The sequence below is a fragment of the Sphingomonas sp. NY01 genome (genome assembly GCF_038809135.1).
GTDB lineage: Bacteria > Pseudomonadota > Alphaproteobacteria > Sphingomonadales > Sphingomonadaceae > Sphingomonas > Sphingomonas carotinifaciens.
In genome coordinates this window covers 3,154,677-3,268,775 of the sequence record NZ_CP101722.1, presented here as the reverse complement: position 1 = coordinate 3,268,775, position 114,099 = coordinate 3,154,677, and the positions used below count along the sequence as shown (strand labels likewise).

Below are 114,099 nucleotides of genomic sequence, written 5' to 3'. Positions count from 1 at the left end.
GTTCGAGGCGGTGTTCACCGGCATGATGCTGAAGGCGATGCGCCAGACCAAGCTGGGCGACACGCTGTTCGATTCGAAGGCGCTGGATACGTTTCGCGACATGCAGGACACGCAGGTTGCACAGACCATGGCGACCGCGGCGCCGATCGGCATCGGCAAGGCGGTGACCGCGTTCCTCGCCAAATCGCAACCGGATCTTAACCAGAGTTCGCCTAACCCGGCGTCATGAGCGACCTGCTCTCCATCGGCGCGACCGGCGTCCGCGCGTATCAGACCGCGCTCACCGCGGTTGGCGAGAATATCGCCAACTCGGGGGTGTCGGGCTATGCGCGCCGCACGGTGGGGCTGAGGGAAGTCGGCATCGCCACCGGGGTCACCGCCTCCAAGTCGAGCGCGGGTGGCGGCGTGATGGTGTCGGGCATCGTGCGCGCCACCGATGTCTATGCCAGCGCCGCGGTGCGCGGGGCGACTACCGAGCTGGCCGCGACCAAGACCACCGGCACCTGGCTGGACCGCATCGAATCGACGATGACCGGGTCCGAGGTGAGCGCGCGGATCACCGCATTCTTCGAATCGGCCCGCAGCCTGTCGGCCGAGCCCGCATCGAACGCCCTGCGCGCGACGATGCTGGAAACCGCCGGCACCGCCGCGGCCGCGATCACCGCCACCGGACAGGCCTTTGCCCAGGCGCGCGCCGATCTGGACGATAGCGGGCACGCGGCAGCGCGCGACCTGACCTCGCTCGCCCAGTCACTGGCGCGGGTGAATGACGGGCTGCAACGCACCGCCACGGGAACCGCGGCATCGGCGCAGCTGGCCGACCAGCGCGACACCATCCTGTCGCAGATGAGCGAGCTGACCGATATCGGCGTGAAGGTGGACCAGATGGGCCGCGCCACGGTGACGCTGGGCAATGCGCCGGGCACACCGTTCGTCACGCTCGATCAGGTCGGATCGGTCAGCTACAATCCCAACGAAAAGAACGGCGCGACGTTCGCGCTGGCGATCAACGGGCAGGTCGGCAACATCACGCCGACCGGTGGCAAGACCGCGGGCATATTGGACAGCGCGACGCGGGTGGCGACCGCCGAGGCCGATTTCGCCGCGATCGTTACCGATTTCGTCAAAGGCGTGAACGGCAACCAGACGGAAGGGGTGGATGCCAAGGGCAATCCCGGTCGCGCCTTGTTCGCCGTCGGCACCAAGCCGACTGAGATCAGCCTGACCACGGGCGACGGCAATCTGATCGCGGCGTCGCGTGGCACCGGTGGCGCGCGCGACGCATCGAACCTGACCGCGTTGCAGAATCTGCGGATCGGCAAGGGCTGGGAATCGCAGGTCACCGGCCTGATCACCAACAATGCGACCGTGGCGCGGCAAAAGGCGACGATCGCCGATGCGCAGACCGCAATCCTGGGCGGGGCCAATACCGCCCTGTCCACCGCGACGGGCGTCAGCCTGGACAATGAGGCGGTGGAGCTGATGCGGTTCCAGCAGGCCTATTCCGCATCCAGCCGCGTGATCCAGGCCGCGCGCGACACCTTCCAGTCCATCCTGGGCATCAACTGATCGGGCGCGCGATGCAGATCTCCTCGAACCTCTTCTACAGCCAGGCGTCGTCGCGGATGAACGCGCTGTCGGACCGCGCGACGACGCTCCAGACGCAGATCGCGACCGGCAAGCGCGTGCTGAGCCCGACCGACGATGCCGTCGCCACGCAGAAGATCGCGCAGTTCGACCGGCAGGATGCCGCGGACGGCGTGTACAAGACCAACCTGTCGCTGGCCGGATCGCTGATCGGGCAGGCGGACAGCGCCCTGTCGTCGATGGCGACGCAGGTGCAGCGCGCCATCGAACTGACCACCAAGGCGGCCAACGGTACGCTGACCGACGCCAACCGCAAGACAATCGCCGAAGAACTCGACTCGGTGCTGGGCACACTCGTCACGCTTGCCAATGCGAACGATGCCCGCGGCCAGCCGCTGTTCGGCACGGCTGCGGGTACGGCCGCAGTGCAGCAGGGTGCCGCCGGCTATACCTTCCCGCCAACCACCGTTTCGGAAATCCCGATCGCCGAAGGGCAGACGATACAGGCGACCGAGAGCGCCAAGCGCGTCTTCCAGATCGGCGATCCGGTCACCGGCACCAACACGCTGGACGTGCTCGCCAAGCTGACCGCTGCGCTGAAGGCGGGTGGCGACGTGACGGCCGCGACGGGCGAGGCGCTGGACAAGCTGAAGACCGGCAACGAGCAGATCGCGACCGTGCAGGCGTCGCTGGGCGTACGTGCGACGCGAATCGAGATGCAGCAGGCGTTGCAGACGACCGCGGCGAACGACCGTGCCTCGCTGCGTTCCGACATCGAGGATGTCGACATCACCAGTGCGATCACCGAGATGCAGCAGATCATGACCGTGTTGCAGGCGACGCAGGCCAGCTTCACCAAATTGTCCGGCCTGTCGCTGTTCGATTACCTGAAGTAATCTGCGCGCGCCCCCCCTGGAGGTGGCGGCGCCTTGGACCGCGGTTTTCAGCGGGTCCCCTAAAAATTCCCTTGGTAACCGGATAGCTACCAAATGCGGTTAACCGTCAGGGTGAACGGCCGCAGCGGCCGACTCTGGGGAAAACCGCCACCATGTTTCCGGCAATCGGCCTCGTCATTCTGTTCGCCATGGTGTTCGGCGGTTTTGCCATCACCGGCGGCTCGCTCGGCCCCGTCTTCCACGCCATTCCGCACGAAATGCTCATCATCGGCGGCGCCGCCGTGGGCGCGCTCGTCATCGGCAATTCCGGCAAGGAGCTGAAGGCGGTCGGCGGCGGCCTGGGCAAGGTGTTCAAGGGGCCGAAATACAAGAAGCAGGATTACCTGGACGTCATCTTCCTTGTCTCCAAGCTGATGAAGATGCTGCGTACCGAAGGGCCGATCGCGCTGGAGCCGCATGTCGAGGACCCCAAGTCCTCCAGCGTCTTTGCCGAATATCCGCGCCTGCTCTCCGACCATACGCTGACCAACCTGATCGCCGACACGCTGCGCCTCGTCGTTGTCTCCTCGGGCACGCTGGACGTGCATGCGGTGGAGGAGGTGATGGATAACTCGATCAAGACCCATCACCATGAGGTGGAGGGGCCGCACACCACCCTGCAGAGCCTGGCGGACGCATTGCCCGCGCTGGGCATCGTCGCGGCGGTGCTGGGCATCGTGAAGACGATGGGTTCGATCGACAAGCCGCCATCGGTGCTGGGTGCGATGATCGGTTCGGCGCTGGTCGGCACCTTCATGGGCGTGTTGCTGGCCTACGGCATCGTCAATCCGCTGGCCGGGCGGCTGAAGCAGATCATCGATGCGGACGCGGCGATCTATCACGTCGTCAAGCAGATCATCATCGCATCGCTGCACGGCCATCCGCAGCCGCTGGTGATCGAGGCTGCACGCTCCGGCATCGCCCACAAGAACCAGCCGGGCTTTGCCGAGGTGTTCGACGGCCTGCGGGGCCGCTGATCCCATGGCTAGAGCGCCCCACGGCAAGAACGAGCCGCCCAAGATCATCATCGTCAAGAAGATCATCGCCGATGGCCATGGCGGCCACCATGGCGGTGCGTGGAAGGTCGCCTATGCCGATTTCGTGACCGCGATGATGGCGTTCTTCCTGCTGCTCTGGCTGCTCGGTGCGACCACCGAGAAGCAGCGCAAGGGCATTGCCGATTATTTCGCGCCGACGCTGCTCGACACCAAATCCCTGGGCGTCGGCGGCGGGGTGATGAACGGCGGCGGTGGTGCGGGCGCAGGCCGGCCGCCGCCCTCGATCAGCCATATCCAGCAGGTGATCACGCCGGGCCAGGCCAGCAATGGCGGCCCGCTATACGGCACCGGCGAGAAGGGTTCGCTGCGCAACCCCGAAGCGGTGGCGCAGGAGGATCGCGAGGCGTTCAAGCGCGTGCGCTTCCAGGTGGCGCAGACGATGGAGCGCAGCAAGGCCATGGAGAAGCTGGCCAAGCAGGTGCGGTTCGTGCCCACGCAGCAGGGCCTGCGCATCGATCTGGTCGACAATGCCGATTATTCGATGTTCGCGCTGGGCACCACGACGTTGCAGCCCGAGGCATCGGCGCTGATCGGGGCGATCGCCGACGCGACCAAGGGAGTGCCCAACACGATCATGATCCGCGGGCATACCGACAGCCTGCCTTACGGCGATCCGCGCGCGATGAACAACTGGATGCTGTCGTCGGGCCGGGCAGAGGCGACACGGCGGCGCCTGTTTGCCGGCGGTATCCCCGAGGCACGATTCGAACGGATCGAGGGCGTCGCGGACCGCGAGCCGATCATCACCGCCAATCCCGGCGATCCGCGCAACCGGCGCGTGGCGATCACCCTGCTGTACCGCAAGGGCAGTTTCGGGCGCTGACCGGACCGCCGATTGCAGCATCGGGCCGCGATCGGCAGGCGTGAAAAAGCCCGCCCGGTGGGAGACCGGGCGGGCTTTTTTCGTCACGCAAAGCTGGTCGCGGCAGCGATCAGGCCTCGGCGTCGGCCTCGGCACCCTTGCGCTTGCGGGCAGGCGCCTCGGTCTTGCCGCCGGGCTTGCGACCCAGGCCGATCTTCTTGGCCATGGCGCGGCGCGATTCCGAGTAATTCTCCGCAACCATCGGATAGTCCGGCTTCAGGCCGTAGCGATCGCGATACTCGGCCGGCGTCAGGCCATGGGTGGCGAGGTGACGGCGCAAGGTCTTGTACGGCTTGCCGTCGATCATCGAGATGATGTGATCCTTGGACGCCAAGGACTTGCGCACCGAAACCGCGGGCGTGTGGTCGCTGGGTGCTTCCTCCGGCTGCTGCTCGGCAGTACCGCCGAGCAGCGATTGCACCGTTTCGTGCATCTTGCCAAGAAACGAGGGAACTTCCTCGGCCGACGTGCGAGTATTGGGATTGCCGAGCCAAGCGATGGTCAGTTCGGTTGCAAGCTCAACAGCATTAACGTCGATTGAGTCGTCGGCCATGACACGCTCCTTGGATTGATCTGGCCGTGACGTAGCGTGCCATCGGGTGGCGTCAACCGGGCAAATAGGAGATCGGCTCGAAAACCGGCAATTTGCTCAGAAATGGGTAGCTAGTCGGACGGTGAAACTGGCCTTGCCATGATATTGCAAGTCCGATGATCGGGCAGGTGGCCGGGACCAATGCTGTCGATCATCTGACCGAGCTTGCCAAAAGCTGATCCGCATCAGTATCGCGGCAACCGTCTTCAATTCCTGCCCTTGCGGCGATGATCCGGATCGCCCCGATATCAGTTGATCAGGATCACCTGATGGACCGACGTCGGTCGGCATCCCGCCGGTCCATGATGTCATCGTCGCGAAACATAGGCTCAACTGCGCGTCTTATGCGCCAGCCAGTTGTCGAACGCATTCAAGGCGACGCCTGCGATCTTGGTCATTTCGGGAGGAAAGGGCGGCGGCGCCGGCGGTTCCGGCATATCGCAATTTTCGTCATCCCCGGCTGAAGATTCGGAGCCCGAAGATGCGGCCGGTCCGGCGCGACTGATGGCGCCGGCAGCGGCGATCAGGGCGGCGGCGATCACCTGGCGACCGAGCGGACTGCGAAGCTGATCCAGCAAGGCGCTGCCAAGGCCTTGCAGGGCCGTGAGTGGCGTGCCGCCGCCTGTTTCGGTCTGCCGTGCCGCCTCGGCTGCTTTCCGCTTCCGGTCCTTCTTCTTGCCCATGACGATGCTCCGTTGGTGTGTCGATTATGTAAGACACCACAGGCGATGCGCAAGCGGAGGGGCAGGCGGCGCCGCCGGCACCGATCCGTCATTCAAAGCGTTGGTTTTACGGAATTTATTGACCCGAGAGGATGATGATGGTGGAAAAAGGCAGCAAGACGGGCAACCGCGCCAGTCGCAGATTGGCGATCGGTCTCGGCATTGGCGCGATCCTCGCGCTGATACTGGTCGCGGTGTTCAGCATGCGTGTGGCCGAACCGGCGGGCGAGCAACGCGCGCCGCCGTCGCAGACGCGCGGCCTGGGCTGACGCCGGAGGGGCCGGGCAGAAACGGCATAGGGTATGTGACCCTGCGGGCGGTGCCCGCGGGGCCGGGTGGTGGCGTCCTGCATCGTCATGCGTGCACGCCATTACGCGCATCAACCGGGAACGAAAAAGCCCGGCCCCGTCGGTGACGAAGCCGGGCCTGATCGTCAGGAGTCTGAGCTTAGGAAGACTGCTGCAGGTTCACCGCTGCGTACTTGCCGCGGCGATCGACCTCGATCTCGAACGACAGGCGATCGCCCTCGTTGAGCGAGCTCATTCCCGCACGCTCGACCGCCGAGATGTGCACAAAGGCATCGGGCTGGCCGTCATCGCGCTGAATGAAGCCGAAGCCCTTCATCGCGTTGAAGAACTTGACGGTGCCCGTCGCCTTCTCACCGGTCAGCTGACGCTGCGGTCCACCGGCGCCACCACGAGGCGCACCGAAGCCACCTTCGCGCGGCTCGCGGGGTTCGCGCGGCGCGCGATCCTGCACCGGCATCGGCTCGCCCTCGATCTTCAGCTCGGTGGCCGAGATGCGGCCGCCGCGATCGACAAGCGTGAAGCCCAGCGGCTGACCTTCGGCCAGACCGGTCAGGCCGGCCTGCTCGACTGCTGAGATGTGCACAAACACGTCCTCGCCGCCGTCATCGCGAACGACGAAGCCGAAGCCCTTCTGGCCGTTGAAGAACTTTACGACGCCGGTGCCTTCGCCAACAACCTGGGGAGGCATGCCGCGACCGCCGCCGAAGCCGCCGCCGCCACCACCGCCGCCAAAGCCGCCACCGCCGCTGCGGCCGCCGCCGAAGCCGCCACCGCCGCCGCCAAAGCCGCCACCGCCGAAGCCGCCGCGGCCACCACCGCCGCCGCCAAAGCGATCACCACCGCCAAAGCCGCCGCGATCTTCGAAACCGCCGCCGAAGCCGCCGCCGAAATCGTCGCCGCCGCCGCCGAAGCTGTCGCGCTTGTCACGCCCACGTCCGCCACGATGCCCGCGGCTGCCTTTGTCGAAACTCATAAGCCCTATTCGTCTTCCCGGTTCGCCCGCAAATCCAATCCTGAAAAACCGAGCGCCGGACGATAGCGCGGTTTTTCGGCGCCGAATCTTTTGCGCCTTATCTCCAGCCATAGCGCACAACGCCACGTCTCGCGAATAAATTCGTGCGCGTTCCTGTCATTTCGCTGAATAAACGATGCTTTGTTGCTCCCACGGCACAATGTGCATTGATGTTTTTCCTAAATTTTCGATTGCAACGCACCGATTGCTGTCGGTCGTGGAGGTACAGAGCGGCATTGAGCCGGCGCCGTCGCGGCGCTAGGGCAGAATGCATGACCGTTCACCTGCACGAAGAAGACATCCCCGCCGACCTGTTCGCATCCGGCGCCGCCATTGCGGTGGATACCGAGACGATGGGCCTGATCACGCCGCGCGACCGGTTGTGCGTGGTGCAACTGTCCGACGGCGGCGCGGACGAGCATCTGGTGCGCTTCGGACCGGGCAGCGACTATGCCGCGCCGAACCTGCGCGCGCTATTGTCCGACCCCGACCGGCTGAAGCTGTATCATTTCGGGCGGTTCGATATCGCGGCGATCCGGCATTATCTGGGCGTGGTCGCCGGGCCGGTCTATTGCACCAAGATCGCCTCACGGCTGGTGCGGACCTATACCGACCGGCACGGGCTGAAGGAACTGGTGCGCGAACTGCTGGGGCAGGAACTGTCCAAGGCACAGCAATCGTCCGATTGGGGGGCGCCCGAATTGTCCGAGGCGCAAAAGGAATATGCCGCCTCCGACGTGCGTTACCTGCACCGGTTGAAGGCGGAACTGGACCGGCGGCTGGTGCGCGAAGGACGGATGGAGATCGCACAAGCGTGCTTCGACTTCCTGCCGGCGCGTGCGGAACTGGACCTGGCCGGCTGGCCCGAGATCGACATCTTCGCCCACGCCTGAGGGAGCGCGCATCCATGTCCGCCATTGCCGAGCGCGAACGATCGCAGCGCCAGATCTGGGCGGCGCCGGGCAGCCGGCACGACCGGGTGATCGCGATCGCGCGCTGGCTGTTGCCGGCGTCGATCGGGGTGCTGGCGGCGTTTCTGGTGATGGCGCCGGTCTATTCGTCGGGCGACGTGTCGTTCGTGCTGGACAAGAACAAGGTCGAGGTGGCGAAGGAGCGCTTGAAGATCCAGGCGGCGCAGTATCGCGGGCAGGATACGAAGGGCCAGCCGTTCGAGCTGACCGCGGGATCGGCGTTGCAGCGCAGTTCGGCCGAGCCGGTGGTGCAACTGCGTCAGTTGGCAGCGGAAATCCGGCTGAGCGACGGACCGGCCAGCATCCGTGCGAACACCGGGCGCTATGACATGCGCACCGAGCAGGTGCGGCTGGACGGGCCGCTGAACGTGCAGTCCGAGGGCGGCTATTCGCTGCAAACGCGCGACGCGACGGTGGACCTGCACCAGCGCACGCTGGAAAGCGGCGGCGCGGTGACGGGACGGACCAAGCAGGGCACGTTCAGCGCCAACAAATTGCGCGCCAACCTGGAGGACAGAACGGTGACGCTGGACGGCAATGCCCGCTTGCGGATCGTGCCGTAAAAGCCGAGATAGCGCGCCATGCAGACGCACCTCGCATCCGTTCTTCTGGCTCCCGCCCTTTTGACGGTGACCGTCGCGCTGGCGGGGCCCGCCGCCGCGCAGCAGCGGCACAACAGCCGCGCACCGATCGATTTCGGGGCGGATCACATCGAGTTGCAGGACAAGGCGAACCGCGCCGTGCTGGTCGGCAACGTATCGGTGCGCCAGGCGGAGATGACGTTGAACGCGGCGCGGATGACGGTGGCCTATACCGGCCAGGTGATCGGGGGTAATCCGCAGGTGTCGCGACTGGATGCATCGGGCAGCGTCATCGTGCGCCGGCCGGACCAGACCGCGCGCAGCCAATATGCGATCTACGACCTCAATCGCCGGGTCATCACCATGCTGGGCGGCGTGTCGCTGACCCAGGGCGGGAATACGGTGAATGGCGGGCGGCTGACGATCAACATGGATACCGGGCGCGCGGTGATCGACGGTTCGGCGGTGGCCGGTGGCGGCAACAACGGTGCGGCGGCGCCGAACGGCACGACCCGCACGAACGGCCGGGTGACCGGCACCTTCTCGGTGCCCGATCGCAACTGATCGTCAAATTTGCAGGCGTGCGCCGCCGGTCGTAAAGGACGCGATGTGATGGACCAGACAGACGCTCCCGATACGATCCAGCAGGCGCGGCCCACGCCCGAGCCGATCGCCGAGCCGCCGGTGTCGCGCGGCCTGCAGGTGGTGTCGATCGCCAAGAGCTACGACAAGCGCGTGGTGCTGACCGACGTTTCGGTGTCGGTCGGGCGCGGCGAGGTGATCGGTCTGCTGGGGCCGAACGGGGCGGGCAAGACGACCTGCTTCTATTCGGTGATGGGACTGGTGAAGCCCGATTCGGGGCGCATCATGCTGGACGGCGACGATATCACCGGCCTGCCCATGTATCGCCGCGCGGTGCTGGGGCTGGGTTATCTGCCGCAGGAAACCAGCATCTTTCGCGGGCTTTCCATCGAAAAGAACATCCTGACGGTGCTGGAGCTGTCCGAACCCGATCCGAAGGCGCGGGCGGAAAAGCTGGACCGGCTGCTGGAGGAGTTCGGGCTGACCCGGCTGCGCGCTGCGCCCGCCATGGCATTGTCGGGCGGCGAGCGGCGGCGGGCGGAGATTGCGCGCGCGCTGGCCGCCGATCCGTCGATCATGCTGCTCGACGAGCCGTTCGCCGGCATCGACCCGATCTCGATCGCCGACATCCGCGATCTGGTGAAGGACCTGAAGCGCCGCGACATCGGCGTGCTGATCACCGACCATAATGTCCGCGAAACGCTGGACATCGTCGACCGCGCCTACATCATCTACGACGGGCGCGTGCTGTTCACCGGATCGCCCGCCGAACTGGTCGCCGATGCCAATGTGCGGCGGCTGTATCTGGGCGAGGGCTTCTCGCTGTAGCGCGATGGCGGCAGGCGGCGTCCTTCCCCTGCCATGGCGGCGCGGATGAGCCTCGCGCCCCGCCTCGATATTCGTCAAAGCCAGTCGCTGGTGATGACGCCGCAGTTGCAGCAGGCGATAAAGCTGCTGACGCTGTCCAACCTGGAGATCGAGGCGTTCATCGCCGACGAGGTGGAGCGCAACCCGCTGCTGGAGGCGCCCGCCACCGACGAGGTGGTGCGGCCCGAACGGGTCGAGCGCGATGCGCCGGCGGGGGCGGACGAGCTGGTGGCGGGCACGGCTCCGGCGGAGGATCGTGCGCTGGACCTCGACTATGCCACCGAAAGCCATCAGCAGGACAGCGTAAGCGATGGCGGGGCGGCGCTGGACGGTGCCCTGGGCCTGACCGGTGGCAGCGGCGGGGCGATGGGGGCCGAGGCGCCCGACCTGGATACGCTGTCCGAGGGCGAGGTGAGTCTGGGCGAGCATCTGGCGGCGCAGGCGGCGGTGGCGATCGGGGGGGCGGATGCGTTCATCGCGGCGCACCTGATCGACCAGATCGACGAGGCGGGGTACCTGACCGTGGCGACCGCGGAGATCGCCGCGCGGTTGGGCGTGGAGGCCGAGCGGGTGGAGGCGGTGCTGGCCATCGTCCAGACCTTCGACCCGACCGGCGTCGGCGCGCGCGACCTGGGCGAATGCCTGGCGATCCAGGCGCGCGAGGCGGACCGCTACGACCCGTGCATGGCGCGGCTGCTGGATCATCTGGACCTCCTGGCGCGCGGTGACCTCGGCCGGTTGAAGCGCATCTGCGGCGTCGATGACGAGGACATGGCGGACATGATCCGCGAGCTGCGCGGCTACGATCCAAAGCCGGGATGCCGTTACGGCGGCGAGGCGATGCAGGCGGTGGTGCCCGACCTGTTCGTCGCGCGCACCAGAAATGGCTGGGGAATAGAGCTGAACGTGGCGACCCTGCCGCGGGTGCTGGTCAACCGGCGCTATTATCACGAGCTGTCGCATGGGCCGCAGGACAAGGCATCCAAGGCGTGGCTGAACGATTGCCTGGCGAGCGCCAACTGGCTGATCAAGGCGCTGGACCAGCGGCAGCGCACGATCATCCGGGTCGCGACCGAGATCGTGAAGCAGCAGGAGGCATTCTTCCTGCACGGCGTGGCGCATCTGAAGCCGCTGACGCTGGCAAAGGTGGCCGAGGCAATCGAGATGCACGAATCGACGGTCAGCCGGGTGACGAGCAACAAATATCTGAGCTGTGCGCGCGGGCTGTTCGAGCTGAAATACTTCTTCACCTCGGCGATTCAGGCGGCGGACGGGGGCGACGCGGTATCGGCGGAGGCGGTGAAGAGCGCGATCCGCGCGCTGATCGCGGGCGAGGGGGCCAAGATCCTGTCGGACGATACGCTGGTCGAGCTGTTGCAGGCCAAGGGCTTCGACATCGCGCGGCGGACGGTGGCCAAGTACCGGGAGGCGATGGGAATCGGCAGTTCGGTGCAGCGGCGGCGGGCCCGGGCGCTGGCGGGGTAGGAAATACCCTCTCCCCGGAGGGGAGAGGGTCGGAGACATCAGATCGCGGCCAGGGCCTGTTCGAAGTCGGCGATGAGGTCGTCGGCGTCCTCCACGCCGATCGAGATGCGCACCAGATTGTCGGTGATGGCGAGCGCGGCCTTGCGTTCGTCGGGGACGGACAGGTGCGTCATCGCCGCCGGATGGCTGGCAAGCGTCTCGGTGCCGCCCAGGCTGACCGCCAGCTTGGCGATGCGCAGCGCGTCCAGGAAGCGGAACGCCTCCGCCTCGCCGCCCTTCAGGTAGAGCGAGAAGGTGGAGCCGGCGCCGGTGCAGTGGCGGTCGTAGATATCCTGCTGGCGCGGGTCGGTGATGAAGCCGAGATAGCCCATCCGCTCCACCTTCGGGTGATCGCGCAGATAGGCGCAGACTTTGGCGGCGTTCTCGCCGGCGCGGCTCATGCGGAGTTCCAGCGTCTCCAGGCTGCGCAACAGCATCCAGGCGGTGTTGGGGTCGCAGATCGTGCCGATCGTGTTGCGCATCGAGCGGACGGTGTTGATCAGTGCCTTCGACCCCAGCACGCCGCCCGCGACCAGATCGGAATGGCCGCCGGCATATTTGGTGAGGCTGTAGACGACGAGATCGGCGCCGTGGCGCAGCGGCTGTTGCCAGAGCGGCCCCAGAAAGGTGTTGTCGATCGCGATCGGCGGCCTGTTCTCGCCGGGGAAGCGGGCGTCGCGGGCGGCGACCACCGCCTCGATATCGACCAGCACATTGGTCGGGTTGGCCGGGCTTTCCAGATAGATGAGCGCGATCCGTCCATCGCCGGCGCGTTCCAGCACGCCCTCTATCTCCTCGCGGGTGGCGCCGGCGGGGAAGTCGAGCCACTTGACCCCGAAACGGCCGAGCACGCGGCCGATCAGCGTTTCGGTGGCGGCATAGAGGGGGCCGGAATGGACGATGGTGTCGCCGGGCTGGACCAGCGACAGGAACAGCGTGGCGATCGCGGCCATGCCGCTGGAAAAGGCCAGCGCGTCCTCCGCCTCCTCCCAGATGGCGAGGCGATCCTCGAGGATTTCCTGATTGGGGCCGTTGAAGCGGGAATAGACCAGACCCTCCGCGCCGCCGGGCCGCTTGCCGGTCACGCCCTCGAAATGGCGTTTGCCGGCGGCGGCGTTGGGGAAGACGAAGGTCGAGGTGAGAAAGATCGGCGGTTTCAGCGAGCCTTCCGACAGGGTCGGGTCATAGCCATGGCCCATCATCATCGTGGCGGGTTTCAGCTTGCGGGCGCCGAGCGTGCGGGGCTCGGCCTTGGGCGCATTGGGCTGGGGCGTGCCGGTGAGATCGGATTCGTCGGGCATGCGCTGGTCTCCTGCGAAGGGGGCCGCCTCTGTCGGGCGGGATGGGGGCAGGGTAGCGGTGGCGATGGGGGAAGGGAAAGGGCGTGATTCGCGGCACTTGCTCGGTTCACCCGCGGAAGTGGACACTACGTCCCCCCTTGCGTGTCCACTTACCTTTTTTGCAATCGTGCTGGTTGGAAGAAGGTGGAGGGAGCGAGCCTGACCCATGCCCGGAACATAGCGGAAACAGGGTGTGTAGGACAGCGCCTCCTTCCGCGCCGCGTGCCGGGGGGCTTGGCCCGTACGATCGCGATCGTGTCCGGTTCTAGTCGGGCAGGCCGATCAGGCTGATCTGGCGGCCGTAGGAGGGTTCGGCGCGGTGGGTGGCGCGGCGGTAGCTGAAGTAGCGATCGGCCTGCGCGTAGGTATCCTGGCCGAGTGCGGCGACGCGGGTGATGCCGGCGGCGGCGAGGCGGTGGGCGACATAGGCTTCGAGATCGAAGCGGTGGTGGTCGGCACGCGCCGGCTGGAAGAAGCGCTCGTTGGCGGGGTCGGCGGCGGTAAAGCGGGCGAGGAAGGCGGCGTCGACCTCGTAGCTGGTGCGGGCGATGCAGGGGCCGATCGCGGCGACGATGCGGGCACGGTCGGCGCCGAGCGCCTCCATCGCGGCGAGGGTGGCGTCGGTCACGCCGGCAAGCGCGCCCTTCCATCCGGCATGGGCGGCGCCGATGACGCCCGCATGGGCATCGGCGAAGAGGACGGGGGCGCAGTCGGCGGTGAGGATGCCGAGAAGGAGGCCGGGGCGGTCGGTGACGAGGGCGTCCCCTTCGGGGCGGACATCGTCCTCGGGCGCGGTGCGCAGGGTGACGGCCTCGGCGGAGTGGATCTGGTAGAGGGTGACGAGGCGGGCGCCGGGGAGGACCGCGTCGCGGGCGCGGGTGCGGTTTTCCTGCACGGCGTCGCGATCGTCCTCCGAGCCGAGGCCGACGTTCAGGCCGTTGTGGAGGCCCGTGGAGACGCCGCCGGTTCGGCCGAGGAAGCCGTGGGGGATGGGGGTTAGGATTGGGGTGGTTAGGGGGGTTATGGTCATGTTTGGGGTTCCGGCATTATTTCCCTCTCCCCGGTGGGGAGAGGAGTGTTGGGTCGGTCATGCCCCCGGCATGACCTGAACAGCATGGGGCGCTGTTCACCCTACACTGGCCCGCTGCCTTCAGGCAGTGGGAGGGTGAGGGGGTGCCAAGCAGTGCTGCGTTTGGGGCGGCCCCTCACCCAACCAGCATCAGGTCGGTCATGCCCCCGGCATGACCTGAACAGCGCGGGGCGCTGTTCACCTGATGCTCCCCGGAGGGGAGAGGGCTTTTTCTTGTTATAGGGGCAGGCGCATGATGCGGTCTTCGTCGATCGTGTTGCCGACCGCGAAGTCGTAGCGGCCGATATCCTGAAAGCCGTAGCGGGCGTAGAAGCGCTTGGCGCGGTGATTGTCGACAAAGACCGAGAGCAGCATTTCGGACGCGCCGTGCGCGGTGGCGTGGGCGAGTGCCCAGTCCATCAGGGCGGGGCCGATGCCGGCGCCGAGCCAGGGCTGGCGCACGTAAAGCTGGTGGAGTTCGATCGCGTTTGCCGACCACTCGCCGGGAAAGGCGACGGGGCCGAGCTTGGCGAAACCGGCGATGCGGTCGCCGTCCAGCGCCACCTGAATGTGCCAGCCGGGGCGGCCGATCTGGGCGGGGAGGCCGGCAGGGCCGAACGCTTCGTCGAGGAAGGTGGCGAGGTCGCCGGCGCTGTAGAGGGTGCCGAAGGTTTCGGTAAAGGCGGCGCGCGCGCAGGCGGCGAGCGCGTCGGCATCCTCCGCGCGGGCGGGGCGGTAACGGATCATTCGCCGTATCCTGCAGGTACGGGCCAGTCGGGCCGGGTGATGGCAAGCGCGCGGAACAGCGTGCCCATCGCGTCCATCAGCCGGGTCCGGTCGGCAAGCAGCGCGTCCGCCCTGTCGGGCGTGCGGCGCGCGAGCGCGGCGGTGCGCTGGTCGATGCCGAGCTGGCCGAGCAGGTCGCGCTGGGTGACGGGGCCGAAGGCGGTGGCGCCGGCGCTCTGCGCGGCGGCGGCGAGCGTGGTGAAATCGACATGCGCGGACAGGTCGTGTTCGCCCGGCGCCTCATAGGGGTTGGCGAAGGCGTGGCCGCGCACCGCCTGCAACGTGTCGGCGAGTGCGGGGCCCTCATAGCCATAGTCGATGGCGAGCATCGCGCCGCCCTGCGCGACGATCCGGGCGGCGAGGCTGCGCATGATCGCGACGGAATGGGGCGATACCTCGATGATCGAGCCGGGGGCGGCATCGCGTAAAGGCTCGGGAATGACCGCGATCGGCACGGCCGGGCCGGCGATGGGGAGGAAGAGCGTATCCTGCGCCGCGATCAGGCGTTCGTGCCACCCCTCGCCGCGCCGGACCAGCTGGCGGATGGGAAGCGCATCGAAAAATTCGTTGGCGACGACGATCAGCGCAGGCTCGGTGGGCAGCGTGTCCACCGTGTCGTGCCAGGTCGCGTGCGGCACCCGCGCCCTTTGGGCGTCGCGCAGTGCAGGGCTGGTCTCGACGAAATGGACGGGGGGCGCGAGCCCGGCCCTGTTCATCGCCCGCAGCGCATCGGCGGCAAGCGTGCCGCGGCCGGGGCCGAGTTCGACCCAGGCGACCTCCGGACGGCCGGCGCGGTCCCACAGGTCGGCGCACCACAGGCCGATCAGCTCCCCGAACATCTGGCTGATCTCGGGACTGGTGGTGAAGTCGCCGCCGGTGCCCAGCGGATCGCGGCTGGCATAATAATGCGCGTTGGCCGCGGCCATGTACTGCGACAGCGGGATCGGCCCGGCGAGCGCGATGGCGCGGGCCATGCGCTCAGGCAGAGCCTCCTCGGCGGTGCGGACGAAATCGGCCGGGGGATCAGGGGGGAGTCGGACGACATTCAGGCGACGCTGTTCGGGCCGGCGATCGGCTCTACCCGCTGGCGGCGCTTCGGCGCAGTGAGGACGAGGTACAGGCCGCCGGCGATCATCGGCACACACAGCCACTGGCCCATATGGAGGCCGGTCTGTTCGGCAAATGCCCGCAACTGGCTGTCGGGTTCGCGGAAGAATTCGACGGTGAAGCGAGCCAAGCCATAGCCGAGCACGAACAGGCCGACGAGCCGGCCCGGCTCGTAGCGTGCCTTCGTGCGCCAGAAGGCGAACCACAGGACGGCAAAGAGCAGGAGGCCCTCCAGCCCCGCCTCGTAGAGCTGGCTGGGATGGCGGGCGGGATCGGGGATGCCGAAGGGCACGGTGCGCGGAAAGACGATCGCCCAGGGCACGTCGGTCGGCTTGCCCCAGAGTTCGCCGTTCACGAAATTCGCCAGCCGGCCGAAGAACAGGCCGAAGGGAACGCAGCAGGCGATATAGTCATGGACGCGCAGCCAATCGAGCTTGTGCTTGCGCGCGAACAGGATGAGGCCGAGCGAGGTGCCGATCACCCCGCCATGGAAGCTCATGCCGCCATCCCACAGCCGCAGGATGCGCAGCGGGTGGAGGATCATTTCCGGCGCGTAGAACAGCACATAGCCGATACGGCCGCCCAGGATGATGCCGAGCGTGGCGTAGAACACCAGATCGTCGGCATGGCGCCGCGCCATCGGGGCACCGGGCTGGGCCAGCAGCTTCAACAGATACCACCAGCCGATGAGAATGCCGGCGATATAGGCCAGGCTGTACCAGCGCAGCGTGAAGAAGCCGATCGAGAAGACATCCGGGTGCAATCCCAGATCCTCGAAGCGGATATGGCCGGTGGCGGCCGCGAGCAATTCGATCAAGGCTTTTCCCTCATGGTCCGCGTCTGCATAGTGGCGGGCAACGGCAAGACCAAGAGCCCGATAAAGGAGAGAGCGATGCGGACCGAGCTGGACGGGCGGATGGACGCGGCGGTGGCGGCGCTGACCGGCGCGGGCGGGCCGCTGGCGCTGGGCTCGATCACCAGACATGGGCTCGACCTGCCGGTGATCGCGGCGGCACCGCCCAGCCTGCCCGCCTATTTCGCGCATTTTTGTGCGCAGCATGGCGCGGCGACCTTTCTGGTATCGGGCGAGGAGCGGCTGAGCTTTACCGAAACCTATGATGCCGCGGTGCTGGTGGCGAACGGGCTGGCGGCGCGCGGGGTGAGGAAGGGCGACCGGGTGGGCATCGCGATGCGCAACTCGCCGGCCTGGATCGTGACCTATATGGGCGTGCTGATTGCGGGCGGGGTCGCGACGCTGTTGAACGGATGGTGGCAGGCGGACGAGCTGGGGCAGGCGACGCGCGACGTGGCGTGCGCGCTGATCGTGGCCGACCTGCCCCGGGCCAAGCGGCTGGAGGGGGTGGCCGATCTGGCCGCGCCGGTGCTGGTGCTGGACGACCATCTGCCGCTGGGACAGGCGCTGGGTCCGCTGATGGCGCCGGAGGAAGGCGATGCGGTGCCGCTGCCCGCGGTGGGGCCGGACGATCACGCCACGATCCTGTTCACCAGCGGATCGACGGGCCGATGCAGGGGGGCGCTGTCCGACCACCGGGCGGTGGTGCAGGGGACGTTCAACTTCCTGACCCAGGCGATGACGATGCTGAGCATCGCCACCGCCGACGGCAACCCGCCGCAAGGGCAGCCGGCCACGCTGCTCAGCCTGCCGCTGTTCCACGTCACCGCCGAGGTGCCGGTGATGCTGCAAAGCTTCGCCATGGGGCGCAAGCTGGTCCTGATGCCGAAATGGGATGCGCAGGAGGCGATGCGGCTGATCGCGGCGGAGCGCGTGACCTATTTCGTGGGCGTGCCGCTGATGGGGCTGGAGATGCTGAACCATCCGAGCCGTGGTCAGTACGACCTGTCGTGCCTGGTCGACCTGGCGGCGGGCGGCGCGCCGCGGCCGGTGGAGCATGTGCGGCGCATCGCGGCCGAGATGGGCGGGACGGCGCCGCTGATCGGTTATGGCCTGACCGAGACCAACGCGACGGGATCGGGCAACTGGCGCTCCAACTATCTGGCGAAGCCCGATTCGGCGGGACGCGCCTCGCCGCCGCTCGTTGAGCTGAGAATCGTCGACGATGACGGGCGGCCGGTCGCCCAAGGGGCACGCGGCGAGGTGGCGATCCGGTCGGTCGCGAACTTCCGGGAATATTGGGGGCAGCCGGAGGCCACCGCGGCGGCCTTTACCGCGGACGGCTTCTTCCGGACGGGCGATATCGGGCTGCTGGATGCGGACGGCTATCTGTTCATCGTCGATCGCAAGAAGGACATCATCATCCGCGGCGGCGAGAACATCAGCTGTCAGGAGGTGGAGGCGGCCCTCTATGCGCATGCCGGGGTGGCCGAGGCGGCGGTGTTCGGGCTGGAGGATGCGCGCATGGGCGAGGTGCCGGGCGCGGTCGTCCATCTGCACGACGGCGCGGACGTGGATGCGGCCGGGCTGGAGGCGTTTCTGGGCGAGCATCTGGCGGCGTTCAAGGTGCCGCGCCGCATCTGGATCGTCGACGAGGCGCTGCCCCGGCTGGGCACCGAGAAGATCGACAAGGTGACGCTGAAGGCGCGGTACCGGGCGCTGGTGGCGGCCTGAAGGCGTGATTTGAAATGCGCTGTGGGCGCATTTTGCGGTGCCGGCCAGCGTCGGGTGAACAGCGCCCCGCGCTGTTCAGGTCATGCCGGGGGCATGACCGGCCCAATGCTCCCCCACCCGACCTCCCACAGAGTATCCTTGATGAGAGGTCGGGTGGGGGAGCGGGCCGGCACCGCCAAGATTGGCTCTTTCGCCAATCTCCAGACAGCCTCTAAAGGCCCGGGCCATGACGATGATCGGCAGGCGGACAGTGCTGGTGGGGGGCGGGGCCGGACTGGGGCTGGTCGTGGCCTGGGGGCTGTGGCCGCGCGACTATGCGCCGGGGCTGACCGTGGGGCCGGACGAGCGGGCGTTCGGCGCATGGCTGAAGATCGGGCGGGACGGGCATGTCACCGTCGCGGTGCCGCAGGCCGAGCATGGGCAGGGCGTCTACACCACCTTGCCGCAGATCGTGGCGGACGAACTGGGCGCGGACTGGCGCACCGTGGCGGTGACGCCGGCGCCGGTGCATCCGCTTTATGCCAACCCGCTGGGGCTGGACGAATTGTTCGAGCATGGGTTCGATGCGGTGCCGGCATCCTGGCGGGGCGAGTGGGCGACGCGTAATGCGGCGATGGTGACGGCGGCGTCCTCGTCCGTGCGGATGTTCGAGGGGCCGGCGCGGGAAGCGGCGGCGGCGGCGCGCGCGCTGTTGATCCAGGCGGCGGCGCGGCGGTGGGATGCGGACTGGGCGGACTGTGCGACCGAGGCGGGGTTCGTCACCCATGCGGGCAAGCGGCTGCGCTTTGCCGAGCTGGTGGACGATGCCGTGCGCGAGACGGTGCCCGATCCCCTGCCCATCGGGGTGCAGGGCGCGGGCGCGCTGATGGGCAAGGCGGTGCCGCGACTGGATGCGCCGTCGAAGGTCGACGGGTCGGCCAACTTCACCGCGGACATCCGCCTGCCCGACATGGTGCATGTCGCGGTGCGCCAGGGGCCGATCGGCAGCCGGCTGGTCGGCATCGACCGGGCGGCGGCGCGTCGGGTGCCGGGTGTGGTCGAGGTGATCGAGACGGACGACTGGGTCGCGGTGGCGGCGGCAACGTGGTGGACCGCGACGCGCGCGCTGGATGCCAGCCATCCGCGCTTCGCCAGCGAAGGGCCGGCGCCTTCCACCGCGTCGATCGCAGCGGCGCTGGACGCGGCGTTGAAGGACGACGGGCGTTCGGTGGCGGCGGTCGGCGATATCGAGGCGGCGCTGTCGGCGGGGCAGGCGGTCAGTGCCACCTACCGCGTGGCGCCGATGGTGCATGGCGGGATCGAGACGCCGGGCGCGGTGGCCGCATACCGGGACGACCGGCTGGAAATATGGGCGCAGACCCAGGCGCCGGCGCGGGCGCGCGCGGTGGCGGCCGCGGCGGCGGACCTGCCCGAATCGCGCGTGACGGTGCATGCGATGATGATCGGCGGATCGTTCGGCGCGGCGCTGGAGCATGATGCGGTGGCGCAGGCGGCGCGGATCGCGATGCAGCTGAAGCGGCCGGTGAACCTGATGTGGTCGCGCGGCGAGGCGTTGCTGCATGATTATTACCGGGCGCCGGCGGTGGCCGCGATGAGCGCGCGGCTGGGGGCGAACGGCGCGGTACTGGGCTGGCAGGCGAAGATCGCCGCGCCGCCGACGGGCGGGGCGCTGGCGGAGCGGCTGGTGCCGGGTCTGCCGCGGCGGATGCTGCGCGAAACCTATGCGACGGGCGGGGCGGTGCCGCCCTACCGGGTGGCGGCGCTGGCGGTCGACCACCACCGCGCCGATATCGGCGTGCCGACTGGGCATGTGCGGGGCGGGGCGCATGGGGCCAATTGTTTCTTCAACGAATGCTTCGTCGACGAACTGGCACGGGCGGCGGGGGTGGAGCCGCTGTCCTTTCGCATCGGGATGCTGGGGGGCGAGCCGCGGCTGGCGCGCTGCCTGTCCACCGCGGCGTCGCTGGGCGGATGGGAAGGCGGCGTGCCGGACAGCGGGCAAGGCATTGCCGCCCATGGCTTTCGCGGCAGCTACATCGCGGTGATGGCCGAGGCGCGGATGGGGCCGGGCGGGCGGCCGGTGGTGGAGCGGCTGGTCGCGGCGGTGGATTGCGGTCGGATGGTCAATCCGGACGTGGTGCGCCAGCAGATCGAGGGCGGGCTGATCTTCGGACTGGCGAGCGCGATCGGCGCGGCGACGGGCTTTGCCGGCGGGCTGGCGACGGCGCGCGGGTTCGACCGGCTGGTGCTGCCGCGCCTTGCCGACACGCCCGACATCACCGTCGAGTTCGTCGCATCGGATGAGCCGCCGGGCGGGGTGGGCGAACTGGCGGTGCCGCCGGTCGCGCCCGCCATCGCCAATGCATTGTATGCATCGGGCGGCTTCCGCATTCGCACATTGCCATTACATGGGGCGCCATGAACCTTCCCGCCGGGCACCCCGCCATTTCTTCGCCCAAGATCGGCGTGCTCCTGATCAACCTGGGCACGCCCGATGCGGCGGACCCGCCGGCGGTGAAACGCTATCTGGGCGAGTTCCTGTCCGACAAGCGGGTGGTGGAGCTGCCGGCGATCGCGTGGCAGCCGATCCTGCGCGGCATCATCCTGACCACGCGGCCGAAAAAATCCGCCCATGCCTATCAACAGGTATGGCGCGAGGACGGGTCGCCGCTGGCGGCGATCACCAGGGCTCAGTCCAAAGGCTTGCAGGGTGCGTTCGGCGAGGGCGTGAGGGTCGACTGGGCGATGCGCTATGGCCGGCCGGCGATCGGCGACCGGATCCAGGCGATGAAGGAGGCGGGGGTGGAGCGCATCCTGCTGGCGCCGCTTTATCCGCAATATTGCGCAGCGACGACCGCCACCGCCAACGACAAGGCGTTCGCGCATCTGGCGCAGATGCGCTGGCAACCGGCGATACGCACGCTGCCGCCCTATTATGACGATCCCCTTTATATCGATGCGCTGAAGACCAGTCTGGAGGCCGGGCTGGCGGCGCTGGATTTCGCGCCCGATGCGATCCTGGCGAGCTTTCACGGCATGCCGCAGCGGACGCTGGAGCTGGGCGACCCCTATCATTGCCATTGCCGCAAGACGGCACGGTTGCTGAGCGAGGCGATGCAGGAAACCCTGGGGGGACGCGAGTTGATCGTGACCTTCCAGTCGCGTTTCGGGCGGGCCAAGTGGCTGGAGCCGGCGACCGACACGGTGCTGGAGGCGTTGCCGGCCAAGGGCGTGAGGAAGGTCGCGATCCTGGCACCGGGATTCTCCGCCGACTGCCTGGAAACGCTGGAAGAACTGGCGATCCGCGGGCGCGAGAGTTTCGAGGGCGCAGGGGGCACGCACTTCGCCTATCTGCCCTGCCTGAACGATAGCGAGACGGGGCTGGCGATGCTGCGCGCGCTGCTGTCGCGCGAGTTGCAAGGCTGGGTTCCGTAAGGGAAAACCCGAAAGCCCCATTGCGGTGCGATCTTCGCACCCGTAGCATCGATCACGTCAAACCAAGGGAGAGGCTGATGGCACGAGTAGCGATCGTAACCGGTGGAACGCGCGGAATCGGCGAGGCGATCAGCCTTGCCCTGAAGGATGCCGGCATCACCGTTGCCGCCAATTATGCCGGCAATGACGAGCGGGCCCAGGCCTTTACCGAGCGGACGGGGATCAAGGCGTACAAGTGGGACGTCGCCGATTATGACGCATGCCAGGCGGGTGTCGCCAAGGTGGCCGAGGAACTGGGGCCGGTGGACATCATCGTCAACAATGCCGGCATCACCCGCGACGGCACCATCCTGAAGATGACCTACCAGATGTGGAAGGAGGTCATGGACACCAATCTCGGCGGTTGCTTCAACATGGCCAAGGCGGCGTTTCCGGGCATGCGCGAGCGCAAATGGGGCCGCATCGTCAACATCGGTTCGATCAACGGGCAGGCGGGGCAATATGGCCAGGTGAACTATGCCGCCGCCAAGTCGGGCATCCACGGCTTCACCAAGGCGCTGGCGCAGGAAGGTGCGCGCGCGGGCGTGACGGTGAACGCGATCGCGCCGGGCTATATCGACACCGACATGGTGGCCGCGGTGCCCGCCGACGTGCTGGACAAGATCGTCGCCAAGATTCCCGTCGGCCGACTGGGTCAGGCGAGCGAGATCGCGCGCGGCGTGGCGTTCCTGTGTTCGGACGAGGCCGGCTTCGTGACGGGATCGACGCTGTCGATCAACGGCGGGCAGCATATGTATTGATTTAGAACCCTCTCCCCCACGGGGGAGAGGGATTTAAGAACAGGAAAGCCGGCCCCTGGTACATGGGGGCCGGCTTTCATCCTCGATACACTACGCGAGGAATTCGTGCTGCCGATCAGCGGCAGAAATTGGGGCGGTCGGACCGGTCGATCGCGCGGCCGGCAAGGGCGCCGGCGCCTGCACCCAGGATCGTGCCGAGGGCCCGGTCGCCGCGGGTGTCGACGGTGCGGCCGAGCAGGCCACCGGCGATCGCGCCGATGATGGTGCCGCCGTCGCCGTCCTTGCAGGGGTTGCGACCACGATCCCGATAGCCGCGATCGTCGCGCCAGCCGCGATCGTTGCGGTAGCCACGGTCGTAGCGGCCGCGATCCCGATAGCCGTCGCGGTTGTAGCCGCGGTCGTAGCGGTCGCCATAATAGCCGTAGCGCTGCGCCTCTGCGGGGGCGGCGGCGACCAGCGATCCGGCGGTCATCGCCAGTGCGGCACCAGCAAGCGACAGGCTCTTGATAAGCGGAACCTTGAACATCGTCTTCACTCCCGTTTCGTCTTCGCGGCGGCGGGATTTCCGTCGTCGTTGTCACGCTTATGGGTGATTCGCATTGAGCGATCCCTGAATGCGGTCGTTATCCTTCATTCAGGATGAAGCTGGCGGTATCGCAGCGCAGCACAGCCGTTATGACGCGGAGGTGATGCGTATTTTCCTGGCCCTGCTGCTCGTCCTCATCGTCGTTCCCGGCTGGTCGGGGGAGGAGCGGCTGGCGCTGCTGAACGACCGCGCGCAGATGACGGTGACGCCCGTGGCGCTTGATCCCCGCGATCCGGGGGTGAGGCGGGTCGGCGCGCTGACCTATCTGGGCGGGATCCGCCTCAGCAGCCGCGATCCGGCCTTTGGCGGCTTTTCGGCGATGACGCTGGTGGGGGACCGCTTCACGCTGCTCAGCGATGGCGGCAACGTCGTACGGTTCCGGATGGGGGCGGATTGGCGACCCTATGGCCTGCATTTCTCCTATCTGCCGGCCGGGCCCGGCACCGGATGGGAGAAGCGCGACCGCGACAGCGAATCGATGGCGATGGACCCGGCGACGGGCCGGATCTGGGTGGGATTCGAGCGGGCGAACCAGTTCTGGCGCTATGCCCCCGATTTCAGGGCGGCAGAGGGGCGCGTCGCCCCGGCGGCGATGAAGCGCTGGCCGGAAAATGGCGGCCCCGAATCGCTGGCGCGGATGCCCGATGGTCGCTTCGTGACGATCAGCGAGGAGGCCAAGGTGCCCAAGCCCCATTGGCGGGGACCGGAGGCACTGCGCCTGCATTCGCGCATCGGGCTGATCTTTGCCGGCGATCCGCTGGCGGGGCGGGCGCGGCGCTTCGGCTATATGGTGGCACCGCACTATGACGTGGCGGATGCGGTCGCGCTGCCGAATGGCGACCTGCTGGTGCTGGAACGGTCGTTCGCGCTGCCGTTCCGATTCGGCAACCGGATCGTGCGGGTGGCGGCGCGCGACGTGGCGCCCGGCCGGGTGGCGCGGGGGCGGCTGCTGGCGACGCTGGCCGCCCCGCTGATCCACGACAATTTCGAGGGGATGGCGGTGGCCCGGGAGGGCGGGCGGACGATCCTGTGGCTGGTGTCCGACGACAACCAGTTTCCGCTGCAACGCTCGCTGTTGCTGAAATTCGCGTTGGATGGGTAGGCGCTTGGCCTGGGCGACCCTGCGCAAACGCCGAAAGCCCGCCGCTCGGGGTGAGCGGCGGGCCTTTGGACGCGATCGTCGCGAAGCGTTTAGGCTGCTTCGGTCTCGGCCGGTACGGCGCGCTTCTTCACCACGTCGCGCTTCAGGCGACGGGCGCGCAGGCTCAGCTTGTCGTCCGAGGTCTTGACGAGCCAGTTGTCGAGGCCGCCATTATGCTCGACCGAACGCAGGCCGTGCGTGGACACGCGCAGGCGCACGCTCTTTTCGAGCGAGTCGGAAATCAACGTGACGTTCTGCAGGTTGGGCAGAAAGGTACGCTTGGTCTTGTTATTGGCGTGGGAAACGTTGTTGCCCACCTGCCGGCCCTTGCCGGTCAGCTCGCAAATGCGCGACATGATCGTTATCCTGGTTTCAGGCAATTGCCCGGAAAGGCCGCGCGGATAGCCTGTATGTCGGAGGTCGTCAACCGATTCACCGGTTGCCGGGTGCAACTCGCAGAGCGGCGCGGCGTTAGTTACGCTGCCGCACCATTCGGAGCCAGGACCTCATGCGTACGCTTCTTGCCCTTATCGCCATCGTCGTTCTTCTTGTCGCGGTGGCGATGAGTCTGGGCTGGGTCAGCATCGACCAGACGCGCCCCGGCGTGGTGCAGGCGCCGCAGTTCCGGGCCGAGGGGCCGAAGGTTTCGGTCGGCACGCAGACCAAGACGGTGGAAGTGCCGACGCTGTCGGTCGAGAAGCCGAGCGAGCAGCCCGCCAACGCGCAATAAGTTGCGGGCGCGCGGCGACGCGGGCAGGGGGCGGGCATGTTCGCCACCCCCGATCCGATGCGCGCGGCACTGGAGGCCGCAGGCGCCGCGGCCGCAGCCGGCGAAGTGCCGGTGGGTGCCGCACTGGTCCATCAGGGGCAGGTGATCGCGGTCGCGGGCAATGCGCCGCGACGATTGTGCGACCCGACCGCCCATGCCGAGATGCGGGTGATTCGCGAGGGCGCGGCGCTGCTCGGGCGCGAGCGGCTGGAGGATTGCGACCTGTGGGTGACGCTGGAGCCGTGCGCGATGTGCGCGGGCGCGATCGCCCATGCGCGGATCGCGCGGCTCTATTATGCGGCGGCGGACCCCAAGGGCGGGGCGGTGGAGCATGGTGCGAGGGTGTTCGCGCAGGCCACCTGCCATCACCGGCCGGAGATATACGCCGGGATCGCCGAGCGCGAGGCGGGGGCGATGTTGCGGGAATTCTTTCTGGCTCGGCGGGGATGATCGCCATCGGGGTGCGCCTGGGGCGGCCCGTTGATCCGAAACGCCTCTCCCCCGAGGGGGAGAGGGCTGTTTCGTGAGCGATTAGCGCAGGTCGCCTTCGCGGATGGGTACGATCTTGATCTCGACGCGGCGGTTGGCGGCGCGGCCGGCATCGGTGTCGTTCGACTCGATCGGCTGCGTCTTGCCGAAGCCGCGGGTGCCGATGCGGGCGCGCTGCACGCCGCGGCTAGAAAGGTAATCGGCGACGGAGACGGCGCGGCGCTCCGACAGCGTCTGGTTGTACGCGTCGCTGCCGGTCGAATCGGTGTGGCCGTACACGTCGATATAGGTCTGATTATATTGCGACAGGGTGCTGGCGACCTGATCCAGCGTACGCTGGAACTGCGGCTGCACATTGGCCGAATCATAGGCGAAGGTGATGCCCGACGGGATGTTGAGCAGCAGATCGTCGCCCTGGCGGACGACCTGCACGTCGGTGCCCGCGGTCCGCTCGCGCAGTTCGCGCTCCTGCTTGTCCATATAGGCGCCGATGCCGGCCCCCGCGAGGCCGCCAATGCCGGCGCCGAGGATCTTTTCGGTGCGATCACGGCGCCCGCCGACGAGATCGCCGAGCAGATAGCCGCCGACCGCGCCGCCCAGGCCGCCGATCGCAGCCTTGGAAATGCGACGTTCGCCGGTGACGGGATCGGTGGTGCAGCCGGCGGTGGCGACGAGTGCGGCCAGCGCGGCGGCGGTGGCGAACCTGGCGGATTTCAGCATGACGATTGTCCCTTTTTGCTGTCCCGATAACTCGGGCTGCTGATCCTTGTTCCGGATGCGAACTGAACGGTTGGTGACGGTTTGGTCACGGGGGCGCCATTTCGGCGATGCGCGCGAAGCCCAACAAGAAGCATTGTGGAAGGGGCGGCGTTGCGGTTAAGGACGATGCATTCCAATGGCACCGCTGCCCCCCTTCCCCTGGATCGACGTCGTCATCATCCTGCTGCTCGTGGGACTGAACGGCGTGTTCGCGATGAGCGAGCTGGCGATCGTCTCCGCGCGCAAGGCGCGGCTGGAGGCGATGGCGCGTACCGGGCGTAAAGGTGCGCAGGCGGCGATGCTGCTCGCCGCCGACCCGGGCAAGTTCCTGTCCACCGTACAGATCGGCATCACGCTGATCGGGATCGTCGCGGGCGCCTATTCGGGGTCGAGCCTGGGCGGGCCGGTGGGCGCGCGGCTGCAATTGCTGGGCCTGTCGCCCGCGACCGCGGCGTCGGTCGGCTTCGCATTGGTGATCGGGTTGACCACCTATGCCTCGCTGATCGTGGGCGAACTGGTGCCCAAGCAGTTCGCGCTGCGCAAGCCCGAGCCGATCGCGGCGCTGGTCGCGCTGCCGATGCGCTGGCTGGCGGTCGTCACGGCACCGATCGTCTGGCTGCTCGATTCGACCAGCGGCGTCGTCTTTCGCCTGCTGGGCCTGAACCGCGAGGCGGAAGACCAGGTGACGGCGGAGGAACTGCACCTGATCGTGGCCGAGGCGTCGAAGTCGGGCGTGATCGAGGAGCATGAACGCTCGATCATCTCGGGCGTGGTGCGGCTGGCGGACCGGCCGGTGCGCGAGGTGATGACCCCCCGGACCGAGATCGACTGGCTGGACTGCACGCTGGATGCCGAGGGGATTCGCGCCAAGCTGCTCGATACGCCGCGCACGCGCCTGCCGGTGGGCGAAGGATCGATCGATTCGGTGATCGGCGTGGTGCAGGCGCGCGACATCGCGATGGCGCTGTTCCGCGGCGAGGCGCTCGACCTGAAGCGGCTGATGCGCAAGGCGCCGGTCGTGATCGACCGGATCGACGCGATGGATGCGCTGATCGCGCTGCGCCAGGCCGAGGTGCCGATGGCGCTGATCCATGACGAATACGGGCATTTCGAGGGGATCGTGACCCCGGCCGACCTGCTGGCGGCGATCGCGGGCGAGTTCGCCTCGGACGCGGAGCCGGGCGAGGCGCCCTCGGTCGTGGTGCGCGACGACGGGTCGCTGCTGGTGGCGGGCACGATGGCGGCGGATGCGCTGGCCGACCGGCTGGGCATCGACCTGCCCGACGACCGGGATTATGCCACCGTGGCGGGGCTGGCGCTGGCCGCGTTCCGCCACCTGCCGGGCGAAGGCGAAAGCTTCGTCGAGCAGGGATGGCGGTTCGAGGTGGTCGATCTGGACGGACGCCGGATCGACAAGCTGCTGGTCAGCGAGGAAGGCTGAAGCGACCGCGCTATTTCACGCGGGCGGCGCTGGTGATCTGCACCGGCTTGGCGAGCATCTCGCCCTTGAAGGGGCCGGCATTGGGATCGGTCGCGGTGTCGAGGATGCGGGCGATCACCTCCTTGCCCTCCACCACCTGGCCGAAGGCGGCATAGCCGAGATTGTCGCCGGGCTTCGTCGGATCGGCATCGAGCGAGGGCTGGTCGCCGACCATGATGGTGAAATCGCCACGCGCCGAGCCGGGGGCCAGACGGGCGATCGAGATGGTGCCGTCGAGATGCTTCAAGCCCGTCTGGGTGGTGGGTTCGTGCTTGATCGGGGGGAGGATGCGCTTGGGCTCGTTGCGGATGCCGAACTGGACGAAGCCGAAGCCGGGGGCGACCTTGACCGAGCGGTAGAAGTTGGTGCCGTTCAGCCGCTTTCCATCGACATAGCGCAGGAAATTGGCGGTGGTGATCGGCGCCTGGGCGCGGGCGAGTTCGATGACGATGCGCCCGGCGGTGGTTTCGATCGCGACGCGGGTGGGCGCGGGTGCGGCGGCAGGCGTCGATGCCGCCTGGGGAACACCGGCGAGCAGCAGCGCGAAAAGGGGGGAAAGCATCGGAACGGTCCTTCGAGGCAGACAGGGATCGGCGCCAGTGTCTCACCGGAAGGGGCGGGGCGCCATCCCCAATGGGCTTCACCCGACCGAGGGGTGATTATCATATCGGATCAGATATTTGGGCCGAAGGAGGCATAGTCGGATGCCGCCCTGTTCGACGCCGCCGCCGGGCGGCATCGTGGCGGCCGTCCCTTGCCACCAGCGCCCGAGGTAGGATGCGGCTGTTTCCCACGCGTGCCCCTCGCCTGCATCCGCAACGCCATACGGTGCGCAACACGCAGTCGGCTCCGCTGGAGGTACTCGTCGAGTATCTGCCCGACCGCTATGTGCTGCATCCCGGCGACGAAATGGTGATCGAGGCGCAGTCGCCGGACCGCGATGGCGGGTTCCTGGTGGTGGCCTATCCCGGTGGCTTGCAGGTGCATCCCGATTGGGGACTGGCAACCGGGGTCTGGATCAACGGGCGAATCGGGGTGACCGACTGGACGACGCCGGGGCCGAACGCCGTAGTGCGGCGGCACGAGCCGGTGGTGCGCCCGAGGATCCAGCGTGCGCGCGCGGCCGAAAAGCCGCGGCGCCCTTATTCGATCACGGTGCGCATCCGGGGATCATAGCCGGCCGAACGCGGCCTCGAACCCGGCACGGTTGCCCGCGGCGAGAAGACGCGCCTGTTCGCGCCAGCGGTCGCGGTGCATGCGGCCGGCAAAGGGGCCGAGCTGCGCATCGAGGGCAGCGGCCTGAGCGTCGTCCAGCGCGGCGATCTGGCCGACGGTGGTGATGCCCAGTTCGCCCAGACGCTGCTGGATCTTGGGACCAAGCCCCTTGAGCAGGCCGATCGGCTGATCCTGGGGCGCGGTGGCCGGGGGCGGGGTGGGGGCATCCGCCGCGATCGAGGCGGGGGTGGCGTCCATCGGCGCGGCGGCGGCCACCGGCTCGTCGGCGAGCGGGCGTTCGGGAAGCGGCTCGTCGACGGTGGGGATGGGGGCGGGGGCGGCCGGAGGCGGGACAGGAACCGGCCTTGGCGCCGCGACAGGAGCCGGGGCCGCAACAGGAGCCGGTGCCGGAACCGGGCTTGCAGCCGCGACAGGAATTGGGGTTGCAACGGGAGCCGGAGCCGGAGCCGGAGCCGGAGCCGGAGCCGGAGCCGGAGCCGGAGCGGGTGCGGAAGTCGTCGGCTCCTCCAGCGGAGCTGTATCGGGCTCGATCATCGGCACGCCGGCCTGCTCGGCATTGCGCTCGACGGTGCGTTCCGCGTGCTTGCGGATGCGCTTGCGGCGGACGCCGATCAGGATGATCGCGATGGCAAAGACGGCAACGAGTGCGATGAACACGAAGTGCATCGTCGTGATCGTGGCGACGCCGTCCGGGATCAGGCTGGCGCCGGGTGCGGCGGCGGTGGTTTCGTTCATGCGACCCGTTCTAGCTGGGGGGTGGATACACCGCGAGCGTTATTCGCCCGCGGCCGACCCAGCGTCATGAAGCCCCGCCGCGCGCGTGAGTTCCACGAATTCCTGCCGCCACGGCCCCCTGGCGTCGCCGGCGAGGCGGCGGACATCGCTCCAGGTGAAGCGGGCGAGCAGGGGATCGCCGCGCAGCTTCTGCCCAAAGGCGGCGACCGCGGTGACGAACGCCATGTCGCCGCGAGGCGCGGTGGCGGTACGCAACTGTGCGGCGGGAATGGCGCGCGCGATCTCACGCGAGGTGGCACCGTCCGGCAGCTTGTAGCGCAGCTTCACATAGGCGCATTCGGTGCCGCCGGTCCCCTTCGCCAGCGGGCGATTGGCAGGGTAGCGGCGTGCATCGCTCCACCCCTTGGCGTCCACCGGTACGACCTCATACAGGGCGGTGACCTGATGGCCGGCGCCGATATCGCCGGCATCCACCGCGTCGTTGGTGAAATCCGCCTCGGCCAGCGCGCGATTCTCATAGCCGATCAGGCGGTACTGGCGAACCGCGGCGGGATTGAACTCGACCTGGACCTTTACGTCCTTGGCAATGGTGACGAGGGTGGCGGACAGCTCGTCGTCCAGCACTTTGCGGGCCTCCATCGCGCTGTCGATATAGGCATAGTTGCCGTTGCCGATATCGGCGATGCGCTCCATCATCGCCTCGTTGTAGTTGCCCCGGCCGAAGCCCAGCGTGGTGAGGGTGATGCCGTCGTCGCGGTTGCGTTTGACCAGTTGTTCCAGCGCCGTGTTGTCGCTGATGCCGACGTTGAAGTCGCCGTCGGTCGCCAGCAGGATGCGGTTGATGCCGCCCTTCACGAAATGCTGGCGCGCGGTGGCATAGGCGAGCGCAATGCCCTCGCCACCCGCGGTCGAGCCGCCGGCGTCGAGGCAGGTGAGGGCGGCCTTGATCGCGTTCGGATCGGCGGTGGGGTCGAGGACGATGCCGGCGGCGCCCGCATAGACGACGATCGAGACACGGTCGCGCGGGGTCAGCCGACCGGCGAGCATGGTCAGTGCCGATTTCATCAGGGGCAGCTTGTCCGGCTGGCCCATCGAGCCCGATACATCGACCAGAAAGACGAGGTTGGCGGGCGGGCGCCGGTCGGTCGCGACGTCATAGCCGCGCAGGCCGATGCGGATCAGGCGGGTGTCGGGGTTCCACGGCGTGACCGCGACATCGGTGGAGACGCCGAACGGTTCGGCAGCGTCGCGCGGACGGGGATAGTCGTAGCGGAAATAGTTGATCATCTCCTCGGTCCGGACCGCCTCTGCGGGGACCGGCTGGCCTTCGCGCAGGAAGCGGCGGACATTGGCATAGCTGCCGGTGTCGACATCGACCGAGAAGGTGGAAACGGGGTTGGTGGCGACATCCTGTACCGCCGCGACCTGCTGGCCGGCATAGCGTTCGGTGTTCGCAGGCGTGCCGTAAGGGGCGGTGGCCACCCCCGGCATGCGGGCGAGCGTCTGCGACACCATCGGGGCGGGTGGGGCGGACGGTGCCGGCACCGGTGCCGCCAGAACCGCCGGTGGTGGCGGTGGCGGTGGCGGTGGCGGCGGCGGCGGTGGTGGTGGTGGTGGTGGTGGTGGTGGTGGTGGTGGTGGTGGTGGTGGTGGTGGTGGTGGGGCGCCGGGGGCGAAGACGCGGCCGCTCGTGACCATGATCTCATTGTTCGTGCGGTCAGGCGTGATGCAGCGCACCGGCGACGCAACCTTGCGCGCCTTGGCCTGGGGCAGCGGCGGTGGCGCCGCGCCGGTGGTGAGCAAGCCGACGAGCGCGACGAATGCCGTGAACCGCATGGTGTTCTCCCCCTTGCCGCTTCTTCTCCCCCAAGGAAGAGAAGGAGCGGCCTCCCTGACGGGGGTATCGTGTCACGGTCGTGTTACAGCTTCAACCGCGTTCGCGTTCCACTTCGCGCCAGCCGATGTCGCGGCGGCAGAAGCCGTCGGGGAAGGTGATCGCATCCACGGCGCGGTAGGCGGCGGCCTGGGCGTCGGCGACGCTGGCGCCGCGCGCGGTGACCGCCAGGACGCGGCCGCCCGAGGCGACCAGCCGGTCGCCGTCCATCCGGGTGCCCGCCTGGAAGACGGTGGCGCCGGTCGCCTCGGCCGCGGCGAGGTTGTCGATGCCGCCGCCCGACTTCGGCGTGCCGGGATAGCCGGCCGCGGCCATCACCACGGTCAGCGCGGGCTCGGGCAAGAAGGCCGGGGTGGGGTGGTCGGCAAGGTGCCCCTGTGCCACGGCCAGCATCACGCCAAGCAGATCGCCGTCGAGGCGCGTCATCAGCACCTGACATTCGGGATCGCCGAAGCGGGCGTTGTATTCGATCAGCTTGGGCCCCTGCGCGGTCAGCATCAGCCCGGCATAGAGGACGCCGGAAAAGGGCGTGCCCTCCTCGCGCAGCGTGTCGACGGTGGGGCGCACGATCGTGTCGATCGCCAGCGCCTCCAGTTCGGGCGTCAGGATGCGCGCCGGGCTGTAGGCGCCCATGCCGCCGGTATTGGGGCCGGTATCGCCGTCGCCGACGCGCTTGTGATCCTGCGCGGAGCCGAAGGGCAGGAGCGCGGTGCCGTCGGTGAGGACGAACAGGCTGGCTTCCTCGCCGTCCAGAAACTCCTCGATCACCACCTCGGCACCGGAAACGCTGAACAGGTCGGCGAGGGCGGCGCGCGCGTCGTCCTTGGTGAAGGCGATGGTCACGCCCTTGCCGGCGGCGAGGCCGTCGGCCTTGATGACCACAGGCAGGCCGAAGGTGGTGTCGAGTGCGCTACTAGCGGCCTCCAGGCTGGATACCCGCAGATAGCCGGCGGTGGGGATGTTCGCGCGGGCGCACAAGTCCTTGGTGAAGCCCTTGGACCCTTCGAGTTGTGCCGCCGCCTTTGACGGGCCGAAGACGGGGATGCCGGCGGCACGCAGCGAATCGGCAAGGCCGTCGACCAGCGGCGCCTCCGGCCCGATCACGACGAGGCCGATCGCGTGGTCACGCGCAAAGGCGATCACCGCGGCGTGATCCGTCGCGGCCAGCGGCACGCAGGTCGCATGCGCGGCGATGCCGGGGTTGCCGGGCGCGGCATAGAGCGTATCTAACCCCGGCGATTGTGCCAGCTTCCACGCCAGTGCGTGTTCGCGGCCACCCGATCCCAGCAGCAGGACGTTCATGCCCGATCCCTTATTCCTTGACGAAAGTCCGCGGCTGGTAGCCGAGCCGGTGGCCGGCGACAACGCGCTCGCGCTGTCGGTGGGCGAACTGAGCTTCAAGCTGAAGCGGATGGTGGAGGGCGAGTTCGGCCATGTCCGCCTGCGTGGCGAGATTTCCGGCTACAAGCGCGCGACCTCGGGCCATGTCTATCTGGCGCTGAAGGACGATCAGGCGGTGATCGACGGGGTGATGTGGAAGGGATCGGCGAATGCGCTCGCCTTCCAGCCGCAGGACGGCATCGAGGTGATCGCCACCGGCAAGCTGACCACCTATCCGGGGCGATCCAAATACCAGATCGTGATCGAGCGGATGGAACTGGCCGGCGCCGGCGCGCTGATGGCGCTGTTCGAGAAGCTGAAGGCGAAGCTCGCCGGCGAAGGGCTGTTCGACCGGGGGCGCAAGGTGGCGCTGCCCTTCATGCCGCGCACGATCGGCGTGGTCACCTCGCCGACCGGCGCGGTGATCCGTGACATCCTGCACCGGCTGGAGGATCGGTGCCCCACCCATGTCATCGTCTGGCCGGTCAAGGTGCAGGGCGAGGGCGCCGCGGCCGAGGTGGCGGCGGCGGTACGCGGGTTCGATGCGATGCCGGTGGGCGGCCCTGTGCCGCGGCCCGATCTGGTGATCGTCGCGCGCGGCGGCGGTTCGATCGAGGACCTGTGGGCGTTCAACGAGGAAGCGGTGGTGCGCGCGGTGGCGGACTGTACCATCCCGATCATCTCGGCGGTGGGGCATGAGACCGACACGACCCTGTGCGACCATGCCGCCGACCTGCGCGCGCCGACGCCGACCGCGGCCGCCGAGATCGCGGTGCCGGTGCTGGCCGACCTGCGCCTGACCGTCGCCAGCCACCGCCAGCGCACCGAGCGGTGCGCGCGCCGCTATGTCGAGCGCGGGCGCGAGCGGCTGGACGCGATGGCGCGGCTGCTGCCGAAGCGCGACCAGTTGCTGGGGCCGCAGCGCCAGCGCGCGGACGATGCCGGCGCGCGGCTGGACCGGGGGCTGGAGCGGCGGGTGACGCTGGCGCGCGGCGGGCTGGACCGGGCAGGCGCGGCGCTTCGCCCCGCCGTCCTGTTGCGGCAGGTGGAGCGCGGGCACGAGCGGCTGGCGAACACCTGGCGGCTGGTGCAGTCGCTGAACCCGGACCGCATTCTTGAGCGCGGCTATGCGCGGATCACCGCGCGGCCGGGGGGCGAAACGCTGTCCTCGGCCGAGGCGGTGCGCGCGGCGGGCGGCATCACGCTCCGCTTCCGCGACGGCACGGTGGACGCGCGGGTTGAGCGGGGGCCCCCGCGTACCTATGAAAAGGTGGTACCCGAACAGCCCGACCTGTTCTGATCCGATCCTTATCGAGAAGTGTTCCGTTCCATGCTGATGTCCAATGCCGATCGGGCCGCGCGCCTGCACTATATGGCCAACGGCTTCCGGGTGCTGTCGCCCGGCGACCATGTCGTCTGTGCCCGGTCGGGCGCGCGGATCGCACTGGAAGACCTGCGCTACTGGAGCGTGGCGGCGCAGGAGCCCTATGCCAGCCCGGCGATCGCCAGCGAGAGCCTGCGCCCGCGATGAGGCTGGCGGCGGCGGGATTGCTGGTCGCGTTGCTGGCGGCATGCGTGGCGCCGCGCGAGGACGTGCGGCCCGTCGCGCCGGTTCAGGCACCACCGCCTTCACCGCCGCCGGTCAGGCCTGTTGCCCCTGCGGTGATCACGCTGGAGGGGGCCGCGATCCAGGGCGGGCTGGTCTTCGGGCGCGTGCCGACGGGGACCACCGCGATGACGCTGGATGGCGAGGCGGTGCCCTTTGCCGATGACGGGCGCTTCGTGATCGGGTTCGACCGTGATGCGGGGCCGGCGGCGCGGCTGGTCGCGGTGTTGGCGGATGGACGCCGGGCGGAGCGTGCGCTGGTGGTGGCGCCGCGCGCGTGGCGGATCGAGCGCGTCGATGCGCCGTACCGCGCGGGCAAGACCGATGCCGAATTCGCCGCGGCACGGCCCGCCGAGCTGGCGCAGATCGTCGCGGCGCGGGCGCGGACCAGCGACGCGCAAGGATGGCGGCAGGCGATGCGCTGGCCCGCAACCGGGCGGCAATCGGGCTGGTTTGGGGCGCAGCGCGTCTATCAGGGCAAGCCCGGCGGCTATCATTCCGGCGCCGACGTCGCGGTGCCGACCGGCACGCCCGTGCTGGCGCCCGCGGACGGCGTGGTGATCCTGGCGGCGGCGGACAGTCCCTTCACGCTGGAAGGGCATCTGCTGATGATCGACCACGGCATGGGGCTGAACAGCGCGTTGCTGCATCTGTCGCGGATCGACGTGCGCGTGGGCGACACGGTGCGCCGCGGGCAGCCGGTGGGCCTGTCGGGCGCGACGGGGCGCGCGACGGGGCCGCACCTGCACTGGAGCCTGCAATGGCGCGGGCGCAAGCTGGACCCGCTGCTGGTGGCGGGGCCGGTGGGGTGAGGGCGGTTTAGCGCGCGCGGGGAGCGCGGGTCATGGCTGGTCCGCCCTATTTGCAGCCGTGCTAGATAGCCGATAAGCTCCGCCAATGCGTGCAGCAAACATTCTTGGCGGTGCTATTGCTGCCGTATGGTTCGCCCTCTTTTTGATGGGTCGCGATCTTATACGTGGGGTTTATCTGCAAGGTAACGGGATCGCCCCTAACGCTGGACAGATCGATTACTACATTGTTTATCCGTTATTTGCAGTTGTGCTGCTTTTGGTTGCTGGTTGGTTGGGAAGCATCTGGCGAAGGCCATTGATAATGTTGATCCCGTCGCTACTGATAGGCTTTGCGATCCTTCCCTTTTTGTTTGGATATACGGGCGGAATGTAACGGTGGAACGTCCGAATTCCACCATCAGCAGACATGCAGCTTTTCGCCCCAAACTGACGTAGGCGGAGCTGCTTGGTTTTTCCGAATGGAGGCTTTGTGACGATCTACCAGCGGTTCCTCATCTGGGTTGACGAGGTCCAGTCTGGAAGCCTTTACGCGGGCAAGCTGCTATACGCCGCTGGCGCGTTTCCCCTTTTCGCTACCCCCATTTTCGGAGATTGGTGGCGTATTCCGGGTGTCGTGATCGCGGCATTATGGATGTGCTTTTTGCTCTGGAGGCTTTGGCTGATGGCGAAAACCGGCATGATCGCCAGTGATGTTCCGCAGGGCCGTTTAATCGAGAAGCCGCAGGGGCGTACGACCGACGACACGGCCTCGAGCGACAGCTAACCACCAAACCCGGCAGTTCCTGGAATGCCATCAAGTTCCGGGAAGAAGATGCGTCGTGGCTTTCGGCGTGCTGGAGCGGTGAGGTCCGGCATCTTCTCGACCCGAATCAGTCCAGCGGGCGGACCTTGATCGAGGGGCCGCTTTTCACCTTCAGCCGGAAGCTGCCGAGCGCGCCGGCGCGGACTTCCACTGCATCGCCCGGATTGGGGCGGCGGCCGAGCGGGGCGTCGTCGGTCTGTAGCCAGCGGCCTCCTTGCGCCAGCGTGAAGACCCAGCGGCCGTCGCCGCCGACGCTGGCGGTGCGCAGCGTCGTGGTCAGCGGGCCTTCCTTGTCCTCGTTCAGCACGCGGCGCGGCGCCGGATCGCGGCTGCGCCCCGGCAGGACGGCCATCGCGTCGTAGCAGGCGAGGCGCGTGGCGGCATCGGTCAGCGTGCGGCAGCGCTTCAACTGGTCCGACAGCGGCGCCGATGCCTGTACGGGCATCGCCCGTACCGGTGCAGCAGACAGCGGCAGCAGAAACAGCAGGGTCTTGAAGGGCTTTGACATGCACTCTTGCTGGCGAAATCGGAAGTGAAACGCAACATGCCGCAGACACACTGTTTTGTTGCTTAACCGCCACAGCGCTGGAATAATATGTGGCCTGCTTTCAATGGGACGTTGCATCTATGTTGCAGCGCCGTGAAAACCCCGGCCAGCGACCCCGTGACCTCAACCGGCCCGGGGTCCGAAGTTTCCTTCGGCAGGCACAGCCGCCGGAGAAAAGGGGACGTTCCATGAAGGCCATTTCCATCAAGACCTGCCTGCTGGTGACCACGGTGTTCACCGGTGTCGCGATGATCGCACCGGCATCGGCGCAGACGACGACCGATACGCCGGCCACCCAGAACGAGGGCACCACGGCGCCGATCGCGCCGGCGACCTCCAATACGCCCGACGCCGATACCGGCGGCGACATCGTCGTGACGGGCTCACGCATCGCATCGCCCAACCTGACCTCGGCCAGCCCGATCACCGTGGTGAACTCGCAGGAAATCCGCCTGCAGGGTGCGACCCGCGTCGAGGACGTGCTGAACAGCCTGCCGCAGACCTTCGCATCGCAAAGCTCGTCGGTGTCGAACGGATCGAACGGCACCGCGACCGCCAACCTGCGCAACCTGGGCGACCAGCGCACGCTGGTGCTGGTCAACGGCCGCCGCCTGATGCCGGGCGACCCCAACTCGACCAGCTCGGCCGCCGACCTGAACGTCATCCCCTCGACCCTGATCAAGCGCGTCGACGTGCTGACCGGCGGTGCCTCGTCGGTCTATGGTTCGGACGCGGTCGGCGGCGTCGTCAACTTCGTACTGGACACCGATTTCACCGGCGTCAGCGTCGATGCCAATTACGGTTTCTACAACCACAACAACAACAACCAGCGGTTGCAGAACCTGGTGCGCAGCTCCGGCTATGACGCGCCGAGCGGCTTTACCAACGACGGCAAGCAGTTCGACGTCAACCTGAAGATCGGTGGCGGCACCGAGGACGGGCGCGGCCATGTGGTCGGCTATCTCGGCTACCGCAAGATCGACGCGATCACGCAAGGCAGCCGCGACTATTCGTCGTGCGGGCTGAACACCGGTGCGGCGGGCAGCAATGAATATGTCTGCGGTGGTTCGACCACGGCGTTCCCGGCTAATTTCACACTGGGCGACGCGGTGTTCAACGGCACGGCTACCGGATTGCAGCAGCTCTACACGCTGAACGGTGGCGGCGCGCTGACCCCCGGCCGGACGCTGTATAACGCGAACCCGCTGAACTATTACCAGCGCCCGGACACGCGCTACACCGCCGGCTTCTTCGCGCATTACGACGTGAGCGAAGGGTTCAAGCCCTATGCCGAGTTCATGTTCATGGACGACCGCTCGGTCGCGCAGATCGCGCCGTCGGGCAATTTCAGCAACACCGAGACGCTGAACTGCAACAACCCGCTGCTGTCCGCAGCGCAGGCGGCAACCTTCTGTCGCGCAACCAACCTGGTACGTGACGGAAACGGTGCCCCGATCCTTCGCACCAATCCGGACGGCACGACCTATAACATCGCCAATGTGCGCATCGGCCGTCGTAATGTCGAAGGTGGCGGGCGTCAGAGCGACCAGACACACACCTCCTACCGCTTCGTCGCGGGCGCACGTGGCGATATTGCCCAGGGCGTCAGCTACGACGTGTTCGGCCAGTATGGCACGACCAAGTACAACCAGATCTACCGCAACGAATTCAGCGTCTCACGCACCCAGCGTGCGCTGGATGCGATCACCGACACGCGCGCCGGTTCGGCGACGTTGGGCCAGGTGGTCTGCCGCTCGGTCGTCGACGGCACCGACCCGAACTGCGTGCCGCTGAACATCTTCGGCTCGGCGCCGATTACCCCCGAAGCACTGAACTATGTGCAGGTCGCCGGCTTCATGCAGGGTCAGACGAAGGAAAAGATCGTCAGCGGCTCGGTCACGGTGCGTGGTGCCGAATATGGCGTGACATCGCCGTGGGCGAGCGAGGGCATCTCGCTGAACTTCGGCGGCGAATATCGAGAAGAGTCGCTGGAGTTGGAAGTCGATACCGCATTCGCAACCGGCGATCTGGCCGGTCAGGGTGGCGCCACGCTGCCGGTGGGTGGTCAGTACAACGTCAAGGAGTTCTTCGCCGAACTTCAGGTTCCGCTGGTCAGCGATCGTCCGTTCTTCCACGAGCTGACGGTGAATGGCGGCTATCGCTATTCGGACTACAACACCTCGGGCGGCGTTCACTCGTACAAGGGTGAGATCACCTGGGCCCCGGTGCGCGACCTGACGTTCCGTGGCGGCTACAACCGGGCGGTACGTGCGCCCAACGTGCAGGAACTGTTCCGGGCGCAGTCGGTGCAGATCGACGGTGCCACCGATCCGTGCGCGGGCACCAACCCGACCGCGACGCGCGAACAGTGCGTCAACCTGGGCGTGCCGACCAATCTGTACGGCCTGATTCAGGACAATCCGTCGGAGCAGTATAACGGCTTGGTCGGCGGTAACCCGAACCTGCGTCCGGAAACGGCGGACACGTTCACCGCGGGCGTGATCCTGCAGCCGCGCTTCCTGCCCGGCTTCAACCTGACGGTCGACGCCTTCAGCATCAAGGTGAAGGATATCATCGGCGTCATCGGCGCCGACACCATCCTGAATCAGTGCGTGCAAACGGCCGATCCGGCGTTCTGCGGCCTGATCAACCGTGATGCCAATGGTACGTTGTGGCAGGGCACTACCGGCTATGTCGTCGACACGAACCTGAACGCAGGGTCGATCAAGACGCGCGGCATCGACGTCAGTGCAGGCTATGTCGTCCGTACCGCCTCGGCGGGCAGCTTCGCGGCGAACTTCACCGGCACTTATGTCGACGAGTTCACCCGCGACAAGGCGGGTGCGCGCTTCGACTGCGCCGGCCTGTACGGTGCACAGTGCGGTTATCCGCAGTCCAAGTGGCGTCATCAGGTTCGCCTGACCTGGGACGGGCCGGACGGCATCGGCATTTCGGGCCGCTGGCGCTATCTGTCCGCGACGGAGTTCGAGCGGACGAGCAGCGACAGCGATCTGGCCGCTGGCTTCTTCCCGCTGGACGCTCGCGTGCCCTCGCAGAGCTATTTCGACCTGGCGCTGACCGCGCGGGTGCAGGATGGCTTCACCTTCCGCCTGGGCGCCAACAACCTCCTGGACCGCGAGCCCCCGGTGCTGAGCGCGACGGCTTCGCCGATCGGTTCGTTCGGCAACGGCAATACCTATCCGGGCATCTACGAGGCCAATGGCCGCTACATCTTCGTCGGCCTGACCGTCGATATGTAAGCTGTCCTGACGGGTATCGTGGCGGCGGGGTGCAGGCTCCGCCGCCGGTAAAGGGAGTGGCGTCGTCCGGACGCCGCTCCCTTTCGCTTTTCGGGGGCCTCACGCGCAGATCGGGCGGTTCGGCGTCCTCCCCGGTGCGAAAAGGGGTAAAGACGCCTGATGAGCCTTTTACGGGGCAATGACGCCGCACAGACTTTGGGGACGCGCCAAACATCGCGACGCATCACGCAGCGATCAGCCGCGACCTTGTCCAAATTGTCGATTGCTGCATGCGGCCATGACCAAGCATGACGCCAAGAGTTTGCAACCCGGATCATCCGATCCGCCGCAAACTGCATTTCCACCATGGGTGGAAAATGGTGCCCAGAAGAGGACTCGAACCTCCACGACCTTGCGATCGCCAGCACCTGAAGCTGGTGCGTCTACCAATTCCGCCATCTGGGCACGGGGTAGGGCCGCGCCTTTAGGGTGGGTTTGGATGCCTTGTCAACGGGGGAAGTGAACGGCAAAGGGGCGGCACGCACTTTTTTTCTCTTTCGCGGGTGAATGGCATGAAGAACAAGCTGGTGACGCTGATCGGCGGTGGAGGCTTTGTCGGCCGGTACGTCGCGCAGGCCCTGTTGAGGGCCGGGGCACGGGTACGGATCGCGCAGCGCGATCCACGCGGGGCCTTTTTCCTGAAGCCCCAGGGCGGGCTGGGGCAGACGCAGTTCATCGCCGCCGACGTTTCGCGACCCGAGACGATCGCACGCGCCGTGGCGGGTGCGGATGCGGTGGTGAATCTGGTCGGCGTGCTGGCGGGCGATTTTCAGCGCTACCATGTCGAGGGCGCGCGGATCGTGGCGGAGGCGGCGCGAAACGCGGGTGTCGAGGCGCTGGTGCAGGTGTCGGCGATCGGTGCGAACCCGCAGGCCGAATCGGGCTATGCGCGTAGCAAGGGCGAGGGAGAGGCCGCGGTGCGGGCCGCTTTCCCCGGTGCGACGATCATGCGCCCATCGATCGTGTTCGGGCGCGAGGACCAGTTCGTGAACCGGTTCGCCGGCATGGTTGCCAAGGCGCCGGTGGTGCCGGTGCTGCGCGCGCCGACGCGGTTCCAGCCGGTATTCGTCGCGGACGTGGCCGAGGCGATCGTCGCCGCGGTCGCCGATCCCGGCACGCATGGTGGACATATCTATGAACTGGGCGGGCCCGACATCATCAGCATGGGTGCACTGATCCGCTGGATCGCCGAGGCGCTGGGCCGCTCGCCATCGATCGTGGAACTGCCGGACAGCGTGGGCTCGATGCTCGCCAGCCTGCCCGGCAGCCCGATCACGCGCGACCAGTGGCGCATGCTGCAGACCGACAATGTGGTGAGCGATGGTGCCGAAGGCTTTGCCGCGTTCGGCATCGCCCCCCGTCCGCTGGAAGCGGTCGCCCCCGAATGGCTGGTGCGCTTCCGTCGTCAGGGCCGCTTCGGCCGGCGCCTGAAGACGATCGCCGCCTGATCCATATCCCCCCGGGAGACACGCTTTTGTCCGAATTCCTCATCGCCATCCTCCTCGGCATCGTCGAGGGGGTGACCGAATTCCTACCCGTATCCTCAACCGGCCACCTCGTGCTGGCCACCGAACTGCTCGGCTATGATCCGCAGCGCTGGGCGGTGTTCAACATCGCGATTCAGCCGGGGGCGATCCTGGCGATCGTGGTGCTGTACTGGCGTACCTTCTGGGCGGTGTTGCAGGGGCTGATGCGCGGGTCGCGCGAGTCGATCGCCTTTGTGCGCAACCTGTTGATCGCCTTCGTGCCGGCGGTGGCGCTGGGGCTGGCGTTCAACGACCAGATCGAGACGCTGCTGGAGAATGCCACGGTGGTCGCCTGGGCGCTGATCGTCGGCGGCATCGGCATCCTCGTCATCGAGCGGCTGGCGCGGCCCAAACAGTCCGGCGGGATCGCGGCGGTGTCGGTGGGCCAGTCGGCCAGCATCGGCCTTGTCCAGTGCATCGCGATGATCCCGGGCGTCAGCCGTTCGGGCGCGACGATCATGGGCGCGATGGCGCTGGGCATCGAGCGGCAGACGGCGGCCGAGTTCAGCTTCTTCCTGGCGCTGCCGACGCTGACCGGTGCCACCGTTCTGCAGATGGCCAAGCATCACGACGCGATCACCAGCGGCGACCTGCAACTGATCGCGGTCGGCTTCGTGGTGTCCTTCGTGGTGGCGCTGGCGGTGGTGAAGGCCTTCCTGGCGGTGGTGACCAAGCACGGCTTCGCCCCCTTTGCCTGGTACCGAATCGCGGCGGGTGCGGTGGCCCTGATCGCCCTGTCCATGCGGTAGGCTTCAAACCGGACCTAATATTACCGGCTTAGTTGCGAGCGACCCGCAACTGAGCCTCCTATCGCATCTATTATAGACAGCAATGCTGTCTCAAATGCTGTTTTGCGAGTGACAATGCAGCATGCGCGCAATATCCGCGTCTTCGGAGGCGGGTATGGCGAACGAATCTATGTTGAAGTTCGTGGGACGCGAGCAGGCTTATCCAGCCAAGCGAGACGCGACCCATCGTGCGGAAGATTTTCAGGAGATCGCAGGGCGCTATGCCGTTGCGGCCGCCGAAGATCAGGCGGGGCGCTGTTCGCAGTGCGGCGTGCCCTATTGCTCGGTGCACTGTCCGCTGCACAATCACATCCCCGACTGGCTGCGCCTGACCGCCGAGGGGCGGCTGCGTGAAGCCTATGAGCTTTCCAACGCGACCTCGACCATGCCGGAAATCTGCGGGCGCATCTGTCCGCAGGACCGGCTGTGCGAGGGGAATTGCGTGATCGAATTCTCCGGTCACGGCGCGGTCACGATCGGGTCGGTCGAGAAGTTCATCACGGACACCGCCTGGGAAGAGGGCTGGGTCGAGCCGCTGGTACCGGGGCCGGCACGCGGACTGTCCGTGGGCGTGATCGGCGCGGGGCCGGCAGGGTTGAGCGCGGCGGAATATCTGCGCGGTTACGGCTATGACGTGCATGTGTACGACCGGCACGACCGGGCCGGCGGGCTGCTGACCTACGGCATTCCGGGGTTCAAGCTGGAGAAGCCTGTGGTGATGCGCCGCGTCGAGCGGTTGAAGGCGGGCGGCATCGTGTTTCACGAGGGCTTTTCGGTCGGCGAGGATGCCAGGCTGGACGAGCTTCGCCAGCGGCATGACGCGATCCTGATCGCGACGGGGGTATACAAGGCGCGCAACGTCGATGTGGACGGTGCGGCCTCCGAGGGCGTGATCGCGGCGCTGGATTACCTGACCGCATCGAACCGCAAGGGCTTTGGCGACACGGTCGAGGCGTTCGAGGACGGCCGGCTGGATGCGGCGGGCAAGAATGTGGTGGTGATCGGCGGCGGCGACACGGCGATGGACTGCGTGCGCACCGCCATCCGCCAGGGCGCCAAGAGCGTGAAGTGTCTGTACCGCCGCGACCGCGCGAATATGCCGGGCAGCCAGCGTGAAGTCGCCAATGCCGAGGAGGAAGGCGCCGAGTTCGTCTGGCTGTCCGCGCCGCTCGGCTTCGAGGGCGGCGAGGCGGTGCATGCCGTGCGCGCCAACCGGATGCGGCTGGGGGCGGCGGATGCCAGCGGCCGGCGCTCGCCCGAGGTCGATCCGGGCGGCGAGTTCGCGCTGGAGGCGGACATGGTCATCAAGGCGCTCGGCTTCGACGCAGAGGACCTGCCCGGCCTGTTCGGTGCGCCCGAACTGGGCGTCAGCCGCTGGGGCACCGTGCTGGTCGACAGCCGTACGCTGATGACCAGCCTGGACGGCGTGTTCGCCGCCGGCGACATCGTGCGCGGGGCCAGCCTGGTGGTGTGGGCGATCCGTGACGGCCGAGACGTGGCGAGCGCGATGCACAAGTGGCTGAAGAACAAGGCCAAGAACGAAAGGCAAGCGGCGTGAGGCGCATCGCATATGGCGCGGCGCTGACGCTGGCGATGCCAGCCGCGGCGCTCGCACAACAGGCGAGCCCGCCCGCGACCGCCGTCGCCGCGCCGATCGAGCCCGCGCGACTGGCCGCGGCGCGGCAGGTGATCGACCTGATCATGCCCCCCGCCACGCGCGCCGCGATGATCCGGTCGATGCTCGACCCGATGCTGACCAATATCCGTCAGGGCATGATGCAGGCACCCGTCTTTGCGGACGCGATCGGTCGCGACCAGCGCGCCCGTGCCACGTTCGACACCTTCATGACGCGCCAGAACGAGAAGACGATGGCGATGTTGGAGGCGGACCTGCCCAGCATGGTGGAGGCAATGAGCCGCGCCTATGCCCGGCGCTTCACCGTCGCACAGCTCGGTGACCTTCGCACGTTCTTCGAAACGCCGACGGGGCAGGTCTATATGCGCGAAGCGTCCACCCTGATGAGCGATCCGGACGTGTCGGCATGGCAGCGGCAGATGATGGCCCGGTCGATGGAACGGGTTCAGCAGGACGTGGCAGCGTTCACCAAGGACATGGCGAAGATCCAGCAGGACAAGAAGTGATGACCGACCAGCGCACCTATCTTGCCGAACATGGCATGTACCGGCCCGAGTTCGAAGGCGATGCCTGCGGCGTCGGTCTGGTCGCGGCGACCGACGGGCGCGCGTCGCGCCGCGTGGTGCAGTCGGCGGTCGATGCACTGAAGGCGGTGTGGCACCGCGGCGCGGTGGACGCGGACGGCAAGACCGGCGACGGTGCCGGCATCCATCTGGACCTGCCGATCCGCTTCTTCGACGACGCGGTGGCCGCATCGGGGCACAAGGTGCGGCCGAACCGGCTGGCGGTGGGCATGATCTTCCTGCCGCGCACCGATCTGGGCGCGCAGGAGACGTGCCGGACGATCGTGGAATCGGCGATCATCGAGGCGGGCTACACCATCTATGGCTGGCGCCAGGTGCCGGTCGACGTGTCCGTCATCGGCATGAAGGCGCAGGCGACGCGCCCCGAGATCGAGCAGATCATGATCGCCGGGCCGATGCCCGACGAGGTGGACGCCGCCGAGTTCGAGAAGAACCTGTATCTCGTCCGCCGGCGCATCGAAAAGCGGGTGATCGCCGCGCAGATCAGCGGCTTCTACATCTGTTCGCTGTCGTGCCGGTCGATCATCTACAAGGGCCTGTTTCTGGCGGAAAGCCTGTCGGTCTTCTATCCCGACCTGACCGACCAGCGGTTCGAAAGCCGCGTCGCGATCTTCCACCAGCGTTATTCGACCAACACCTTTCCGCAATGGTGGCTGGCGCAGCCGTTCCGTTGTCTGGCCCATAACGGCGAGGTGAACACGATCCGCGGCAACAAGAACTGGATGCTCAGCCACGAGATCCGGATGGCCTCGATCGCGTTCGGCGACAATTCGGAAGACATCAAGCCGGTGATCCCGGCGGGTGCGTCCGACACTGCCGCGCTGGACGCGGTGTTCGAGACGATCTGCCGGTCGGGGCGTGACGCGCCCACCGCCAAGCTGATGCTGGTGCCGGAAGCGTGGCAGGCGGACGCCGACGTGCCCGGCGATCATGCCGCGATGTACCAGTATCTGGCGAGCGTGATGGAGCCGTGGGACGGCCCGGCGGCACTTGCCATGACCGACGGCCGCTGGGCGGTGGCCGGCATGGACCGTAACGCGCTGCGCCCCCTGCGCTATACGCAGACCGCCGACGGGCTGCTGATCGTCGGATCGGAAAGCGGCATGGTCGTGGTGCCCGAGGCGACGGTTGTCGCCAAGGGGCGGCTGGGGCCGGGGCAGATGATCGCGGTCGACCTGGCCGAGGGCAAGCTGTTCCACGACCGTGCGATCAAGGACCGGATCGCAGGCGAGCAGGATTATGCCGCGATGATCGGCGAGTTCCTGACGGTGGACGACCTGCCGGCGGCCGGGGAGGATGCGCTGATGCGCTACGGTCGGGCCGATCTGGCGCGCCGGCAGGTGGCGGCCGGCCAGACGCTGGAGGATATGGAGCTGATCCTGTCGCCCATGGTCGAGGGCGGCAAGGAAGCCATCGGATCGATGGGCGACGACACGCCGCTGGCGGTCATTTCCGACAAGCCGCGCCTGATCAGCCAGTTCTTCCGGCAGAATTTCAGCCAGGTGACGAACCCGCCGATCGACCCGCTTCGCGAACGCTACGTCATGTCGCTGAAGACGCGGTTCGGGAACCTTGCCAACATCCTGGACGTGCGCGACCAGCGCGAGCGCGTGCTGGTGCTGGACAGCCCGGTGCTGACCGGTGCCGACTGGCAGCGGCTGCGCGCGCATTTCGGACGCTCGGCCGCCGAGATCGACTGCACGTTCGAGGCCGATGGCGGCCCCGAAAAACTGCGTGCCGCGATCCAGCGCATCCGCAACCAGGCCGAGCAGGCGGTGCGCGAGGGCCGGTCCGAACTGTTCCTGACCGACGAGCATGTGTCGGAGGACCGTGTCGCGATCGCGGGTGTGCTGGCGGCGGCGGCGGTGCACACGCATCTCGTTCGCCGGGGCCTGCGCTCCTATGCATCGATCAATGTGCGTTCGGCCGAATGCCTGGACACGCATTATTATGCGGTGCTGATCGGGGTCGGCGCGACGACGGTGAACGCCTATCTGGCCGAGGCCGCGATCGTCGATCGCCATGGCCGCGGCCTGTTCGGCGACCTGTCGATCGAGGACTGCCTGACGCGGCATCGCACCGCGATCGAGGAAGGCCTGCTCAAGATCATGTCGAAGATGGGGATCGCGGTGATCTCCAGCTATCGCGGCGGCTACAATTTCGAGGCGGTGGGGCTGTCCCGCGCGCTGGTCAACGACCTGTTCCCCGGCATGCCCGCCAAGATCTCGGGCGAGGGCTATGCATCGCTGCATTACAGCGCGCTGGTGCGGCACGAGGCGGCGTGGGATGCCGCGGTGGCGACGCTGCCGATCGGCGGCTTCTATCGCCAGCGTCATTCGGGCGAGACGCACGCCTATTCCGCGCAGCTGATGCACCTGCTCCAGACCGCGGTCGGCACCGACAGCTATTCGACCTATCTGCAATTTTCGCGCGGGGTGGCGGATCTGCCGCCCGTCTACCTGCGCGATCTGTTGCAGTTCAACTTCCCCGGTGAAGGGGTGCCGGTCGATCAGGTCGAGGCGATCACCGAGATCCGCAAGCGCTTCGTGACGCCGGGCATGTCGCTGGGCGCGCTGAGCCCGGAAGCGCACGAGACGCTGGCGATCGCGATGAACCGCATCGGCGCCAAGGCGGTGTCGGGCGAGGGCGGCGAGGACAAGAGCCGCTACACGCCCTATGACAATGGCGACAACGCCAATTCGACGATCAAGCAGATCGCGTCCGGGCGGTTCGGTGTCACCGCCGAATATCTGAACGCATGCGAGGAGATCGAGATCAAGGTCGCGCAGGGTGCCAAGCCCGGCGAGGGCGGGCAGCTGCCCGGCTTCAAGGTGACCGAGTTCATCGCCAAGTTGCGCCATGCGACGCCGGGCGTGACGCTGATCTCGCCGCCGCCGCATCACGACATCTATTCGATCGAGGATCTGGCGCAGCTCATCTACGACTGCAAGCAGATCAATCCGCGGGCGCGGGTCTGCGTGAAGCTGGTGTCCTCCGCCGGTATCGGCACGGTGGCGGCGGGCGTGGCGAAGGCGCATGCCGACGTCATCCTGGTTTCCGGCCATGTCGGCGGTACGGGTGCGAGCCCACAGACCAGCATCAAGTACGCCGGTACGCCATGGGAAATGGGGCTGTCGGAGGTCAACCAGACGCTGACGCTGAACGGGCTGCGCGGGCGCATCCGCTTGCGTGCCGATGGCGGGCTGAAGACCGGGCGCGACATCGTGATCGCGGCAATCCTGGGTGCCGAGGAGTTCGGCATCGGCACGCTGAGCCTCGTGGCGATGGGATGCATCATGGTGCGCCAGTGCCATTCGAACACCTGCCCGGTGGGCGTGTGCGTGCAGGACGAGCGGCTGCGCGCCAAGTTCACCGGCACGCCGGAAAAGGTCATCAACCTGATGACCTTCATCGCCGAGGAAGTGCGCGATATCCTGGCACGGCTGGGCTGCAGGAGCCTGGACGAGGTGATCGGGCGCACCGAGTTCCTGCGGCAGGTGAGCCGCGGTGCGGAGCATCTGGACGATCTGGACCTGAACCCGATCCTCGCCAAGGTCGATGCGACCGATGCGGAACGGCGCTTCTCGCTCAACACCTTCCGGAACGACGTGCCGGACAGCTTGGACGCGCAGATCATCAAGGATGCGTCCGCGGTGTTCAGTCGTGGCGAGAAGATGCAGCTGACCTATTCGGTGCGCAATACGCACCGGGCGGTGGGCACGCGCCTGTCGAGCGAGATCACCCGCACCTTCGGCATGAGCAAGCTGGCGGACGGGCACGTCACGATCCGGCTGCGCGGGAGCGCGGGCCAGTCGCTGGGCGCGTTCCTGTGCAAGGGCATCACGCTGGAGGTATTCGGCGACGCCAACGACTATGTCGGCAAGGGCCTGTCCGGGGGCACGATCATCGTGCGGCCGGCGGTATCGTCGCCGCTCGCCAGCCAGGACAACACGATCATCGGCAACACCGTGCTGTACGGCGCGACCTCCGGCCGGCTGTTCGCCGCCGGGCAGGCGGGCGAGCGCTTTGCAGTGCGCAATTCCGGCGCGACCGTCGTGGTCGAGGGATGCGGCGCGAATGGCTGCGAATACATGACCAACGGCATCGCGGTGGTGCTGGGCACGGTCGGCGCGAACTTCGGTGCAGGCATGACCGGCGGCATGGCGTTCATCTACGACGCCGAGGACCGCTTTGCGGCGCGGGCCAATCCGGAGAACATCGTGTGGCAGCGCCTGGCATCCGAACACTGGGAGGGCGTGCTGCGCGATCTGGTCGAACAACATGCCAAGGCGACCGACAGCCGCTGGTCCAAGGGGCTGCTGGATGACTGGGACCGGGTCGCGGGCAAGTTCTGGCAGGTGGTACCCAAGGAGATGCTGACCCGGCTGGCCCATCCGCTCGACGACAGCGTGGCACTGGAAGCCGCGGAATAGGCTTGGCGAGGGCTGCCACTGGCGCTTAGGTGAGAGCCATGTGGCAGCTCTTCCAATTTCCCCTATGTCCCTTCTCGCGCAAGGTGCGCCTCCTGCTGGGCGAGAAGGGCGTGGGATACGAGCTGGTGCGCGAATCGCCCTGGCTACGGCGGGATGAATTCCTGGACATGAACCCTGCCGGCCAGACGCCGGTGATGGTCGACAACCAGCGCGGCATGCTGCTGATCGATTCGATGGCGATCTGCGAGTATTTCGAGGAAACCGTCGAAAAGGCCGCGATGATCAACGGCACCGCGGTCAACCGCGCCGAGATCCGCCGGCTGGTGACGTGGTTCGACACCCATTTCTACCGCGACGTGACCGGGCCGTTGCTGCACGAGCGGATGGTGAAGCGCGTCGCCAAGGTGGGCAGCCCCGATGGCCGGGCGCTGCGCGAGGCGATGAAGGCCGCGGTCGGGCATCTCGATTATACCGACTATCTGCTCGACCATCGCAACTGGCTGGGGGGCGCGACGCTGAGCCTGGCCGATCTGGCGGCGGCGGCGCAGATTTCGGTGGCGGACTATCTGGGCGGGATCGACTGGAAGGGGCATGAGCAGACCGCGCGCTGGTATCGCGGGCTGAAGAGCCGGCCCTCCTTCCGCCCGCTGCTGTCCGAGCGGATGGAGTTGATCGGGCCGCCGGCGCATTATGACAATGTGGACTTCTGATGCACGTATCGCATGACCCGGCGGCGGCGGCCGCGGAGACCATCGGGTTCGACGATTTCCTGAAGGTCGATGTCCGGGTGGGGACGGTGATCGCGGCTGAGCCGTTTCCCGAGGCGCGCAAGCCGGCGATCAAGCTGACCATCGACTTCGGCCCCGCCATCGGGATCAAGCGGTCGTCCGCGCAGATCACCGAGCATCATCCGGTGGATAGCCTGGTCGGTACCCAGGTGGCGGCGGTGGTGAACTTCCCGCCGCGGCAGATCGGGCCGATGATGTCCGAGGTGCTGACGCTGGGCTTTCCGGACGCGGACGGCAAGGTGGTGCTGGCGCGCCCGAGCGAACCGGTGCCCGATGGCGGACGGTTGTTCTGAGCGAGGGAAGCCGACGGCGTTGTGCTTGCCCTTCGCCTTCGCTCAGGGCGAACGGAGGTTCTTAGTTTATTCCAATGATTTGCTGGCCTGCTCGTAGAGATCGCGGGACAGGCCGGGAACCGCGACGATGCGTTGCAGCTCGGCGCGCATGAGGGCGGCGCGGGCGGCGTCGAAGCGGCGCCAGCGGCCGAGCGGGGGGAGCAGCTTGGCGGCGGTCTGCGGATTGAGGCGGTCGAGCGCGATCAACTGGTCGGCGAGGAAGCGATAGCCCGAGCCGTCGGCGGCGTTGAAGGCACGCTGGTTGACGCCGAACGCGCCGATCAGCGCGCGGGCGCGGTTGGGATTGGCGAGGGTGAAGTCCGGATGCCGGGCAAGCGCCGCGACCACCGCGCCGGTATCGTCGCGCGAGGACAGCGCCTGCGTCTGGAACCACTTGTCGAGCACGAGCGCGTTGCCGGCATAGCGCGTGTAGAAGCGGTCGAGGGCCGCCTGGCACGCCGGACCCCCGAGATTGACCAGCGTGCTGAGCGCGCTTTGCCGGTCAGTCATGTTGTCGGCCGCCTCGAACTGGCGGAAGGCGAGGTCGGCGGCGTCGGAGGCACCGCTGGCGGCGATATAGCCGAGCGCGACGCCGCGCAGCCGGCGCTTGCCCTTGGCCTCCGGCGAATAGGTATAGGCGCCCTGTCCAGTCTGGTCGTAGAGCGCACGCCAGCGATCGGCGAGCGCGGTGCCGAGCGCCCGGCGAAGCGCCTCGCGCGCGGCGTGGATCCCTTGCGGATCGACCACCGCCAACTGGTCGCCGACAAAGCTTTCGGAGGGGATCAGCACCGCCTCCGCCAGGAACGCCCAGTCGAGATCGGGGCCGTCGAGGGTGCGCGCGACCGCATCGACCACGCCCTGATGATCGGCCGCATCGCCGAGCGCGCCGGCGACGAGGGTGTCGAGCATCAGTTGCTGCATCGCCTCGTACCGGGCGAAGGGGTCGTCGTCATGCGCGGACAGGAAGGCGAGGTCGGCGGGCGAGCGGTCGCTTTCCACCACCACCGGGGCGGAGAAGCCGCGGTTGATCGACAGCACCGGCCGCTCGGCCACGGTTTCGAAGACGATGGTCTTGCTGGGCTGGTCGAGCAGGACGAGCTGGTCGTCGGTCAGCGGCTGGCCGGTTTGCGCGCCGAACAGGCGCAGGCGCAGCGGTAGCACCATGGATTGCTTGACCGGCTGGCCGGGGGTGGGGGGCACATGCTGGGCGAGGCGCAGCGTGGCGCGGCCGCCGCCGGCCTGATGCTCAAGGCTGGCGGAGACGCGCGGGGTGCCGGCCTGGCTGTACCACAGGCGGAATTGCGACAGGTCGATGCCGCCCGCTTCCTCCATGCAGGCCACGAAATCCTCGCAGGTGGCGGCGGTCCCGTCGAAGCGGTCGAAATACAGGTCCGTGGCGGCGCGGAAGGACTGGGGCCCCAGGATGGTCGCCATCATCCGGATCAGCTCGGCGCCCTTGTTGTAGATGGTGGCGGTGTAGAAGTTCGAGATTTCCAGATAGGCCTCGGGGCGGACCGGATGGGCGAGGGGCCCCGAATCCTCCGGAAACTGGCTGGCGCGAAGCCCGCGCACATCCTCGATCCGCTTGACCGCGGGCGAGCCCTGATCGGCGGAGAAGCCCTGGTCGCGATAGACGGTGAAACCTTCCTTCAGCGACAACTGGAACCAGTCGCGGCAGGTGATGCGGTTGCCCGACCAGTTGTGGAAATATTCGTGCGCGACGACGGCGGCGATCGCGTCATAGTCGTAATCGGTCGCGGTATCGGGATCGGCGAGGATGTAGCGGCTGTTGAAGATGTTCAGCCCCTTGTTCTCCATCGCGCCGAAGTTGAAATCGTCGACCGCGACGATGTTGAACACGTCGAGATCATATTCGCGGCCATAGACGCGCTCGTCCCACGCCATCGACAGTTTGAGCGCATGGAGCGCGTGATCGGTCTTGGGCAGGTCGGCGGCGCGAACCCAGATGCCGAGTTGCACCACGCGACCCGAACGGGTGGTGAAGGTGCCGCGATTGACCGCCAGATCGCCCGCGACCAGCGCGAACAGATAGGACGGCTTGGGAAAGGGATCGTGCCATTCGGCCCAGTGGCGGCCGTCCGGCAGCTCGCCCCGGCCGACGGGATCGCCGTTCGACAGCAGGACGGGAAAGCGCCGGGCGTCCGCGGTCATCCGCACCCGGTAGACGGTGAGGACGTCGGGGCGATCGGGAAAGAAGGTGATGCGGCGAAACCCCTCCGCCTCGCACTGGGTGCACAGATTGCCGCCGGACGCGTAGAGGCCCATCAACTGGGTGTTGCGATCGGGCGCGATCTCCACTTCCGTCTCGACGCGGTGCGCGTCGCCGGCAAGCGGCACGACAAGCCGCTCGCCCTCCATCCACCAGTCGTTGACCGCGACGCCGTCGACACGGACCGCCAGCGGGGTCAACCCCTCGCCATCCAGGCGCAGCGGTTCGCCGTGCGCGCCGCCGCGTTCCACCGACAGCGTGGCGCGGACGCGCGTGGCGGCCGGGTCGAGATCGAAATCCAGCGCCAGTTCGGGCACGCGCCAGGCGGGCGGGCGGTAATCCGCGCGGTGGATGACCGACGGGGTGGCGGCGCTGTGCTGCATGTCCATGGGCCGCAATATAGGGGCAAGCGGCGGCGGCGTCAGTGGGGTGATTCGGGGCATTTTCGGCGACATGGCCAGCCGGGGCGGCTGGAAGTGGACACTACATCCCCCCTCCTGTGTCCACTTACCGTTTTTGCAATCGTGCGCTGGGGGGAGAGGCCGGGTCTGGGGCCGGGTGCGCATGGCGTGGATGGTAGCGGATTCGGGGTTTGTAGGACAGCGGCGTGTGTTCCCTCGCCCCTTCGGGGAGCATCAGGTGAACAGCGCCCCGCGCTGTTCAGCCCATGCCGGGGGCATGGGCGACCTGATGCTGGAAGGGGCCCGCTGCCGTCAGGCAGTGGGAAGGGTGAGGGGTGGACCAGCAGTGCTGCGCTGCTTGGCGACCCCTCACCCTCCCACCGCTTTGCTGCGGGCCCCTCCCTCTCCCCGGAAGGGAGAAGGTAAGGTCATGAAAATCATCATGATTCAGGTTGGTGTCGGGTGGTTTGACCGGACCCTCCCCGGGCGCTGCACGTTGGCGGGCGGAAGGAGTAGCGGATGCGGATCCATCATCTGAACTGCGGTACTGATTGCCCGGTGGGCGGCGCATTGTTCGACGGGTGCAGCCACGGCGTGCTCGGGCATCTGGTCTGCCATTGCCTGTTGATCGAGACGGATGCGCATGGGCTGGTGCTGGTCGATACCGGCTATGGTTTGCGCGACGTGGCGCGGCCGCATGCCTCGCCCTCGCCGCGGATCACGCGGACGTGGCGGGCGATGCTGAACATCCGGCTGCGCGAGCGGGAAACGGCGATCCGGCAGGTCGAGGCGCTGGGATACCGGGCACAGGATGTGCGGCACATCGTGGTGACGCACCTGGATTTCGACCATGCCGGCGGGCTGGAGGATTTTCCGAATGCCGCGGTGCATGTGATGGCGCGCGAATATAGCGATGCGACGGGCCCGCGCGCGGGCGTCGTGGCGCAGGCGCGGTGGCGGCCGAGCCAGATCGACGGCGTGCGCGACTGGCAGCTATACGGTCCGCAGGGAGACGGCTGGTTCGGCTTCGAGGCGGTGCGCGACCTGAAGGGCCTGCCGCCCGAGATACTGATGGTGCCGCTGCCGGGACATACCTGGGGACATGCCGGGGTGGCGGTGGCGCAGCCGGGTGGCCGCTGGCTGCTGCATGCGGGGGACGCCTATTTCTATCGCGGGGAGATGCGCGAGGCGCGGCGGCGGTGTACGCCGGGTCTGCGCGCCTATCAGCGGCTGATGGAGGTGGATGCGCGCAGCCGGATGGACAATCAGGCGAGACTGCGCGCGGTGTCGATCGAGCAGGCGGACGTGGTGACGGTGACGTGCACGCATGATCCGGTGGAACTGGCGCGCGCGCAGGCGGGAAAGCCGCTTTGAGTGCTGTTTCGATCGGGTGCGATGTGCTTTAGGTGCGTGCAACAGTCTGTTCCGAAGGACCCTGCATGTTCCGTCGTATCGCGCTCGTTTCGCTGCTTGCCCTGTCCGCCGCCGTTTCCGCCCAAACCACGCCCGCCATCCCCGAACTGCCGGCCGATCAGGCGGCCATGCGCGCGCATGTGATGTTCCTGGCCTCCGACGCGATGAAGGGGCGCGAGGCGGGAAGCCCCGAATATGACATCGCGGCGCAATATGTCGCATCGCAATTCTATGCGGCCGGGCTGAAGCCGGCGGGCGATGCCGGCGGCTATCTGCAAAAGGTGCCGCTGGTCAGCTACAAGGCGGCCGATCAGGGAAGCTTCGTCTGGACGGCGCGCGGGGGGCAGCCGGTGACGCTGACCTTTGGCGAGGATTATGCGCCGTCGCCGGTGCCGGGGCATGCGGAAACCAGCCTGTCGGCGCCGGTCGTCTTCGTCGGCTATGGCATCGATGCGCCGCAATATGGCCAGAACGACTTCAAGGGCGTCGATGTGCGCGGCAAGATCGTGGCGTTCGTCCCCGGCACGCCCGCAGGGCTGGGCGGCGAGGAGCGCGCCTTTTTCGGCAGCGCGGCGAACAAGGCGGCACTGGCCGCCGCGCGCGGGGCGGTGGGCGCGATCCAGCTTGTCATGCCGAGCGCGGCGGGGCGGCAGCGGTCCTTCCAGCTGATGGCGGCCGGCTATGACCGGCCGCGCGTGGGCTGGGCCAATGCCGACGGCACCGTCCATAATCCGACGCCGGGCACGCCGATCCTGGGAACGCTGAGCGCGGCGGGCGCGGCCAAGCTGTTCGGCAAGGACTGGGATGCGGTGGTGAAGGCGGCGGCGGCAGAAACCCCGCGCTACCGGCCGGTGGCGGCCAGGGGCACGCTGACCGTCGCGCTGAAGACCAGCGCGACGCCGATGCCGAGCAGCAACGTCATCGGCATGATTCCGGGCAGCGACCCCAAGCTGAAGGACCAGGTGGTCGTGCTGTCCGCGCATCTGGACCATATCGGCGTCAACGAGGGCGGCGACGGCGACCGGATCAACAATGGCGCGCTGGACAATGCGATCGGCATCGCCAGCCTGATCGAGGAAGCCAAGCGCTTCAAGGAAAGCGGCAAGCCGCCGCGGCGCAGCGTGATGTTCCTGGCGGTGACCGCGGAGGAGAAGGGGCTGGTCGGTTCCGACTATTTCGCGAACAACCCGACCGTGCCCCTGACGTCGATCGTGGCGGACGTGAACCTGGACATGCCGATCCTGACCTACACGTTCGAGGACATGATCGTGTTCGGCGCCGAGCGCTCGACGCTGGGGCCGATCGTGCGCAAGGCGGTGGGGGCGCTCGGCCTGCCGCTGTCGCCCGATCCGATGCCGGAGGAAGGCATCTTCGTGCGCTCCGATCATTTCCGCTTCGTCCAGAAGGGCATCCCTTCGGTCTTCCTGTGGCCGGGCCAGAAGGGGCCGGGCGCCGCGGCGGTGAAGACGTTCATGTCGAACAACTATCACCAGCCGTCCGACGATCTGAGCCTGCCGATCGACTGGAGCCAGGGGCCGCGCTTCGTGGGCGTGAACTATGCCATCGCGCGCGAGATCGCGGATGGCGATGCGCGGCCGGTGTGGAACAAGGGCGATTATTTCGGCACGCTCTACAAGGGGCCGATGGCGGTCAAGTAAGGCGCATCGGGTGAGCCGGCTTCTGGTCTTCGGCATGGGTTATGTCGCGTCCGCGATGGCGGCGCGGCTGACCCGTGCGGGCTGGCAGGTGACGGGCACGACGCGCGACGGGCGGGGCGGCACGATCCGCTTCGACGATGACGCGGCGGTGATCGCGGAATGCGCGGCGGCGACGCATGTGCTGTCCTCGGTGCCGCCGGCGGACGAACGCGATCCGGTGCTGGACCGGTACGGTGCGCATCTGGGGCGCGACTGGCTGGGCTATCTGTCGTCCACCGGCGTCTATGGCGATGCCGGGGGCGCGTGGGTCGATGAGAGTGCACCGACCGGCGGCGGGCGGCGGGTGGCGCGCGCGCAGGCGGATGCGGCGTGGCTGGCGCGGGGCGCGCGGGTGTTCCGCCTTCCCGGCATCTATGGGCCGGGCCGCTCGCCGATCGACCGGGTGCGTTCGGGGCGGGCGCACCGCATCGGGCTGGCCACCCAGGTGTTCAGCCGGGTGCATGCCGACGACATCGTGGCGGGCGTGATCGCCGGGTTCGATGCGCCGGCCGGCGCCTACAACCTGGCCGACGATGTCCCATGCCCGCAGGACGATGTGGTGGCGTTCGCCGCGTCGCTGATCGGCCTGCCGCCGCCGCCGGTCGTATCCCTGGACAGCCTGTCGCCGATGGCGCGGGGTTTCTATGCGGAGAACCGGCGGGTGGCGAACGGCAAGGCGAAGCGGGTGCTGGGCTGGACCTTGCGCTTTCCCGATTACCGGTTGGGCCTGCGCGCGCTGAGCGCGATGACCAGCCCCAGCCCGGTGACGGCGGCCCCGGCGGCGGCGAGCGGCGACCAGCGATAGCCCTCGAACAGCGTCGACAGCAGCATCGCGATGACGGGGACGATGACGCTGGAATAGGCCGCCTTGGCCGGGCCGATGACGCGCAGCACGCGGTAATAGAGCGGAAAGGCGAGCGCGGAGGCGGCGAGGCCGAGATAGACGATGCCGGCGACATAGCCGGCGCGCCACTCGAAGCTGGGTGGCCCGGCCAGCGCATAGGCGAGCAGGGCATCCATGCCGGCGCCCGAGAGCATCGCCACGGCGAGGACGCTGTGCATCGGATAGCGTTTCGCGGTGCGGGTCGCCTGCATGACGTTGGCGGTGGAGGCGGCGAGGATGGCGAGGGCGGTGAAGCCGATGCCGGCAAGGGCGTTGGCAGGGCCGGCGGGATCGACGCGCGCCTCGTGCACGAAGAGGAGGGCGGCGCCGGCTATGGCGACGGCGGAGCCGGCGATGAGCTGTCCGCCGAGGCGCTGGCCGAGGAAGACGCGCGCGAACAGGGCGTTGGGGACGAGCAGCATCGCGAAGACGACGGCGACGAGGCCGGAGGTGATGAACTGTTCGGCGCGGTAGACGAAATTGAAGTTCATCACGAACTGGAACACGCCGATGGCGAGCGCGAACAGCAGCCCGCCGGTGCCCAGCCGGAAGCTTTCGCCGCGGAACTTCGCATAGGCGGCCATGGCGAGCCCGGCGACGAGGAAGCGGTAGCTGACCGACCAGGAGGGCGGCACCACGCCCAGTTGATCGCGGATGACCAGCCAGGTCGATCCCCAGATCAGCGTGACGATCGCAAAGGGGACGAGGATCGCCGCCTTGGTCGATTGCGGGCGGTGGTCGAAGTCGCTCACAGGAGGGCAATCGCATCGGCGAGGCGGGCGACGGCGTCCTCGTCGCTGTCCCAGGCGGTGACGAGGCGGATCTCGCCCGCCGCCCAGTCGTAGAAGTCGAAGCCTTGCGCACGGAGCGCCGCAGCCTCGTCCGGGGTCATGCGCAGGAAGACCTCGTTGGCCTCGACCGGATGGACCAGCCGGTCGCCAGCGGCGGCGGCGAGGCGCGCGGCATGCGCGTTGGCGGCAGCGCCGTTGGCGATCCACAGATCGTCCTCGACCATCGCCAGGATCTGCGCGGCGAGATAGCGGCCCTTGGAAAAGAGCAGCCCGGCCCGCTTGCGGCGGCGGCGCGCGGCATCGGCATGACCGGGGGTGAAGAAGACCAAGGCCTCCGCGCTCATCCCGCCATTCTTGACGAAGCCGAAGGACAGCGCATCGACCCCCGCGCGCCAGGTCAGGTCGGCAGGGTGCGCGCCGGTGCCGGCGACCGCATTGGCGAAACGGGCGCCGTCCATGTGGAGCGCGAGGTTGCGGTTCCGGGCAAGTTCGCCGATCGCGGCGACCTCTTCGGGTGCATAGACGCGGCCATATTCGGTGGCGTTGGTGATCGAGATGGCGTGCGGCTGGACGCTGTGGACATGCGCGGGGATCGCATCCAGCAGATGGGCGATGGTGGCCGGCGTCAGCTTGGCACCCTCGCCATCGGCCAGCATCAGCTTGGCGCCATGGGTGTAGAATTCGGGAGCGCCGCCCTCGTCATTCTGGATATGCGCGTCGCGGTGGCAGACGACGCCGCCATAAGGCGGGCAGAGGCTGGCGAGCGCGAGGCAGTTGGCGGCGGTGCCGGTGGGCACCCACAACACCTCCACCGCGGTATCGAACAGCGCGGAAAGCCGTGCGTCCAAGCCTTGCGACCAGCGATCGCCGTCATAGGCGGTGTCCAGCGTGTCGGCGGCGACGATCGCGTCGAGAACCTTGGGATGGATGCGGGCGGCGTTGTCGGAAAAGAAGCGCATGCGCAGCGCCTTGGGCGCGAGGCGCGGGGGCGTCAACGGCTGTCCGGCGATGCGTCAGGGTGCGACGACGATCAGCCGTTCCAGCGTGCCGATCCAGCGGGCGCCGCCATGCCCGGCCGCGGGCAGGTGCGCGGTCGCATCCTTGAGGCCCGACAGTGAGAATATGCCCCGGCACAGCCGGTTGCACAGATCGGTCATTAGCCACGTCACGACGCTGGTATAGAGAAGCGGGTGGAGCAGCGCGATCATCGGCCTGGTCCGTCTCGCCGATCGAGATCGACCGCCGCGGCGCGGACCTTGTAGATGCTGTAGGTGGATACGGCATGCGCCCGGGCGACGGTGGCGACATCGTCGCTCGACAGAGCGGTGGCGCCTCCGCTGCGTACGCGGCGCCCGTCACGGCGGCTTAGCACCGGTTGGTTTGGCCGGCAGCGGGGGCAATATGCAATTTTGCTCGTGAGAGGGGCAAATTCCCTTTTGGTATACATCGGGGTCAGCGCGGTTCCCCTCTCCCTTCCTGATGTTGGAGGGGGCTGTCGTGAAGCGATGGGAGGGTGAGGGGTAGACCAGCAGTGCTGCGCTGCTTGGCGGCCCCTCACCCCCCCACGGCTAAAGCCGCGGGTCCCCTCCAGCATCAGGTCGTCCATGCCCCCGGCATGGACTAAACAGCGCGGGGCGCTGTTTACCTGATGCTCCCCGGAGGGGAGAGGGCTTACCGGATGCCGACCTCTAGAAATCCTCGTCCGGTTCCTCTTGTCCGTCGCGGGGACGGCGGTCTTCGGGGGGTGGGCCGCGTTCCTCGTCGCGGCGGCCGCGGGCGGGGCCGACGATCAGCGAGCCGTCCTCGCCCAGCCGCATGTCGACGCCCATGCCCTGGATCAGGTCACCAACCGGGTCGCCGCTTTCCATCACATTGGCGTCGATGACGTTTTCGTCGACCGCCTCTTCCACGACCGGGGCGGGGACGGGGGCGATGTCGAGCGCGGATTGCATGAAGTCGCGCCAGATCCGCGCCGGCACGCCGCCGCCGGACAGGCCGGGATTGGGGGTGTTATCGTCGTTGCCGACCCAGACGCCGACCACCAGATCGCGCGCGAAGCCGACGAACAGCGCGTCGCGCGCATCCTGCGTCGTGCCGGTCTTGCCATATGCGTCGACGGTCAGCAGCGCCTCGCGCCCCGTGCCGCTGCGGATCGAGGAGCCGAGCAGGTCGAGCATCCCGTCATGCACGCTGGCGGAGAAACCCTGGGGGCGATCGGTCAGCGACTGGTACCAACTCTTGTCGCGGACATCGGCGAGACCGCGGGGTTGGACCGGATAGCTTTCGTTGGCGATCGCGGCATAGGCGGCGGTGAGTTCGAGGAGCGAGACGGTGGAGGTGCCGAGGCCGATCGTCGCCTCGTTGGCGATCGGGGTGGAGATGCCGAGATCGCGGGCCGCCTTGATGACCGCGCGGACGCCGACCTGTTGCGTCAGGCGTGCCGCCGCGACGTTGGAGGACCGCGCGAACGCCTGACGCAGCGTGATGTCGCCGAGATAGCGGCCGTCGCTGTTGCGCGGCTTCCACCCGGCGATGTCGACGGGGCGATCCTCGACGGTCGAATCCGGGGTCAGGCCGGAGCGGAGCGCGGCGAGATAGACGAACAGCTTGAACGCGGAGCCGGGCTGGCGGCGCGCCTGGGTGGCGCGGTTGAACGGGCTCTTGGCGTAATCCTTGCCGCCGACCATCGCGACGACGCGGCCATCGGGGCGCATCGCGACCAGCGCGACCTGCGCCTGACGCAGCCCTGCGCGGCGCACGGTGCGCTCCGCCAGGCGCTGGAGGCGGCGGTCGAGCGTGGTCCTGACGGTCGCCTCGGTCTTGATCTCGCCGGCCTGATCGCGTGCCTCGGGCAGCACCCAGTCGGCGAAATAGGTGCCGCTGGGCAGGGTTTCGGGGCGCTGCGCCAACACGCGTTGCGGGCGGACGGCATCGGCCTCCGCCTTGGTGAGGAAGCCGGCATCCTCCATCGCGGCGACGACCACCGCCTGCCGCTTGCGCGCGCCGGCGAGGTTGCTGGTGGGGGCGAGGCGCGAGGGCGCCTTGACCAGTCCGGCGAGCATCGCGGCCTGACCGATGTTGAGCGTCTTTGGCGTGCGGCCGAAATAATGCTTCGCCGCCGCATCGATGCCGTAGACATTGTCGCCGAAATAGACGTTGGACAGATAGCGCGACAGGATCTCGTCCTTGGTCAGCCACGCCTCCAGCCAGAAGGCGATCATCGCCTCGCGGATCTTGCGCCCGGCGGTACGATCGGAATCGAGGAAGGCGTTCTTGGCGAGCTGCTGCGTGATCGTGCTGCCGCCCTCGCGCACGCCGCCCGAGCCGAGATTGTGGACCAGCGCGCGCAGGATGCCGCGCGGGTCGATGCCCCAGTGCGAATAGAAGCGCCGGTCCTCGATCGCCATGAACGCCTCGCGCACATGCGGGGGCAGGGTGGCGGCATCGACGGGCTTGCCGATGATCGCGCCGCGCCGGGCGATCGGCTGGCCATCGTCGTCGGTCAGCGTGATCGAGGGCGGGGTAGGCGGTTGCAGCGAGCGCGAAAGGGGCGCGGTGACCGCCAGCCAGATGATCGCGACGACGAGCAGGACGATGCCGGCGCCGAGCCCGCGCACCAGCCACTTGCCCCAGGCGGGGCGGCGGCGACGAGCGGGCTCGTCCACCGGGCCGAAGGACCAGCATTCGTCATTTTCGTCATAATAGGGGCTGGCGTCGCCGATCGGCTCGAACGGGCGATCGGGTGGCGGACGCTCGCCCCGGAAAGGATCGTTGGAATTGAAGGGATCGGGGCGCATGACTTGGGGTTCCGGCGGTCGGCCACTCGCGTGTATTACCGTGGCAACGCACCGCTGGCAAGCTCATGCGCCTTTTACGCCGCGGGGGCGGCCTCGGGCAAGACGTCCTGCGTGGGCGTGTCCGCCAGCAGGCCGGCGCGTTTGGCGACCAGCGTCGGGACCAGCGCCTGCCCCGCGACGTTGATCGCGGTGCGGCCCATGTCGAGGATCGGGTCGATGGCGAGCAGGAGGCCGGCTCCCTCCAGCGGCAGGCCAAGGGTGGAGAGCGTCAGCGTCAGCATCACCACTGCGCCGGTCAGCCCCGCGGTCGCGGCCGAGCCGAGCACGGAAACCGCGACGATCAGCAGGTAATCGGTCGCATGGAGGGCAAGGCCGTAATATTGCGCGACGAACAGCGCGGAGATCGCCGGGTAGATCGCGGCGCACCCGTCCATCTTGGTGGTCGCGGCAAAGGGCACGGCAAAGGCCGAATAGGCGCGGGGCACGCCGAGGCGGCGTTCGACGGCATCCTCGGTGACGGGAAGGGTGGCGATCGAGGAGCGCGAGACGAAGCCGAGCTGGATGGCGGGCCAGGCGGCGGCGAAGAAGCGGCGGGGGGAGAGGCCGTTGGCGAGGAGGAGGAGGGGGTAGACGACGAAGAGGACGAGGGCGAGGCCGAGATAGACGGCAAACGCGAAGCTGCCCAGCGCCGACAGCGATTGCCAGCCATAGCGGACGATGGCGTTGCCGAGCAGCGCGCCCGAGCCGATCGGGGTGAGGCGGATCACCCAGGTGAGGATGCGGCGGAAGATGGCCAGCGCGGAGGCGTTGAACGACAGAAAGGCGTTGCCCGCCTCGCCCACCCGCACCGCCGCCACGCCGATGGCGACGGCCATGACGATGATCTGGAGGATGTTGAAGGACAGGGCGGTCGCGAAGCCGCCGGTGTCGGGCACCTTGGTGGCGGCGGACAGACCCAGAATATTGGCGGGAATCAGGCCGCGCAGGAAATCGAGCCAGGAGCCGGCGGTGTCGGGGCGGGTGGCGGTCGCGGGGGCGACGCCGGCGTGGAGGCCGGGTTCGAGGATGGTGCCGAGGGCAAGGCCGATGGTGACCGCGATCAGCGCGGTGATGGCGAACCAGATAAAGGTGGAGGCGACGAGCCGCGCGGCATTGTTGAGATTGCGCAGCGCCGCGATCGACGCGACGATCGCGGTAAAGACCAGCGGCACGACCAGCACCTTGAGCAGCTGGACGAAGCTTTCCCCGACGATGCGAAGCGCCTCGGCCAGGCCGGTGAGGTTCGACTGACGCGCGAGAAGGCCGAGCATCAGGCCGGCGGCCATGCCGACGAACACCTGTGCCCCGAAGGAGAAGCGGATCTTCATCGCGGCAATGTAGTGCATGGCGACAGCCGCGACAGCCAAGATTTGCGTGAGGCGGCTAAAGCGCGGGACGGGCACCGATGCGCTCGGCCAGGGCGATCGTCGCCAGCATGGCGAGCGACAGCATGGCGATGGCGATGCCGAGCCCCGGCCAGCCCCATAGCCCGACGACCAGGCCGCCGAGCGGTGGGCCGATCAGCGCGCCGCCCGCGCCGAACTGGGTCAGCAGGCCGTTGGCGGTGGCGATGCGCGGATCGTCGGCCGCGGCGGCGCGCGCCAGGATCGGCAGGCGCGCAAAGACGAGCGGGGAGACGAGGCCGCTGGCGCCCACCACCGCCACCGCGACGAGCGCCGCCATGCCCCAGCCGCCGATATCGGCAAAGACCAGCGGCGCGAGCAGCGCGGTGACGGCAAGTGCGGGCGCGACGATGCGCATCATCGCGCTGGACCTGAGCGCACCGCGCCGCATCAGCGCCATCGCGATCGCCGATCCGGGAAGCGCCGCAAGCGAGGCAAAGGCGGCGACGAGCCCGGCGGTGGCGAGCGAGGCACCGCGCATCTCGGTCAGGAAGGTGGGCAGCAACATGGTCAGCGCGCACAGGAACAGCGTGTAGAGGCCGAAGCCGAACGTGGCGATCCACGCCGCCGGCGCCGGCAACGCGAGCCCGCGGGACGCGGCGGTGCCGAGCGGCAGGCGCAGCGCCGGTATGACCGCCAGCGCCAGCAGCGCCGCCCAGAGCAGGAGCAGGCCGGTGGCGTCCAGCACTTGCGTCCCCATGCCCGTCACCGCGCCGCCGACCGCGACGCCGACGGGGACGAAGCTGCTCCACAGGGCCAGCGCGCGGGGGCGGTCGCGGTCGCTTGCGATGGCGGCGATCGCGGTGGGCGCGGCGATGACGACGAGAAGATAGCCGATCCCCTCCACCCCGCGCGCGACGAACAACGGGGCGGGGGTGGTGGCCAGCGCCTCGACCAGGCTGCATCCCGCCAGCGTGGCGAGCCCGGTGACCAGCGCGCGGCGATAGCCGATGCGGCCGAGCGCCAGCCCCGCGACAAAGCCGAGCAGGCCGCCGCCGACCTCCAGCAGCGAGATCAAGAGCCCGGTGGCGGGCAGCGACAGCGCAAAGCGGGCGCGCAGGACGGGCGCGATGGTGGAGAATTTGGCAAGCTGCGCGGCGGCCAGGACGCCGAGCAGCCAGAGCGCGATGATGGCGGGCCAGCGGCGATGCATGCGCCGCCGCCTAGCGGCGGGGCGGCGGGATCGCAAATGCAGGCGCCGTTTCGGCGGCGGCGCATGCCCGATGAGGACGGACGGGGCGGCGTCATCATACCTATTGAGGGCGTTTCTTGACGATACCCTGTCCGTCTGGAGTGACATCGGCGGAATTTGTCCGAGCGATGATTGACGACTCCTAAAACTTGTATGATAAACCGCATCAACAACGGAATACCGTGACAAGAGGAGGGGTGAGGTGAGAACAGCGATGCTGATCGGTGCGTCTTCGGGGGCGATGGCCCTGTTGCTGGCGGGATCGCCGGCGGCGGCACAGACCAATCCACCGCCGGCCGCGCAGACCGCGTCGCCATCGTCCGACACCTCGGACGCCGCCGCCCAGGATGTGACCACGCGAGAGAGCGTGCCGCAGGAGGCCGCGGGTCAGCAGGATGCCGGGGCGACCGGCGCCGAGGATGCCGATATCGTCGTCACCGGTTTCCGCCGCAGCCTGGCCGAAGGACTGGAACTGAAGCGTGAGGCGATCGGCGTACGCGACTCGATCGTGGCGGAGGATATCGGCAAATTTCCCGAGGCGAATGTTGCGGAATCGCTGCAGCGCATTCCGGGCGTGTTCCTGTCACGCGACGGCGCGTCCAACGAGGGGCAGAACATCAGCATCCGTGGCCTCGGTTCCAGTTTCTCGGTGACGACGATCAACGGTGCGCCGGTGCGCACCACCTCGACCGGCGGCATCGGCAATTCGGGGCGGTCGTTCAACTTTGACGTGTTCCCCTCCGAACTGTTCGGCCGGGTCGACATCTACAAGAGCCCGCTCGCCAATCTGGAAGAGGGCGGCATTTCGGGCAATGTGGATCTGCAGACGCCGCGTCCCTTCGACAACAAGGGGCGCACGATCCGCTACAATCTGGCGCAGAACTACAACACCCAGTCGGACGAGTTCCGGCCGCGCGGCTCGCTGCTGATCAGCGACACCTGGGGCAATTTCGGCGCATTGATCGGCGTGGCGTTCGCGCAGAACGTGAACGAGCGTTCGGGCTTCCAGTCGACGGGCGGGTATAATTCTACAACGCTGGCGGCGCCCGGTTTCCTGACCCCCGCGCCGCCGCCGAACACGACCGGCACCTTTCCCTTCGCGCTGGATCTGGACAATCCGGCCGCCAATTTCGGCAGCCTGACGCGCCAGCAGGTCGCGGGCGCCTTCCTGCCGCGCTTCTACCGCGTGTTCGCGTCCAGCAACGAACGCAAGCGCCTGGGCGGCGTCGCATCGCTCCAGTATAAAAGCGACCGGTTCGAGGCGAGCCTGGATGGCATCTATTCGCGCATCACCGACGTGAACGACGAATTCACCTTCGGCGTGCCGGTGCGCAACAGCCGCACCGTACCCGGCACGACCAGCCTGCCCGGGCGCGGCACCAATTCGGGCCTGATCCCGGTCGACGTCAAGATCGACCAGTACAACAACCTTTACGGCACGTTCGACAACAGCTCGATCCTGACCGAAAGCTTCTACCGCGACGCCAAGACCGAGTTCAAATACGGTATCGCGCGTGCCGCCTGGGACGCGACCGACACGCTGAAGCTGACCGCGCAAGGCAATCTGAACGAGAGTGTCGCTTTCTCGACCGGTAATCGCATCGTCACCAACATCTACAGCATCCGGACGACCTTCGACCCGACGGGCAATGTCAGCTATCCGACGATCAGCTCGCCCCTCGATTTCACCAACCCGCGCAACTTCACCGACCCCAGCCTGGGCTTCGGATCGGCGCGCGAGGTGGACAAGCAGCGCAGCGGGCGCGTGGTGGCGACCTGGGACGCGGGCGAGTTCGCCGGGGCGGAATGGTCGGCATTGCTGGGCGGCAGCTACGTATCGAGCGTGAAGGAGGTGGAGCGTCGCGACGGCACCGCGATCGGTCGCACGCATACCCTGCCGGGCGGCGGCACGTTCGCGTCGATCGACGTGATCGGCAACATGGTGCCGTTCCTTCCGTTCGGGCCTCTGCGCAACGGCGGCAATCCGGGCTATCCATCGAACTTCGCGACCTTTACGCGCGATTTCGTCAACGGGTATCTGGATGCGAACGGTGCCAACGCCGCATCGCCCGTGCAGCTCAATTCGGCATTTCGCGCCGAGGAGATCGTGAAGGCGGCCTTCTTCGAGGCGAACATGAAGCTGCCGCTGGGCGGCGGCGATCTGCGCGGCAATGTCGGCATCCGCTATGCCGACACCGACATCATCATCAACAACTATGTCCCGGCGGGCGGCGGCAACTTCGTCCCGCGCGAGCGGGAGGGCGGGTACAGCAACTGGCTGCCCTCGCTCAGCCTGGCATGGGACATCACGCCCAAAGTGCTGGTGCGCGCCTCCGCCGGCAAGACGATCACGCGCGCGGCACTGGTCGACATTGCCAGCGGGATCGCCATCCCCAACCGCTTCAACCCCGATGTGACGGTGGGCAACCCCGAACTCCGGCCGCAGACCTCCACCAACTACGACATCAGCGCCGAATGGTATTTCCAGCCGGGCGCCATTCTGGGGATCGGTGCGTTCAAGAAGAGCCTGAAGGGAACGCCGCAGGCAGTGACGATCTTCGGTGTGCCGTTCAGTTCGCTGCAACTGTCGCAGGACCTGTTCGACCGCCGTTCGCTGACGGGCAGCGACACGGGCACGATCCTGCCCGACCAACCGTTCAACGTGACCACGGTGCAGAACCAGGGCACGCTGGACCTGAGCGGGATCGAACTGTCGTACCAGCAGAGCCTGACCTTCCTGCCGGCGCCGTTCGACGGGCTGGGCGTGCTGGGCAGCTTCACCAAGGTCTGGCGCGATGGCAACGACTTCGTCACCAGCCAGGGCACCGCCGTCGGCATTTCGACGGTGCCGGATTATTCGTACAGCGCCACCGCATTCTACGAGAAGGGCCCGTTCGCGATCCGCGGGTCGTATAATTACCGTGCACGCGCCGGCAACAGCTCGATCAACAACGGCAACGACCAGATCGTCTATACCGCGCCGCAAGGCTTTCTGGACGGAACGGTCAGCTACCAGATCAACAAGCAGTTCGAGCTGCGCATCGATGCGCTGAACATCACCAACGAGAACCTCTACCTTTATTACGAAAATCCCGATCAGGAGAAGGGCAACGGCCTTTCGCGGCGGGACAATTCCTTCTTCAACGGCACCACCATCACCTTCGGCATCCGCGGCAGCTTCTGATCCCGACCCCTCCTGGGTGCCCGGCCCGGACCCCGGCCGGGCACCCGCTTTTTTGGCCGCTGCGGGTTGCGGTGGCCGGGTGGCTGTGCTGTTCGGCTCCCCATGCACAATTACGCTTTGGCCATCGCGCTGATCGGCGCCCTTGGCGTCGGTGCCCAGTGGCTCGCATGGCGGACGGGCTGGCCCGGCATCGCCCTGATGCTGGCGGCCGGCATCATCGCCGGACCGGTGACCGGCCTTGTCCGCCCCGCCGAGGTGTTCGGCCCGCTGCTGGAGCCCGCCGTGTCGATCGCGGTCGCAGTGATCCTGTTCGAAGGCGGGTTGAGCCTGAATTTCCGGGAATTGCGCAAGACCGAGGGCGCGGTGATGCGGCTGGGCCTGATCGGCATGCCGGTCGGCTGGGTGCTGGGGACGCTGGCCTGTTACTATATCGCCGGGCTGGTGTGGCCGGTGGCGATCCTGTTTGCCGGCATCCTGGTCGTCACCGGGCCGACGGTGGTGCTGCCGCTGCTGCGCCAGAGCAACATCGCGGCGCGGCCGCGCGCGATCCTGAAATGGGAAGCAATCGTCAACGATCCGTTTGGCGCGCTGTTCGCGGTCATCACCTATGAATATCTGCGCCGGTCGGGGGACGGCGCGTCGCTGGCGGGGGTCACCGCATCGATCCTGTTCGCCGCGATCGTTGCAGGGGTGATCGGCTTTGCCATGGCCTGGGCGATCAAATGGGCGTTTCCGCGCGGCCATGTGCCCGAGCATCTGAAGGCGCCGGTGCTGTTCGTCGCGGTGATCGTCACCTTTGTGCTGTCCAACCTGATCCAGCACGAGACCGGGCTGGTCGCGGTGACGGTGATGGGCGTGGCGCTGGCCAACATGAAGCTGAGCAGCCTGCGCGACGTGCATCCGTTCAAGGAGAATGTGACCGTCCTGTTGATATCGGGCGTGTTCGTCCTGCTGTCCGCCTCGCTGGACCTGGACGTGGCGCGGCGGTTCGAATGGCGGTTCCTGGCGTTCCTGATCGCGCTGCTCTTCCTGGTGCGGCCGGCGACGGTGCTGGTCAGCCTGGCCTTTTCCAAGGTGCCGTGGCGCGAGCGCATCCTGATCGCGTGGATCGCGCCGCGCGGCATCGTCGCGGTGGCGATGTCGGGGCTGTTCGCGCTCAGGCTGGGGGCGCTGGGCTATGGCGACGGCGGCATCCTGGTCACGCTGTCCTTCGGCGTGGTGGTGGCGACGATCGTCGCGCACGGCTTCAGCATCCGCTGGGTCGCACGGCGGCTGGGCGTGACCGCGACCGGGCAGCGCGGGCTGCTGATCGTGGGGGCGACGCCGTGGAGCCTGGCGCTGGCGCGCCACCTGCAGCAACTGGAGGTGGCGGTGACGATCAGCGACGCGAACTGGCGTGCGCTGACGGGCGCGCGCCAGCATGGGCTGTCGACCTTTCACGGCGAGATCCTGGCGGAGACGAGCGAGGAGCATCTGGACATGGGCCGCTTCCAGGCGCTGGCGGCGGCGACCCCGAACGAGGCGTATAACGCCCTGGTGTGCAGCGAGTTCGCCCCCGAGATCGGGCGCGACGCGGTGTATCAGCTCGGCGGCGGCGGGGGCGACAGCGCGCCCGACGATCGTGGCCTGTCCGAAGCGCTGCGCGGGCGTTCGCTGTTCGCGTCGGGGGTCGGCATCGACGAGATCGAGGCGCGGGCGGCCGCCGGCTGGACCTTCCGCAAGACGCGGATCAGCGAACAGTTCGACTTTGCCGCGGCGCGCGCCGCCCTGCCGGCCGAGGCGGACCTGCTGCTGGTGCTGCGCCCCGGCGGTCAGTTGCGCTTCTTCACCCATGCGACCCGGCCGGTGCCGGTGGCCGGCGACGTGATCGTGTCCTACGCGCCGCCGCAGCCGCGCCGCGACGGGGCTGGTGCCGAGGTGGAGGCTGTCGCATGACCGGATCATCGTTCGCAAAGGGGAGGGGTATGACCATGTTGCGCCATCCGCTGGGATTGTGCGTCCTGCTGGGCCTGTCGCTGGCGGGGTGCGAGGGCGGCGCGCCGTCGAACACCGCCGCGCCGGTCAACGCGGCCGACACGCTCACCCCCCCGCTTCCCGTGCCGAGCCCGACGCCCGAGGGCGAGGTGAAGTCGATCATCCGTCCGGCGGTCCATGCCGAGGTGGCCGAGGCGCCCGAGCCCGAAGCGACGCCCGAACCGCTGTCGCGCACGATCGGCTTTCCGCGCAGTGCCGCGCTGGACGATGCGGCGCGCGCGGCGCTGGATGCGCTGGCGCAGGAGGCGCGGACGCGGGGCGGCCCGATTGTGTTGCGCGGCCATTCCGATTCGCAAGGGTCGGACAAGGACAATCTGCGCACCGCCCGCCGGCGGGCGGAGGTGGTGCGCGACTATCTGGTCGAGCAGGGGGTGCCGCGCGAGCGGATCACCGTGATCGCGCTGGGCGAGGCGCGGCCGATCGCCCCGAACGCCAAGCTGGACGGCAGCGACGACCCCGAGGGGCGCGCCCGCAACCGGCGGGTGGAGGTGGAGATCGGGGTACCCGCCGCGGCGGCGGCACCCGCCCCGGCCGCGACGCCGACGCCGGCGCCCGCACCGGCGGGATAGCGCAACGGCCACGCAGCCTTGACGATGCAACGGCGTTATGCGCTTGAAACAGCGCGGGCTGCATGGGCGAACAATGTGACGGTGGTGGCAGGCAGCAAGGAAGCGGCGTTCCTGATCGGGGGCGGCGAAATGGGGGAGCGGATCGGCGCCTTTGCGTGGGAGACCACGCCGATCGGCGCGATCGCGAGCTGGCCGGTGGCGATGCGCACGGTGCTGGCCTTTGTCTTGCGCTCGCCGGTGCCGATCGTGACGCTGTGGGGTCCGACCGGCGGGATGATCTACAACGACGCCTATCGCGGGTTCGCCGGCGACCGGCATCCGGCACTGCTCGGCACCAACGTGCTGGAGGGCTGGCACGAGGTCGCGGACTTCAACGCGCATGTGATGCAGGTGGTGTATCATGGTGGCGGCACGCTGTCGTACCAGGACCAGGAACTGACGCTGGTGCGCGACGGCACGCCGCGCGCCTTGTGGACCGACCTGGAATATTCCCCGGCGCTGGACGATGACGGCCGGCCGATCGGCGTGGTCGCGGTGGTGATCGAGACGACCGAGCGCGTGCTGGCGGGCCGCCGGTTGCAGGACGACCGCGACCGGCTGTGGGCGATCTCGCAGGACCTGCTGCTGGTCTGCACCTTCGAGGGGATCATCACCGCGGTGAATCCCAGCGCGACGCGGATGCTGGGCTGGGCGGAAACGGAACTGGTGGGCCAGCCGCTGGAAACCTTTCTCCACCCGGACGATCTTCCCAGCACCGCGGCCGAACTGTCCACGCTGAGCGACGGGGTGACGACGCTGGCGTTCGAGAACCGGTACCGGACCAAGGCGGGCGATTATCGCCTGCTTGCCTGGACCGCGGTGCCGTCGTCCGGGCGCATCCATGCGGTGGGGCGCGACATCACCGAGGAAAGGCGGCTGGCGCGCGACCGCGAGCGGATCTGGACGTTGTCGCCGGTGCTGAAGGTGGTGACCGATGCCGCGGGCATTATCACCAACGTCAATCCGTCTTGGACCGCGACGCTGGGCTGGACCCATGCCGAATCGGTCGGGCGGCGCAGCACCGATTTCATGGAGGATGACGAGGGATCGTGGCGCGAGCGGGTGCGCATCCTGTCCGCGGGCCAGGCGCTGCACGATTACCGCACGACCCTGATCGCCAAGTCGGGCGAGCGACGGCTGATCCGCTGGACGACGGTACCGGAGGGGGGACCTTTTACGGGTTCGGCCATGACGTGACCGCCGAGAACGAGGCCGCCGCGGCACTGGCCACCGCCGAGGCGCAGTTGCGGCAAAGCCAGAAGATGGAGGCGGTGGGCCAGCTGACCGGCGGCATCGCGCACGACTTCAACAACCTGCTGCAAGGGATCACCGGCAATCTGGAGATCGTCGAGCGGCGGGTGGCGCAGGGGCGGACCGAGGAGCTGGACCGTTTCGTGACGGCGGCGGCGACGGCGGCGAACCGGGCGGCGTCGCTGACCCACCGGCTGCTCGCCTTTTCGCGCCGCCAGCCGCTCGATCCGAAGCCGGTGGAGGTCAACCGGCTGATCGGATCGATCGAGGACCTGTTGCGCCGCACGATCGGCGAGCGGATCGCGCTGGACCTGCATCTGGACGCCGATCTGTGGCCGACCCGGTGCGATCCCAACCAGTTGGAAAGCGCGATCCTGAACCTGGCGATCAACGCGCGCGATGCGATGGAGGGCGGCGGCCGCCTGACCATCGAGACGGGCAACGTGACCCGCGACAACGGCGCGTTCGTGTGCATCCGGGTGGGCGATACCGGTACCGGCATGGATGCCGACACGATCGCGCGCGCGTTCGAACCGTTTTTCACCACCAAGCCGATCGGGCGCGGCACCGGGCTGGGCCTGTCGATGATCTACGGCTTTGCCAAACAGTCCGAGGGCACCGCGACGATCGAAAGCGCGCCGGGCGAGGGAACGAGCGTGCGGCTGTACCTGCCGCGCCATGACGGGCCGATGGACGAGGCGAGCGAGGCGCCGGCGGCGGCACCGGTGCCGCGCAGCGGTCGGGGCGAGGTGGTGCTGGTGGTCGAGGACGAGGCGGTGGTGCGCGCGCTGATCCTGGAGGAACTGCAGGAGCTGGGATACCGCACGCTGGCGGCGGGCGACGGCGCGAGCGGTCTGGCGCTGCTGAGAAGCCATGCGCGGATCGACCTGCTGGTCACCGACATGGGCCTGCCCGACCGCGACGGGCGTCAGGTGGCGATGGAGGCGCGGGCGATGCGCCCCGCGCTGAAGGTGCTGTTCATGACCGGCTATGCCGAAACCGCCGCCGCCGCGTCCGGCTTCATGGAGCCGGGGATGGCGATGATCACCAAGCCGTTTGCGATGAACGTGCTGGCGGAGCGGGTGCAAGGGATGCTGGCGGGGTAGGCCCAGCCCACACCCTCCGGCCTGAGCGAAGCCGAAGGTCAGGCGATGGCGGCTGTGCTTCGACTTCGCTCAGCACGAACGGAGGGAGTGTTTACCGCTCGGGCGCAGCTATCGGTCGGGCATCGGGTCTCGCGGGGTGGCGACCTGGGTGGCGTTGGCGTCGCTGCGTTCCTTTTGCCGGGCATGGCTGAAGATCATGCCGGCATAGGTGAGGATGCCGAGGACGAACACGACGGCGATGATGACGGCGAAGCGGCGGATGATCGGGGCCTCGCGACGTTCGCGACGCTCGGCGCGGGCGTCGGCGGCGTGGACCCGGTCGTCGAGATGGGGATCAGGCAAGTTTCAGCCCTTCCTTGTTCATCTGGCGGGTCAGATGGGCGTTCTGGGCGTCGGAGAGTTCGGCGCGCAGGCGCGGGAACAGATCGTCCTCCTCCTCGCGCATATGCTGTTCGATCATCGTGCGAAATTCGCGCAGCTTGGGCAGCCAGGCGGGGTCGTCCTTGGCCATCTCGCCCAGATCGAAGAAATATTGCTTCACATAGCCATGTTCGTGATTCAGATGATCCGCCGCTTCGGGCATGCCCCGGTCGCGCATCATCGCGTAGACGGCGTTCTCCTCCTGCAAGGCATGTTTACCGATCGCGTGCTTCAACTGCGCGAGCAGCACGGTGCGACGCCTCGTGTCGCTCGCATCGCTGCGTTCCAGCGCGTCGAACAGGACGAGTGCCGCGGCATGTTCGGCGGCGAGCACCTTGTCCCATTCGCCCGCGAGCAGGGTGGGCGCCTGAACCGCGGCCTTGCGGGCGAGGTTCGCGGCGATGCCGATCGCGATCCCGGCCGCCATACCGATCGCCAGCGTGTGGCGCCCTTCGCGGGGTTCGTCCGATTGGGTCATGCATCCACTCCGTCAGCCACAAACAGGCGTACCGGACCAACGGGACAGGATGGCGATCGTTGCCGCAGTTCTCCGGAAAATCTCGTTGATCTACGTTACAGATCAATGGGTTGCTCGATCGCGGTGGCGATTGCCACCGCGCCGGTGATGGCGCCGTGCGCACGCACCGGGGCAAAGGCCAGGCGGATGGGCCTTTCCGTGCCCGCGCGCGTCAGGAAGCGGGTGTCGAAGGCCGGCGGGGGCGTGCCGGTCAGCACCGCCTCCACCTGATCGGCGGTGGCACGGCGCAGCGGCAGGGGCAGGATGTCGGTCAGCCGGACCCCGTGCAGCTTGTCCGGGGCGAAGCCCGCCAGCCGTGCGAACCCCGCATCGACCTCCGCAAAGGTGCCGCGCATCGACAGCAGCGCGCGACCGACCTCGCCGTGCGCGGCCAGCGCGGCCAACGTCGCGCTGCGCGCGTCCTCATGACGCTCGGTGGCGAGCCGGTCGGTGATGTCATCGAACAGGCAGGCAGACCCACCGGCGAACGGCATGGCCCGCAGCCGCAGCCAGCGCCCCTCCCGCGCGAAGGAGGGCAGTTCCAGGCAGGTGGTGGCGCCCGACGCCACCGCGCGGGCAAGCGCGGTATAGCCGGGCCGATCCTCTATCCCCGGCCAGATCGAGGGCAGCGCCCGGCCGCGCACCGCCTCTGCCGAGACCATCAGGAAGGCGCAGGCGGCGGCGTTGATCGCGCGCACCCGCATCGCGCCGTCCAGCGCCAGAAAACCCTGTTCCAGATGCTCCAGCACATGCGTCACGGGCGGCACCGCGCCGGGATCGGCATCGGCATCGCTGGGCGCCGCCAGCGCCTCGAACGCGGCGAGCGACAGCATGACCAGCCGCGGGCGACCGTGATGGGTGATGAATACCGGGCCGGCGGCGGCGCGCGCCTGCCATGTACCGAATTGCCGTACCAGCTCGCCCGCGGTTACCGCGGGCGGCGCCGCCCCATTCCTTGCCAGGATCATCGGCTCCCTTTCCGATCAACCAGTCCCCGTTTCCTGTCATGCGTAGAACTATTTAAACATTCCAGTGTTTTAAGTTCCGATGCCGATCTATTCGCCACCGGAACGGGGTTGTCGTAAATTGCGTGAAACGCGGTGCGGCGATGGCGTGGGTCGGCCGGCTATCGCATCTCTCCCCACGCAAATGCCGTATTTCGTGCCGATTGCACGGGAACGCCGCGTTAGGATTCGGCAGGCGACCATGGCCATGTCCGGCACTCTCCCCACCCCTCGCCGGACGGAGGAGGACAGGATGGCCGGCACCGGATACGCCCCCCCCGATCCGATGGCCGCATCATATGGAGCGATGGTCCCGCTTCCCACGCGTGCCGCCGGCCATCCTGTCACCGATGCAGGGCAGGCCTGCCCGGTCGGGTTCTGACATCGTGACGGCCGGGGCGGCTTCTCCATCCGGTGCCCCGGCCGTTTCCCGCCATCCCGCCTGGTTGCGCTGGATCACCCGCCTGCTGCCGATGCGGCGCGGGCGGCCGGATCGTGCGCCGGTCAGCTATCACGCACGGCGTGCCGCACAGGAGCGGGCCCTGGCCCGGCGGGCACGCTGTGCCGTCGCGCGCGCCCGTCATCTGGCGCTGGCGGAACTGCACAGCGCGCATGACCGGCTGGAAAGCGGCGTGCCGAACCCGGTACCGCCGGGACCACGGACGATGGAGGCGGCCCTGCGCGGGGCGATGATGCCCTCCACGCAGCGCAGCCGGTTGCCGGATATCGCGACCGGACCCTAGCGGGTAGCCTCGACACCGGAGGCGAGCGCATCGCGCAGGTGCTGCACGCGTTCGTTGAGCGTGCCCAGTTCCTCCAGCGACATCCCCGACTGCGCGATCAGCTTTTCCGCCAGACAGCCGCAGCGGTCGCGCAAGTCCCACCCGGCCTGGGTCAGGGCGACCTGAACCTGACGCTCGTCAAGGGGATTTCGAGTCCGCTTGACCAGTCCCGATGCCTCCAGCCGCTTGACCAGCGGGGTCACCGTGCTCGACTCCAGTGCGAGGCGCGACGCGATCGCGCCGACGCTGCGGCCATCCTCCTCCCACAGCGCGTGCAGCACCAGATATTGCGGATAGGTGATCCCCAGCGCGTCGAGCAGCGGCTTGTACGCCCGGTTGATCGCCATCGACGTGGCATAAAGCGAGAAGCACAACTGGCTGTCGAGTGGCGCGGGGGCGGCCATGGCAATCATCCTTTCGCGTGTACGATTTCGATATCGCGATAAACATTCCGCTGGACAAGCCCGGGATGGTCTCCTACATAGGTATCGCGATAAAGATTATTCCGATAAGGAGAATAGCATGTCGGTCGATGTAAAGTACCGCACCGCAGCCACCGCCACCGGCGGGCGCGATGGTCATGCCCGTGTCGATGACGGCAATTTCGACGTGAAGCTGTCCACCCCCAGGGAATTGGGCGGTGCGGGCGGCGAGGGTACGAACCCGGAGCAACTGTTCGCGGCCGGCTATGCGGCCTGTTTCATCGGCGCATTGAAGGCGGCCGGTCATCAGCTGAAGGTCGCGGTGCCCGCGGATACGCAGGTATCGGCCACGGTCGGCATCGGTCCGCGCGCAGCCGGCGGGTTCGGCATCACCGCCGACCTGACCGTCGCGCTGCCCGGCGTCGCGCCCGATGTCGCGCAAACGCTGGTCGACACCGCGCACCAGATCTGCCCGTACAGCAACGCGACGCGCGGCAATGTCGATGTCGGCCTGACGCTCGCCTGATCTTTTCCCATCGGGCCTGCCCGCGTTTCCCTCCCTTGGACGCGAGGGGCGGGCCCGTTCCGGCGGTATCCTCCCATGCCGCGCAGGACCCGGCGGCGACGGCACCCCTCCCTGGCCGTCGCCGCCGGTTTTGATTCTAGCCTGCCGCCTGCCCGACCCTGGCCAGCACCGCGGCGTGCGGGGGCAGCGTGCGGGCGAGCGTGGCATTGGCGCGGCGCATCTGGCGCAGCGCATCGGCCACCCGGTCCTCGTCCAGCGCATCGACGATCGGGTCATAGCCATCGGGCATGATGTTCTGCCCGATCATCACCGCGACCCAGCTGGGGACCGCGAACAATTCGTCGTCATAGCGGAAGATGCGGCCCTTTTCGCGGAACAGCGCGATCTTCTCGGCCAGCGTGTCGGGGATCGTCATGGTGCGGACGTGGCGCCAGAAGGGCGTGTCGTCGCGGCGGGTGGCGTGATAGTGCAGGATGATAAAATCGCGGATGCCGTCATAGGCGTCGGTCATGAAGCGATTATAGCGGTCGCGCTCGACTGCGGTGAAACGCTTGTCGGGGAACAGCGCGAACAGCTTCGATATGCCGTTCTGGATCAGGTGGATGCTGGTCGATTCCAGCGGTTCCAGGAAGCCGCCGGCCAGGCCCAGCGCCACGACATTGCCTTCCCACATGCGCTGGTAGCGGCCGGCCCTGAACGACAGGCGGCGTGGGCTGTCGGTCGGCTCGGCATCGAGATTGGCGAGCAGCAGGCGCTCGGCCTCGGCATCGTCCATGAAGGCGCTGGCATAGACATGGCCGTTGCCGGTGCGGTGTTGCAGCGGGATGCGCCATTGCCAGCCCGCGGGCCTTGCGGTGGCGCGGGTATAGGGCAGCACCGGATCGGTCCGGCGCGTCGGCACCGCCAGCGCCCGGTCGCAGGGCAGCCAGTGCGACCAGTCGACAAACGGCACCTCCATCGCCTGGCCGAGCAGCAGGCTGCGAAAGCCGGAGCAGTCGATGAACAGGTCGCCGGCGATGCGGCGGCCGTCCCCCAGCACCACCGCGGCGACATGGCCGCTGGCGGGATCGCGCTCGACGCGCTCGATCCGCCCCTCGATCCGGATGACGCCGCCGGCCTCCGCCTGCGCGCGCAGAAAGGCGGCGTAGCGGCCGGCATCGAAATGATAGGCATAGGCCAGCCCCGACAGGGGTGAGCGCGGGTCGGCGACGGGGGGCGCGAAGGTGCCCGCGTGCGCCGCGGCGGCGGCCATCGCATAGTCGTCGATCGGGCCGATGCCGTCGCGGTCGCGCAGCTTCAGCCAGGCCTGGTGGAAGTTCAGCCCGTCGAAGTCGCGCCCGTGATGGCCGAAGGGGTGGAAATACCGATCCTCGCCCGTGTCCCAGCCGACGAATTCGATACCCAGCTTGTAGCTGCCGCCGGTGGCGGACAGGAACCGGCCTTCGTCTAGCCCAAGCAGGCGGTTGAAGCCGATGATCGGCGGGATCGTCGCCTCGCCGACACCGACCGTGCCGATCGCATCCGATTCGACCAGGGTGATGCGGCGCTGTCCATCGTCGAGGAAGCGGGCAGCGGCGGCGGCGGCCATCCAGCCGGCGGTGCCGCCGCCGACGATGACGACATGGGAGATCGGCTGGGTCATGCGTGCCTCATGCGGGCGAGATAGTCGGGATAGGGGGGTAGGCGGGCGGGGAGGGCGGCGAGGGTGGCGTGGAGGCGGTCGAGCGGTGCGGGGGGATGGGCGGAGAGGGCGATCGGGTCGGGGCGCGCGGGGCGGATGGCGGGGGCCAGCGTGGAGAGCCAGCGTTCGGCGCCGACGCTTTCCTCCTCGAAATGGGGGAGGAACCCGCGGCGGGCGAACTGGGCGAGGGTGTGGGCGAGGCCGGGGCGGGGGGGCGCGTGGCGGGCGAGGTGGTGGTGGGCCGAGAGGAGGTCCGCGAGGCGGTCCGCGCGAAGGGACGCGCGGCGGTTGTACTCGGCGAGGAGGAGCGGGGGCATGTCGCGGCCGGGGAGCAGGGACAGGGCGAGGGATAGGTTCGCCAGCGCGAGCGCGAAGCCCGTCCAGCACAGCGGCCCCATCACGGCGGCGGCGTCGCCGAGTGACAGGATGTTGCCCTGCCAGGGCTCCGCGCGGCGGCCGGGGCGGATGGGACCGGTGCCGAGCGTGGCGGTGCCGGTGAGCGTGCGCTGCGCAAGGGGCCATGTCGCCTGCCAGCCGGTGTCGGTGGCGCGGTAGGTGTCGCACGGGTCGGGGGCGGTACCGGTCGTTTCCGCAAGAGTGAGGGTGGTGGCGGGCAGCGCGTCCGTCCAGTCGATCCAGTCGGGGGCGGATGCGGGGCCGGTGGCGTCGACGATCAGGTCGGCGTCCACGCCCTCGCCTGAAGTGATGCGGACGCCGGCACGGGCGGCGCGGTCGGCGAGGAAGGGGGTGATCGCATCCGGGTCGAGGCGCAGGCCATAGTCGTGGAAGCCGAGCGGGCCGTCGGGCGCGGTCGGGTGGACGAAGCGCCCGGCATCGGCGAGCACCGCGCCGGGGCGATAGCGGTGAAGCGGGTGCCGGGGGGCGAGCGCATGATGGTGGTGCAGCGCGCCCGCGACGCCGAGCGGCATCGGCTGCCCTTCGCTGGTGATATAGTCCGCCGGGCCCCAGCCGAGGAAACGCTCGCCCAGCCGGTGCGTCGCGCCGGCGTATGCGACGAGGTCGGCCTCGTCCAGTTCGAGCTGTTCCAGCACGGGCGCGCTGGAGGGCAGGGTGGCGGGCAGGCGGTCGGCCAGCGCCGCGGGATCGACCGGCCGCATGATCCAGTCGACCCGCGCGCCGGGCAGCGCCTGCGCGAAGCCGAGCGCGGCGATGCCGGCGACCGGGCCGCCGCCAAGAACCGTGACGCTGCGCACCCTGTTCTGTCGGTTCATCGCGGCAGGCTCGCTTCATGGGGTGGCAGGGCGTCGATCGCGGTGCCGATGCCGGCGGCGAGCGCGGCCAGCGCCTGATCGAGTTTCGCAGGATCGGCGCCGTCCGCGCGTGGGTCCCAGCCGTCCGGCACGATGTTCTGGCCGAGATAGACCGCCAGCCAGCTGGGTTCGAGAAACAGGCCGTAGCTGTAATGCGCGACCTGCGCCGTTTGCCGCCACAGCGCAATCCGATCCGCCAGCGTGTCGGGGATCGCCATGGTGCGGACATGATCCCAGAAGGGGGAATCGTCGCGCGTGGTGGCGTGATAGTGCAGGATCAGGAAGTCGCGGATGCGGTCATATTCGGCATCGACCGCGGTGTTGAAGCCGTCGCGGTCGGCGTCGGTGACGCGCGCGTCCGGGAAATGTTCGATCAGCGCGGTGATCGCCATCTGCACCAGATAGATGCTGGTCGATTCGAGCGGTTCGAGAAAGCCCGAGGCAAGCCCCACCGCGACGACATTGTGCGACCAGCTATGCCGCCGCCGCCCGGCACGGAAGCGGAGCAGGCGCGGCTCGGCCAGTGCCTCGCCCTCCAGCCCCGCGAGCAGCGCTTCTCGCGCGGTATCGTCGTCGCAGTAGCGGCTGGCATAGACATAGCCGTTGCCGACGCGGGTGGTGAGCGGGATGCGCCAGCGCCATCCGGCGGGCATCGCGGTGGCACGGGTCAGCGGCTCGATCGGCCCCGGCGCATGGGTGCAGGGCACCGCCACCGCCCGGTCGCAGGGCAGCCAGTGGGACCAATCCTCCCACGCCTCGTCCAGTTCGCCACCGATCAGCAGCGCGCGAAAGCCCGAGCAGTCGACGAACAGATCGCCCTCGATCCGGGTACCGTCCGCCAGATGGATCGCGGTGACGCGGCCGTCCCGTTCGTCGCGGTCGACCGAGACGACGCGCCCTTCGGTGCGGCGGCAGCCCCGCGCCTCGGCATGGGTGCGCAGGAAGGGGGCGAAGCGGGTCGCATCAAACTGATAGGCGTAGCCGAAACTGTCCTGCAGTGCGTCGCTGGTCGGATCGGGGCGGGCGAAGCGGGCGCGCTCTCCGGCGACGACCCCGGCCGAATAGGCGCCAAGCGGCGTGGGATTGCCGCCATGGTGACGGCGCAGCCAGTAATGGTGGAAGCCGACGCCGCCGAGCGGCTGGCCATAGGTGCCGAAGGGATGGACGTAGCGATCGCCGATGCGGCCAAAATCGCGGAAGTCGATGCCGAGCTTGAAGGTGGCATGAGTCGCGGTCATGAACGCGATCTCGTCGATCCCCAGCCGCTGAATAAAGGCGCGCAAATGAGGCAGGGTGGCCTCGCCGACGCCGACGATGCCGATCTCTGCCGATTCGACCAGGTGAACGTCGGCCGCCGCAGGGATCAGCGTGGCCAGACCGGCGGCGGTCATCCAGCCGGCGGTGCCCCCGCCGACGACCACCACCCGCACGCGATTCCTCTCCTGCCCGGCCATGCTCCCCCTCCTGCGCGCTTGCAGCGCTTCTACGGCAGTAGCGGCTTTTCTGCCACGCCGCCAAGTTTACTTATATCAAGTTGCGTTATTTCACTTGTGGCCGTTTCGGTATCAGGTTAACTGACGAGAACTGAAACATTTTTTACTGCACGACGGAAGAACCGACCCGGCAAACAGACCGGATGGCGGTGGGGAAGTCATGTCTGGAGGGGGTTGCATGAAGGACCGTGTGTCGCGCGACGCTGCGCGTAATTGGCGTAATCTGAACATCGGTGTGTCGGCTCTGGCGCTGTTGTGCGCGGCGCAACCGGCATGGGCGCAGGACGCAACACCCGCCAAGCCGGCTGGCGAGGGATCGCAGGGCACCACGTCGGGCACGCCCAGCGTCGAGGCAGGAACGGCCCCGACCGCCATCGATCAGGCCGGTGCCACCACGGGCACGTCGGGTTCGTCGGAAGAAGCCGCGGTCACCCCGCCCGATACGGGTCGCGACGAAATCGTCGTCACCGGCGTGCGCCAGAGCCTGGCGACCGCGCAAAACATCAAGCGCAATTCGGACACCGTGGTCGATGCAATCACCGCGCAGGACATCGGCGCCCTGCCGGACCGTTCGGTCAACGAGGCGTTGCAGCGCGTGCCCGGCGTGGCGATCAGCCGCTTCGCCGCACCGACCGATTCCGCGCACTTCTCGGTCGAGGGATCGGGCGTCGTGATCCGCGGCCTGTCCTATGTCCGTGGCGAGTTCAACGGGCGCGACACGTTCGCGGCCTCGGGCGGTCGCGAGATCGGCTTCAATGACGTGCCGGCCGAACTGATCGGCTCGGTCGAGGTGTTCAAGAACCTGACCGCCGACCTGATCGAAGGTGGCATTTCGGGCACCGTCAACATCAACACCCGCAAGCCCTTCGACCAGGACCAGCGCCTGATCTATCTGTCGGGCAGCATGAATTACGGCGACATGGAGCAGCGCGGTGCGCCCTCCGCCGTCGGCCTGTTCAGCCAGCAATGGGATGCGCCGGGCGGCGGCCGCTTCGGTTTCCTGGCGAGCGGCAGCTATTCGCAGCTGCGCAGCCGGTCGGACGCGGTGTTCATCTCCGCCTATCTGCCGCGCTTCAACGACGACCGGAACGGCAACGGCGTGCAGGATGCCGGCGAGGGCCGCGTCATCAACGCCGGTACGGCCTATGCCACGCAGCCGCTGTTCGACACCTATCCGGTGCCGGCGGGTCGCGAGAGCGTCTATGTACCGATGGGCGGCGGCAACCGCACCCAGTCGTTCAACCGCGAGCGTATCGGCGTGTCGGCGGCGGCGCAGTATGAGAATTCCGACCGCAGCGTGCTGCTGACCGCGCAGTATCTGCGCACCGACAGCCGGCTGGAGTGGATCGAGCACACGATCGAGCCGAGCCTGGGGCTGGCCGATTCGTTGCAGGTCAAGCCGCTGCCCGGCACCACGCCGACCTATAACGACGATGGCGTGTTCACCAGCGGGTCGCTGTACCGCCCCGGCCTGGTTCCCAGCTTCAACGGTGCGCCGCTGCCCCAGTTCGCCAATGAAGGCGGGCCGGTCGTGATGGCCAACCGTTATACCAAGAGCAAGGCGGTCACGCAGGACTTCTCGCTGAACGGCAAGTTCGAGCCGGTCGAGCGGCTGCACCTGAATTTCGATGGCCAGTATGTGAAGTCGACGCTGAACAGCCGCGACGACAATGTCGGCAATCACACGTTCAGCGGGTTCAACCTGGACCTGACCGGCAACACGCCGCAGGTGACGTTCCAGCCGCAGGGTCGCGATGTGAACGCCTATTTCGGCAATCCGGCGTCGATCTACTTCCACGACGGCATGAACAACCGCAACCGCAACACCGGCACCGAATGGGCCTTCCGCGGCGATGCGCAATATGACGTCAGCGAGGACAGCTTCCTGCGCAAGGTCCGCGTCGGTGGCCGTTACGCCAAGCGCGACCAGACGGTGCGTACCAACGACTATAACAACTGGGGCGCGCTGTCCGAAACCTGGACGAGCGGCGGCCCGGTCGGGTTGAATACGCAGCCGGGTTCGATCGAGCGGTTCAACTTCGTCGATTATTACCGCAACCAGTCGACCCAGCCGCCGGGCACGCCGTTCATCTCGGACGCGGTGCTGCGCGATCATGAAGCTCTGACTCAGTTGCTGCGCGAAGTGACCGCGGCGGGCGGCGGCAGCTATGTCGCGCTGCAGGATCGTACCGGTCTGGTCGACGATTATTTCCGCGCATCGGAATATTACCGCAACCGGGAAGAGACGTGGGGCGCCTATGTCCGCGCCGATTTCGGGCTGGACGATTTTGCCGGCGGCATGTCGCTGTCGGGTAATATCGGCCTGCGCTTCGTGCGGACCAAGGATGCGTCGTTCGGCTCGCTGACTTTCCCGGAACGTGTCCGCGTGCTGCCGGCGCAATATGCCAGCATCGCCGAATATTGCGCGGACCCGTCGCTTTCCACCGTGCCGACGCTGTGCACGGTCACCCCGGCACAGCAGGCGGCGGCGCTCGCCTTCTCCAACGGCGCCTCGACGCCCGAGGTGGCACGCCAGGCGTTCAACCACTGGCTGCCCGCCGCCAACGTGAAGTTGCAGGTGACGGACACGCTGCTGTTCCGGGCCGCGGCGTCCAAGGCGATCTCGCGCCCGAACTTCGGCGACCTGCGCAACTTCGTCGGCGTCAGCTTCGGCGACAACAATGCCTATGGCTTCAACGCGCAGTCGCGGAACCCCTTCCTGCGTCCGGTCGAGGCCAAGCAGGTCGACGTGACCGCGGAATGGTATTTCGCCAAGGTCGGCTCGCTGACCGGCGCGCTGTTCTACAAGAAGCTGTCGAACATCATCCTCGACAATTACGGCTATTCGCGGTCGCTGACCAATAACGGCCAGACGTTCGACGTGACGATCAACGGTCCGGCCAACGCGCCGGGCAGCGGCGACGTGAAGGGTGTCGAGCTGAGCTATCAGCAGACCTACGACTTCCTGCCGGGCTTCCTGTCGGGACTGGGCACGCAGGCGACCTTCACCTATGTCGATCCGGGCAACATCCCCAACGGCGTGCCGCTGAACGCCAATGCGGACAATGCGCCGCCGGTGGATACCGCGTCGCTCTATGCCAACCTGCCGCTGGCCGGGCTGTCGAAGTATAACTTCAACCTCGCGGCCTTCTACGACAAGGCGAACATCTATGCGCGTGTCGCGTATAGCTGGCGCTCGAAGTTCCTGCTGACCAATCGTGACTGCTGCTTCCCGTTCCTGCCGGTCTATGCATTGGCGGCGGGGCAGATGGACGGATCGATCTTCTACACGGTCAACCGCAACTTCAAGATCGGCCTGGAGGTGCAGAACCTGCTCGATACGACGACCAAGACGTCCTACCTGCTGTCGGCGGACGGGCAGATGGCGCCGCGCTCCTTCTTCAAGAGCGACCGGCAGTTCTCGGTGACGACGCGCCTGACCTTCTAAGGTCGGCGCCGGCGAGGAAAGGGGGCGGCGGGCCGATGGGTCCGCCGCCCTTTTTCTATGGGGCGGTCGCATCCAGGAAGGCGGCGGCCCAGACCATGGGTGCGTTCCAGTTGATCGCGACCTCGTTCATCGTATAGCTGCGCCAATCGTCCACCCAGCAGGTCTGACCGGTGCAGCGGCCCTTCAGCGGGGCGGCCACCTCGTCGTTCATCGCGGTGGAATTGGGGCCGCCCGAGACGACACCGGGCGGGGGCAGCGGATAGCGCGGGTCGGCCGCCTTGGCCCAGAAGCGGTGGTGCGGCTGCATCATCGGGCGCGCGCCCATGCCGGTGACATAGGACTGGTCGAGCGGATTGCGGCCGAGCAGATAGTCGATCACGCCGACCACCGCGTCGCGGTAGCGCGGATCGCGGGTGATCTGCCATGCGGTGCCCAGCAGCATGGCGCGGTTGAGCAGATCGGAGTTCGAGCCCCAGCCGTAAGCGGTGCCGGCAAAAGGCACGCCGTAGCCGTTGCTGTCCTGCTCCTTCACCAGCCCGTCGGCGAGGGCGGTGATGCGGGACTGCAATGCCTGGCGACGGTCGGGGGACAGCGCTTGCGGGTCGGTGGCGAGCGTCAGCAGGCCGGCGAAATCGGTCTTGCCCCAGGACAGCGCGAAGGCGGGGGCGGCGAGATAGGGGGAGCCCTCCACCACCTCGCGGAAGCGCGCCTCGCCGGTGGTGGCGAGCAGTTGCGCGGCGGCCCAGAAGCGCTCGTCCGACCAGTCCTTGTCGCCGTAGCCGCCGCTGCCGGCGAAGTCGGAGCTGGCGGGGATGGCGGGGTTGCGGGCCGCAGCGTCCCAGGCGCGGATGGCGGCCGCCTGCGCGCGGGCGGCGAAGGCGGGGTCGATGTCGCGCCAGATGCGCGCGGCCTGTGCGGCGACCGCGGCGAGGTTCAGCGTGGCGGCGGTGGAGGGGGGGTAGAGCCGGCGCGGCTGCCGGTCCTCGTGCGGGGCGAGGGGCAGGCCGGTCCAGGCGATGTCCGCGACCTTGGTATGCGCCATCCCGCCCGCATCGATCGTGCGGAAGCCGGAGGCGGGGGCGCCGGTATCGGTGACGGTGGCGACCGTCACCCGCTTGCCACCCGGGATCTGCATGGCGAGCAGGAACTCGACCTCGACACGCGCCTCGTCGAGCAGGTCGTCGATGCCGTTGCCGGCTTCGGGGATCGGCAGCGCGCCGTCCGCGAACAGCGCCGGGCGCCCCCAGGCGGCGAGGCGTTCGTGAAGGTCGAGCAGCGTCCAGGTGCTGATGCCGCCGTTCACGACATATTTGCCGTGGTCGCCCGCGTCATACCAGCCGCCGGTGACGTCGAGGCTGTAGTCGCAGCCGGGCCAGCGGGCGCCGCGTTGGTCTGGGCCGGCGAAGCAGGTGACGCGCTCTGCGGCGTGGGCGGCGGGGCGGGCGAGGTCGGGGCGCTGGACGTGGGCGGCGAGGATGGGGACGCCGCTGCGCTGTTGGTAGAAGAAGGTGGTGGCCTGGGGGGCGAGGGTGGCGAAGGGGCGGTCGGCGATTGCGAAGGGGCGGCTGGCGGCCGGGCCGACGGCGAGGCGGTAGCCGGGGCCGGGGGCAAGGCTGCGGGGCAGGGTGACGCGGTGGACGCGCGTTCCCGACGCCGGGTCGGGGCCGAAGGGCACCGACCGGCCGGTGGCGACGGTGCGGCCGGCGGCGTCGGTCAGGGTCCAGGGAAGCGGCGCTGTCGCGTCGGTGGCGACGATCGCAGTCTTCGGCCCGCGCGCCTCGAACCCCAGCTGGTCGAGGCGGACGGCGGGGAGCGGGGCGGTGGCGCCGAGGAGTGCCAGAAGGATCAATTGCGGCCTGCCTGTATGAGAATGGCGTCGGAGGGGAGGAGGTGGTCGAGGAAGGGGAGGATGGCGGCCCCGATGGCGGGGGCGTCCTGGGCCATGGCGGCGGGCATGATCCGCGCGCGGGTGGGCAGGGAGACGCCGTCTAGGGCGGCGGTGAGCTGTTCGGCGAGGCGGGCGATGAGCGGGCCGGGGAGGCGCCCGCCGATCAGGATCGCGTCGGGATCGAACAGGCAGGTGATCGCGACGCAGGGTTGCACCAGCGCACGCACCGCATCGGCGATCCAGGCGGCGATCACCGCCTCCTCCTCCTCGCACCCGGTGGGCAGCGCCGCGATCGTCTCGGCAGGGCAGCCGGCCGCGGCGAGGCGGGCGCAGAGCGCCACGAGCGAGACGGTATCCTGCACGATCGCACCCGGATGCGCGCCGCCGGGATCGGGCATCAGCCCGATTTCGCCACTGCGCGCATGGGCGCCGCGGTGATAGGTGCGGTCGATCACCGGACCGCCGCCAAGCCCGGCGCTGATCAGCAGATAGAAGAAGCTGGGATGGTCAAAGGCGGGGCCATACTGCGTCTCGCCGAGCGCGGCCGCCGCCGCGTCATTGTCGCGGTGGATCGACCAGGGAAGGACGGGCCCGAGCAGGGCGACGATATCGGTCTCGTTCCACGCCTCATACCCGTCCGGTTGATGCGGCATGCGGATGCGGCCGAGATCGTCGGGCATCGCGACGCCGACACCCAGCACCCGATCGCGGTCGATGTCGCCGGCCGCGATCGCGCCGTCCAGTTCGGCCTGAACAAAGGCGACGACCTCGTCGGGCCGGGCAAAGGCGATCTCGCGGGTGATGCGGCTGCGCACCTCGCCGGTTAGGTCGAGGGTGACTAGCGTCAGGTGATCGCGGTCGATGTTGAGCCCGATGCCGAACGCACCGTCAGGTGCGACCTGGAGACGCAGCGCAGGCTGGCCGCGTCCGCCCTGGCGACGACCGGCGGTACGCACCAGCCCCATGTCGATCAGGCGCCCGGTGATGTTGGCGATGGTCGGAGCGGTCAGCCCGGTCTGCTGCGCGATCTCGACACGGGTGGTGTCGCGGTTGAGCCGGATCGCCTGGAGAACGGTGCGCAGGTTGTAGTCGCCGGCGCGTTCGAGATTGGTGCCGGACAAACCCCGCGACAGCCGCGCCGCCCGTGCCTCCGCACCGACCGATTCAGGCCGCATATCCCTGGTAATCGCCAGTCCCATCCCGCTCTCCCCATATTCTCCCCACGCTTACTAGCTTCGCGGGACGCCCCTTCGGGTCAACATCTTTTATAGACCTGCACGATACCAAAACCCTACCTTTTGGGAATAGCGTTCATGGCACGGATCGTAACGCGCAGATCGGGCGCAAATCCGCCGTCGCGGTCGTCTGTGTCTGGCCAAAGGACAGATAGGCGCGGGTCTTCACGTCATAAGCGGGCCAGCGCGGCAGGCCGGCGCCGTTGGGATCGCCGGTCTTCACGAAGTTGAGCCAGTAATGCGCGACCGGCGGCGCACCGGGCGCGGGCAGCGCGAAGACCGAGGCGAGTTCGCTGGCATGGCTGACGCTGCCGCCCGGTGGGGCATAGTCGAACTGATATTGGAAAACCGGCACGCCGCGCGCGGCATTGGCGGCGGATATCGCGATGGTCGGGCAGCGAAAGGTGAGGTCGTTGGCGAGTTGCAGCGTGACGTCGCCCAAGCGGGGATCGTCGATCGGGGTGCCGCCGGGTTGCAGCCCGTAAAAGGCGAGCGCCCGCGCGGCCCCGGCCCCGAATTCGCGGCGCACCGTATCGGCGGCGGCGGGCAGGCCGCCGTGCAGCGTCAGTTCCCTGGCGTTGACGCCGATCAGGAGCGGGCCGCGGTGGAAGCGGCCGGCGGCGATGGCGGTGGCGGGTGCCTCGCGCAGGAAACGGCCGTCGACCACGGCCTGCAGCCAGATGAAGCTGGCATCGGCGAGGCCGGGGACGGCGGTGCCCTGATCCGCGGCGAGCAGGCGGGCAACGGGGACTGCGCGCAACGCGGCGGCGGAGGCACGGTCGGACAGGCCGGCACGCCGGGCGATGATGGTGCCGACGACCTCGTTCTGGCGGAGCGAGCGGGCCGGCACGCCGAAGCCCGGTGTGCCACTTTCCGCGATGGCGCGGGCAAACAGTGCCTGCGACGCCGGGGCAAGCCGGTGCAGGCCGACATCCTGCGCACCCGCCGATTCGCCGGCGATCGTGACGCGCGCGGGGTCGCCACCGAAGGCGGCGATGTTGCGGCGGACCCAGTCGAGTGCCGCCTGTTGATCCATCAGCCCGTAATTGCCGGACGTGCCGCCCTGTTCGCGGGTAAGCGCGGGATGCGACAGGAAACCGAGCGCGCCCAGGCGGTACTGGATCGATACCAGCACGATGCCCTGATCGGTGATGCGCGATTCAACCGTGCCGCCGCCCGATCCGGCGCGGTTCGATCCGCCGTGGATCCAGACCATGACCGGCAATCTGGCGTCGCGGGCGAGGCGGGGCGTGCGGATGTCGAGGAACAGGCAATCCTCGTCGCCGCTTTCGGCCGCGCGGCGGTTCCATTCGCCCGACATGGTCTGCGGGCAGGCGGCATGTTCGGCGACGGCCGCGCGCGGGGTGGTCCAGCGCACGGGGCGTGCGGGCGGGCGCCAGCGCCGGGCGCCGACCGGGGGAGCGGCATAGGGGATGCCGCGAAACACCGCACCGGCACCATCCGCTTCCCCGCGGACCGGGCCGTCGTCGGTGGCGACCACCGGCCCGGCGGCGGCAAGTGCAAGTGCAAGGGCGATCATCGCACGATCGCGCGCGGAGCGGGTTTGGCGAGCGCGGCCTTGAACGCGGCGTCCGCCACCGGCGCCATCGCGGCATAGCCCGCCTTGTTGGGGTGAACGCCGTCATAGGTCATCGATGCGCGCAGCGCCTGACCGTCGTGCAGGACGGACCAGTAATCGGCATAGGTGTTGCCGGTCTTCCTGGCGTAATCCTTCAGCCAGGCGTTCATCGCGGCGATCTTCGGCGCGGTGTCGAGGCCGGGGCGCCAGGGGAAGCCGTCCGCCGGCGGGATCGAGGCGAAGATGACGCGGATGCCGTGCGCGCGTGCCAGCTCGGCCATCGACATGATGTTGGCTTGCGTCTGTTCGGGCGTCATCGGGCCGGTGTTGCCGGCGATGTCGTTGGTGCCGGCCATGATCTGCACCACCGCCGGCTTCAGGTCGATCACGTCCTGACGAAAGCGGAGCAGCATCTGGGTCGTCGTCTGCCCGCCGATGCCGCGGCAGATGCGACCGGGGGTGAAGAAGGCGGGCACCATGTCGAACCAGCCTTGCGTGATCGAATCGCCCATCATGACGATGCGCGGCGCACCAGGCGTCGGGCGAAGCGCGGCATTGTCCGCCTGATAGCGCTTCAGATAGCCGAAATCGGTGTGGAGTCGTTCTTCCCATTCGCGTTCCCACTGGCTCTTCTGCTCTGCGGTGGGAGTGGACTGGGCGGATGCCGGGGCGACGATGGTTGCGGCGAGCAGGGCGGCGATCAGGTGGGTCTTCATGGTTTCTCCCCCAAAGGACGTTTCTTTGTCGATCACCCTCACCCTTCCGCGGCTTTGCCGCTCCCTCCCTCTCCCACCGGGCGAGGGAAGGGGCCCATCGGCTCTGCCGATGGGAAGGGTGAGGGTGGCCGCTGCTATTGGCCCAGTTCCACGCGTGCTTTGGCGACGTTCCAGCCGCGCAGGGTGATGCCGGCGCGCTCGGCCTTGGCCGTCGGGTAGCGGACCTCGATCGTGCGGGTCTCGCCGGGCAGCAGCGAGACATAATTGTCGGTGAAGAAGGCGGGCAGCACCTGCTCGCCATTCTGGTTCATCACCGTCAGCTTCGCCTCGATCGCCGGCGTCGGCGTCTGGTTGGTCAGGGTGAGCGCGGCGATCGTCTCGTCGCCCTCGACGCGGGTGGCGACGCTGGTGTTGAGGCTGACCGGTGCCATGTCGTTCATCGCGCGGTAGCCCGCATCGTCCCTGGCCTGCCAATAGGTGTTGGTGGACAGGACCTGTCCGCCCGCATCGGTCGCCTCCAGCCGGACGATGGCGGGCCCGCGCTGGAGATGCTGGGCAAGGTCGAGCGTCAGCGCCGGGGTCGCCGTCTCGCCGCGTGCCTCCAGCTTGGCCTCCTGTTCGGCGAGCGTGCGGTTGTCGAGGCTGACGACGCGGGCGCGCACCACCACGCCCTTCAGCGCGTCGCGGCCGTTATTGACCAGCACGACGCGGTAATCGGGCAGGTTCATCTGGACGTGGACCGGCTCCGACGCCTTTTTGACGCCGTAGAAGGCGGCATGGGTGTCGTAGTCCGACGAGAAGATCTGCCACGCCGAGGACGGCCAGGCGGGCTGCGTCATCCACAGCATGCGGCCCGAATTCTCCGTCCACAGGCCGGCGTTCATCCCCTCGAAGATGGCGCGGTAGGACTCGTACTGGAGCATCTGCGCCTTGCGCTCGAAATCCTCCAGGCTGGTGCCGGGGCCGAAGCGGCGGTCCAGCACGTCGGTGAAGGTCTTGACCGCGCCGTTCCCGGTCTGGTGCCAGTCATGATAGGCCCAGGTGTCGCTGATCGGCCAGCGATCCGGTTCTGGAATGGCGCGCCGCCACGCCTCCAGCGTGGGCAGCGAAGGGGTGCCGACCTCCACCGAGAAGCCCTTGGCATGCTCAGTGAAATATTCGACCGGCGGGCGCCAGTTATAGGGGCCCGAGTTCTGGAGGTTCACCCGGTTGGACGAGCCCATGTAGAGGCGGGTGCCGTCGGCCGAATTGACCAGCTTTTCCAGCGCCTCGTTCAGAAGCGGCTGGGGCACGCCCTCGTTGCGGCCGAACCAGACGACGATCGAGGGATGGTTGCGATAGCGGCGCACCACATCGGCCGCGTTCGCCAGGAACAGTTGCGGGTCCTGCGTCTCGATATTGTAGTCCTGGGTCGATTCCCAGAAATCGGACAGCACCATCAGGCCATATTCGTCGGCCAGGTCGAAGAAGCTGTCCTCGGTATTCTGGCCGACCCAGTTGCGCACGATGTTGAGATGCGCGTCGCGATGCAGGCGGAACATCGGTTCCAGATGCGCACGGTCGATGCGCTTCATGAAGTCGTCCATGCCGATATTGCCGCCGCGCGCGGCGATGCGCACGCCGTTGACGCGGATGACGAGATGCGGGGCGAGGCGGGGATCGTCCTGCACGGGGGTGACCGCGGGCGACTTCTCCGCGCCGGGGACGAGGCTGGCCGTCCAGCCGTTCGTCGTCTTCCGGATGCCGGTATGGCTGCCGTCGACGACCTGCTGGCCGAGCGCGCGGGCGCGGGTGAGATCCAGCCCCACGCGCTCCAGATCGCCGTCCGCGTCCATCAGCGAGATGTCGTACGTCACCTGGCGCATGCCGAAGCGCGTCTTTTGCGTGTCGCTGGCCGTGCCGTTCACGATCGCGGTCAGCGTCAGGTCGTGCAGCGCCGGGTCGCCGTACCCGTTGGGCCACCACAGGCGCGGGTTCTTGACCGCAAGCTGCGCGAATTCGCGCGGGGTCATCGACACGTTGACGGTCTGGCCGGCGCCGACCTGTACCTGCTTTTCGACCACGACGTCGTCGAACACCGCGCGCACGGTGGCGGCGACCGCCTGGTCCGAGGTGTTGGTGACGGGGGTGACGATCTCCACCTCCGCCACCGAATTGTCGGGCTTGGGCAGGCTGGTGACGATCTGCGGATCGCCGATCGTGGCGGGGCCGGTGGCGGCGAGCAAGACGCCCTGCCACAGCCCGGTGTTGCGATCGCGGATCGAGGGGATCCAGTCCCAGCCCTCGGTCGCGACAAAGGTGGGGCCGTCCAGCATCATCATGCCGCCATTCTCGCCGACGCCGGCGGTGAGCGACTCCTCATGCGCGATGCCCGGGTGCGGCGGGGGCGAGACGCGCACCGCGACCGCGTTGCGCCCGGCCTGGAGCGTGACGGGGAAGCGGCCGCGGATGAAGGCGCCCTTCATGGTGCCGATACGCTGGCCGTTCACCCAGACCTCCGCGGCGTAGTTGACGCCCTTGAAGGTCAGCCACTGCTTCAGGCCGGCGGCCTCGGCCGGTACATCGAACTCGGTGCGGTACCAGTAATCCTGGCGCGCGAGGCTTTCCGGGATGGCAAGGTTGTTGAGGCCGTAGGCGGGGTCGGGATAGACGCCGCGATCGACCAGCGTGGTCAGCACGGTGCCGGGCACGGTGGCGGCATACCATTTGCCGGTGTCGTAGCCGGGGCGCGACAGGTCGGAGGCTTGCGCGGCGACCCTTGGCGCCTCGATCAGGCGCCAGCCGGCGACATCCCACTGGTTGGGGCCGGTGGCGACGAGGGCCGGGCCCTTGGGCTCGGGCTTGGCCTTGCCCTCGGTGGGGATCGGCGCCCTGGACTGGGGGAGCGTCCAGGCGTCCTGCGGCGCGGTCTGGCCGTACATCTGGCGGACCTGCACGGGCCAGTCGGGGCTGCCGGTCTGGAAGGCGATGCGCGACGGGTCGGGCGCGCGGCGGGCGAGAAGGCGGATGGCGACGCCGTCCAGCGTGCGCGGGTCGAGGCGGAAGTCGCCGACGCGGCCGACGAAATAGGGCGCGGTACCCGCCACCGCCGGGCGCGGGGCGAAGGTCGCGGTGGCGGGCACGGCGGCGGCGGCTATGCGGCGCTGCGTCACCTGGCGGCCGTTGACGTAGAGGCGGGCGACCGCGCCGTCATAGCTGGCGGCGATGTGCATCCACTTGTCGCGATCGGGACTGGCCCCGCCGGTCAGCGTGCCGCCCTCCGTGATCAGCGCGGGGTCGCCATCGACCAGCGCGAGATAGCGATGCGCGCCCGAGGCGGGGTCGCCGAAGCCCGCGATCAGCACCGTGCCCTTGTTCGGCACCTGGCGCGGCTGGATCCAGCCGGCCATCGTCCAGTTGGTGGCGGCAATCGGCGTCGGCGCGATCGTGCGGGTATAGGCCGCCCCGCCCGCGGGCAGATCGACATGGATCGGACCCAGCGACTGGGCGGTGGCAAGCGCGCTCCACGCCAGTGCTCCACCCGAGACCAGCCCCGCAATCCAGCGCCTGCGCATCATCCATTCCACTCCCTGATCGACCCGGCGGCTTATGCCCCAATTCGTGCGCAGATGAAGCACGCACGCAGCCAAAAGCCAAATTGAATTATGAATTGTTGACAGCGGCCATGCCTGCCCGTCATCTGCCCGCCGCTGCCGCAACCCGAGACGGCACCAGGGAGAGTTCAGAATGCGCGCGAAGTTCAAGGCTTTGGTGGGCGTGGCCGGGATGACGGCCTGCGCGATCGGTGCGCCCATCGCGGCGCAGCAGGCAGCGGCACCCAATGCCTCGGCGGTGGCCAATCCGGCCAACTGGCCGCAATTGCCGATGAAATTGAAGCGCGATCCCAAGGTGGAAGCGCGCGTCGAGGCGACGCTGGCCAAGATGTCGGTCGAGGACAAGGTCGGCCAGCTGATCCAGGTCGACATCGCCAGCATCAAGCCGGCCGATCTGGAAACCTACAAGTTCGGGTCGATCCTGAACGGCGGCAATTCCGCGCCGAACAACGACGAACTGGCGCCGGCCCCGGAATGGCTGAAGCTGTTCGACGCCTTTTACGATGCGTCGATGAAGCGCAGCGACGGTCGCCCCAAGGTGCCGGTGATCTGGGGCACGGACGCGGTGCACGGCGCGAACAACATCGTCGGCGCGACGCTGTTCCCGCACAATATCGGCCTGGGCGCGATGCGGAACCCCGATCTGGTCCGCAAGATCGGCGCGGCGACCGCCGCCGAGACCGCGGCGACCGGCATCGACTGGAGCTTCGCGCCGACGGTCGCGGTGGTGCAGGACGACCGCTGGGGCCGCACCTATGAGAGCTATTCGGAAGAGCCCGAGGTCGTCGCCGCCTATGCCGGCGCGATGGTGGAGGGCATCCAGGGCACGATCGGCCGCGACTTCATGAAGCCGGGCCATGTCATCTCCTCGGTGAAGCACTTCCTGGGCGATGGCGGCACCGGCGGGCGCGACCAGGGCGACACGCGCGTGTCGGAGGCGGTGCTGCGCGACGTGCACGGCGCGGGCTACATGACCTCGCTGCCCGCCGGCGCGCTGACCGTGATGCCCAGCTTCTCGAGCTGGAACGGCGAAAAGATGACCGGCAACAAGAGCATGCTGACCGGCGTGCTGAAGGATCGCTGGGGCTTCCAGGGCTTCACGGTCGGCGACTGGAACGCGCATGGCCAGGTGCCGGGCTGCACCAACGAGGACTGCGCGGCGGCGATCAACGCGGGCCTCGACATGTTCATGTATTCGGGCCCGGGCTGGAAGCAGCTTTACGCCAACACGCTGCGCGAGGCGAAGGACGGCACCATCCCGCGCGCACGACTGGACGACGCCGTGCGCCGTATCCTGCGCGTCAAGGTGATCGCCGGCACGTTCGATGCGGGCCGCCCGTCGGCACGGCCGCTGTCCGGCAAGTTCAACCTGCTCGGCGCAGCCGAACACCGCGCGATCGCCAGGCAGGCGGTGCGCGAATCGCTGGTGCTGCTCAAGAACAATGGCGGCGTCCTGCCGCTGAAGCCGAGCGCCAACATCCTGGTCGCCGGTGCCGCGGCCGATGACATCGGCCAGGCCTCCGGCGGCTGGTCGATCACCTGGCAGGGCACCGACGTGTCCAACAAGGATTTCCCCAACGGCCAGTCGATCTGGTCGGGGATCGACCAGGCGGTGCGCGCAGGCGGCGGCAAGGCGACCCTGTCGCGCGACGGCAGCTTCACCGCCAAGCCCGATGCGGCGATCGTGGTGTTCGGCGAAAAGCCCTATGCCGAGTTCGCCGGCGACCGTGCGACGCTGGAATACAGCCCCGAGGACAAGTCGGATCTGGCGCTGCTCAAGAAGCTGAAGGCGGCGGGCGTGCCCGTGGTCGCGGTGTTCCTGTCGGGCCGGCCGATGTGGGTGAACCCGGAGCTGAACGCGGCCGACGCGTTCGTCGCGGCGTTCCTGCCGGGCACCGAGGGCGGCGGCGTCGCCGACGTGCTGGTGGCGGGCAAGGACGGTCGGCCGGCGCACGACTTCAAGGGCAAGCTGTCCTTCTCCTGGCCCAAGCGCGTCGACCAGTATGTGCTGAACCGGCGTGACGCCAATTACGACCCGCTGTTCCCGTTCGGCTATGGCCTGACCTATGCGGCGGGCGCCACCGTGCCGGTGCTGGACGAGACCAAGCCCGACGTGGCGGCGGGCGATGCCAGCCAGTTCTTCGGACGCGGTCGCGCGGCGCCGGGCGTGATGCTGGAGGCCGGCGGCGCGCTGACCAGCGCGCGGGTCGACCGCCGGGCGCAGGAGGATTCGCTGCGCTTCGTGTTCAAGGGCGGCGGCGATGGCCGGGTGGCGCTGGCCGCGGGCACGCCGCGCGACCTGAGCCGTGAGGCCAATGGGCAGTTGAGCCTGGTGGTCGAATACCGCGTCACCGCCAAGCCGCAGGGCCCGGTGATGCTGGCGATGGAGAATAACGGCAAGTCGGCCGCCGTGCCGATCACCGCCGCGCTGAACGGTGCGGGCAGCGACTGGACGACGCTGGCGGTGCCGTTGTCCTGCTTTGCGTCGAAGGGCGTCGACATGACCAAGGTGGCGCGCCCCCTCGTGCTGACCAGCGGTTCGGCGCTGGGGATCGACATCTCCGACGTGCGGCTGGCGATGGCGCAGGGGCCGATGGCCTGCCCGTCGAAGTGAGGTGATGGGGGCCCTCTCTCCGGTGGGGAGAGGGCCTCGTCCATGCAGACGGCGATCTTGCGGGGGCGGGAATATCACTCGATGCGTTCAGTTCGCCTGGCTCGCTGTGCCAGCCAGGTGTGGCTCAGCGCGGTCGCTCTCGGCTCGAGTTTACGGCATCTGCCCGATCGAGGGAGAGCCCGTTGTCGCCTTCAGTGTTCCCGGTTCTCCATGTCCGACCGCTCATTTCGGGAAAAGGCATTCGGGAACACGTTTCGGGAAAGTGGCGCCTCTCACGTTCGCGATCGTCCAGCAGTCACGGCTTTCCCGTTGGAGGTTCCCAATCGGGAAACTAAAACGGTGGACGGCGCGAAGGTATGGGTTTGCGATGCACGATGCTGGTTCTCGTGCGAGCTACATTGTGAAGCGGCTCAAGAATGCGATCCAGATCGCCCACGTCTTTTAAGACGAAGCGCGCGACGAAGCAGTCATTTCCCGTGACAACGGAACATTCCAAAACCTCTGGTATGTCCCGCAAAATCTGCTCGACCTCCTTGAGCCTGCCCGGAAGAGGTTCGACGTTTAATATCGCTTCCAGCATAAAGCCGAGTGCTCTCGCGTTCAACCTGATGCTGAACCCTTCGATAATCCCGGTGTCTTCCATCCTGAGGATGCGTTCGCGCACCGCCGGCGCTGTCAGCCCCACCTTGGAGCCGATGGTCCGAAGGCTCGTGCGAGCGTCGCTTAGCAGGGTGTCTATGATCAATTGATCGAAGTTATCTGGAGCCGACTTTAGCATGTAAGCCATTTAGTGGAATGGGCCTAACAAAATCAAGCAGAAATGCCATTATGGCCTTACGTCCGCATGGTACACCGTGAGGCCCGCCCTCTAGGATATGCTGATATTCTCAGGGAGTATCTAGGACGTGACGGCACAGGCGACGGATGATCGAACCACTGCACCCGTTGGTGGCATGGAGGTCGATGTGCAGCGATACGCTGCCTTCGCTGTGGGAAACCAAGGCGGCAACCCGGCCGGGGTCGTAATTGGTGCCGCATTGCCGACGGTGGAATCGATGCAGGCTGTCGCCGCAGACGTCGGTTATTCCGAAACGGTATTCGCAGCGCGACAAGGCAGCGAGTTTCGTGTGCGCTATTACTCCCCCGAGGCGGAGGTGCAATTCTGTGGTCACGCGACCTTGGCGCTCGGCGCGGCGCTGGCGGATCGATACGGCGACGGCATCTTCCAGCTGGCGCTCAACAGCGCACAGATCACCGTAGAGGGGCGGCGGACGGCAGACGGGGCATGGGCAGCGCTTCAATCCCCGCCAACATCCAGTCGAGCGGCGTCGTCAGCTATGGTGACAACCGCTCTCGACCTATTTTCCTACGCTCAAGACGATCTTGATCCGAGGCTATCACCGGCGGTGGCCCATGCTGGGCTGGATCACTTGGTGATTGCCTTGAAGGATCGGACTGCGCTGAGCGCCATGCATTATGATCTTGGTGCGGGCCGCGAGTTCATGCGACGCGAGGGGATCGGCACGGTCAGCTTGATCTATGCCGAGACAGCGACCGTCTTCCATGCTCGCAATCCGTTCGCCATCGGTGGTGTTTATGAAGACCCGGCAACGGGCGCTGCCGCTGCCGCGCTCGCAGGTCTTCTACGCGATGTGCAATGGCCGCACGGCGGGAAAATCAGAATCTCACAGGGTGAAGATATGGGTCAACCTTGCGAGCTGGTCGCGGAGATCACGGACGTTGCAGGCGAAAGCATCCGCGTATCGGGGTTGGCTTATCCTATGACGGATCAGTTGCTGGGCTGATAATCTGTCGACCGATCGCGACGGGGAAGACCATAAGCCGGATAGGCGTTGCGATTGGTCGTTACCGACCTTTAGTCTTTCCCAATTCACCATGGTTTGCGAGAACGACGATTGCGTTTGCGAAGACGGAGCGGTCAGGCACTCCTCGCTGGGGGAACGGAGCAGGCGCAACGGGAGCAACCTAAATCGCCGGATGTCTTTCGATATGCGGTTGTCCCCGCTACGCTGGGCGAACGGATGTTGGATCAACCCGATACGATCCTGCTCTACACGACCATATCCAGCGCTTCGCCGATCGCGTGCCAGACGCGGGCGAGGTCGTCGCCTGCGATGCTGTAGGGCGGCATGACGTAGAGCGTGTTGCCGAGCGGGCGGACGAGCAGGTCGCGGTCGCGGAAATGGGCGAGCAGGCGGGGCGCCAGGTCGGACAGATAGCCTTCGTCATGCCCCACCTCCAGCGCGGCGATGGTGCCGAGCTGGCGGGGATTTGCTGCGCGTGGATGCTGCGCAGCATCGGCGAGGTGGGCGGCCTGGCGCGCCGCCAGCGTCGCGATGCGGTCCGCCACCGGCTCTTCCCGCCAGATCGCGAAATTGGCGCGGGCGGCGGCGCAGGCGATCGGGTTGGCGGTGTAGCTGGAGGAATGGAAGAACTGGCGCGACCGGTCGGTCGATCGGTGCGCCTCGAAGATCGCCTCGCTGGCCAGCGTGACGGCGAGCGGCACCGCGCCGCCGGTCAGCCCCTTGGACAGGCACAATATGTCGGGCACCACGCCCGCCTGTTCGCAGGCGAACAGCGTGCCGGTGCGGCCCCATCCGGTCATCACCTCGTCGGCGATGAACAGCACGCCGTGACGGGCGCAGATCGCCCGCATTTCGGCCAGCACGGCGGGCGGGTAGATCAGCATGCCGCCCGCGCCCAGCACCAGCGGCTCGACGATGAAGGCGGCGGCGCCCTGCCGGGCCTGTGCCTCCAGCGCGTCGAGCGTTGCCTGATGGTCGGTGGGGAAGGGGATGGTGCCGACATCGAAGAGCAGCGGCGCATAGGGGCGGTTGAACACGCCGCGCGCGCCGATCGACATCGCGCCGATCGTGTCGCCGTGATAGCTGTGCTGCATCACCAGAATGCGCTCACGCGGCGCGCCACGGTTCGCCCAGAAGCCGAGCGCCATCTTCAGCGCGACCTCGACCGCGGTGGAGCCGGAGTCGGAGAAGAAGACGCGGGTGAGTTCGGGCGGGGTGAGGCGGATCAGTTCGGCGGCGACGTCCTCGGCGGGCTCGTGCGTCCAGCCGGCGAAGATGATCTGATCCAGCGTCGCGGCCTGCTCGGCGATGGCGGCGGCGATGCGCGGGTGGCCATGGCCGTGCGTCGTCACCCACCAGGACGAGATGGCGTCGACGATGCGCCGCCCGTCCGCGGTGTGGAGGATCGCGCCCTCGCCATGTGTGACGCGCGGGATCGGCTCGTTCAGGCCATGCTGGGTGAAGGGGTGCCAGACGGGGGAGGTCATGCGCAAAGGCTCGGAAAAGCGGCAGCGAAGGCGTGCGCGAGTGTCGCCGGGGTGAGCGGGGCGAGGCGGGGCAGGCGACCGAGACGCTCGACCTGTGCGATGTCGGCGATCGTCGCCTCGCTGTCCTCGACCGGATCGCCGACAAAGGCGATGCCGTGGACCGACACGCCGCGCGCGCGCAGTGCCTCGATCGAGAGCAGGCTGTGGTTGATCGTGCCGAGCCCGGTGCGCGCGACGAGAATGACGGGGATCTGCCACGCGGCGAACAGGTCGGCGAACAGATGCCGGCGGGTGACGGGGACGAGGACGCCGCCGGCACCCTCGATCACCAAGGGACCAGCGACGGCGGGGGGTGTCAGCGCGGCGGGATCGATGGTGACGCCGTCCAGCTCGGCCGCGCGGTGGGGGAGCAGGGGGTGGCCAGGCGCCACGCGGACGGGTGGATGCGCGCGCCGGGCGCCAGCGTGGCGACGGTATCGGCATCGGCCCCGTCCTCCAGCCCGGCCTGGATCGGCTTCCAATAGGTCGCGCCGAGCGCGCCGGCGAGGCCGGCGGCGAACACGGTCTTGCCGATCTCGGTATCGGTGCCGGTGACGATGAATTTCATGGCAGGACCTGGGGGAGGAGGGTGGCGAGAGCGGCGAGGTCTTCGTCGCGGACGTTGAGGGTGATCGACAGGCGCAGGCGGGCGGTGCCCGGAGGGACGGTGGGCGGGCGGATGCCGCGTATGTCGAAGCCGTGCGCCTGAAGGGCGGCGGCGGTGCGCATGGTGGTGCCGTCCTCGCCGAGGATCAGCGGCATGATCGGGGTGCCGGTCGGGGTGGCGCCATGGGGGGCAAAGAGCCGTCCGGCGGAGGCGATGCGGGTGTGGAGCGCGGCGCGGCGTTCGGGTTCGTCGCCCAAGATGCGCAGCGCCTCGCGCACGGCGCTTGCCATCAAGGGCGAGGGCGCGGTGGAGAAGATGAAGCCGCGGCCGCGATTGACCAGAAAGTCGCGCATCACCGCCGGACCGGCGACCAGCGCCCCCTCGCACCCCAGGGCCTTGCCGCAGGTGTGCAGCGTGATCGTGCGCGGCGAGGGGGTGGCAAGGCCCTGGCCGTGGGTACCGAAGACGCCGGTGGCATGGGCCTCGTCGACCAGCAGCACGGCGTCGTGGCGCTCGGCAATGGCGGACAGGTCGGCGAGCGGGGCGGTGTCGCCGTCCATGCTGTAGAGGCTTTCCACCGCGATCCAGGGCGTGCCGGTATTGCCGGCCGCGCGCCAGTCGCGGATCGCGACCTCGGCGGCGGCGGCATCGTTGTGCGGGACCTCGATCGCGGGCGCGCGCGCGAGGCGCAGTCCTTCGCGGGCGCTGGCGTGGATCAGCGCGTCGTGGACGATCACGTCGCCGGGCTGGGGCAGGGTGGCGAGCAGCGCGACGTTGGCGGCATAGCCGCTGGAAAAGAACAGGCAGGATTCCGCACCCAGAAAGGCGGCGGCCTCCGCCTCCAGCGCCTCATGTTCGGGATGGTTGCCGTGGAGCAGGCGCGAGCCGCCCGCGCCGACGGGAACGCCGCGCGCGATGGCATCGGTGACGGCGGCGGCAAGCCGCGGGCTGGCGGCGAGGCTGAGATAGTCGTTGGAGGCGAGATCGACCGCCAGGCGGGGCTGGAGTGTGCGCAGCCGGTCGCGCGCGGCCAGCGCGGCGAGGTCCTGCTGATGAAAGGCGAGCATGGCGGGCGCCTTATAGCATCGCGGGCGGTGGCGGAATCAACTTTGCCGGGGGTGGGGGCGTCAGGTCGATGCGGAGCCCGTTCAGCCGCGTACCGGGAGACACGGCGCCACGTGCGGCCCTGTCTCGATACAAGCTCTCGCTACGCTCCTGCGGAGCTACTCGATCTTTACTCGACACGAACGGCTTGGGGGTGAGGTGTCGGTCCATGGGCAGGGGCTTCGACTTCGCTCAGCCCGAACGGATGGGGTTTGCAGGAAGAGTTCAGGGTGCGGCACATACGAAAAAGGCCCGGCGAACCGGGCCTTTTCCATTTGCGATGTCGCGGTGCGTCCTTTCGGGCGCACCCGTCATCAGTCGCGGTCGCCGGTCAGGAAGGCGGGGGCGAATTCGGGCGCGGGGCCGTCATCACGGCCGCCGCCGTTGCCGCCATTGCCGCCTTCGCGACGCGGGCCGCGATCACCGCGGTCGCGGCGCGGGCCACCCCGACCACCTTCGCGGCCGCCTTCACGGTCGCCGCCCTCGCGACGGGGGCCACGGCCACCCTCACGATCGCCGCGCGGACCGCGGTCGCCGCCTTCGCGCGGGGCGCGGGCGGGACGGGTGTCTTCCAGCTCGGCACCGGTTTCCTGGTCGACGACGCGCATCGACAGGCGGACCTTGCCGCGCGGATCGATCTCAAGGACCTTTACCTTGACCTGCTGCCCTTCGGACAGGACGTCCGCGACCTTTTCGACGCGCTCGTTCTTGATCTCGGAGACGTGGACGAGACCGTCCTTGCCGCCCATGAAGTTCACGAACGCACCGAAATCGACCAGGTTGACGACCTTGCCGTCATAGATCTTGCCGACCTCGGCCTCTTCGACCAGGCCCTTGATCCAGGCGATTGCCGCCTCGATCTGCGCCGGATCGGACGAGGAGACCTTGATCACGCCCTCGTCGTCGATGTCGACCTTGGCGCCGGTCGTCGCGACGATCTCGCGGATCACCTTGCCGCCGGTGCCGATGACTTCGCGGATCTTGGACTTGTCGATCGAGAAGGTCTCGATGCGCGGCGCGTGCGCCGACAGCTCCGAGCGGGTCTCGCCCAGCGCCTTGGCCATCTCGCCCAGGATGTGCGCACGGCCTTCCTTGGCCTGTTCCAGCGCGACCTTCATGATCTCCTCGGTGATGCCGGAGATCTTGATGTCCATCTGGAGCGCGGTGATGCCCTCCGACGTACCGGCGACCTTGAAGTCCATGTCGCCCAGGTGATCCTCGTCACCCAGGATGTCGGACAGCACGGCGAAGTTCTTGCCCTCCAGGATCAGGCCCATCGCGATGCCCGAGACCGGGCGCTTCAGCGGCACGCCGGCATCCATCATCGACAGCGAACCGCCGCAGACGGTGGCCATCGAGGACGACCCGTTCGACTCGGTGATGTCCGAGGTGACACGGATCGTGTAGGGGAACTCCTCCTTCGAGGGCAGCACCGGGTGCAGCGCGCGCCATGCCAGCTTGCCATGGCCGATCTCGCGGCGGCCCGGCGCGCCGAAGCGGCCCACTTCGCCGACCGAATAGGGCGGGAAGTTATAGTGCAGCATGAAGTTCTGATACGACAGGCCGTTCAGGCCGTCGATCATCTGCTCGGCATCCTTGGTGCCCAGCGTCGTGGTCGCGATGGTCTGCGTCTCGCCGCGGGTGAACAGCGCCGAGCCGTGTGCGCGCGGCAGGAAGTGCACTTCCGATTCGATCGGACGCACGGTCTTCGTGTCGCGGCCGTCGATGCGGCGGCCGTTCTTCAGGATCGCGGAGCGCACGATATCGGCCTCGAGCTTCTTCACCAGCTTGAGCGTGCCGAGATACTGGGCCGGATCGCTTTCCTTCAGGTCGGCGAAGGCGTCGCGCGCCTTGGCGCGGGCCTCGTTCAGCGCGGTCTGGCGGGCCTGCTTGTCGGTCAGCTTGTAGGCCGCCTCGACATCCTTGCCGATCGCCTTCTTCAGCTTGGCCATCGTGTCCGACTTGTCGGCGACGGGGGCCAGTTCCCACGGATCCTTCGCCGACTGCTCGGCCAGGTCGATGATCGCGTTGATCACCTGCTGCGACGCCTTGTGCGCGAACATGACCGCGCCCAGCATCACCTCTTCCGACAGCTCCTTGGCCTCGGATTCGACCATCATCACCGCGTCGTGGGTGGCGGCGACGACCAGGTCCAGCTCGCCCGCGATCGCCTCTGCGTCGGTCGGGTTGAGCTGATATTCGCCATTCTGGTAGCCGACGCGCGCGCAGCCGACCGGGCCCATGAAGGGCACGCCCGAGATGGTGAGCGCGGCCGATGCGGCGATCATCGCCAGGATGTCGGGCTCGTTCTCGCCGTCATAGGACAGCACCTGCGCGATGCAGTTGATCTCGTTGTAGAACCCTTCCGGGAACAGCGGGCGGATCGGGCGATCGATCAGGCGGCTGACCAGCGTCTCACGCTCGGTCGCGCCACGCTCGCGCTTGAAGAAGCCGCCGGGGATGCGCCCCGCGGACGAGAACTTCTCCTGGTAATGGACGGTGAGCGGGAAGAAATCCTGCCCCTCCTTGACGGTCTTGGCGGCGGTCACGGCGCACAGCACCACGGTTTCGCCCAGCGTCGCGATGACGGCGCCGTCGGCCTGGCGGGCGACCTTGCCCGTTTCGAGGGTCAGCGTCTTGCCGCCCCACTCGATTGCCACCTTCTTGGTATCGAACATGCTATTTCCTTACTCCGGCGGGCCTATCCCGGCCGGGGCCTATGAGGGAGCCAGTAGTGGCTCTGGTGCGGGGCCGAATTGCCCCGCTTGCCTGTGTGCTCCGGACTTCGCAGCGCCGGAGGATGCTGGTTAGACTAAACGTGTTTCGGCGATAAGAAAATGGCGCCCGAAGGCGCCATTTTTTACTTGCGAAGGCCGAGCTTCGCGATGAGGGCCAGATACCGCTCGCCATCCTTGTGGCGGAGATAGTCCAGCAGGCTGCGACGCTTGTTGACCAGCATCAGCAGGCCGCGGCGCGAATGGTTGTCCTTCGCATGGCCCTTGAAGTGCTCGGTCAGGTTCTTGATCCGCTCGGTCAGGATCGCGACCTGAACCTCGGGCGAACCCGTGTCGCCTTCGGCGCGGGCATGATCCTTGATGAGTTCCTGACGGCGCTCGGCAGTGATCGACATCGTTGATCCTTTCTAATCGAGGTTGAAGCCACGCAAGACCCGGACTTCGCCGTTCGCGATCTCGACCAGTGCCACGGGCACCTGATCAAGCGTTGCGAGCGTCATGCCGTCCTGCATGGCGATCCCGGCCAACACACGCCCCTGACGGAGCGCCCCTGCCTGGTCGGGGGAGAGCGCAAGAGCCGGGATGTCGTCCAGCCCCGCACTCAGCGGCAGGAGTATCTGTTCAAGGGTGCGCGCCTGCCCCAATTCGTTCAATTTGTCCAGCGTAATCGCATTTTGCAGCGTGAATGGCCCGGCCTTGGTCCGGCGCAGCATGGTGACATGGCCGACGGTGCCGAGCGCCAGCGCGATGTCGCGCGCCAGGCTGCGGATATAGGTGCCCTTGGAGACATGGGCGGTGAGGGTGATCTCCTGCAACTCCTCGTCGGGCTGGCCTGGGGTTTCAGGGCCTTTGTCTTGTGCCTCGATCCGTTCGTGCTGAGCGAACGGATGGTGCGGACCGGCGTTTGTTTTCGGCACGTGGAGTCGGTGCACCGTCACGCTGCGCGTCGCCAGCACCACCTCCTCGCCGGCGCGGGCGAGGTCATAGGCGCGCTGGCCATCGACCTTCAGCGCGGAATAGGCGGGGGGCATCTGCTCGATCGCGCCGGTGAAGCGCGGCAGCACCGCGTCCAGCGCGGCGCGGGTGGGGCGGGTGTCGCTGGTGGCGACCACCGCGCCCTCCACGTCCAGCGTCGCGGTCTGCGTACCGAAGCGGATGGTGAAGTCGTACACCTTGTCGCTGTCGAGCAATCGGCCGGCAAGTTTCGTCGCCTCGCCGATCGCGATCGGCAGCACGCCGGTCGCCAGCGGATCGAGCGTGCCGCCATGCCCGACCTTCCACTTGCCATAGCCGCCCTGGCGCAGCACGCGCTTGACCGCGCTCACCCCTTGCGTCGAGCCCATCTCCAGCGGCTTGTCGAGAATGATCCATCCATGCATGGCGCGGGGGCCTAGCGGCACGGCGCTCAGTGCGCCAGCGCCTCGCAGAAATGGCGGCGGCACAGCGCGACATAGCGTTCGTTGCCGCCGATCTCGGTCTGGCGGCCTTCCGCGATCGCCCGGCCGTCTTCATCGACGCGCAGGTTCATCGTCGCCTTGCGCCCGCACATGCAGACCGACTTTATCTCGATCAGCGCATCGGCGAGCGCCAGCAGCCGCGCCGAGCCCTCGAACAGCGCCGCCCGGAAATCGGTGCGCAGCCCGTAGGCGAGCACGGGGATGTTGTGCACGTCCGCCAGCCGGGCGAGCTGATCGACCTGCGTCGCGGTCAGGAACTGCGCCTCGTCCACGAACACGCAGGCGATGGCGCCCTCGGCGTGGCGATCCAGCACGCAGCGTTCGATATCGGTGGTGACGTGGAAGGGCGTGGCCGTCTGCGACAGGCCGATGCGCGAGGTGATCGTGCCATAAGCGAACCGGTCATCGATCGCGGCGGTGAACAGCATCGTGCGCATGCCGCGTTCGCGATAGTTGAAATCGGCCTGGAGCAGGTTGGTCGATTTGCCCGCATTCATCGAGGCATAGTAGAAATAGAGCTTGGCCATCAGGCGCTCGATACCGCAGGTCGGGTGGTTCGCGTAGAGGCAGATTGACGCTGTCACCTCATGACAGCGGCTTGCTCCGGCTCGTCAGGCGGACTCGCGTGGGGCGCAGCGATGCACCGATCCGATGCACGGCGTTGCTGCTATTCCCGAAGAACGGGTATGTAGTCTGCAGGAAGTGGCGGACAGGGCTCGATGAGGATGCCCTCTTCCACGGCGCTTATGCGGAGTGGCTGACCCGCCTGCCAGCCCAGTCGTGTCAGCGTTTCGGGCGGGAGTGTGACGGTCCCGTCATCGTCCATGATAGCATATGTGCCCATGGACGTATGATGATCGCGCGCTTGTGGGCCGTCAATCCTCGCCCAGATCGCGCGCCACGTCGGGCGAGCGGAGGATGGCGTCGATATGGCTGCCCTCGTCGAAGCTTTCGTCCGCCAGGAACTTCAGCTTGGCGGCGTATTTCATCTTCACGCGGGTGGCGACCTCGCGTTGCAGATAGGCGGTGTTGGTGCGCAGCGCCTTCAACACGGCCTCCTCGTCCTTGCCGAGCAGGGGTTTCACGAAGACGGTGGCGTGGCGCAGGTCGGGGGACATGCGGACCTCGGTCACGCTGACCATGTGCTTGGCGAGCGTGTCGTCATGCACGTCGCCGCGCTGGAGCACTTCCGACAGCACATGGCGCACCTGTTCGCCGACGCGCAGGGTGCGGACCGATTTTTCCTGGGGATCTTTGTTCATGGCTTTTGTCCGTTACCTGCCCCTCCGCGTGCGGAGGGGCAGGCATCCGGTTGTTACAGCGTACGATCGCGCAGTTCGACCTCGAAGGTTTCGAGATAGTCACCGGCACGAATGTCGATGAAGTTGTTGGAGAAGGTCACACCGCATTCCAGACCGGCGCGCACTTCGGCGACATCGTCCTTGAAGCGACGCAGCGAGGCGATCTCGCCCACATAGACGATGACGTCGTTGCGGGTGATGCGCGCCTTGAGTGCCTTGCGGATGACGCCTTCGGTGACGAGCAGACCCGCCGCCTTGCCGTGCTTGCCCGCCGAAAAGACCTCGCGGATTTCCGCACGGCCGACCACCGTCTCGAACGCCTCGGGACCAAGCTGCCCGGCCATACCGGCGCGGATCTCGTCGATCAGGTCGTAGATCACGTCATAATATTTGAGCGCGACCTTGTTCCGCTCGGCGATCTCGCGTGCCTTGGCGTTGGCGCGGACGTTGAAGCCGATGATCGGCGCGCCGCTGGCAGCCGCCAGCGTCACGTCGCTCTCGGTGATGCCACCCACACCCGAGTGCAGGATGCGCGCCTTGATGTCGTCGGTCGAGATCTTGTTGATCGACGCGACGATGGCCTCGACAGTGCCTTGCGTATCCGCCTTTACGACCAGCGGATATTCCAGCGCCTGATTGGCCTTCAGCGCCGAGAACATCGATTCCAGGCTGGCCGGCGCCGCGGTGGTCCGCTTCTGCGTCAGCACGCCCTGGCGGTATTCCGCGACCTCGCGGGCACGCGCCTCGTTCTCGACGACCTGCAACTGGTCGCCGGCCTGCGGAACGCCCGACAGGCCCAGCACCTCGACCGGCATCGCAGGGCCAGCCTGCTTCACCTGACGGCCCTTGTCATCGACCAGCGCACGCACACGGCCCGATTCGGCGCCGACGACGAACACGTCGCCGACCTTCAGCGTGCCGCGATTGACGAGGATCGTCGCGACGGGGCCGCGACCCTTGTCCAGCTTCGCCTCGATCACGGCACCTTCGCCGCCGCGATCGGGGTTGGCCTGCAACTCCATCAGTTCGGCCTGGAGCTGGATCTTCTCCATCAGCTCGTCGAGGCCGATCTTCTTGAGCGCCGACACCTCGACGTCCTGCGTCTCGCCGCCCATCGCCTCGACCTGCACGTCATGCTCGAGCAGACGCTCGCGCACGCGCTGGGGGTTGGCGTCGTGCTTGTCGATCTTGTTGATCGCCACAATCATCGGCTTGCCCGATGCCTTGGTATGGTTGATCGCCTCGATCGTCTGCGGCATCAACCCGTCATCGGCCGCGACCACCAGCACCACGATGTCGGTGACGTCCGCGCCGCGGGCACGCATCTGCGTGAACGCTTCGTGGCCCGGCGTGTCGAGGAAGGTGACCTTCGACTTGTCCTTCAGCGTGACCTGATACGCACCGATATGCTGCGTGATGCCGCCGGCCTCGCCGCGCACCACATCGGTGCCGCGCAGCGCGTCCAGAAGGCTGGTCTTGCCGTGATCGACGTGACCCATGATGGTCACCACTGGCGGACGCGGCTTCATCGCATCGACCGGGTCCTCGCTGGTATCGATCGCCAGATCGATGTCCGAGTCGGAGACGCGCACAATGTTGTGGCCGAATTCGGTCACCAGCAGCTCGGCCGTGTCCTGGTCGATCGTCTGCGTCATGGTGACGGGCATGCCCATCTTGAACAGCGTCTTGACCAGATCAGCGCCCTTTTCCGCCATGCGGTTGGCGAGTTCCTGAACGGTGATCGCCTCGGGCACCTGCACGTCGCGGACCTGCTTGACCTGCGGTTCGCGCGGGCCGCCGAAGGAACGCTTCTCCTTTTCGCGGGCACGCTTGAGCGCGGCGAGCGAACGGGCGCGGGCGCTGCCGTCCTCGTTCAGCGCGCGGTTGACGGTCAGCTTGCCGCCACGACGCTCGTCACCCTTGCGGTCGCGCTGCTGCGGCCGGCTAGGCGGCGCGTTGCGCGGGGTCGCCTGACCGGACGGCAGCGAACGCGGTGCCGAGGACGACGCCGTGTTGCCGGCGGCCGGTGCGGCGGCCTGGGCAGGCGCGGGCGCGGGTGCCGGGGCAGGTGCGGGCCGGGGCGGAATGACGGGACGCTGCACCGGCGAGAAGCGGCGCGGGGCCGGCATCGCGGGGTCGCGGCCCAGCAGGGGCGCGGGGGCGGGCGTCGGCGCCGGGGCGGGCGCAGGCGCCGGAGCGGGCGTCGGCGCAGCCTTCGGAGCGGGCGCGGGTGCGGGCGTCGGCGCCGGGGCAGGCGCGGCGACGGGTTCCGGCTTGGGCGCGGGCGGCGGGATCACCGGACGCTCGACCGGGCGGAACATGCGCGGCTGCACGCTGATCGTCGGCGGCTCGGGCGCGGCGGGGGCGGCGGGCTCGGCCGCGACCGGGGCAGGCGCTTCCGGTTCGGGGGCCGGCACAGGCTCGGGCGCAGGCGCAGCCTTGGCCTCTGCCTCGGCGCGGGCGCGTTCCTCGGCGCGGCGACGCTCTTCCTCGGCGGCGCGCTGACGCTCGGCGTCCTCGCGGCGGCGCGCATCCTCGAGCGCATTCATGCGCTGATCCTCGGCCTCGCGCAGCAGGCGTGCCTGACGCTCCTGCGCGGTCTCGTTGACCGGCGGGCGGGGCGGCTGGGGGGCCGGGGCGGGGGCGGGTGCCGGCGCCGGTGCGGCCTCAGGCGCGGGCGCCTGTGCCTCGGGCGCAGCTTCGCCCGGACGGCCGAGGACGCGGCGACGCTTGGTCTCCACGATCACGGTGTTCGAGCGGCCGTGGCTGAAGCTCTGCTTCACCTTGCCGGTCTCGACCGTGCGCTTCAGCCCCAGAGGCTGGCGCATTCCGAGTTTCGGCTTGTCGTTGTCGGTCTCGCTCACTCAAATTCCTCGTGTACGTTCACGGCCGGTCGGTCACCGGAAAGGTCGGACGCCGATGCGCCTTGCGAGGCCGTTTCGCAAGGCGTTGCCACAGGGTCGGGTCCGATAAAATGCAGCCAGCGGTCGAGCGCTTCGCTCACCCGCTTTGCTGCGTTACGATCTGTCAGGCCGATATGTACCACATTCTCGCGGCCCAACGCCAACGACAATATGGGGCGTGCCACCGGCAACGCCAACCCCTTCAGGTCGGAGCCTTCGCGGTCCGAACCGACCCGCCACGCCTGTGCCAGACGGCGGGTGCCATCGGGCTTGGCATCCGCGGCATGGTAGAGCGCCTGCAACTGCCCGGAGCGCGCCGCGGTCTCGATCCGGTCGGACCCAGTGAGCAGCGCACCGGACCGCGACTCGAGCCCCAGCCGGTCGAGCGCATTGCGCTCCAGTGCAGCAGCGATCAGCGCGGGCAGGTCATCGGGGATCTGGAAATCGGCCGATTTGAAGGCACGCGCCAGTGCGCCCTTCAGCCGGCCCTTTTTCAGCGCGACCTCCAGTTCCGCACGGTTCACGCCGATCCACGCGCCGCGGCCGGGAGCCTTGGCACGGACATCGGGTAGCACGCGGCCGTCCGGCGCCAGCGCGAGACGCACCAGCCCGTCGCGCGCCTCGCGCTCGCCGGACAGGATGCAGCGGCGGACGGGGGCACCGTCCGCTGCCGCCTCTGCCTGTCTTACAGCGTCGCGCTCATTGCCCCGGGACCGCATGCGCGTCTCCCTTCGGGGCATCGCGGTCGGCGATCAACTGACCGCCGGCGCCGTAGTTTTCCGTCGACACTTCCTCGATCACGATCTGGACGGCGGCCGGGTTCTTGCCCAGCCGCTCCACCATCGAGCGGGTCACGTCGGCGACGATATCGGCCTTTTGCGCCTTGGTGGCGGAGCCGGCCAGGCGGATGGAAATAAACGGCATCAGGCCTGTTCGTCCTCCCCGGTTGCAGTGTCGGCGTCGGAGCCGGCCGCAGCCTCGGTGCCCTCTTCGCCCTCTTCTTCGTCGGCGAACCAGTGGGCGCGCGCGGCCATGATGATCTCGTTACCCTGCTCGTCGCTGAGGCCGTATTCGGCAAGGATGCCGCCCTTGGCCTCGCGCTTGGGCGCATCGTCGCCTCGGCGACGCGGCTCGGCGCGCTTCTTCTCGACCAGCTCGTCGGTGGCGAGATCGGCGAGATCGTCCAGCGTCTTGATGCCCGCCTTGCCCAGCGTGACCAGCATCGCCTCGGTCAGATAGGGGATGTCGGCCAAGGCATCCTCGACGCCCAGCGCCTGACGCTCCTCGCGATTGGTCTGCTCGCGGCGGTCGAGCGCTTCCTGCGCACGGCTTTGCAGCTCCTGCGCCAGATCGTCGTCGAAGCCCTCGATGCTCGCCAGCTCGTCGATCTCGACATAGGCGACCTCTTCGAGCGCGCCGAAGCCCTCGGCGACCAGAAGCTGGGCCAGCGTCTCGTCCACGTCCAGCTCGTTCTGGAACAGTTCGGAGTTCTGCACGAACTCCTTCTGGCGCTTCTCGGAGGCGTCGGCCTCGGTCAGGATGTCGATCGCCTTGGCGGTCAACTGGCTGGCGAGGCGGACATTCTGGCCGCGGCGGCCGATCGCCAGCGAAAGCTGGTCGTCGGGAACCACCACCTCGATCCGGTCCTCTTCCTCGTCGATCACGACGCGGCTGACGTTCGCGGGCTGCAGCGCGTTCACCACAAAGGTCGCGGTGTCGGGCGACCAGGGGATGATGTCGATCTTCTCGCCCTGCATCTCCTGTACGACGGCCTGCACGCGGCTGCCCTTCATGCCGACGCAGGCGCCGACCGGATCGATCGACGAGTCGTGGCTGATCACGCCGATCTTGGCGCGGCTGCCCGGATCGCGGGCGGCGGCCTTGATCTCGATGATGCCGTCGTAGATTTCGGGCACTTCCTGCGCGAACAGCTTCTTCATGAAGTCCGGGTGCGCGCGGCTGAGGAAGATCTGCGGCCCGCGATTCTCGCGGCGCACGTTCAGGATCAGCGAGCGGATGCGGTCGTTGACGCGCACCGCCTCGCGCGGGATCTGCGCGTCGCGGCGGATCACGCCCTCGGCGCGGCCGAGATCGACCACGATGTGGCCGAATTCGACGCGCTTGACGACGCCGGTGATGATCTCGCCCTGGCGGTCGCGGAATTCCTCATACTGGCGCTCGCGCTCGGCATCGCGAACCTTCTGGAAGATCACCTGCTTGGCGGCCTGCGCCGCGATGCGGCCGAATTCGATCGGGGGCAGCGGATCGACGATGAAGTCGCCGACATTCGCGCCCTTTTGCAGCTTCTCGGCACCCTTCAGGTCGATCTGCTTGTAATAATCGTCGACCTGCTCGACCACTTCCACGACGCGCCACAGGCGCAGGTCGCCGGAATTGGGGTCCAGCTTGGCGCGGATGTCGTTTTCCGCACCGTAGCGGGCGCGGGCGGCGCGCTGGATCGCATCTTCCATCGCCTCGATGACGATCGCCTTGTCGATCATCTTCTCGGATGCGACGGCGTTCGCGATCGCGATCAGTTCCGCCTTGTTGGCGGAAACGGCGGTGGCCATCAGTGCTGTCCTTCCGTGGTGGCGCCGTCTTCGGGCGCGTCCTGGTAAAAGAATTCGTCGGCGCCCTCGGTGGAGAGCGGCTGGGTGGCGGCGATCAGGCGATCGGTCATGAGCAGCTTTGCGTCGGCAATCTGGTCGAACCGCACCGTCATCGGCTTGAACTTGTTGACGTCGATCGTCACCGCATCACCCTCGACCCCGATCAGGTCGCCGGTCAGTTGCTTGCGGTTGTCGATCGGCTCGGCAAGGTAGATGCGCGCCTCGTGCCCGGCCCAGTCGGCAAAATCCTGAAGCCGGGTCAGCGGGCGATCGATGCCGGGCGAGGATACCTCCAGCCGGTACGCATGGTCGATCGGGTCGCGCCCCTCCGCCTCCATCTGGTCGAACACGTCGGAGATGCGGCGCGACAGGGCGGCGCAGTCGTCGATGGTCAACTGGCGGGTATCGGGACGCTCGGCCATGACCTGCAGCGTCGGGTCCGACTGGCCGCCATACATCTTCACGCGCACCAGGGCGAAGCCGAGCGCCTGGGCCTCGGGTTCGATGATCGACGTGAGAAGGGCGATGTCCGCCATGCAAGATCCCGGATATGCAGGTTCGGTGCCGCGGTGCCGTTGCCCCGCAGCCTCTTTCACCTGACGATGTTAGAGAGTGATGCAGGATATACGCCCGAACGGGGCAAGGTACAAGCATCCTTCAGCAAGGTTCCGCGTTGGATGGCAAAATCGGGAGGATGTTGATGCATGTAGGTCTGCTCGCGCTGTTGCCGGTGGCGCTGATCGCCTGTTCGGGCAATGTCGAGGCGCCGGATGCCGACAACGCGACGATGCAGGGGGCCGCGACGCAGGGGGCCGCCAACATCCCGGCGGGTGCCAAGCCGTTTACCGAGACGGTGATCGCCGACTTCGATTCGCCCTGGGCGGTGGCCTTTCTTCCCGACCGGCGGATGCTGGTCAGCGAAAAGGATGGGCGGATGCTGATGCTGTCCGCCGATGGCCGGACGCGGCGCGTGATCGCGACGCTGCCGGTCGATTCGGCCGGGCAGGGCGCGCTGATGGATATCGTGCCGGCGCCGGGCTTTGCGCAGAACAAGCAGGTCTATTTCAGCTATTCGGCGGCAGGCGATGGCGGCAAGGGCGTGGTGCTGGCGCGCGGCGTGCTGGCCGATGACCGGCTGCGCCAGATCGAGGCGCTGTTCCGCGCCGGGCCGCTGGTCGAGGGCAACGGCCATTATTCGGGGCGAATCGCCTTCTCCCCCGATGGCAAATACCTGTTCTTCACCGCCGGCGACCGGCAGAAATTCACGCCTGCGCAGGACAAGCAGGCGACGCTGGGCAAGGTGCTGCGCCTGACGCTGGACGGCAAGCCGGCGCCGGACAATCCGCTGGCAGCGCAAGGGTTTAACCCGGCGGTCTGGTCCTATGGGCACCGCAACCTGCTGGGCCTGGCGTTCGATGCCCAGGGTAATCTCTGGGAGCAGGAGATGGGGCCCAAGGGCGGCGACGAGGTCAATCTGATCCTGCCGGGGCGCAACTACGGATGGCCCAACGCGTCGAACGGATCGCATTATGACGGTCGCGACATTCCCGACCACAAGCCCGGTGACGGCTATGAGCCGCCCAAGGTGTCGTGGAACCCGGTGATCTCGCCGGGCGGGCTGATGATCTATGCGGGCAACCGCTTCCCGCAGTGGAAGGGGGACGCGTTCATCGGCGGGCTGTCGAGCACGTCGCTGGTGCGCATCGACCTGAACGGGACCGCGGCCAGCAAGGGCGACCAGTGGGACATGGGTGCGCGCATCCGCGACGTGGCCGAGGGGCCGGACGGCGCGATCTACGTGCTGGAGGATGGTGACGACGGGTCGCAGGGGCGGCTGATCCGGCTGGACCCGCGGTCATGAGCCCGCGTCGCGCCACGCCCTTCGCGCTCGCCCTGTTGCTGCTGGCGGGCGCGTGCGGCGACGATGACGGCGGCGGATCGATCGCGCCGGTGCCCGACCCGACCGGTACGCCGACCCCGACGAGCCCGACGCCGACCCCGCCCACGACCAGCGTGACGCAAAACGCGGTCGCCACCTTCGACAACCCCTGGGCGATGGTGTTCCTGCCCGACGGGCGGATGCTGGTGACCGAAAAGCCGGGGCGGCTGCGCATCGTGACGACGACCGGCACAGTCTCGGCCGCGGTTGCCGGGGTGCCGGCGGTGGCCTTTGCCGGGCAGGGCGGGTTGCAGGACGTGGTGCTGGACCCGCAATTCGCGACCAACAACCGCGTCTATCTGAGCTATGCCGAGGCGGGCAGCGGCGGCAAGGGGCTGGCGGTGGCGCGGGGCACGCTTGTCACCGATGGCACCGGCGGGCGGCTGGACAATGTCAGCGTGATCTGGCGACAGGATCCCAAGGTGTCCGGCGACGGCCATTTCGGCGGGCGCATGGCGTTCTCGTCCGACCGTCGGCTGTTCGTGACCGCGGGCGAGCGGCAGAAGGGCGCGCCGGCGCAGGACCTC

Annotated in this window: 98 protein-coding genes, 1 tRNA gene and 1 pseudogene (2 of these 100 running past the window's edge); 49 read left to right on the top strand and 51 right to left on the bottom strand. The window is 68.0% G+C overall.

Features of this window, described 5'->3' with window-relative positions; genetic code table 11:
* From NPJ82_RS15770 to NPJ82_RS15750, 5 genes are all read left to right on the top strand, one after another.
* Positions 1-229 carry the 3' portion of a rod-binding protein gene (locus NPJ82_RS15770; RefSeq protein ID WP_342659039.1) on the top strand. The gene continues 95 nt to the left of window position 1, outside the view, so the window shows 229 of its 324 coding nt (coding positions 96-324); the start codon falls outside the window, past its left edge; it ends in the stop codon at positions 227-229.
* On the top strand, positions 226-1,569 hold the full coding sequence (flgK, locus tag NPJ82_RS15765; protein ID WP_267347673.1) for a flagellar hook-associated protein FlgK: 1,344 nt from the start codon (positions 226-228) through the stop codon (positions 1,567-1,569). The genes NPJ82_RS15770 and flgK overlap by 4 nt, the downstream gene beginning before the upstream one ends.
* An 11-nt stretch (positions 1,570-1,580) precedes the next feature.
* Positions 1,581-2,483, top strand: coding sequence for a flagellin (locus tag NPJ82_RS15760; RefSeq protein ID WP_342657948.1), 903 nt, complete (start codon positions 1,581-1,583; stop codon positions 2,481-2,483).
* A 152-nt stretch (positions 2,484-2,635) separates the two neighbouring features.
* Positions 2,636-3,499: a flagellar motor stator protein MotA gene (motA, locus tag NPJ82_RS15755; protein ID WP_112381648.1), complete on the top strand. Its 864-nt coding sequence runs from the start codon at positions 2,636-2,638 to the stop codon at positions 3,497-3,499.
* Positions 3,500-3,503: 4 nt separating this feature from the next.
* Positions 3,504-4,403 carry a flagellar motor protein MotB gene (locus tag NPJ82_RS15750; RefSeq protein WP_112381647.1) on the top strand — a complete coding sequence of 300 codons (900 nt, stop codon included), beginning with the start codon at positions 3,504-3,506 and terminating at the stop codon, positions 4,401-4,403.
* A 109-nt stretch (positions 4,404-4,512) separates the two neighbouring features.
* On the opposite strand, the gene NPJ82_RS15745 is transcribed toward NPJ82_RS15750, so the two are convergent.
* The gene (locus NPJ82_RS15745; protein ID WP_342657947.1) at positions 4,513-4,995 is read right to left on the bottom strand and encodes a MucR family transcriptional regulator; all 483 of its coding nucleotides are present in this window, start codon (positions 4,993-4,995) and stop codon (positions 4,513-4,515) included.
* A gap of 368 nt (positions 4,996-5,363) precedes the next feature.
* Positions 5,364-5,717, bottom strand: coding sequence for a hypothetical protein (locus NPJ82_RS15740; RefSeq protein ID WP_342657946.1), 354 nt, complete (start codon positions 5,715-5,717; stop codon positions 5,364-5,366).
* A gap of 131 nt (positions 5,718-5,848) precedes the next feature.
* On the opposite strand from NPJ82_RS15740, the gene NPJ82_RS15735 reads away from it, so the two are divergent.
* On the top strand, positions 5,849-6,025 hold the full coding sequence (locus NPJ82_RS15735) for a hypothetical protein (protein WP_160146734.1): 177 nt from the start codon (positions 5,849-5,851) through the stop codon (positions 6,023-6,025).
* Between the two features lie 178 nt (positions 6,026-6,203).
* Here NPJ82_RS15735 and NPJ82_RS15730 read toward each other — a convergent pair whose 3' ends face one another.
* On the bottom strand, positions 6,204-7,037 hold the full coding sequence (locus NPJ82_RS15730) for a cold-shock protein (protein WP_342657945.1): 834 nt from the start codon (positions 7,035-7,037) through the stop codon (positions 6,204-6,206).
* A 311-nt stretch (positions 7,038-7,348) separates the two neighbouring features.
* On the opposite strand from NPJ82_RS15730, the gene NPJ82_RS15725 reads away from it, so the two are divergent.
* The 5 genes from NPJ82_RS15725 to rpoN are packed head-to-tail and all read left to right on the top strand — an operon-like array spanning position 7,349 to position 11,562.
* Complete coding sequence (locus NPJ82_RS15725; RefSeq protein ID WP_342657944.1) at positions 7,349-7,969, top strand: ribonuclease D; 621 nt, start codon at positions 7,349-7,351, stop codon at positions 7,967-7,969.
* A 14-nt stretch (positions 7,970-7,983) separates the two neighbouring features.
* Positions 7,984-8,610 carry an LPS export ABC transporter periplasmic protein LptC gene (gene lptC, locus NPJ82_RS15720; protein WP_149681303.1) on the top strand — a complete coding sequence of 209 codons (627 nt, stop codon included), beginning with the start codon at positions 7,984-7,986 and terminating at the stop codon, positions 8,608-8,610.
* Between the two features lie 18 nt (positions 8,611-8,628).
* Positions 8,629-9,192 carry an LptA/OstA family protein gene (locus tag NPJ82_RS15715; protein WP_342657943.1) on the top strand — a complete coding sequence of 188 codons (564 nt, stop codon included), beginning with the start codon at positions 8,629-8,631 and terminating at the stop codon, positions 9,190-9,192.
* Positions 9,193-9,240: 48 nt separating this feature from the next.
* Positions 9,241-10,038, top strand: a complete 798-nt coding sequence (gene lptB, locus NPJ82_RS15710) for an LPS export ABC transporter ATP-binding protein (protein ID WP_211368563.1) — start codon at positions 9,241-9,243, stop codon at positions 10,036-10,038.
* Positions 10,039-10,083: 45 nt separating this feature from the next.
* Entirely contained in the window at positions 10,084-11,562 is a 1,479-nt protein-coding gene (gene rpoN / locus NPJ82_RS15705) for an RNA polymerase factor sigma-54 (protein ID WP_342657942.1), read from the top strand.
* 38 nt (positions 11,563-11,600) lie between these two features.
* Here rpoN and NPJ82_RS15700 read toward each other — a convergent pair whose 3' ends face one another.
* From NPJ82_RS15700 to lgt, 5 genes are all read right to left on the bottom strand, one after another.
* Positions 11,601-12,902 carry a cystathionine gamma-synthase family protein gene (locus NPJ82_RS15700; protein WP_342657941.1) on the bottom strand — a complete coding sequence of 434 codons (1,302 nt, stop codon included), beginning with the start codon at positions 12,900-12,902 and terminating at the stop codon, positions 11,601-11,603.
* Between the two features lie 304 nt (positions 12,903-13,206).
* Entirely contained in the window at positions 13,207-13,971 is a 765-nt protein-coding gene (gene pgeF / locus NPJ82_RS15695; RefSeq protein WP_342657940.1) for a peptidoglycan editing factor PgeF, read from the bottom strand.
* Between the two features lie 276 nt (positions 13,972-14,247).
* Positions 14,248-14,757 carry a GNAT family N-acetyltransferase gene (locus tag NPJ82_RS15690; protein WP_342657939.1) on the bottom strand — a complete coding sequence of 170 codons (510 nt, stop codon included), beginning with the start codon at positions 14,755-14,757 and terminating at the stop codon, positions 14,248-14,250.
* Positions 14,754-15,770, bottom strand: a complete 1,017-nt coding sequence (locus tag NPJ82_RS15685) for an SAM-dependent methyltransferase (RefSeq protein WP_342657938.1) — start codon at positions 15,768-15,770, stop codon at positions 14,754-14,756. The genes NPJ82_RS15690 and NPJ82_RS15685 overlap by 4 nt, the downstream gene beginning before the upstream one ends.
* Before the next feature lie 71 nt (positions 15,771-15,841).
* Positions 15,842-16,720 carry a prolipoprotein diacylglyceryl transferase gene (gene lgt / locus NPJ82_RS15680; protein ID WP_112381636.1) on the bottom strand — a complete coding sequence of 293 codons (879 nt, stop codon included), beginning with the start codon at positions 16,718-16,720 and terminating at the stop codon, positions 15,842-15,844.
* A 75-nt stretch (positions 16,721-16,795) separates the two neighbouring features.
* Here lgt and NPJ82_RS15675 point away from each other — a divergent pair, with 75 nt between their 5' ends.
* From NPJ82_RS15675 to phbB, 4 genes are all read left to right on the top strand, one after another.
* Positions 16,796-18,490 carry a class I adenylate-forming enzyme family protein gene (locus NPJ82_RS15675; protein ID WP_205411554.1) on the top strand — a complete coding sequence of 565 codons (1,695 nt, stop codon included), beginning with the start codon at positions 16,796-16,798 and terminating at the stop codon, positions 18,488-18,490.
* 226 nt (positions 18,491-18,716) lie between these two features.
* A complete protein-coding gene (locus NPJ82_RS15670; protein WP_342657937.1) occupies positions 18,717-20,912 on the top strand; it encodes a molybdopterin cofactor-binding domain-containing protein in 2,196 nt (731 codons plus the stop codon).
* Entirely contained in the window at positions 20,909-21,925 is a 1,017-nt protein-coding gene (gene hemH / locus NPJ82_RS15665) for a ferrochelatase (protein ID WP_342657936.1), read from the top strand. Before NPJ82_RS15670 ends, hemH begins: the two co-directional genes overlap by 4 nt.
* 77 nt (positions 21,926-22,002) lie before the next feature.
* Complete coding sequence (gene phbB / locus NPJ82_RS15660; protein WP_112381633.1) at positions 22,003-22,725, top strand: acetoacetyl-CoA reductase; 723 nt, start codon at positions 22,003-22,005, stop codon at positions 22,723-22,725.
* Between the two features lie 115 nt (positions 22,726-22,840).
* Here phbB and NPJ82_RS15655 read toward each other — a convergent pair whose 3' ends face one another.
* Entirely contained in the window at positions 22,841-23,251 is a 411-nt protein-coding gene (locus NPJ82_RS15655; protein WP_112381818.1) for a glycine zipper 2TM domain-containing protein, read from the bottom strand.
* A gap of 163 nt (positions 23,252-23,414) precedes the next feature.
* Between NPJ82_RS15655 and NPJ82_RS15650 the strand changes: the two genes are divergently transcribed.
* On the top strand, positions 23,415-24,413 hold the full coding sequence (locus NPJ82_RS15650; protein ID WP_342657935.1) for an esterase-like activity of phytase family protein: 999 nt from the start codon (positions 23,415-23,417) through the stop codon (positions 24,411-24,413).
* An 89-nt stretch (positions 24,414-24,502) separates the two neighbouring features.
* Here the strand turns inward: NPJ82_RS15650 and rpmB are convergent, their stop codons facing one another.
* A complete protein-coding gene (gene rpmB, locus NPJ82_RS15645) occupies positions 24,503-24,808 on the bottom strand; it encodes a 50S ribosomal protein L28 (RefSeq protein ID WP_112381632.1) in 306 nt (101 codons plus the stop codon).
* A 152-nt stretch (positions 24,809-24,960) separates the two neighbouring features.
* Here rpmB and NPJ82_RS15640 point away from each other — a divergent pair, with 152 nt between their 5' ends.
* Both NPJ82_RS15640 and NPJ82_RS15635 read left to right on the top strand, forming a co-directional pair.
* Positions 24,961-25,182, top strand: coding sequence for a hypothetical protein (locus NPJ82_RS15640; protein ID WP_112381631.1), 222 nt, complete (start codon positions 24,961-24,963; stop codon positions 25,180-25,182).
* A 57-nt stretch (positions 25,183-25,239) separates the two neighbouring features.
* On the top strand, positions 25,240-25,671 hold the full coding sequence (locus tag NPJ82_RS15635) for a nucleoside deaminase (RefSeq protein ID WP_342659038.1): 432 nt from the start codon (positions 25,240-25,242) through the stop codon (positions 25,669-25,671).
* An 81-nt stretch (positions 25,672-25,752) separates the two neighbouring features.
* On the opposite strand, the gene NPJ82_RS15630 is transcribed toward NPJ82_RS15635, so the two are convergent.
* Positions 25,753-26,430 (bottom strand): OmpA family protein, encoded by a 678-nt coding sequence (locus NPJ82_RS15630; RefSeq protein ID WP_342657934.1) that lies wholly within the window; start codon positions 26,428-26,430, stop codon positions 25,753-25,755.
* A 175-nt stretch (positions 26,431-26,605) separates the two neighbouring features.
* Here NPJ82_RS15630 and NPJ82_RS15625 point away from each other — a divergent pair, with 175 nt between their 5' ends.
* On the top strand, positions 26,606-27,910 hold the full coding sequence (locus NPJ82_RS15625; RefSeq protein WP_112381629.1) for a hemolysin family protein: 1,305 nt from the start codon (positions 26,606-26,608) through the stop codon (positions 27,908-27,910).
* 10 nt (positions 27,911-27,920) lie between these two features.
* Here NPJ82_RS15625 and NPJ82_RS15620 read toward each other — a convergent pair whose 3' ends face one another.
* Positions 27,921-28,511, bottom strand: a complete 591-nt coding sequence (locus NPJ82_RS15620; RefSeq protein WP_112381628.1) for a peptidylprolyl isomerase — start codon at positions 28,509-28,511, stop codon at positions 27,921-27,923.
* A gap of 215 nt (positions 28,512-28,726) precedes the next feature.
* Between NPJ82_RS15620 and NPJ82_RS15615 the strand changes: the two genes are divergently transcribed.
* Positions 28,727-29,125 (top strand): hypothetical protein, encoded by a 399-nt coding sequence (locus NPJ82_RS15615; RefSeq protein ID WP_342657933.1) that lies wholly within the window; start codon positions 28,727-28,729, stop codon positions 29,123-29,125.
* Here the strand turns inward: NPJ82_RS15615 and NPJ82_RS15610 are convergent.
* Both NPJ82_RS15610 and NPJ82_RS15605 read right to left on the bottom strand, forming a co-directional pair.
* The gene (locus tag NPJ82_RS15610) at positions 29,120-29,920 is read right to left on the bottom strand and encodes a hypothetical protein (RefSeq protein WP_342657932.1); all 801 of its coding nucleotides are present in this window, start codon (positions 29,918-29,920) and stop codon (positions 29,120-29,122) included. The genes NPJ82_RS15615 and NPJ82_RS15610 overlap by 6 nt on opposite strands.
* Positions 29,921-29,959: 39 nt before the next feature.
* On the bottom strand, positions 29,960-31,465 hold the full coding sequence (locus NPJ82_RS15605; protein WP_342657931.1) for a VWA domain-containing protein: 1,506 nt from the start codon (positions 31,463-31,465) through the stop codon (positions 29,960-29,962).
* Here NPJ82_RS15605 and NPJ82_RS15600 point away from each other — a divergent pair.
* Positions 31,456-31,614: a hypothetical protein gene (locus tag NPJ82_RS15600; RefSeq protein ID WP_342657930.1), complete on the top strand. Its 159-nt coding sequence runs from the start codon at positions 31,456-31,458 to the stop codon at positions 31,612-31,614. The genes NPJ82_RS15605 and NPJ82_RS15600 overlap by 10 nt on opposite strands.
* Positions 31,615-31,847: 233 nt before the next feature.
* Here the strand turns inward: NPJ82_RS15600 and purD are convergent, their stop codons facing one another.
* Positions 31,848-33,116: a phosphoribosylamine--glycine ligase gene (gene purD / locus NPJ82_RS15595; RefSeq protein ID WP_342657929.1), complete on the bottom strand. Its 1,269-nt coding sequence runs from the start codon at positions 33,114-33,116 to the stop codon at positions 31,848-31,850.
* On the opposite strand from purD, the gene xseA reads away from it, so the two are divergent.
* The 5 genes from xseA to NPJ82_RS15570 all read left to right on the top strand — a co-directional run bounded on the left by xseA (position 33,115) and on the right by NPJ82_RS15570 (position 36,375).
* Positions 33,115-34,494: an exodeoxyribonuclease VII large subunit gene (gene xseA, locus NPJ82_RS15590; protein WP_342657928.1), complete on the top strand. Its 1,380-nt coding sequence runs from the start codon at positions 33,115-33,117 to the stop codon at positions 34,492-34,494. The genes purD and xseA overlap by 2 nt on opposite strands.
* Before the next feature lie 30 nt (positions 34,495-34,524).
* Positions 34,525-34,725: a DUF2093 domain-containing protein gene (locus NPJ82_RS15585; protein ID WP_112381623.1), complete on the top strand. Its 201-nt coding sequence runs from the start codon at positions 34,525-34,527 to the stop codon at positions 34,723-34,725.
* The gene (locus NPJ82_RS15580) at positions 34,722-35,612 is read left to right on the top strand and encodes a M23 family metallopeptidase (protein WP_342657927.1); all 891 of its coding nucleotides are present in this window, start codon (positions 34,722-34,724) and stop codon (positions 35,610-35,612) included. The genes NPJ82_RS15585 and NPJ82_RS15580 overlap by 4 nt, the downstream gene beginning before the upstream one ends.
* An 85-nt stretch (positions 35,613-35,697) precedes the next feature.
* Positions 35,698-35,985: a hypothetical protein gene (locus tag NPJ82_RS15575; protein WP_342657926.1), complete on the top strand. Its 288-nt coding sequence runs from the start codon at positions 35,698-35,700 to the stop codon at positions 35,983-35,985.
* Between the two features lie 96 nt (positions 35,986-36,081).
* Positions 36,082-36,375: a hypothetical protein gene (locus tag NPJ82_RS15570; protein ID WP_342657925.1), complete on the top strand. Its 294-nt coding sequence runs from the start codon at positions 36,082-36,084 to the stop codon at positions 36,373-36,375.
* 106 nt (positions 36,376-36,481) lie between these two features.
* Here the strand turns inward: NPJ82_RS15570 and NPJ82_RS15565 are convergent, their stop codons facing one another.
* Positions 36,482-36,922, bottom strand: a complete 441-nt coding sequence (locus tag NPJ82_RS15565; RefSeq protein WP_342657924.1) for a hypothetical protein — start codon at positions 36,920-36,922, stop codon at positions 36,482-36,484.
* Positions 36,923-37,149: 227 nt separating this feature from the next.
* Here NPJ82_RS15565 and NPJ82_RS15560 point away from each other — a divergent pair, with 227 nt between their 5' ends.
* Positions 37,150-40,221 (top strand): TonB-dependent receptor, encoded by a 3,072-nt coding sequence (locus NPJ82_RS15560; RefSeq protein ID WP_267349858.1) that lies wholly within the window; start codon positions 37,150-37,152, stop codon positions 40,219-40,221.
* Positions 40,222-40,578: 357 nt separating this feature from the next.
* Here the strand turns inward: NPJ82_RS15560 and NPJ82_RS15555 are convergent.
* Positions 40,579-40,665: transfer RNA gene (locus NPJ82_RS15555), tRNA-Leu, on the bottom strand.
* Between the two features lie 107 nt (positions 40,666-40,772).
* Here NPJ82_RS15555 and NPJ82_RS15550 point away from each other — a divergent pair.
* The 7 genes from NPJ82_RS15550 (at position 40,773) to NPJ82_RS15520 (ending at position 50,308) form a co-directional block, all read left to right on the top strand.
* A complete protein-coding gene (locus NPJ82_RS15550; RefSeq protein WP_112381619.1) occupies positions 40,773-41,708 on the top strand; it encodes a complex I NDUFA9 subunit family protein in 936 nt (311 codons plus the stop codon).
* A gap of 26 nt (positions 41,709-41,734) precedes the next feature.
* On the top strand, positions 41,735-42,535 hold the full coding sequence (locus tag NPJ82_RS15545; protein WP_267349862.1) for an undecaprenyl-diphosphate phosphatase: 801 nt from the start codon (positions 41,735-41,737) through the stop codon (positions 42,533-42,535).
* Positions 42,536-42,689: 154 nt separating this feature from the next.
* Positions 42,690-44,132, top strand: coding sequence for an NAD(P)-dependent oxidoreductase (locus NPJ82_RS15540; protein ID WP_342657923.1), 1,443 nt, complete (start codon positions 42,690-42,692; stop codon positions 44,130-44,132).
* On the top strand, positions 44,129-44,716 hold the full coding sequence (locus tag NPJ82_RS15535) for a DUF2059 domain-containing protein (RefSeq protein ID WP_342657922.1): 588 nt from the start codon (positions 44,129-44,131) through the stop codon (positions 44,714-44,716). Before NPJ82_RS15540 ends, NPJ82_RS15535 begins: the two co-directional genes overlap by 4 nt.
* A complete protein-coding gene (gltB, locus tag NPJ82_RS15530; protein WP_112381615.1) occupies positions 44,716-49,227 on the top strand; it encodes a glutamate synthase large subunit in 4,512 nt (1,503 codons plus the stop codon). Before NPJ82_RS15535 ends, gltB begins: the two co-directional genes overlap by 1 nt.
* 38 nt (positions 49,228-49,265) lie before the next feature.
* Positions 49,266-49,937 (top strand): glutathione S-transferase family protein, encoded by a 672-nt coding sequence (locus NPJ82_RS15525; RefSeq protein WP_112381614.1) that lies wholly within the window; start codon positions 49,266-49,268, stop codon positions 49,935-49,937.
* Complete coding sequence (locus NPJ82_RS15520; RefSeq protein WP_342657921.1) at positions 49,937-50,308, top strand: tRNA-binding protein; 372 nt, start codon at positions 49,937-49,939, stop codon at positions 50,306-50,308. Before NPJ82_RS15525 ends, NPJ82_RS15520 begins: the two co-directional genes overlap by 1 nt.
* A gap of 66 nt (positions 50,309-50,374) precedes the next feature.
* Here the strand turns inward: NPJ82_RS15520 and pepN are convergent, their stop codons facing one another.
* Complete coding sequence (gene pepN / locus NPJ82_RS15515) at positions 50,375-52,966, bottom strand: aminopeptidase N (RefSeq protein WP_342657920.1); 2,592 nt, start codon at positions 52,964-52,966, stop codon at positions 50,375-50,377.
* A 531-nt stretch (positions 52,967-53,497) separates the two neighbouring features.
* On the opposite strand from pepN, the gene NPJ82_RS15510 reads away from it, so the two are divergent.
* The 3 genes from NPJ82_RS15510 to NPJ82_RS15500 all read left to right on the top strand — a co-directional run bounded on the left by NPJ82_RS15510 (position 53,498) and on the right by NPJ82_RS15500 (position 56,893).
* Positions 53,498-54,352, top strand: a complete 855-nt coding sequence (locus tag NPJ82_RS15510) for an MBL fold metallo-hydrolase (protein WP_342657919.1) — start codon at positions 53,498-53,500, stop codon at positions 54,350-54,352.
* A 65-nt stretch (positions 54,353-54,417) separates the two neighbouring features.
* Positions 54,418-56,049 (top strand): M28 family peptidase, encoded by a 1,632-nt coding sequence (locus NPJ82_RS15505; protein ID WP_342657918.1) that lies wholly within the window; start codon positions 54,418-54,420, stop codon positions 56,047-56,049.
* Positions 56,050-56,059: 10 nt separating this feature from the next.
* Positions 56,060-56,893 (top strand): NAD(P)-dependent oxidoreductase, encoded by an 834-nt coding sequence (locus NPJ82_RS15500; protein WP_342657917.1) that lies wholly within the window; start codon positions 56,060-56,062, stop codon positions 56,891-56,893.
* Here NPJ82_RS15500 and NPJ82_RS15495 read toward each other — a convergent pair.
* From NPJ82_RS15495 to NPJ82_RS15465, 7 genes are all read right to left on the bottom strand, one after another.
* A complete protein-coding gene (locus NPJ82_RS15495; protein WP_342657916.1) occupies positions 56,803-57,723 on the bottom strand; it encodes a DMT family transporter in 921 nt (306 codons plus the stop codon). The two genes, NPJ82_RS15500 and NPJ82_RS15495, sit on opposite strands and share 91 nt — an antisense overlap.
* Positions 57,720-58,721: a beta-eliminating lyase-related protein gene (locus tag NPJ82_RS15490; RefSeq protein WP_342657915.1), complete on the bottom strand. Its 1,002-nt coding sequence runs from the start codon at positions 58,719-58,721 to the stop codon at positions 57,720-57,722. The genes NPJ82_RS15495 and NPJ82_RS15490 overlap by 4 nt, the downstream gene beginning before the upstream one ends.
* A 54-nt stretch (positions 58,722-58,775) precedes the next feature.
* Positions 58,776-58,970, bottom strand: coding sequence for a hypothetical protein (locus tag NPJ82_RS15485; protein WP_342657914.1), 195 nt, complete (start codon positions 58,968-58,970; stop codon positions 58,776-58,778).
* Positions 58,967-59,134: a hypothetical protein gene (locus tag NPJ82_RS15480; protein WP_342657913.1), complete on the bottom strand. Its 168-nt coding sequence runs from the start codon at positions 59,132-59,134 to the stop codon at positions 58,967-58,969. Before NPJ82_RS15480 ends, NPJ82_RS15485 begins: the two co-directional genes overlap by 4 nt.
* A gap of 316 nt (positions 59,135-59,450) precedes the next feature.
* Complete coding sequence (locus NPJ82_RS15475) at positions 59,451-61,559, bottom strand: PBP1A family penicillin-binding protein (protein WP_342657912.1); 2,109 nt, start codon at positions 61,557-61,559, stop codon at positions 59,451-59,453.
* A 74-nt stretch (positions 61,560-61,633) separates the two neighbouring features.
* The gene (locus NPJ82_RS15470) at positions 61,634-62,926 is read right to left on the bottom strand and encodes a dicarboxylate/amino acid:cation symporter (RefSeq protein ID WP_342659037.1); all 1,293 of its coding nucleotides are present in this window, start codon (positions 62,924-62,926) and stop codon (positions 61,634-61,636) included.
* 55 nt (positions 62,927-62,981) lie between these two features.
* Positions 62,982-64,154, bottom strand: coding sequence for an MFS transporter (locus NPJ82_RS15465; RefSeq protein ID WP_267349881.1), 1,173 nt, complete (start codon positions 64,152-64,154; stop codon positions 62,982-62,984).
* 241 nt (positions 64,155-64,395) lie between these two features.
* Between NPJ82_RS15465 and NPJ82_RS15460 the strand changes: the two genes are divergently transcribed.
* From NPJ82_RS15460 to NPJ82_RS15440, 5 genes are all read left to right on the top strand, one after another.
* Positions 64,396-67,377 (top strand): TonB-dependent receptor, encoded by a 2,982-nt coding sequence (locus tag NPJ82_RS15460; RefSeq protein ID WP_342657911.1) that lies wholly within the window; start codon positions 64,396-64,398, stop codon positions 67,375-67,377.
* Positions 67,378-67,479: 102 nt separating this feature from the next.
* Positions 67,480-69,312, top strand: a complete 1,833-nt coding sequence (locus tag NPJ82_RS15455) for a sodium:proton antiporter (protein WP_149681271.1) — start codon at positions 67,480-67,482, stop codon at positions 69,310-69,312.
* Between the two features lie 29 nt (positions 69,313-69,341).
* Positions 69,342-69,980: an OmpA family protein gene (locus tag NPJ82_RS15450; protein WP_342657910.1), complete on the top strand. Its 639-nt coding sequence runs from the start codon at positions 69,342-69,344 to the stop codon at positions 69,978-69,980.
* 75 nt (positions 69,981-70,055) lie between these two features.
* Entirely contained in the window at positions 70,056-71,216 is a 1,161-nt protein-coding gene (locus NPJ82_RS15445) for a PAS domain S-box protein (protein ID WP_342657909.1), read from the top strand.
* Positions 71,213-72,376, top strand: coding sequence for an ATP-binding protein (locus tag NPJ82_RS15440; RefSeq protein ID WP_342657908.1), 1,164 nt, complete (start codon positions 71,213-71,215; stop codon positions 72,374-72,376). Before NPJ82_RS15445 ends, NPJ82_RS15440 begins: the two co-directional genes overlap by 4 nt.
* A 108-nt stretch (positions 72,377-72,484) precedes the next feature.
* Here the strand turns inward: NPJ82_RS15440 and NPJ82_RS15435 are convergent, their stop codons facing one another.
* The 3 genes from NPJ82_RS15435 to NPJ82_RS15425 all read right to left on the bottom strand — a co-directional run bounded on the left by NPJ82_RS15435 (position 72,485) and on the right by NPJ82_RS15425 (position 74,281).
* Positions 72,485-72,718, bottom strand: coding sequence for a hypothetical protein (locus NPJ82_RS15435; protein WP_149681269.1), 234 nt, complete (start codon positions 72,716-72,718; stop codon positions 72,485-72,487).
* Positions 72,711-73,274, bottom strand: coding sequence for a hemerythrin domain-containing protein (locus NPJ82_RS15430; RefSeq protein ID WP_342657907.1), 564 nt, complete (start codon positions 73,272-73,274; stop codon positions 72,711-72,713). The genes NPJ82_RS15435 and NPJ82_RS15430 overlap by 8 nt, the downstream gene beginning before the upstream one ends.
* Positions 73,275-73,369: 95 nt before the next feature.
* The gene (locus tag NPJ82_RS15425; protein ID WP_342657906.1) at positions 73,370-74,281 is read right to left on the bottom strand and encodes a PAS domain-containing protein; all 912 of its coding nucleotides are present in this window, start codon (positions 74,279-74,281) and stop codon (positions 73,370-73,372) included.
* Between the two features lie 335 nt (positions 74,282-74,616).
* Here NPJ82_RS15425 and NPJ82_RS15420 point away from each other — a divergent pair, with 335 nt between their 5' ends.
* Entirely contained in the window at positions 74,617-75,060 is a 444-nt protein-coding gene (locus tag NPJ82_RS15420; RefSeq protein WP_342657905.1) for a hypothetical protein, read from the top strand.
* On the opposite strand, the gene NPJ82_RS15415 is transcribed toward NPJ82_RS15420, so the two are convergent.
* The gene (locus NPJ82_RS15415; RefSeq protein WP_342657904.1) at positions 75,057-75,503 is read right to left on the bottom strand and encodes a MarR family transcriptional regulator; all 447 of its coding nucleotides are present in this window, start codon (positions 75,501-75,503) and stop codon (positions 75,057-75,059) included. The genes NPJ82_RS15420 and NPJ82_RS15415 overlap by 4 nt on opposite strands.
* A gap of 118 nt (positions 75,504-75,621) precedes the next feature.
* On the opposite strand from NPJ82_RS15415, the gene NPJ82_RS15410 reads away from it, so the two are divergent.
* Positions 75,622-76,047: an organic hydroperoxide resistance protein gene (locus tag NPJ82_RS15410; protein ID WP_267349898.1), complete on the top strand. Its 426-nt coding sequence runs from the start codon at positions 75,622-75,624 to the stop codon at positions 76,045-76,047.
* A 136-nt stretch (positions 76,048-76,183) separates the two neighbouring features.
* Here NPJ82_RS15410 and NPJ82_RS15405 read toward each other — a convergent pair whose 3' ends face one another.
* The 3 genes from NPJ82_RS15405 to NPJ82_RS15395 are packed head-to-tail and all read right to left on the bottom strand — an operon-like array spanning position 76,184 to position 80,453.
* Complete coding sequence (locus NPJ82_RS15405; RefSeq protein ID WP_342657903.1) at positions 76,184-77,689, bottom strand: tryptophan halogenase family protein; 1,506 nt, start codon at positions 77,687-77,689, stop codon at positions 76,184-76,186.
* Complete coding sequence (locus tag NPJ82_RS15400) at positions 77,686-78,960, bottom strand: tryptophan 7-halogenase (RefSeq protein WP_342657902.1); 1,275 nt, start codon at positions 78,958-78,960, stop codon at positions 77,686-77,688. The genes NPJ82_RS15405 and NPJ82_RS15400 overlap by 4 nt, the downstream gene beginning before the upstream one ends.
* Positions 78,957-80,453 carry a tryptophan halogenase family protein gene (locus tag NPJ82_RS15395; protein ID WP_342657901.1) on the bottom strand — a complete coding sequence of 499 codons (1,497 nt, stop codon included), beginning with the start codon at positions 80,451-80,453 and terminating at the stop codon, positions 78,957-78,959. Before NPJ82_RS15395 ends, NPJ82_RS15400 begins: the two co-directional genes overlap by 4 nt.
* A gap of 217 nt (positions 80,454-80,670) precedes the next feature.
* Between NPJ82_RS15395 and NPJ82_RS15390 the strand changes: the two genes are divergently transcribed.
* Complete coding sequence (locus NPJ82_RS15390; protein ID WP_342657900.1) at positions 80,671-83,940, top strand: TonB-dependent receptor; 3,270 nt, start codon at positions 80,671-80,673, stop codon at positions 83,938-83,940.
* A gap of 55 nt (positions 83,941-83,995) precedes the next feature.
* On the opposite strand, the gene NPJ82_RS15385 is transcribed toward NPJ82_RS15390, so the two are convergent.
* The 5 genes from NPJ82_RS15385 to NPJ82_RS15365 all read right to left on the bottom strand — a co-directional run bounded on the left by NPJ82_RS15385 (position 83,996) and on the right by NPJ82_RS15365 (position 92,915).
* Positions 83,996-85,789: a glycoside hydrolase family 9 protein gene (locus NPJ82_RS15385; RefSeq protein WP_342657899.1), complete on the bottom strand. Its 1,794-nt coding sequence runs from the start codon at positions 85,787-85,789 to the stop codon at positions 83,996-83,998.
* On the bottom strand, positions 85,786-87,003 hold the full coding sequence (locus tag NPJ82_RS15380; RefSeq protein WP_149681485.1) for an ROK family transcriptional regulator: 1,218 nt from the start codon (positions 87,001-87,003) through the stop codon (positions 85,786-85,788). The genes NPJ82_RS15385 and NPJ82_RS15380 overlap by 4 nt, the downstream gene beginning before the upstream one ends.
* Positions 87,004-87,139: 136 nt before the next feature.
* Positions 87,140-88,603 (bottom strand): carboxylesterase family protein, encoded by a 1,464-nt coding sequence (locus NPJ82_RS15375; protein ID WP_342657898.1) that lies wholly within the window; start codon positions 88,601-88,603, stop codon positions 87,140-87,142.
* Positions 88,600-89,358: a GDSL-type esterase/lipase family protein gene (locus NPJ82_RS15370; RefSeq protein WP_342657897.1), complete on the bottom strand. Its 759-nt coding sequence runs from the start codon at positions 89,356-89,358 to the stop codon at positions 88,600-88,602. Before NPJ82_RS15370 ends, NPJ82_RS15375 begins: the two co-directional genes overlap by 4 nt.
* Positions 89,359-89,492: 134 nt before the next feature.
* Positions 89,493-92,915, bottom strand: coding sequence for a LamG-like jellyroll fold domain-containing protein (locus NPJ82_RS15365; RefSeq protein ID WP_342657896.1), 3,423 nt, complete (start codon positions 92,913-92,915; stop codon positions 89,493-89,495).
* A 208-nt stretch (positions 92,916-93,123) separates the two neighbouring features.
* Between NPJ82_RS15365 and NPJ82_RS15360 the strand changes: the two genes are divergently transcribed.
* Entirely contained in the window at positions 93,124-95,565 is a 2,442-nt protein-coding gene (locus tag NPJ82_RS15360; protein WP_342659036.1) for a glycoside hydrolase family 3 N-terminal domain-containing protein, read from the top strand.
* 331 nt (positions 95,566-95,896) lie between these two features.
* Here the strand turns inward: NPJ82_RS15360 and NPJ82_RS15355 are convergent, their stop codons facing one another.
* On the bottom strand, positions 95,897-96,343 hold the full coding sequence (locus tag NPJ82_RS15355; protein WP_342657895.1) for an Lrp/AsnC family transcriptional regulator: 447 nt from the start codon (positions 96,341-96,343) through the stop codon (positions 95,897-95,899).
* Between the two features lie 127 nt (positions 96,344-96,470).
* Between NPJ82_RS15355 and NPJ82_RS15350 the strand changes: the two genes are divergently transcribed.
* Entirely contained in the window at positions 96,471-97,370 is a 900-nt protein-coding gene (locus tag NPJ82_RS15350) for a PhzF family phenazine biosynthesis isomerase (RefSeq protein WP_342657894.1), read from the top strand.
* A gap of 266 nt (positions 97,371-97,636) precedes the next feature.
* Here NPJ82_RS15350 and NPJ82_RS15345 read toward each other — a convergent pair whose 3' ends face one another.
* The 13 genes and pseudogenes from NPJ82_RS15345 to rimP form a co-directional block, all read right to left on the bottom strand.
* Complete coding sequence (locus NPJ82_RS15345; RefSeq protein WP_342657893.1) at positions 97,637-98,878, bottom strand: adenosylmethionine--8-amino-7-oxononanoate transaminase; 1,242 nt, start codon at positions 98,876-98,878, stop codon at positions 97,637-97,639.
* Positions 98,875-99,485, bottom strand: a pseudogene (gene bioD, locus NPJ82_RS15340) (dethiobiotin synthase). Before bioD ends, NPJ82_RS15345 begins: the two are co-directional and overlap by 4 nt.
* Positions 99,482-100,591, bottom strand: a complete 1,110-nt coding sequence (locus NPJ82_RS15335) for an 8-amino-7-oxononanoate synthase (RefSeq protein WP_342657892.1) — start codon at positions 100,589-100,591, stop codon at positions 99,482-99,484. The pseudogene bioD and the gene NPJ82_RS15335 overlap by 4 nt, the downstream one beginning before the upstream one ends.
* A 351-nt stretch (positions 100,592-100,942) precedes the next feature.
* A complete protein-coding gene (pnp, locus tag NPJ82_RS15330; RefSeq protein ID WP_342657891.1) occupies positions 100,943-103,306 on the bottom strand; it encodes a polyribonucleotide nucleotidyltransferase in 2,364 nt (787 codons plus the stop codon).
* Between the two features lie 182 nt (positions 103,307-103,488).
* Positions 103,489-103,758, bottom strand: coding sequence for a 30S ribosomal protein S15 (rpsO, locus tag NPJ82_RS15325; protein WP_112381587.1), 270 nt, complete (start codon positions 103,756-103,758; stop codon positions 103,489-103,491).
* 12 nt (positions 103,759-103,770) lie between these two features.
* Complete coding sequence (truB, locus tag NPJ82_RS15320; RefSeq protein WP_342657890.1) at positions 103,771-104,742, bottom strand: tRNA pseudouridine(55) synthase TruB; 972 nt, start codon at positions 104,740-104,742, stop codon at positions 103,771-103,773.
* Positions 104,743-104,768: 26 nt separating this feature from the next.
* Positions 104,769-105,347: a thymidine kinase gene (locus NPJ82_RS15315; protein ID WP_342657889.1), complete on the bottom strand. Its 579-nt coding sequence runs from the start codon at positions 105,345-105,347 to the stop codon at positions 104,769-104,771.
* A gap of 348 nt (positions 105,348-105,695) precedes the next feature.
* Positions 105,696-106,082 carry a 30S ribosome-binding factor RbfA gene (gene rbfA / locus NPJ82_RS15310; RefSeq protein ID WP_112381582.1) on the bottom strand — a complete coding sequence of 129 codons (387 nt, stop codon included), beginning with the start codon at positions 106,080-106,082 and terminating at the stop codon, positions 105,696-105,698.
* Positions 106,083-106,135: 53 nt separating this feature from the next.
* A complete protein-coding gene (gene infB / locus NPJ82_RS15305; RefSeq protein WP_342657888.1) occupies positions 106,136-108,985 on the bottom strand; it encodes a translation initiation factor IF-2 in 2,850 nt (949 codons plus the stop codon).
* Positions 108,982-109,743: a DUF448 domain-containing protein gene (locus tag NPJ82_RS15300; protein ID WP_267347180.1), complete on the bottom strand. Its 762-nt coding sequence runs from the start codon at positions 109,741-109,743 to the stop codon at positions 108,982-108,984. Before NPJ82_RS15300 ends, infB begins: the two co-directional genes overlap by 4 nt.
* On the bottom strand, positions 109,724-109,948 hold the full coding sequence (locus NPJ82_RS15295) for a 4-oxalocrotonate tautomerase family protein (protein WP_149681249.1): 225 nt from the start codon (positions 109,946-109,948) through the stop codon (positions 109,724-109,726). The genes NPJ82_RS15300 and NPJ82_RS15295 overlap by 20 nt, the downstream gene beginning before the upstream one ends.
* Positions 109,948-111,594, bottom strand: coding sequence for a transcription termination factor NusA (nusA, locus tag NPJ82_RS15290; protein WP_342657887.1), 1,647 nt, complete (start codon positions 111,592-111,594; stop codon positions 109,948-109,950). The genes NPJ82_RS15295 and nusA overlap by 1 nt, the downstream gene beginning before the upstream one ends.
* The gene (gene rimP / locus NPJ82_RS15285; protein WP_112381577.1) at positions 111,594-112,169 is read right to left on the bottom strand and encodes a ribosome maturation protein RimP; all 576 of its coding nucleotides are present in this window, start codon (positions 112,167-112,169) and stop codon (positions 111,594-111,596) included. The genes nusA and rimP overlap by 1 nt, the downstream gene beginning before the upstream one ends.
* Before the next feature lie 164 nt (positions 112,170-112,333).
* Between rimP and NPJ82_RS15280 the strand changes: the two genes are divergently transcribed.
* Both NPJ82_RS15280 and NPJ82_RS15275 read left to right on the top strand, forming a co-directional pair.
* On the top strand, positions 112,334-113,494 hold the full coding sequence (locus tag NPJ82_RS15280) for a PQQ-dependent sugar dehydrogenase (protein ID WP_342657886.1): 1,161 nt from the start codon (positions 112,334-112,336) through the stop codon (positions 113,492-113,494).
* Positions 113,491-114,099, top strand: the 5' portion of a protein-coding gene (locus tag NPJ82_RS15275) for a PQQ-dependent sugar dehydrogenase (RefSeq protein ID WP_342657885.1). It continues 573 nt past the right edge of the window; only the first 609 of its 1,182 coding nucleotides appear in the window; the start codon lies at positions 113,491-113,493; the stop codon falls past the right edge of the window. Before NPJ82_RS15280 ends, NPJ82_RS15275 begins: the two co-directional genes overlap by 4 nt.

What these genes read in the sequence shown, in the direction of transcription:
- NPJ82_RS15525 (WP_112381614.1), top strand. Translation starts at nt 49,266, where the DNA reads ATGTGGCAGCTCTTCCAATTTCCCCTATGTCCCTTCTCGCGCAAGGTG.
- NPJ82_RS15685 (WP_342657938.1), bottom strand. Translation starts at nt 15,770, where the DNA reads ATGGCCCGCGCCATCGCGCTCGCCGGGCCGATCCCGCTGTCGCAGTAC.
- rpmB (WP_112381632.1), bottom strand. Translation starts at nt 24,808, where the DNA reads ATGTCGCGCATTTGCGAGCTGACCGGCAAGGGCCGGCAGGTGGGCAAC.
- NPJ82_RS15615 (WP_342657933.1), top strand. Translation starts at nt 28,727, where the DNA reads ATGCGGCTGTTTCCCACGCGTGCCCCTCGCCTGCATCCGCAACGCCAT.
- NPJ82_RS15560 (WP_267349858.1), top strand. Translation starts at nt 37,150, where the DNA reads ATGAAGGCCATTTCCATCAAGACCTGCCTGCTGGTGACCACGGTGTTC.
- NPJ82_RS15335 (WP_342657892.1), bottom strand. Translation starts at nt 100,591, where the DNA reads ATGCTCGCCTTTCATCAGCAGGACCTCGCCGCGCTGGCCGCGCGCGAC.
- nusA (WP_342657887.1), bottom strand. Translation starts at nt 111,594, where the DNA reads ATGGCCACCGCCGTTTCCGCCAACAAGGCGGAACTGATCGCGATCGCG.
- NPJ82_RS15740 (WP_342657946.1), bottom strand. Translation starts at nt 5,717, where the DNA reads ATGGGCAAGAAGAAGGACCGGAAGCGGAAAGCAGCCGAGGCGGCACGG.
- NPJ82_RS15455 (WP_149681271.1), top strand. Translation starts at nt 67,480, where the DNA reads ATGCACAATTACGCTTTGGCCATCGCGCTGATCGGCGCCCTTGGCGTC.
- NPJ82_RS15510 (WP_342657919.1), top strand. Translation starts at nt 53,498, where the DNA reads ATGCGGATCCATCATCTGAACTGCGGTACTGATTGCCCGGTGGGCGGC.
- NPJ82_RS15365 (WP_342657896.1), bottom strand. Translation starts at nt 92,915, where the DNA reads ATGATGCGCAGGCGCTGGATTGCGGGGCTGGTCTCGGGTGGAGCACTG.
- NPJ82_RS15360 (WP_342659036.1), top strand. Translation starts at nt 93,124, where the DNA reads ATGACGGCCTGCGCGATCGGTGCGCCCATCGCGGCGCAGCAGGCAGCG.
- NPJ82_RS15620 (WP_112381628.1), bottom strand. Translation starts at nt 28,511, where the DNA reads ATGCTTTCCCCCCTTTTCGCGCTGCTGCTCGCCGGTGTTCCCCAGGCG.
- NPJ82_RS15505 (WP_342657918.1), top strand. Translation starts at nt 54,418, where the DNA reads ATGTTCCGTCGTATCGCGCTCGTTTCGCTGCTTGCCCTGTCCGCCGCC.
- NPJ82_RS15400 (WP_342657902.1), bottom strand. Translation starts at nt 78,960, where the DNA reads ATGAACCGACAGAACAGGGTGCGCAGCGTCACGGTTCTTGGCGGCGGC.
- NPJ82_RS15760 (WP_342657948.1), top strand. Translation starts at nt 1,581, where the DNA reads ATGCAGATCTCCTCGAACCTCTTCTACAGCCAGGCGTCGTCGCGGATG.
- NPJ82_RS15730 (WP_342657945.1), bottom strand. Translation starts at nt 7,037, where the DNA reads ATGAGTTTCGACAAAGGCAGCCGCGGGCATCGTGGCGGACGTGGGCGT.
- NPJ82_RS15395 (WP_342657901.1), bottom strand. Translation starts at nt 80,453, where the DNA reads ATGGCCGGGCAGGAGAGGAATCGCGTGCGGGTGGTGGTCGTCGGCGGG.
- NPJ82_RS15565 (WP_342657924.1), bottom strand. Translation starts at nt 36,922, where the DNA reads ATGTCAAAGCCCTTCAAGACCCTGCTGTTTCTGCTGCCGCTGTCTGCT.
- NPJ82_RS15315 (WP_342657889.1), bottom strand. Translation starts at nt 105,347, where the DNA reads ATGGCCAAGCTCTATTTCTACTATGCCTCGATGAATGCGGGCAAATCG.
- NPJ82_RS15640 (WP_112381631.1), top strand. Translation starts at nt 24,961, where the DNA reads ATGCGTACGCTTCTTGCCCTTATCGCCATCGTCGTTCTTCTTGTCGCG.
- NPJ82_RS15490 (WP_342657915.1), bottom strand. Translation starts at nt 58,721, where the DNA reads ATGCGCTTCTTTTCCGACAACGCCGCCCGCATCCATCCCAAGGTTCTC.
- motA (WP_112381648.1), top strand. Translation starts at nt 2,636, where the DNA reads ATGTTTCCGGCAATCGGCCTCGTCATTCTGTTCGCCATGGTGTTCGGC.
- NPJ82_RS15625 (WP_112381629.1), top strand. Translation starts at nt 26,606, where the DNA reads ATGGCACCGCTGCCCCCCTTCCCCTGGATCGACGTCGTCATCATCCTG.
- NPJ82_RS15550 (WP_112381619.1), top strand. Translation starts at nt 40,773, where the DNA reads ATGAAGAACAAGCTGGTGACGCTGATCGGCGGTGGAGGCTTTGTCGGC.
- purD (WP_342657929.1), bottom strand. Translation starts at nt 33,116, where the DNA reads ATGAACGTCCTGCTGCTGGGATCGGGTGGCCGCGAACACGCACTGGCG.
- NPJ82_RS15750 (WP_112381647.1), top strand. Translation starts at nt 3,504, where the DNA reads ATGGCTAGAGCGCCCCACGGCAAGAACGAGCCGCCCAAGATCATCATC.
- NPJ82_RS15415 (WP_342657904.1), bottom strand. Translation starts at nt 75,503, where the DNA reads ATGGCCGCCCCCGCGCCACTCGACAGCCAGTTGTGCTTCTCGCTTTAT.
- NPJ82_RS15355 (WP_342657895.1), bottom strand. Translation starts at nt 96,343, where the DNA reads ATGCTAAAGTCGGCTCCAGATAACTTCGATCAATTGATCATAGACACC.
- NPJ82_RS15380 (WP_149681485.1), bottom strand. Translation starts at nt 87,003, where the DNA reads ATGCGGCCTGAATCGGTCGGTGCGGAGGCACGGGCGGCGCGGCTGTCG.
- pgeF (WP_342657940.1), bottom strand. Translation starts at nt 13,971, where the DNA reads ATGACCATAACCCCCCTAACCACCCCAATCCTAACCCCCATCCCCCAC.
- NPJ82_RS15375 (WP_342657898.1), bottom strand. Translation starts at nt 88,603, where the DNA reads ATGATCGCCCTTGCACTTGCACTTGCCGCCGCCGGGCCGGTGGTCGCC.
- rpsO (WP_112381587.1), bottom strand. Translation starts at nt 103,758, where the DNA reads ATGTCGATCACTGCCGAGCGCCGTCAGGAACTCATCAAGGATCATGCC.
- xseA (WP_342657928.1), top strand. Translation starts at nt 33,115, where the DNA reads ATGCCCGATCCCTTATTCCTTGACGAAAGTCCGCGGCTGGTAGCCGAG.
- rbfA (WP_112381582.1), bottom strand. Translation starts at nt 106,082, where the DNA reads ATGAACAAAGATCCCCAGGAAAAATCGGTCCGCACCCTGCGCGTCGGC.
- NPJ82_RS15670 (WP_342657937.1), top strand. Translation starts at nt 18,717, where the DNA reads ATGACGATGATCGGCAGGCGGACAGTGCTGGTGGGGGGCGGGGCCGGA.
- NPJ82_RS15630 (WP_342657934.1), bottom strand. Translation starts at nt 26,430, where the DNA reads ATGCTGAAATCCGCCAGGTTCGCCACCGCCGCCGCGCTGGCCGCACTC.
- NPJ82_RS15410 (WP_267349898.1), top strand. Translation starts at nt 75,622, where the DNA reads ATGTCGGTCGATGTAAAGTACCGCACCGCAGCCACCGCCACCGGCGGG.
- NPJ82_RS15735 (WP_160146734.1), top strand. Translation starts at nt 5,849, where the DNA reads ATGATGATGGTGGAAAAAGGCAGCAAGACGGGCAACCGCGCCAGTCGC.
- rimP (WP_112381577.1), bottom strand. Translation starts at nt 112,169, where the DNA reads ATGGCGGACATCGCCCTTCTCACGTCGATCATCGAACCCGAGGCCCAG.
- NPJ82_RS15610 (WP_342657932.1), bottom strand. Translation starts at nt 29,920, where the DNA reads ATGAACGAAACCACCGCCGCCGCACCCGGCGCCAGCCTGATCCCGGAC.
- flgK (WP_267347673.1), top strand. Translation starts at nt 226, where the DNA reads ATGAGCGACCTGCTCTCCATCGGCGCGACCGGCGTCCGCGCGTATCAG.
- NPJ82_RS15700 (WP_342657941.1), bottom strand. Translation starts at nt 12,902, where the DNA reads ATGCCCGACGAATCCGATCTCACCGGCACGCCCCAGCCCAATGCGCCC.
- NPJ82_RS15575 (WP_342657926.1), top strand. Translation starts at nt 35,698, where the DNA reads ATGCGTGCAGCAAACATTCTTGGCGGTGCTATTGCTGCCGTATGGTTC.
- NPJ82_RS15690 (WP_342657939.1), bottom strand. Translation starts at nt 14,757, where the DNA reads ATGATCCGTTACCGCCCCGCCCGCGCGGAGGATGCCGACGCGCTCGCC.
- phbB (WP_112381633.1), top strand. Translation starts at nt 22,003, where the DNA reads ATGGCACGAGTAGCGATCGTAACCGGTGGAACGCGCGGAATCGGCGAG.
- NPJ82_RS15280 (WP_342657886.1), top strand. Translation starts at nt 112,334, where the DNA reads ATGCATGTAGGTCTGCTCGCGCTGTTGCCGGTGGCGCTGATCGCCTGT.
- rpoN (WP_342657942.1), top strand. Translation starts at nt 10,084, where the DNA reads ATGAGCCTCGCGCCCCGCCTCGATATTCGTCAAAGCCAGTCGCTGGTG.
- NPJ82_RS15715 (WP_342657943.1), top strand. Translation starts at nt 8,629, where the DNA reads ATGCAGACGCACCTCGCATCCGTTCTTCTGGCTCCCGCCCTTTTGACG.
- pepN (WP_342657920.1), bottom strand. Translation starts at nt 52,966, where the DNA reads ATGGACATGCAGCACAGCGCCGCCACCCCGTCGGTCATCCACCGCGCG.
- NPJ82_RS15345 (WP_342657893.1), bottom strand. Translation starts at nt 98,878, where the DNA reads ATGACCTCCCCCGTCTGGCACCCCTTCACCCAGCATGGCCTGAACGAG.
- NPJ82_RS15465 (WP_267349881.1), bottom strand. Translation starts at nt 64,154, where the DNA reads ATGCATCGCCGCTGGCCCGCCATCATCGCGCTCTGGCTGCTCGGCGTC.
- NPJ82_RS15390 (WP_342657900.1), top strand. Translation starts at nt 80,671, where the DNA reads ATGAAGGACCGTGTGTCGCGCGACGCTGCGCGTAATTGGCGTAATCTG.
- NPJ82_RS15635 (WP_342659038.1), top strand. Translation starts at nt 25,240, where the DNA reads ATGCGCGCGGCACTGGAGGCCGCAGGCGCCGCGGCCGCAGCCGGCGAA.
- NPJ82_RS15650 (WP_342657935.1), top strand. Translation starts at nt 23,415, where the DNA reads ATGCGTATTTTCCTGGCCCTGCTGCTCGTCCTCATCGTCGTTCCCGGC.
- lptC (WP_149681303.1), top strand. Translation starts at nt 7,984, where the DNA reads ATGTCCGCCATTGCCGAGCGCGAACGATCGCAGCGCCAGATCTGGGCG.
- truB (WP_342657890.1), bottom strand. Translation starts at nt 104,742, where the DNA reads ATGCATGGATGGATCATTCTCGACAAGCCGCTGGAGATGGGCTCGACG.
- NPJ82_RS15585 (WP_112381623.1), top strand. Translation starts at nt 34,525, where the DNA reads ATGCTGATGTCCAATGCCGATCGGGCCGCGCGCCTGCACTATATGGCC.
- NPJ82_RS15655 (WP_112381818.1), bottom strand. Translation starts at nt 23,251, where the DNA reads ATGTTCAAGGTTCCGCTTATCAAGAGCCTGTCGCTTGCTGGTGCCGCA.
- NPJ82_RS15475 (WP_342657912.1), bottom strand. Translation starts at nt 61,559, where the DNA reads ATGCGCCCCGATCCCTTCAATTCCAACGATCCTTTCCGGGGCGAGCGT.
- NPJ82_RS15295 (WP_149681249.1), bottom strand. Translation starts at nt 109,948, where the DNA reads ATGCCGTTTATTTCCATCCGCCTGGCCGGCTCCGCCACCAAGGCGCAA.
- NPJ82_RS15470 (WP_342659037.1), bottom strand. Translation starts at nt 62,926, where the DNA reads ATGAAGATCCGCTTCTCCTTCGGGGCACAGGTGTTCGTCGGCATGGCC.
- NPJ82_RS15540 (WP_342657923.1), top strand. Translation starts at nt 42,690, where the DNA reads ATGGCGAACGAATCTATGTTGAAGTTCGTGGGACGCGAGCAGGCTTAT.
- NPJ82_RS15425 (WP_342657906.1), bottom strand. Translation starts at nt 74,281, where the DNA reads ATGATCCTGGCAAGGAATGGGGCGGCGCCGCCCGCGGTAACCGCGGGC.
- NPJ82_RS15405 (WP_342657903.1), bottom strand. Translation starts at nt 77,689, where the DNA reads ATGACCCAGCCGATCTCCCATGTCGTCATCGTCGGCGGCGGCACCGCC.
- NPJ82_RS15300 (WP_267347180.1), bottom strand. Translation starts at nt 109,743, where the DNA reads ATGCGGTCCCGGGGCAATGAGCGCGACGCTGTAAGACAGGCAGAGGCG.
- lptB (WP_211368563.1), top strand. Translation starts at nt 9,241, where the DNA reads ATGGACCAGACAGACGCTCCCGATACGATCCAGCAGGCGCGGCCCACG.
- NPJ82_RS15430 (WP_342657907.1), bottom strand. Translation starts at nt 73,274, where the DNA reads ATGACCCAATCGGACGAACCCCGCGAAGGGCGCCACACGCTGGCGATC.
- NPJ82_RS15485 (WP_342657914.1), bottom strand. Translation starts at nt 58,970, where the DNA reads ATGATCGCGCTGCTCCACCCGCTTCTCTATACCAGCGTCGTGACGTGG.
- pnp (WP_342657891.1), bottom strand. Translation starts at nt 103,306, where the DNA reads ATGTTCGATACCAAGAAGGTGGCAATCGAGTGGGGCGGCAAGACGCTG.
- NPJ82_RS15420 (WP_342657905.1), top strand. Translation starts at nt 74,617, where the DNA reads ATGGAGCGATGGTCCCGCTTCCCACGCGTGCCGCCGGCCATCCTGTCA.
- hemH (WP_342657936.1), top strand. Translation starts at nt 20,909, where the DNA reads ATGAACCTTCCCGCCGGGCACCCCGCCATTTCTTCGCCCAAGATCGGC.
- NPJ82_RS15370 (WP_342657897.1), bottom strand. Translation starts at nt 89,358, where the DNA reads ATGAAGACCCACCTGATCGCCGCCCTGCTCGCCGCAACCATCGTCGCC.
- NPJ82_RS15580 (WP_342657927.1), top strand. Translation starts at nt 34,722, where the DNA reads ATGAGGCTGGCGGCGGCGGGATTGCTGGTCGCGTTGCTGGCGGCATGC.
- NPJ82_RS15675 (WP_205411554.1), top strand. Translation starts at nt 16,796, where the DNA reads ATGCGGACCGAGCTGGACGGGCGGATGGACGCGGCGGTGGCGGCGCTG.
- NPJ82_RS15450 (WP_342657910.1), top strand. Translation starts at nt 69,342, where the DNA reads ATGACCATGTTGCGCCATCCGCTGGGATTGTGCGTCCTGCTGGGCCTG.
- NPJ82_RS15520 (WP_342657921.1), top strand. Translation starts at nt 49,937, where the DNA reads ATGCACGTATCGCATGACCCGGCGGCGGCGGCCGCGGAGACCATCGGG.
- NPJ82_RS15745 (WP_342657947.1), bottom strand. Translation starts at nt 4,995, where the DNA reads ATGGCCGACGACTCAATCGACGTTAATGCTGTTGAGCTTGCAACCGAA.
- NPJ82_RS15725 (WP_342657944.1), top strand. Translation starts at nt 7,349, where the DNA reads ATGACCGTTCACCTGCACGAAGAAGACATCCCCGCCGACCTGTTCGCA.
- gltB (WP_112381615.1), top strand. Translation starts at nt 44,716, where the DNA reads ATGACCGACCAGCGCACCTATCTTGCCGAACATGGCATGTACCGGCCC.